Here is a 115,343-nt window from a genome sequence, read left to right as displayed (position 1 = left end):
CCGCGCGCCGGCCTCGGTGAGATCAATCTCCCGGCCATGCAGCCGGGGAGCTCGATCATGCCGGGCAAGGTGAACCCGGTGATCCCCGAGGTCGTGAACCAGGTGTGCTTCGACGTCATCGGCGGCGACGTCGCGGTCACGCTCGCGGCGGAGGCCGGGCAGCTTCAGCTCAACGTGTTCGAGCCGGTGATCGCGTACCGGCTGTTAGGCAGCCTGGCCGAGCTGCGCAACGCGTGCGTGGTGCTGCGCGAGCGGTGCATCGAGGGGATCACGGCGAACGCCGACCGGATGCGGTACTTCGTCGAGCACTCGATCGGGATCGTCACCGCGCTCGTGCCGGTGCTCGGCTACGAGACGGCGACCGACATCGCGCGCAGTGCGCTGGAGTCCGGACGAGGTGTGTACGATCTCGTGCTGGAGCGTGGGCTGCTCACGCGCGAGGCGCTCGACCGCGTGCTGAACCCGGAGGCGATGGTCGGTTCGGCGGAGGGCGTGCCGCTGTGACGCGGCGCACTTGCGCTCCAGCCTCGGCGGTGCAATCATGGGCAACCATGACGAGCTACCGCGCCGCCAGCTTTAGCGTCTTTACGTTTACCAGCCTCCGGATTCGCTCCGGGAGCTGCAGGCGCTGGCGTACGTCGCGATAGATCGATCGCACGACGCGCTCCGCCCCAGGCTCCCGGCTCACACCGGGGGCCTTTTTCGTTCCGCTTGTGCCGGGAGGTAGGCATGATCGCCGCATGGACTTCACCCCTCCAACGCATGGACACGCCCGGACCGCTCCGCGCAGTCGGCGCCGCGCTCGGCCCGCGCGTCGCGTATCAGGGCGAGCCCGGCGCGTTCGGCGAGGCCGCGATCGCCCAGCGCTGGGAGGGCCACGCGGTCGCCGTCGGCGCGACCACCTTTCCGCGCGTGATCGGGCTGCTGCTCGCGCGCCAGGTGGACCTCGCGGTGCTCCCGACGTGGAACTCGACCATCGGGCCGATCCTCGGCGCGCACGAGCTGCTGTACGACAACCGCACGCGCGTCGAGGTCATCGACGAGGTGGCGCTCCCCGTGCACCACGCGGTGCTCGCGCTCCCGGGCGCGTCGCTCGCCTCGGTGCGCGCGGTCGGCAGCCATCACGCGGCGCTCGGCCAGTGCGCGCGGTTCTTCGCCGAGCACCCGCTCGTCACCGCGTACGAGGCGTTCGACACGGCGGGCGCGGCGCGCGAGCTCGCGGCGCTCGTGGGCGGCGCGCCGCAGGGGCTCACCCCGCCGTGGTACGCGAGCGTGCCCCAGGCGGCGCCCGAGACGCTCGCCGTCATCGCGAGCGAGGCGGCGGCGCAGCGTCACGGGCTCGTGGTGCTCGCGAGCGCCGTGCAGGACCACGCCGACAACGAGACGCGCTTCGCCGTGCTGCGCCGCCACGAGGGAGGACGCGCATGATCGCCTCGCTTACGGACGCGCCGCGCGTCGTGCCGCGCATGCGCGGCGTGCGCGGCGCGACGACCGTCGCCTTCGACGCGCCGGAAGCGGTGGACGACGCGGTGGCGGAGCTGCTGCACGCGCTCACGTCGATGAACGACTTCGGGCCGGACGACGTGGTGAGCGCGATCTTCTCCACGACGTGCGACCTGCGCAGCCGGCCGCCCGCCGCGGCGGCGCGCGCGATCGGCTGGACCGACGTACCGATGCTGTGCATGGCGGAGATGGAGGTGACGGAGCCCCTGTCGCGATGCGTGCGCGTGCTGCTGCACGTCGCCGTCGCGGACGGTCGCCGACTGCGGCCCGTCTACCTGCGCGAGGCGCGCGCACTCCGCCCCGACCTGGTGGTGGACGCGTGACGGGCACGCGACCCCGGCCTAACGTGACGCGACGGCGGAGCGCGTCGGAGGCGACCGACGGTCTCGTCCCCCGCATGGTCGCCGAGGCGCGGCGCCGCGCGGCCGAGGGGCACGACGTCGTGCGACTCGACATCGGCGAGCCGGATCTTCCCACGCCCGCGCACATCGTCGAGGCGGGCGTGGCCGCGCTGCGCGCCGGTGCCACGCGCTACGTCGCGCCCGCCGGCATCCCCCCGCTGCGTGCCGCGATCGCCGACGTGCAGCGCACGCGCGGCGTCGCCGCGACGGCCGAGCAGGTCGTCGTGACGTCCGGCGCGAAGCCGATGCTGCTGTACGCGCTGCTCGCGCTCGTGCAGCGCGGCGACGAGGTGCTCGTCCCGGATCCCGGCTATCCCGGCTACGCCGCGGCCGCGCGCATCGCCGGGGCGCGGGTGCGCCACTATCCGCTCGCCCGCGACGGCGCACAGTTCCGGCTCGACGTCGACGCGCTCCGCGCGGCGGTACGCGAGCGCACCCGCGTGCTCGTGCTGAACACGCCGCAGAACCCGACGGGGTGCGTGCTCGACGACCACGAGCGACTCGCGATCGCCGAGCTGGCCGAGGAGCGCGACCTGTGGGTGGTGAGCGACGAGATCTACGACGGGCTGCGCTACGACGACCGCGCCGCGTCGAGCGTCGCCGCGCTTCCCGGCATGGCGGCGCGCACGGTCGTCGTCGACGGCTTCTCGAAGACGTACGCGATGACCGGCTGGCGACTCGGCTACGGCGTGATGCCGTCGTCGCTCGTGCCGGCGGTGACCGCGCTCGTGAACGAGAGCACGACGTGCGCGCCGGCGTTCGTGCAGCACGCGGGGCTCGCCGCGCTCACCGGGCCGCAGGACGACGCGATCGCCATGCGCGAGCTGTTCCGCGCGCGCCGCGACGCGCTCGTCGCGGGGCTGCGCGGCGTGGCCGGCGTGCGCGCGGAGGCGCCGGACGGCGCGTTCTACGTCTTCGCCGACGTCGCCGGGCTGCTGCGCGCGGGCGAGACGTGCGTGGCGCTCGCCGACCGCCTGCTGCGCGAGCACGACGTGGCGTGCATCCCGGGCGCCGCCTACGGCCGGCGCGGCGAGGGCATGCTGCGGCTCGCGTTCACGACGAGCGAGGAGCGGATTCGCGAGGCCGTGACGAGAATCAGGGCAGGAGGGCAGGAGGGCACGAAGCGAGGGCAGGAGATCCGTTAGGCCTCCTGCCCTCCTGCCCTCCTGCCCTCCTGCCCTCCGCCGTCAGGCGGCCGCCTGCGCCGCCTCGCGCTCGTCGGCGCCGCCGCGCAGCGTCCACTTCGCGAACACCACCGTCATCACGCCGTAGAAGAACAGCCCTCCGGGGATCCACATGATGAGCCCCCCGTAGTGCTGGTCGTCCATCGGCGTCATGCCCCACACGCGCGGGGCGATGGCGTACGCCGGGTAGAGAATGCGGTCGGCCATCGTGACGTAGATCGCGACGACCGACATCGGGATCGTCATCAGGAAGCAGTACAGCATCTGCCCCGGGTACGACAGCCGCGGCAGCTCGCGCAGCGGGCTGACGAGCGGCCACCACATCAGCACGGACGCGGCGAGGAAGAGCAGGTGCTGCACGATGTGCACGGGGTGGTGCGCCAGCGCGAGGTTGTACATCGGCGGCAGGTGCCACGCCGCGAGCACCACGTTGAACAGCACGAAGCAGCTCGCGGGGCGCGTCACGCGCTCGGCCACGGCGCGCACGAGCGGCGGGCGGAGCAACGGCCGCAGCATCCACCCCGGCGTGCCCACGATGAGCAGCGGCGGCACGACGAGCGTGAGCACCAGGTGCTGCACCATGTGCGCGCTGAACAGATACGTGTCGCTCAGGTCGTGCAGCGGCCCGTTCAGCGTGAAGAACAGCACGAGCAGCGCGGCATAGAACGCAGCGCGCTGCGCGACCGACGGCCCGGGACCGTCGCGCCGCGCAGCGCGCCAGGCGTACACCCCGCCGAAGGCGACGATGCCGACGACGGTGCTCGCGTGAATCGAGAAGCCCTTCCCGACCTCGACGACTGGATGGAGAAGCATGATGCAGCGGTGCTGATGGGGCGGCGCTGGACCTGCGGCGCCGGAACGGCGGCGCTGAAACCGCGCGGGATCAGCGCCGCCGTTCCAGCGCCGTGGTATCAGCGCCGAAGCTCCAGCGCCGCCCCATCAGGTAAGGAGCCCGAGCCGGATCGCGAGCTTGCCGAACAGGAACATCAGCCCGATGAGCGACAGCGCGGCCACGATGAACGGCCCCGTGAACAGCGCGCGGAACAGCCGGTGGTCGTACTTCAGGTGCATGTAGAACAGCACCACCGTCGCGAACTTCACCGCCGACATGATCAGCAGCGACGGGATGAAGAAGTGCGACGCGACGAACGCCGGGATGTAATACGCCCACACCTCGGCGACCGTGATGGCGGTTAGGAAGACGCCGACCTTCACGTACGTCCCGGCCGTCGGATGCGAGTGCGGATCCGACGGGTCGTTCGGGTCGTGCGCGCCGTGGCCTTGTGCGTCGTGCGTGTAGGGATGTGCCATCGGTCGCGTCCTACTTGATGAGGTAGACGAGCGTGAAGATCGCGATCCAGACCACGTCGACGAAGTGCCAGTACAGCGCCGCGAGGTCGACGTTCAGCGCGTCCTTCGGCTTCAGCCCGCGCTTCATGTCGATCGCCAGCAGCGTGAGCAGCCAGATCACGCCCGCCGTCACGTGCCCGCCGTGGAAGCCGGTGAGCGTGAAGAACGAGGAGCCGAACAGGTTGCGGCGGATCGTCAGCCCCTCGTGCACGAACGAGGTGAACTCGAACGCCTGGAAGCCGAGGAACGTCGTGCCGAGGATCGCCGTCGCGGCGAGCCACAGCTTCGAGTTCTGGTAGCCCTTCCGGTTCGGGTCGTCCGCGTGCACCACGGCGTCGTGCGCGAGCACCATGGCGAGCGACGACATGAGCAGCACGAACGTCGACGCCGACGTGACCGGGATGTTGAGGATCGGCTTGAAGACGTGCCCCGTGCTCGGATCGCGCCACACCTCGTGCGGGAACGGCCCGACGAGCGACCGTCCCTTGTAGATGAGGTACGTCGAGATGAGCGACATGAACAGCATGCACTCCGAGCCGATGAAGGCCCAGATCCCGACCTTGCGGTGGTCGAGCCCCGTGGTCGTGTAGTGATGCTGGATCGGCGGGTGCGCCGCGTCGGCGGTCATGTCCACGGTGGCCATCTCAGTGCGCGTCCTCGAGCGGGGTGGTGAGCCAGTTGTAGAGGCAGGCCACCCACCAGGCGGCGCCCGCGAGAATCCAGGCCACGCCGAACTTCGTGCTCTTGTCGAGCATCAGCAGCCCCATGAACATGAACACGATGCCGGCCGCGACGAGCAGCGGCATGATCGACGGGTTGGGCATCGGGATGCCGAGCTCCGCGGCCGTCTTCAGCCGCGTCGCCGACTCGACGTGCATGCGCGCGCCGGTCCCCTCGACCTGGCTGTTCGCCGGGTTCACGTGCGTCTCGCCGACCTCCTTGCCCTGCACGCCCTGCCCGACCGCGACGCCCATGCGCTCGTCGCCATGCCGCGTGTGCGGCACGTCGTGCATCATCTCCGGGTGCGTGATGTCCCACAGCGGGTAGCGCGACGTCACGCGCGGGATCTCGGCGAAGTTGTAGTCGGGCGGCGGGGACGGGATGCTCCACTCCAGCGTGCCCGCCTCCCACGGATCGTTCCCCGCGATCGCCCCGTTCTTCCGGCTCTTGATGAAGTTCCAGAGGCTGATCGCGATGCCGACGACCAGGATCGCGGTGCCGATCGTCGACGCGAGGTTGAAGTTCGTGTAGCCCTGGTCCGCGTCGTACGTGTAGATGCGGCGCGGCATGCCGAGCAGCCCCGAGAAGTGCATCGGGAAGAACGTCAGGTTGAACCCGACGAACATGATCCAGAAGCTCCAGTCGCCGAGCTTCTCGCTGCACAGCCGGCCCGTGATCTTCGGGTAGTAGTGATACAGCCCGGAGAAGATGCCGAAGATGGAGCCGCCGAACAGCACGTAGTGGAAGTGCGCGACGATGAAGTACGTGTCGGTCTGCTGCAGGTCAGCCGGCGGCGACGCGTGCATGACGCCCGAGATGCCGCCGATCGTGAACATGCCGACGAGCGCGGTCGCGAACTTCATCGCCGTCGTGAAGCGGATCGCGCCGCCCCACATCGTGGAGATCCAGTTGAAGATCTTCACGCCCGTCGGGATCGCGATCAGCATCGTCGTGAGGCTGAACAGCGAGTCGGCGACGGGACCCATGCCGACGGCGAACATGTGGTGCGCCCACACGCCGAAGCCGAGGAAGCCGATGAGCACCGTGGCGTACACCATCACCGGGTAGCCGAAGATCGGCTTGCGGCTCATCGTCGGGATGACCTCGGAGACGAGGCCGAACGCCGGCAGGATGAGGATGTAGACCTCGGGGTGGCCGAAGATCCAGAACAGGTGCTGCCAGAGCAGCGGGTCGCCGCCCGCCGCCGTCTCGTAGAACGTCGTGCCGAAGAACCGGTCGAAGATCAGGAACTGCAGCGCGATCGTGATGACCGGGAACGCGAGCAGGATGAGGAACTGCACCACGAACGCGTTCCACGTGAACATCGGCATCCGGAACAGGTTCATCCCGGGCGCGCGCATGTTGATGATCGTCGTGATGAAGTTGAAGCTCGCCGCCAGCGTCGAGATGCCGAGGATCTGCAGGCCGACGACCCAGAAATCGATGTTGATCCCGGGCGAGCTGGCGCGCGTCGTGAGCGGCGTGTAGCCGAACCACCCACCGTCCGGCGCGGCGCGGAACAGGATCGGCAGCGTGATGAACAGGCCGCCGAACAGGTAGATCCAGTACGAGAACGCGTTCAGTCGCGGGAACGCGACGTCGCGCGCGCCGACCTGGAGCGGGATGAGATAGTTGAAGAAGATGGCCGACATCGGCATGATGGCGAGGAACACCATCGTCGTGCCGTGCATCGTGAAGAGCTGGTTGAACGTCTCCGCGCTCACCACGTGCTGGTTCGGCCCGGCGAGCTGGATGCGCATCAGGAACGCTTCCAGCCCGCCGATGACGAAGAACGCGAGCGACGTGAAGAGGTAGAGGATGCCGATCCGCTTGTGATCGACCGTCGTCAGCCAGCTCCACAGGCCAGTCTCGGCGTGCGTCTTCGCGGGGGCGTAGGCAGGCGCCGCTACGGTGGTTGCCATGATTCGGTCCGTTGCTCCGTTACTTCAGGGCCTGGAGGTAGGCGACGATGTCCACGATCTCCTGATCGGACAGCCCGCCCGTAGCCTTGGTGACCGTCGACTTCATGATCGGGTCGCGCTGATTCAGCCCCAGCGTGGGCATCGATACGCCCGGCTTCATCCACCGCGCGTTCTTGATCCACAGAGCGAGGTGGCGCGCGTCGTTCGGGAACAGCCCACCGGCGATCGTGTGGCGCGAGCCGACGTGCGTGAGGTTCGGCCCGAGCTGCCCCATGGACGACGGGTTGCCGTTGATGAAGTGGCAGCCGATGCACGCGGAGCGCGAGTACACCTGCTGGCCGCGCGTCGCGTCGCCCTGCAAGCCCGCGGCGATCGACAGGCCGTCCGGCGTCGGCGTCTGCGGCCGCGTGTGCAGCGGCATGTTCTCGACGGGGAACACGTAGCCGGCGGTCGTCGCGGCCGGCGCGTTAGGCGTGCCCGCCGCGAGCTGCGCGCCAGCTGCCCCAGGCGCTGCACCCGGCGCCGCACCCGCGGGCACCGTCGGCGCCTGCTGGCTGCCGGCGGCCGACGACGGCGTCACCGCGGCCGGTGCGCCGGCCTGCGACGCTGTGGCGCGCGCCGCGGCCGAGTCGCCCGGCGACGTCGGCGCCGCGCTCTGCGCGGGGCTCGGCGCCGCGCCGAACGCGGCGACCGCCTGCTGGCCACGCACCCACGAGTCGAACTGCTCGGCCGTCACCGTGTACGCGCGGAACTTCATGTTCGCGTGCGACGTGCCGCAGTACTCCGCGCAGTGCCCGTTCCACACCTGCGCGCCGAGCGCGGAGTCCGGCGTGAACCAGATGAAGTTCGTGTGGTTAGGCATCACGTCGCGCTTGCCCGAGAGCGCGGGGATCCAGAACGAGTGGATCACGTCCGCCGTCTTCAGCTCGAAGTTGACGGTGCGCCCCGCCGGGATGTACAGCTCGTTCGCCGTCGTGATCTTGTACTCCGGGTAGCGGAACTCCCACCACCACTGGTGCCCGATCACCTCGACGGTCAGCGCGTTGGGCCGCGCCTTCGCCTGCGTGCGGAAGATCGTCCGCACCGTCGGCACCGCGATGAAGATCAGGATCACCGCGGGAATCGCCGTCCACAACACCTCGAGCGTGGTGTTGCCGTGGACGTGCTCGGGCTCCGGATGATCGGGCTTCCGCCGGAACTTCATGATCACGTAGAGGAGCAGCGCCTCCACGAGCACGAACACGATCGTCCCGAACAAGAACAAGCGGTTGAAGAGGTGTCCGATATCCGTGTTGGTATCGGAGTTCTTCGTGAAGATCGAGTTCGGGTAGTCGGCGGAGCTGCACGCGGCCAGCGCGAGCGCGGCGACGCCCGCCAGTGCGAGCAGCGCCAACCGCCGCGGGCGGTGGATCCTTGTCATGCCAAGCGTCCTGGGAGCAACGAGTCGGGAGCGCCCGCAGGCGCTGTCGAGGTTGGCGTCAAGCCACGCAAAGCTAAACGGCGCGTTCCAGCCAAATCAAGCAACGCCCAGCGGCAATTCGGACATCGTCATGCTCGCAACATGCTGCCGACGCAGCCGCGCGCGTTTCTACCGCCGGCGTCGCTCGTCTGTATGGAACAGGACGCCCCGCGCGCATGAGACGCGCCAGCCCCACTTCGACGCATGCTGCGTACGCCGGATCCGACTCGCTTCACGCTGCTCGCCGCCCTCGTCGCGGCGGGCTCGCTCGGCGCGTGCCGCGCGCTCGCCCACGGTCGCCACGACGCGGGCGACGCCGTCATCGGCATCGCCTACAACCCGCAGCGCGCCGGGATGCACGAGATCGCCCGCGGCGCCGCGCTCGCCGCCGAAGCGCTCACGCGCGACTCGGCGGCCCGGGCGCTCGGCATCCGCTTCGTGACGCACGAGCCGCCGCGCACCGTGACGAGCGCGGTCGAGATCGCCCAACGGCTGCGCGACGATCCCGACGTCGTCGGCATCGTCGGCGACGCGGAGAGCGGCCGCACGCTCGACGAGATCCCGGTGCTCGAGGATCTCGAGCACGCCGGGGCGCGGGCCGTGGTGGCCGTCTCCCCGACCGCGACGAGCACGTCGCTCACCGGTCGGAGCCCGTGGATCTTCCGCGTCACGCCGACCGACGCCGCGGTGAGCCAGGCCACCGCCGCCTACCTCTCCGATTCCCTCGGCGCCCGCCGCGCCGCGGTCGTCTACCGCAACGATTCCTACGGCCGCGACTGGACCGCCGCGTTCGTGTCGGCGTTCCGGGCCCGCGGCGGCGCCGTGGTCCAGCGCGACCCGTACGTCACCGGCATCACCGAGTGGGACGCGATCGCCGCGTACACCGCCCGGACCGGCGCCGACGCGATCCTCTTTCCGGGGAGCGCCGAGGACGCGGCCGAGTTCCTCAGCGCGCTCCGCCGGGCCGGGGTGCGCGTGCCGTTCGTCGGCGGCGATGCGGTCGCCTCACTCGCCGAGCAGACCGAGTTCGCCGGGGCCCGCTACGCCACGCCGTACAGCGCGGACCACGCCCCCCGGACCGCCGCCGCCGCGGCGTTCGTCGCGGCCTACACGGCCCGCTGGCACGAGCCGCCGACCGCACGTGCCGCGCTCGCCTACGACGCCGCCCTGGTGATCGGCCGGGCGACGCTCGCCGTCGGCCGCGACCGGCTCCGCATCCGGGACTGGGTGGCGGGGGTCGGCTCGGCCACTCCGGCGATCCCGGGCGCCACCGGCGCCATCGCGTTCGACCGATCGCACGACGCCCGCGACCGCTCGGTCGCCATCGTGACCGTCGCCGGCTCCGCGCCGGCCGTCGCGACCGCGACGGAGGGTGCCCGATGACCGGCCTGCCGCGCCGCCGGCGACCGCGGCTCCGCCCCCGGACCATCACGTCGTGGCTCCGCGCCGGCTTCGGCGCCACGCTCTGCCTTCTCGCGCTCGCCGGCACGCTCTGCGTGGCGGCGCTGCGCGACGCGAACAGCCGCAACCAGGCGGCAGCGGCGGTGCTGAGCGAGGAGTACGAGGCCGTCCAGCAGGTCGTCACGACGGTGCTCCGCGAGGTCGTCGCCGGCACCCGCTTCGTGGAGACCCGCGACGCGGCCGACGAGCGCCGCTACCTCACCCTCGTCGACGAGGCCGAGGGGCTGCGGCGGGCCGCGATCCGCCTGCCCCAGATCGGCGTCGACGAGCGGGCGCGGCTCGAGGCGGTGGGGCGCATCCAGAGCGCGTTCGAGGCGCGGCTGGCGGTCGCCCGGGCGTGGCGCGCCGTCGGCCGCGAGGGCGACGCGGGCCGGGTGCTGGCCGCGACGGCCCACGACGTCGACGCAGTGCAGGAGGAGCTCGGCCGCTTCCGGGCGGCGGCCGCGGTGCGCATGGCGCAGCGCGAGGCGGAGATGACCTCGCTGCTTCGCCGGCGCGAGCTCATGCTCGCCGCCCTGCTCGCCGTGACGCTCGCCGTGGCGGCGTTCTTCAGCGCGGCGACCTCGCGCGCCGTGACGCGCCCGCTCGCCGCGCTCGGCCGCGAGACGGAGGCGATCGGCGCCGGCGACCTGCGCGACGCGCATGCCCGCGCCGCCGCCGGCGCGAGCGCCTCGGACGAGCGGGACCTCGAACGGTGGATCGCCGACGAGGACCCGGCCCAGGAGTACGTGCAGCTCGCGCGGGCGATCGACGGCGCGCGGTCGCGGCTGCGAGCGCTCCTCGCGAACGTGCAGGCGGAGGCCGACGGCGTGACCGGCGCGGCGGTGGAGCTCGCGGAGAGCGCGAACGGCGCCGCCGCGAGCACGCAGCACGTGACGGGCGCGGTGACCGAGATCTCCTCCGGCGCGGCGGTGCAGCTCGACGCGCTGCACTCCGCGAGCGCGGCGATGACGCAGCTCGCCGATCAGGGCGCCGCGATCGCCGACGCCGCCGAGGAGCAGGAGCGCGCGGGTCGCGACATCCGCCAGACGACGACGGCGACGCAGGCCGAGATCTCGCGCGCGCTCGACGCGCTGTTAGGCGCCCGGGCCGTCGTCGAGGAATCGTCGCGCGAGATGGCGTCGCTGCGCGACGCCGCATCGGTGGTCGACGACTTCGCCGCGGTGATCGCGGAGATCGCGTCGCAGACGAACCTGCTCGCGCTGAACGCCGCGATCGAGGCGGCGCGCGCGGGCAGCGCTGGACGCGGCTTCGGCGTCGTCGCGCAGGAGGTGCGCGCCCTCGCCGAGCAGAGCGCGAAGGCGGCCGACGAGGTGGCGGACAACGTGCGCCGCATCCGCGCGCGCGTCGCGAGCGCCACGGCGGCGGCGGAGACCGGGCGCACGCGGCTGCGCGACGCCGAGACGGTGGCGAACGGCGCGACCGGCGCGCTCGCGCGCATCGAGCAGGCGGTGGCGCGCGTGGAGACGGCGTCGGCGCGGGTGACCGAGATGGTGTTCGAGAACCACGCCGCGCTCGCCGCGGCCGAGGAGGCGCTCGCCAGCGCGCGCGACGCCGCCGCCTCGCACGCCGCCGCGGCCGAGGAGGTGGCCGCCTCCACCGAGCAGACCGCGGCCACCGTCCAGCAGGTCTCGGCCACCGCCGAGATGCTGCAGGCGGGTGCCGTGCGGGTGCACGGCATGGTGTCGGAGTTCCGGACCTGAGAGGGCAGGAGGGCAGGAGCGCGGGAGGGCAGGAGGAGCTGTTAGGCTCGCCTGCCCTCCCGCGCTCCTGCCCTCCTGCCCTCGCCGTCAGGCGGTCTCGTCCCCCGCGAGCGACGCCATGAAGCGGCGCGGGAGCGTGGCGTGGCGACGGTACATGTAGAAGCCCATCGCGGCGGCGGCGATGAAGTTCGCGACCAGCACCTGGTACCACGCGAGCTGGCCGAAGCTCTCGGGGCGCGCGAGCAGCGCGGTCCAGCCGTACCAGCCGATCTCGAACGCGATGAACAGGATCACGAACCCGATGAGCAACGACGGCTCGTTCTCGGCGTTGTTGATCACGGCCGCGACGATCATCCCGATGATGATGAACACCACGTAGTGGAACAGCGTGTACCCGAGCACGTGCACGGCGGCCGGCCCCGTGCCCGGCGCACCGAACAGCGTCGCTACCGAGGAGCCCAGCATCGCCGGTGTCGCGAACGGCCGGCCGGCGACGGTGTCCAAGATGAGGAACCACACTGCGACGGCCGTCGCGCCGAGTATGCCGGCCGTGATCCCCTCGCGCAGCGTGCGGTGCTCCTGGAGCATGGGACCTCCTTCGACAGATGGTGAGTCGCGTCGCGGTTCGTCCTCGATCGCCAATCTGCGGTCGGGGTCATGCCCCGCAAGGTCGGGGACCGCATGCGAAGTGCCGCGGCCAAGGCGCGCCGGGAACGGCTTTCGCTCCACTCGACACTCCCTGGTCCTCCCGACACCTTAGACCGATGCATCCCCTCACGCATTCCCGCGCGCCCCGCTGCTCGCTCGCCGTCGCGGTCGTGCTCGCGGCATGCGGCGGCGGCTCGGACGCGCGCACGTCCGCGCGAACGGCCCAGCGCGGTGCCGGAACGCCGCCCCCCTGTCGGGCCAGCCTCGACGACGCCGTGGGACTCGCGGTGACGCACTACATCAAGGCCGCGAAGCCGAAGCCGGAGCGGTTCCTCGTCTCCGCGGGCACGGACTCGGCCCTCGGCGACGCGGGGCTCACGGCGCTGCAGGACAAGGGGCCGACGTACCTCTTTCCGGGCGATCCGGCGCTGCAGACCCAGGTGCGCGGCCAGCTCCACGAGAAGGGCGACTACACCACGCTGCTCGTCGTGCGGCGCGGCGCGGAGAAGCAGGGCGGCTCCGCGTCGGTGAGCCTCGCCGGGCACTACGTCGGCGGCGCGACCGACGGCCAGCACGCCGGCCCGCGCAGCTACCGGTTCGCCTGCGACACCGCGGGCTGGCACCTCAGGGACTCCACAGTGGAGCAGAGCGCGTGACCACCATGCTGCCGCCGCGGACCGAGCGCTCGGACTCCGCGGCCACCCCGCACGAACCCCTCACGACCGTCGCGCCGGAGCCACCGCGCCGCGAGCGACTCGTCTCGCTCGACGTCTTCCGCGGGCTCACCGTCGCCGGGATGCTGCTCGTGAACGACCCCGGGTCGTGGGACGCGATCTACCCCCCGCTCGAGCACGCGCCGTGGCACGGGTGGACGCCGACGGATCTGATCTTCCCGTTCTTCCTGTTCATCGTCGGCATCACGACGCAGCTCTCGCTGAACGCGCGGCGAGCGCAGGGCGCCGACGACTCGGCGATCACCCGGCAGGTGCTGAAGCGCGGCGCGCTCATCTTCCTGTTCGGGTTGGCGCTGAACTGGTTCCCGTTCTTCCAGTGGGGCGACGTGCCGGGGATCGCCGCGCCGTCGTTCGCCGACCGCCTCGTCTATCGCGTGGAGCACCTGCGCATCATGGGTGTCCTCCAGCGCATCGGCCTCGCGTACATCATCGCGGCGATGATCTCGATCCGCACCACGCTGCGGCAGCAGATCGTGATGCTGGCGACGATGCTCTACGGCTACTGGTTCCTCATGACGCTCGTGCCGGTGCCGCCGCACGGGATGGTGGGTCAGCTCGTGCTGAGCGAGCCGGGCGCGACGCTCGACGCATGGCTCGACCGCGTGCTGCTCACGCCGAACCACCTGTGGGTGGGCGGCGACGGGCTGCGCGACCCGGAAGGGCTGTTCTCCACGATCCCCGCCGCTGGCACCGCGCTGCTCGGCAACTTCGCCGGCCGGTGGATCGGGATGAAGGAGCGGTCGATCCACGAGCGGCTCGCCGCGCTGTTCGCCGCCGGCGCGCTCGCGATGATGGGCGGCCTGATGTGGAACTGGTCGTTTCCGATCAACAAGTCGCTCTGGACGAGCTCCTACGCGCTGTTCTGCGCCGGCATGGCGTGCGTGGCGCTCGCCACGGTGATCTGGCTCGTCGACGTGCAGAAGTGGGGCGCGTGGGCGAAGCCGTTCCTCCCGTTCGGGCTCAACCCGATGCTCGCGTTCGTCGGCTCGGGGCTGGTGGCGCGCACGATCTACTCGATCATGCGGGTGCAGTACGACGGCAAGAGCGTGTCGCCGGTGGAGGCGATCTACCAGACGTTCGTGAAGATCGGTCTCGCGCCGCGCAACGCGTCGCTGCTGTTCGCGCTCTGCTTCGTCGCCGTGTTCTACGCGGGGCTTCGCTTCGCGCAGAAGCGGAACTTCATCTTCAAGGTCTGAAGCGGCGGAAACGACCGAAGCCGCGGATGGCTTGCGGTGTGAGCCTCGAGCTGCCGCCGCGGACCATCCGCCGTTTCAAGTAGTTTCCGCCATTTCCCTGGCATGGAACGTCGATTGCCCTGCTCTCCCGCATGACGTACAGCCGGTTCCTTCGCCGCATCCTCGCCGTGGCCGCGGTGGCCGCGGCGTGCTTCGTCCCCGACACGTCGGTGGCCGCGCCATCTCCCGTCGATACGGGCGGCACGGCGGTCGAGCAGCCGAAGCCGAAGAAGCGCACGACCACCCGGAAGCGGTCGACGGCCGGACGTCGCACCACGCGCGCGCGCCGCGCGACGCCCGCCGTCGCGCCGGCCGCCGGCTGGACGCGGCCGCGCGGCGCCTCGGCGCTGTCCTCCGACCTTGGCAGCATCCTGTCGCGCAAGGAGGACGGACACTGGGGCGCGATGGTCGTCTCGCTCACGCGCGGCGACACGCTGTTCGCGCTCGCGCCCGACGACCCGCGCACGCCGGCGTCCACGCTGAAGATGTTCACGTCCGTGCTCGCGCTCGACCGGCTCGGCCCGAACTGGCAGTTCAGCACCGACGTCCTGCGCGACGGCGCCGTCGGCGGCGACGGCACGCTCGCCGGCAACCTGTACCTGCGCGGCGACGGCGACCCCGCGCTGAGCAAGCGGTGGGTGCCGGGCCCCGGCCTCGACGCGCCGATGCAGGAGCTCGCGGACAAGGTCGCGGCGGCCGGGATCAAGCACGTGAAGGGCGATCTCGTCGCCGACGCGAGCGCGTTCGAGTCGCGCACCATTCCCGACGGGTGGCTGTCGCGCTACGCGGGCTCCGGCTACGCGGCGCCGTTCTCCGCCCTGTCGCTGAACGAGAACATCGTCGTCGTCGCGGTCTATCCCGACGGCCGCGTGGTGCTCGAGCCGGCGACGACCGGGATCCCGGTCGAGAACCAGGTGAAGGTCACCGGCGGCGGCGGCTCGTCGCTGCACATCTACCGCTCGACCGACGGCACCGTCGTGGCGCGCGGATCCATCGGCAAGCGCGCGGCGGTGCGGCGGCTGCAGCTCACCGTCGCCGATCCGCCGCGATTCACCGCGGGCGCGCTCCGCGCCGCGCTCGCGTCGAAGGGGATCACCGTCGACGGCCAGCTCCGCATGGGACAGACGCCGGCGAACGCGTCGCTCGTCGCCTCGCACAAGTCGCCGCCGATCAGCGAGCTGATCGCCGCGATGAACCGCGAGAGCATCAACCACTTCGCCGAGCTGCTGTTCCGCAACGCCGTGCGCGGCCCGAAGCGCGACACGTTAGGCTCGGCGGAGAACGGCAACGCGCTGCTGCAGCGGTTCATGACGACGAAGGCCGGCGCGTCGGCGAACGCGGTGTCGGTGACCGACGGGTGCGGGCTGTCGGTGCTCGACCACGTCACGCCGCGCGCCATGATCCAGATGCTCGCCTACGCGCACAAGGCGCCGTGGAGCTCCGCGTTCCACGCGTCGCTTCCCGTGGCCGGCGAGTCGGAGCTGCTGCGCAACCGCATGAAGTTCACGCCGGCGCAGGGCAACCTGCACGCGAAGACCGGCACGACGAACGACGTGATCGGCCTCGGGGGCTACGTCACCGCGGAGAACGGCGAGGTGCTCGCGTTCTCGTTCCTGTTCAACGGCCACGACCGGTGGAACGCCCGCGCGACCATCGATCGCATGGGCGCCACCATGGCCGCGTTCAGCCGTTAGGCGATCGGCTCGATCTCGATCCCGCGCTTCGCCAGCTCCGCCACGTAGCGCTCGGCCGGGACGCACTCGTCGGGCGTGCAGACGCCGGCGGGGATCGCGCCGCTCGCCTGGAGCTGTCCGGTGATCGACAGCGAGTAGCCGGTCGTCCGCATCATCGCGCTCACGCCGCGCGTGTCGTCGTAGCGATCGACGAGCTCCCAGCCGCGACTCACCGCGGTGCCGCCCTTCGTGCCCTCCACGACGACGCGCAGCGCGACGAGGTCGCGCCCCTGCGGCTTCGTGAGCCGCGGCTGCATGAGCGCGAGCGCGACGTCGCGCGGCACGACGCGCACGCCCTTCACCTCCACCGGCTCCAGGCCGAAGAAGCCGAGCTCGCGCATCGCCTCCATCATCTGCGCGTGGCCGGGGTAGCGGAGCGTCTTGTACTCCATCGTCGGGATCTTCCCCTCGTAGCGGAAGCCCATCGTGGACAGCCCACCCGCGGTGTGGAACGCCTCGAGCGTGCCGAGCTCCGGGTGCGACTCGAACGCCACCGGCTCGATCTCGGAGAGCGCGCGCACCTGGTGGCGCTTGCCGTCGCGCACGACCCACGACAGCGTCGTGTAGTAGTCGAGCACTCCCTCGAGCGAGTACACGATCTGGTAGTTCAGCGGCGGCTCGGGATGCTGCGGCAGCCCGCCGACGAAGATGCGCACCGACTGCACGTCGGCGCCGTCGCGCTGCAGGAGATCGATGCCGTGCTGCGCGAGGATGTTCACCATCCCCGGCGCGAGCCCGCAGTCGGGGATCACGGACACCTTCGCTTCCTTCGCCGCTGCATCGAGCTGCTTCTGCTCGAAGACGATCTCGGTGTTGCCGCCGAGGTCGCAGAAGTGCGCGCCGCACTCCACCGCGTGGCGCGCCATCGGGCCGTTGAAGTAGTACGGCAGCGCGCTCATCACCGCGTCGCTCTGACGCATGAGCGCGCGCACCGCCTCGGTGTCCTTCGCGTCGAGCGGCGTGGGGAGCAGTCGTGGCTTCGCGCCGGCGAGCTTCGCGGCGTCGGTGTACGGCGCGAGGAACGCCGGGAGGTGCGACACGTTGAGGTCGGCGAGGCGGACCTCGACGACATCGGGGTTCTGCAACAGGTCGAACGCGCAGGCCGAGCCTTGCAGCCCCGCGCCGAGGACGAGCATCCGCATCGAGAGGGAGCCTCCGAAAAAGAGGGGAGCGAGCCGGCAACTTAACGGGGGGGCACCGATAGGGCGTAACCGGGGCCGCTCGTCGGGCGCGGGTTCTGCTGGGTAGGAGCCGTTCCCCTTTCCCGACCGCCGACATGACCCGACCTGGCTTCGACGCGAGCGCGACGTCCGCCGCCGACGACTGGCGCGCGCGGCTCCTGATGCGCGACGATCAACTCAGGGCGCTGCTCGAGCGCACGCGGCGCATCGCCGTCCTCGGCATCAAGACCGCGGAGACCGGACAGCCGGCGTACTACGTGCCGCGCGCCGCGCAGCAGGCGGGCTACGAGATCGTGCCGGTGCCCGTGTACTTCCCCGATGCGACGGAGATCCTCGGCGAGCGCGTCTACCGTCGTCTCGTCGACGTGCCGGGGGAGATCGACCTCGTGAACGTGTTCCGCCGGTCGCGCGACATCCCGCCGCACGTCGACGACATCATCGCGGCGAAGCCGAAGGCGGTCTGGTTCCAGTCGGGCATCCGCAACGACGAAGCGGCCGAACGGCTCGCGCGCGCAGGGATCGACGTGGTGCAGGACCGCTGTCTGATGATCGAGCTGCGGTTCATCGGGCGGTGAGCACCGCTGCGTGGCTGCGTCGCTGCGTGACCGCACCGCACGCAGCGACGCAGCCACGCAGCCTCACGCTCTGACGCGGTTTCTCCCTTCCGCCTTCGCCCGGTACAGGGCAGCGTCCGCCCGCGCGAACAGGTCCTCGACGCTCTCGATGAGCGCGGCGGGGAACGTGGCGACGCCGATGCTCGCCGTCATGTGCAGCGGCGGCGCGCCGTCGCGGCCGGCGAACGAGTGGGCCTCGACGCGCTCGCGGATCCGCTCGGCGAACGCCGCCGCGCCGTCGTCGTCGGTGTCGGGGAGCACGACGAGGAACTCCTCGCCGCCGAACCGCCCCACGAAGTCGCTGCCCCGTACGCCGGAGATGAGCAGCTCGGCCACGTCGCGCAGCACGGCGTCGCCCACGAGGTGGCCGTGCGTGTCGTTCACCCGCTTGAAGTGATCGAGGTCGATCAGCAGCAGCGCGACCGAGCTGTCGTTGCGCAGCGCGCGCTCCATCTCGCGCGTCAGCCGCTCGGTGAGCGCGCGCCGGTTCAGCAGCGCGGTGAGCGGGTCGGTCGTCGCGAGCTGCGCGAGACGCGCGTTGTCGGCGCGCGTCGTCTCGATCACCTGCGCGCGCTGCACCGCGGACACCGCCGCGCTGATCACGGCCTCGGCGAACGCCACGTCCTCGCGGCCTAACGGCGGCTGCTCGCGCGTGCGGCGCAGCAGGAACACGCCCGCCTGTCCCCCCTCGATCGCGAATGGCAGCGCGATCGAGCTGCGCACGGGCACCTCGGTGCGGTCGAGGCCGAGGGCCTGGCGGCCGTCGGCGTAGAGCGCGTGCGTGGCGACGTCCTCGACGAGCACCGGCTCGCCGGTCTCCAGCGCGCGCCGCACCTCCGGGAAGTCGTCGAGCTCCACGGAGGCGTTCTGGTGCTTCGGGCTCTCGAACGCGCTCGCCACCACGCCGCGCGTGTCGCCTGGACGGGCGAGGATCACCGAGCAGTGCGAGACGGCGAGCGCGCGCGCCACGCGGCGCGCGAGCACGTGATAGACCTCGTGCGCCGCGATGTCGCTCGTGACCTCGTGCAGGATGTCGACGAGGCGGCGCCGGCTCTCCGCGTCGTCGCGCGCGCGGCGCAGCTCTTCTTCCGCGCGCAGCAGCGACTCGCGCGTGGCGCGCAGCATGGCGCCGGCGCGGAGCTGCGCCTGCACGCGCGCGACGAGCTCGCGGCCGCGGAACGGCTTGCGGATGAAGTCCGCCGCGCCGAGGCCTAACGTGCGCACCGTGGCCTCCTCCGGTGGCACCGAGGAGAGCATGAGCACCGGCACGTCGCGCCACCGCTCGTCGCTCTTCACCCGCTCCAGCAGCTGCACGCCGTCGGCGTCGGGCATGAGGATGTCGAGCAGCAGCAGGTCGGGCGGGCGCCCGTCACCGTCGAGCTGCTCCAGCAGCCCGCCACCGCCCGGCACCGCGACGACCTCGTAGCCGTACTCCTCGAGCACCCACGCGACGCTCTGGCGCACCGCCGCGTCGTCGTCGACGACGAGGATGCGCGCGCCGGCCGCGCGAGTCTCAGAGGCCACGTCGCGAGACCACGCGTCGAGGGCCGTCGTCACGCGCCAGGCTGGTCGCCCAACAGCGCGACCAGCCCCGGCCACTCGATGTTGCCGCCGCTCAGCACCGCGACGGTGTCGCCATCGGATGCCGGGCGCACGAGCCCCTCCATGAGCGCGGCGATCGTGATCGCGCCGCTCGGCTCGCAGACGAGCTTCAGCCGGTCGAGCAGCGCACGCATGGCGCGCGGGAGCGCGGCGTCGTCGACCTGCACCACGTCGTCGACGTAGCGCTGGTGGTGCGCGAACGGCACGTCGCCGACCTGCACGGCGAGCAGCCCGTCGGCGAGGCCGCGGTTCGCGCCGATGTGCACCGGCCGCCCCGCGGCGCGCGCGCGCGAGAGCTTCGGCGCGACGCTCGGCTCGACGCCGATCACGCGCGTGTCGGGCGAGAGCAGCTTCACCGCCGTGGCCACGCCGGCGCTCAGCCCGCCGCCGCCGATCGGCACGAGCACCATGCGCACGGTCGGCAGATCGTCGACGATCTCGAGCCCCGCCGTGCCCTGACCGGCGACGATCGTCGGATGGTCGTACGGCGGCACGAGCACGCCACCCGACTCGTCGACGATCTCCTGCGCGCGGCGCATGCGGTCGTCGGTCGTCGTGCCGGCGAGCTCCACGCGCGCGCCGAGCCGCTCGGCACCGGCGCGCTTCGCCGCCGACACGGTGGTCGGCATGACGACGGTGGCCGGCACGCCGTACAGCCGAGCGGCGAGGGCCACCGCCTGCGCGTGGTTTCCCGACGACGGCGCGACCACGCCGCGTGCGCGCTGCGCCGGGTCGAGCGCGCTCATGAACGTGTACGCCCCGCGCAGCTTGAACGCGCCGCCGCGCTGGAGCATCTCCGGCTTGACCCACACGCGCCCCTCGGGCACCACGTCGGCCGCCGACAGCAGCGGCGTGCGCACCGCCACCCCGTCGAGCACGGCGGCAGCGGCGCGGATCGCGTCGAGCGAGACGAGTTGCGGCTCGAGTGTCGTCGTCATCCTAACGGCAGCGTGTAATTCGGATGGCGCAATGTAGTAAGGCACGGGGCAGGAGGGCAGGAGCGCGACCCCGAGGGCAGGAGGGCAGGAGCGCAGGAGGGCACGAGAGCCTAACCGCTCCTCGTGCCCTCCTGCGCTCCTGCCCTCCTGCCCTCTGGGTTACAGGTCGTCCTCGCCGCCCGTCGGCGCGAGGTCGTCGGCCTCCTCGCCCGCCTCACCGCCCTCGTCCTTCTCGACGACGACGCGCGCGACCGAGCAGACGATGTCGTTGGCGTCCAGGTTCACGAGCCGCACCCCCTGGGCGTTGCGCCCCGTGTTGCGCACCTCGTTCACCGCCGAGCGGATGATGATGCCCTGCTTCGTGATGAGCATGATCTCGTCCTCCGGGAGGACCTCCATCAGCGACACCACGTTGCCGGTCTTCTCCGTGCGGTTGACCGTGATGATCCCCTTGCCGCCGCGCTTCTGCACGCGGTACTCGTCGATGTCCGTGACCTTGCCCATCCCCTTCTCGGTCACGACGAGCAGCGTCGCGTCGCGCTTGATGACGACCATGCTGATGACCGCGTCCTGCGGCCGCAGCTCCACGCCCTTCACGCCCGTGGTGTCGCGGCCCATGTCGCGCACCTCGGCCTCATGGAAGCGGATCGACAGGCCGTGCTTCGTCGCGAGCACGATGTCGTTCGTGCCGCTCGTGACCTGCACGTCGATCAGCTCGTCGCCGCGCTCGATCTTGATCGCCTTCACGCCGTTCGCGCGGACGTTCCCGTACTCCGAGAGGCACGTCTTCTTCACCGTGCCCTGCTTCGTGCAGAACAGGAGATACTGGTCCTCGCGGAACTCGCGCACGGGCACCATCGAGCGGATGCCGGTGTCGGGCGTGACGTTGATCAGGTTGACGATCGGCTTGCCCCGCGTCGCGCGCCCGGCCTGCGGGATCTCGTGGACCTTGAGCCAGAAGCAGCGCCCATCGTCCGTGAAGATCATGATGTAATCGTGCGTGCTCGCGATGAAGAGCCGCTCGATGAAGTCCGTGTCCTTGAGATCCTGACCGGACAGCCCGCGCCCGCCACGCCGCTGGCGACGATACGTCGTCACCGGCGTGCGCTTGATGTAGCCCGAGTGCGAGATCGTCACGACCATGTCCTCTTCGGCGATGAGGTCCTCGATCGTGAACTCGCCCTCGTCGCTCGTGATCTCGCTGCGCCGATCGTCGCCGTACTTCGCCGCGACCTCGGTGAGCTCGTCCTTCAGGATGCCCATGCGTCGCGGCCGCGACGCGAGGATCCCGCGCAGGTCGGCGATCGTCGCGCGGACCTCCTTCAGCTCGGCCTCCAGCTTGTCGATCTCGAGGCCGGTGAGCTTCGCGAGGCGCATGTTGAGGATCGCCTCGGCCTGCCGCTCGCTGAGCTTGAAGCGCTTCTGCAGCCGCTCGCTCGCCACCGCGGTGTCGGCCGCCGCGCGGATGATCTTGATCACCTCGTCGATGTTGTCGACGGCGATCTTGAGCCCCTCGAGGATGTGCTCGCGCTCGAGCGCCTTGTCGAGGTCGAACTGCGTGCGGCGGACGATGACGTCGTGGCGATGCTCGACGTAGTGCTGCAGCACGTCGCGGAGCGGCATCACCTTCGGCACGAGCTGCTTCGTGTGCGGATCAGGCACGAGCGCCAGCATGATGACGCCGAACGTCGACTGCATCGTGCTGTGCTTGTAGAGCTGGTTCAGCACCACGCGCGGGATCGCGTCGCGCTTCAGCTCGATCACGATGCGCATGCCGTCGCGGTCCGACTCGTCGCGCAGCGCGCTGATGCCGTCGACCTTCTGCTCCTTCACCAGCTCGGCGATCTGCTCGACGAGCCGCGCCTTGTTCACCTGATACGGCAGCTCGGTGACGACGATCTGGCTCTTGTTCGAGCTCTCCTTCTCCTCGATGACCGCGCGCGCGCGCATCACGATGCGGCCGCGCCCCGTCTCGATGTAGTCCTTGATCCCCTGGCGGCCGTAGATGTAGCCGGCGGTCGGGAAGTCGGGCCCCTTGATGAGCTTCCGCAGCCCCGCCGCGTCGAGCTCGGGGTTGTCGATCAGCGCGTGCAGCGCCGAGACCACCTCGCGCAGGTTGTGCGGCGGGATGTTCGTCGCCATGCCGACCGCGATGCCCGAGCTGCCGTTCACCAGCAGGTTCGGCAGCGCCGACGGGAGCACGCGCGGCTCCGTGAGGCGGTCGTCGAAGTTCGGCGCCTCGTCGACGGTGTTCTTCTCGATGTCGGCGAGCATCTCCATCGCGACGCGCGTCAGCCGGGCCTCGGTGTACCGATAGGCCGCCGCCGGGTCGCCGTCGACCGAGCCGAAGTTTCCCTGCCCGTCGACGAGCGGATAGCGCAGCGAGAAGTCCTGCACCATGCGCACGAGCGCGTCGTACACCGACGAGTCGCCGTGCGGGTGGTACTTGCCGAGCACCTCGCCGACCACCGTCGCCGACTTCTTGTACGGCCGTCCCGGCGTGAGCCCGAGGTCGTTCATCGCGTACAGCACGCGCCGCTGCACGGGCTTGAGCCCATCGCGCACGTCGGGCAGCGCCCGCGACACGATGACGCTCATCGAGTAGTTGATGAACGACTCCTTGATCTCCTCGTCGATGAGACGGGGCAGGATCCGCTCGCGATTGTTCGGTGCGGTCATGTTCTACGTCCGGATGTGGCGCTCGGCTCCCGGGCCACGATGGCCGCGAGGCAAGCTCGAAATATCGCCTGAACAGGCCCCGAAGTCAACCCGGGCCCTGCCTGGCAACTCGTTCTGTATCAAACACTTACGAGCGACGTCCGTTCCCGCGTGCGCCCTTCTGGCCGCTTGCTCGCGCCGCGCCCGGCGCTAAGCTCCGGATCGCCGCTCCCACGCCGCCGTCGCATGCCGCCGCTCCGTCGTCCGCGCCTCCCTGCCACGCTGCCTGCCACGCTGCTCGGCGCGCTCCTGCTCGCCGCGTGCGCCGGCGCGCCCGACGCCCCCGCCGCACCGCCGCCAGCGCCGCCGAGCCAGCTCGCGCTCACGGTGACGCCGGCCGACGAGACGCTGGCGCAGCGTGGGCTCGCGCTCGTCGTCACCCGGCGCGACGGCCGGCCGATCAAGGGGCTGCACGTGTTCGCCGACTCCGGCACCGCGACGCAGATCGACTTCCGCTGGTCGCACGACGGCTGGTTCTCCGGCGGCCGCGACTCGGTGAGCCTCTCCGTCTACGCGCCGACGCCGGGACGGCACACGTTCACGATCGTGACGCAGGATCCCGGTGGCGTGGTGGCCAGCGCCGCGATCACGCGCACGTTCGTCATCCCCGACGTCGACTACGCCGTGACGGTGCTCCCCGACCTCGGCGCCGGCGGCGGCGCGAACGGGATCAGCACGCGCGGCGACGTCGCCGGTTGGGTGACCGGGCCTAACGGTCGGCGTCGGGCCGCGGTGTGGCGCGCAGGCGCGCTCACCGTGCTCCCCGTCGACACCGCAGTGAACGTCACGGCCACGCACGTCAACACGGCCGGCGACGTGCTGCTCGGCTTCGGCGGGATCTACGGCAGCTTCGACTGGCCGACCGCCGTGTGGGTGCGGAGCGCGGACGGCGCGATGACGCCGGTGGGCGCGTCGGGCACGGCGGGGTTCCGAAGCTACTGCTGCTCGCTCGCCGCCGACCTCACCGACACGCGCCAGGCGCTCGGCGCGTCGCCGGCACCCGACTACGCGTTCCGCTCCGCGACGCTCGACCTGCGCACGGGCAGGCAGGACACGTCGGACACGCGCTACGTGAAGCTGAACGACAACGGCCAGGCGGTCGGCACGACGGCGAACTCGTTCGACCTGTACATCACCGTGCGCCTCGTGGCGAAGGGATTCGTCCCCGGGCCGCTGCCGAGCGGACCGCTGCTCTCGGTGTGCGACCTGCCCGGCCGCTACACGCGCACGCTCCCGATCGACCTCGACGACGACGCGAACGTGCTCGTCGACTACTGCGGTAACCCGGCGCTGCTCGTGCCCGACGGGCAGAGCGTGTGGCTCGACCGGTACGTCGGCCGCGGGCAGGTGCGCCTGTCGCGGCAGGGCGGCATCGTCGCGGCGCTCGACAGCGCGGGCGCACTGCACACGTGGCGCTTCCCGGGTGGACCGGTGTCGCGGCTGCGGCTCTCCGACACGCGGTGGCGCGTCGACAGCCTCGGCGCGGTGAACGCGAGCGGCGCCGTGGCCGCGCGCGGCATCGACGCGTCGGGGAAGCACGCGGCGCTGCTGCTCACGCCGGTGGCGTCGCGTTAGGCAGGGGGCCTACCGGCGCGCATTGACGCTGCATGTCGGCCGCCGTATCGTGGTCATCCCGCTGCCGCCACTGTCGCGGCCGCGGCTGACGGGGTGACCGCCGCCCCCGTCCCTGGCGCGAGCTCCAGGCGAAGCCGTCGTCGCCCGCTCGAACGAAGCACGAGATGCCGTCGAGCGAACGGAAGTCCGCCTTCGCGCGCGCCTCGCGCGCAAGCGCCCAGTCCTCCACTCGGAGGGAACATGCATCCATTTCGCATTCGCTGGCGCCGCCGCGGCGTCGCGATCGGCGTCGCGGTCGGCCTCCTGCTGTGCGTGACCGTGGCGACCGTCGCTCGCGCCGACCCCATCACCCTCACGGCCGTTCTGATCGGTCTGGCGTCGGCGATCATCGGTGGGATCGCGGTCAACAACGCCACGTCCGTCTACCTCGCACTCTCGCTCGGCTACGCCACCCCGCAGCCCGACGCGAGCGTGTCCTGGCGCACCGCGCGCAATGACCCGGCGATCGCCGTCGACTTCGACACCGACCCGCAGGGTAAGGAGCATCTCGGCGAGGCGGTCACCACGATCGGCTTGCTGTTCGACAGGCTCGATCCGATCGCCAACAGCCATGGCAGCTACTACAACGCGTCGAGGATCTTCAAGAACGGCTCGGTCGCGAAGGAGTCGGACGGTGGTGCGCTGCCACCGGGGACTCCGCTCGACGCTATTCGCTTCACGGCGGGCAACCTGCCGCTGACGAAGGACTTCTCTTTCGACATCAACACGGGCAAGATCGGCTCGATCGACGCGCTCGTCGGGGGCGGAGCGCTGTACGACGGCACGCAGTGGGTGCCGTGGGATCCGCGCACGGTGACCGAGCCGGTCGTGCACGCTTTCCTCGACGGCGCGCTGACCCCCGGTCCGGCGCAGGGCGTGCCATTCAACACGCCCTCCACGGATCAGCTGTTCGACGAGAACGACGCGGACGGCGCGGTGAACTGGTTCCCGTACTTCCTCGCGGCTGTGAACGCCGCCGGCACGCACGTCGGCAGCGACGGCCGCACCTACACGAACGAGTTCAGCTTCGACGTGCCGTTCGGCACGGGCGTCACGACGGACGGCAGCTGGTACATCAGCGAGGAAGCGCTCGCTCCCGGGCAGGGGCCAGGCGTCGTCGTGCCCGAGCCGGTGAGCGTGACGCTCGTCGGCGTCGGCCTGTGCGCGATCGGCGTCGGCGCGCGTGTGCGTCGGCGCATGGCGCCCTCGCGAGTGTGATGCGATGAGGATGCGTTAATCACGCGCCGTCGGGCGGTCGGCGGGCCGCCCGGCCGCGCGCGCACTCACGGTAGACCGTGCTCGCCCGTGTCCGCCTCGTCCTCCATCTCCGCGCGCGCGGCCTCGCGGTCGATCGCCGCGCGCTCGGCCTTGTAGCGCTCGTACCACTCGCGCGTGACCTGGCCCGCGAGCTCGCGGTTGCCCAGGCCGAACGAGAGCGCGAGCGCGAGCGCCACCGCGCCGAACAGGATCGCGAACGCCGTCGTGACGATGTCGGTGGCGATGCCGAGCTCCTGCAGCGCCATGAACACGGCGATGACGATGATGCCGATGCGCCCCACGCGCGCGAGCGTCGGCCCGCCGTGCAGCCCGCCGGCCGACGCCATGATCAACCCGCCCACGAACCCGCCGAGCACGATGCCGACGATGACGATCACGATCGCGGCGATGACGCTCGGGATGTAGCTCACCAGCTCGGAGAACACGTTCGCGAGCTGGTCGAAGCCGAGCGCGTTCGCGGCGATGAGCATCACGCCGAACATCACGAACCAGAACACGAGGTTCGCGATGATGCGCACCGGGTTGAACTGCGTGCCCGACCGCTCGACCGCGTGCAGCACGCCGCCGCGCGCGAGCATGTCGTTCAGCCGCACGCGCTTCAACAGACGGATCGTCCCCTTCTCCAGCAGCTTCGCGAGCAGGTAGCCCGCGAACAGGATGACGAGCGCGCCGAGCAGCGAGGGGAAGAACGTGCCGAGCTGCGCGAAGCTCTGTTGAATGCGGTCGAAGAAGGTCATGGACGGGCGGAGGTGGGCGGCGCGCGTCCGGTGGGAACGTCATCGCGCCGACGCGGAATCTACCTCCGCCCCGCGCCGGATGGGCGAGCGCCACGCCGCCGCGCAGCCGTCATCGGAAGTTGAACACGAAGCCGACGAACGGCGCCCCGGGAAAGATCGGATCGCGCGCCACGTTGATGAACGCGAGGTCGAGCGAGATCTGCTCGCCCATGAACCGGAGCCCGTACGACAGCAGCGGCCCCTCGCGGAAGTTCGGGATGACGTAGTTCTCGGTCACGAACGCGACGCGGCGCGCGAGCCGCGCCTCCGCGCCGAGCATCGCGACCGGCTGGCTCGAGACGTTCCTGTTGGAGAACGCGTAGCCGACGCCCGCCGTGACGCTCGCGTCGGGACCGCCCCACGTTCCGACCCCGTAGGCGATGCCGTAGGGCCCCTGGTCGGAGCTGCTCGGCGAGTCGTCGAGGTCGGGGATGTAGATGACGAGCGCGCCCGCGGCGAGGTTCACCCGCTCGCGGTTGTACAGCCCCACCTTCGGCGTGACCCAGAACGCCTGCGTCGACGCGCCGGGGAGGAGCGACACGCCGCCGCCGATCGTGACCCGGTCGGTGGCGCCGTACGCGACCCCGGGCAGGATGATGTAGTAGTCGCTGAAGTAACCCGTGCCGCGCGGCAGCATGCGACCCGTCGGCGCGAACAGCAGCCGCGTGGCGTTCGGGTTCGGGAACCAGAACTCGCCGTTCGGGCGCAGCGCGGCGGCCGGCGCCTCGTCGATGCGCGCGATCGAGCGGACGGCGATGCCGGTCTCGCCGATGGAGCTGCGGAACCGGATCGTGTCGGTGCCCGCGACGACGATGCGGCCGATGAGTGCCGTGCCGTCGCGCAGGTGGACCGACTGGATGCGCGTGGAGTCGACGACGCGGACGCGGCTCCGCACGGCCTCGGGAATCGAGTCCGGGGTCTGTGCGTGCGCGGCGCCGGCGATGGAGAGCGCGGCGGCGAGACGAGCGATGCGATGGCGCATGGGGTGGGGGAGTGAGTGTGGCGAGCAGTCTGCGCCGGCGCACATCACACCCACGTCACACCGCCATCAGACGACCGCCGCGCTCAGTTGCGCGTGCCGCGTCGCAGGTCGAACAGCGCGCTCCGGCGACAGGTCGGGCAGATCAGCCACTCCCGGCGACGCGCGTACCCGAGCCCGAACGACCCGCCGCCGATCGCGCGGCGAGTGAGCGGGCTTCCGTCGCGCGGGCAGACCGGCGGCTGGCCGGCGACGAGCGCGTCGCGGATCGTGCGCTGCTCGTCGGGCGTGTACTGCGCGCGCTCGGGCGCGTCGCCGGTGCCTTCGGACGGGTCGTCGCTCATGTGCCGGCTCCGATGCGCACCACGACCTTGCCGAACTGCTCGCCGCTCGCGAGTCGCTCGTACGCGCGCCGGCCATCCGCCAGCGGCCACACGGAATCGATCGGCGGCAGCAGGCGGCCGGCACTCAGCTCGGCGGCGATCGCCGCGAACTCCGCGTCGTTGCCCATCGTCGAGCCGAGGATGTTCCACTGGTTCCAGAACAGCCGGCGCACGTCCGTCTGCACCATCGGCCCCGACGTCGCGCCACACGTCACGAGCCGTCCGCGCCGGCCGAGCGCCTGGAGCGATCGGGACCACGTCGCCTCGCCGACGTTGTCCACGACCACGTCCACGCCGCGCTTGCCCGTGCGGTCGCGGATGACGCGCGGCACGTCGTCGGTGCGGTGGTTCAGGGTGTGGTCGGCGCCGAGCGCGCGGGCGCGCGCGAGCTTGTCGTCGCTGCCGCTCGTCACCCACACGGTCGCGCCGAAGCGCTTCGCGATCTGCAGCGCGGCGAGCGCGACGCCGCCGCCGATCCCCCAGATCAGCACCTCGTCGCCCGGCCGGAGCTCGGCCCGCGTGACGAGCATGCGCCACGCGGTGAGCGTCGCGAGCGTGAACGCGGCGGCCGACTCGGGCGCGACCTCGAGCGGCACCGCGCGCACATTGCGCTCGGGCACGACGACGTACTCGGCGAGGAATCCCGGGAGGTGCTCGCCGTAGATGCGATAGCGCGGGCACAGCGGCTGCTCGCCGTCGAGGCAGTACTCGCAGACGCCGCAGTTCGTGCCGGGGTTCACGATCACCCGGTCGCCCGGCCGCACCGTCGTCACCGATGCGCCGACCGCCTCGACGATCCCGGCCCCATCGGACCCGACGATCCACGGCGGCGTGATGGCGACGTTCGGCAGCCCGCCGACGACGAACAGGTCGAGATGATTCAGCGCGGCGGCCTCGACGCGCACCTTCACGTCGGACGGCTCGCGCAGCTCGGGGATCGGGAGATCGTCGCGATACTCGAGCTGGTCGAGCGTGCCGTGGGCAGAGAGAGTCAGCGCGCGCACGTCGTGGCGGGTCGTGGCTCGTCGGGCGCGACGGGTCGTGCGTCGGAATGGTCCCGACGTCGATCGAGCGCGGCCGAACCATGGGCGAAGGGGGGGGAGCCCCGCCCTGGTACCTAGGGACCGCCCACCCCTCGCCTCGACTAGATTCCGCGAACGCTACTGGCCGGCTACCTGCGCTGCCAGTCGGAGCGATGGGTACGACCTTCATCCCACCGGGTTCTCAGGAATGATCGCGATCAAGGTGCCGCCGCTCGGCGAGTCGATCGTCGAAGCGACGATCTCGCGCTGGGTGAAGCGCGAAGGCGAGGCCGTGTCGGCGGGCGACACGCTCGTCGAGCTCGAGACCGACAAGATCACCGTCGAGGTGCCGGCGCCGTCGTCCGGCGTGCTCGCCAAGCGGCTCAAGGCCGAGGGCGACGTGGTCGCGGTCGACGAGGCGCTCGGCGAGATCGACGAATCGGGTGCGGCGGGAGCCGGTGCGGCGGGAGCGAGTACGGCGGCGGTGGGTGCGGCGGCGGGTGCCGCGGGGGCGGGTACGGCGGCGGCGGGTACCGCGCCCGCTGCCGCTCCCACCGCGCCGCCGGCTGCGGCGCACGCCGAGGTGCGCGCGTCGCCTGCCGCGCAGCGCGTGGCCGCCGAGCGCGGCGTCGACCTCGCGGGCGTCGCCGGCACGGGTCGCGGCGGCGTGGTGAGCAAGCCCGACGTGCTGCAGGCCGCGAAAGCCCCCACCGCATCCGCTGGCGCTTCAGCCGCTCCCGCAGCACCCGCTTCCGCCGCACCTGGGCGGGTGAACGGCGCGAGCCGGGAGACTCGCGAGAAGATGACGACGCGGCGCCGCCGGATCGCCGAGAACCTGCTCGCGTCGCAGCAGCAGACCGCGCATCTCACGACGTTCAACGAGATCGACATGTCCGCCGTGAGCGCGCTACGCGACCGGGTGCGCGAGCGCGTCGAGAAGGAGCACGGCGTGCGGCTGTCGTTCATGCCGTTCTTCGTGAAGGCGGCCGTGATGGCGCTCGAGACGTACCCGCTCGTGAACGCGAGCCTCGACGGCGACACGATCGTCCATCACCACTACGTGAACATGGGCATCGCCGTCGCGTCCGAGGCGGGGCTCGTCGTGCCGAACATCAAGGACGCCGATCGCAAGGGGACGCTCGAGATCAGCCGCGACATCGTCGCGCTCGCGAAGAAGGCGCGCGACGGCAAGCTGACGATGGAGGACCTCACCGGCGGCACGTTCACGATCACGAACGGCGGCGTGTTCGGGTCGCTCATCTCGACGCCGATCATCAACTTCCCGCAGGTCGCGATCCTGGGGCTGCACAAGATCCAGGACCGCCCCGTCGCGGTGAACGGCCAGGTCGTGATCCGCCCGATGATGTACGTCGCGCTGTCGTACGATCACCGCCTCATCGACGGGCAGCAGGCGGTGCTGTTCCTCGTGCGCGTGAAGGAGCTGATGGAAGATCCGTCGACGATGCTGATCGCCTAACGGATTTCGACCGCCGAGGACGCAGAGGGCGCCGAGGAGAACCAGCAGTGGTTCCCCTCGGCGCCCTCTGCGTCCTCGGCGGTTCAACTCGGATCAGCCCTGAATCTGCTTCGCGTCCGACGCGTTCACCGCGACGCTGATCTTGCGCGGCAACGCCGCCGCGAGCTTCGGCACGCGCACGGTGAGCACGCCGTTGCTGTACGTCGCCTCGATCTTCTCGCCGTCGACGTACTCCGGCAGGCGGATCGAGCGCGAGAACGCCCCGCTCAGCCGCTCCGAGGAGTAGACGCGCAGCTTGCCCTGCTCCGCCGCCGGCAGCGTCGGGCCGCGGCGGCCGGTGAGCGTCAGCGTCCCCTGCTCGAAGTGGACGTCGATGTTCTCCTGGTGCAGCCCCGGCAGGTCCGCCTCGATCACGAACGCGTGCTCGGTCTCGTACGTGTCCACCGGCGGGAGCCACAGCTGCGGGCGGGTGGCGTTCGCGGTGCCGAACGCGCGCCCCGAGAACGCGTTGTCCATCTGCCGGCTGAGACCGAGCATCCGGTCGAAGATCGCGTCGAACGGGTAGTTGGTGGTCGGGTTGGTCGACATGGAGCTAGCCTCCTCACGAGGGGTTGTCGTTCGCCCGGCGGGCGGAGGTCCAGCGCCCCACCGCGGGGCGCCGACGCCACGCGTGAGAGGCAGCGCGCGTACCCGTCGTCTCGGCCACTCTGACAGCGCCGGCGGCGGTCCGCCGGTCGCGGCGACAGACACCGTCGTCAAAATGACAACCGCGCCGGTCAGGGCAGCGGCGCCGACCCGAGCACGAACGCGTCGAGGAACTCGGTGGCCCACGGGTCGCCGTCGAGGCGCCCGTCGCCGAGGGCGTACGGGCGCGAGAGCGCGTCGGTGTTCGCCAGCACGACGAGCGTCAGCCCGCGATCCGGCACCTTCACGATGAGCGCCGAGATCGCGGTCCAGTATCCGTAGTGCCAGATCACCCGCACGCCCCGGTACCGCGTGCTGAACCATCCGAGCGCGTACGGCAGTGTGTCGCCCGCCGGCGTGACCGTGGGCGCGAACGCGAGCGCGCGCATCGCCGGCGAGAGCAGCTCACCGCGGTCGAGCGCGATCGAGAAGCGCGCGACGTCGACGGCCGATGCGACCAGCCCCGCCGCCGTGCTGAACGACGCCGGGTACTCGGTCGGGACCGCGCGCCCGTCCGACGAGTAGCCGCGCGCCAGCGTGGCCTGCACGAGCGCCGGGCTCGCGATCGACGCGGCGAACGACGGCGATAGCGGGTTGGGCGCCGTGTGCGTGACGCCGATCCTCCGCAGCACCCGCTCGGCCACCGCCTCGGCGAACGGCCGGCCGTCGGCGCGCGCGATCACCGAGTCGAGGAGGCTGAAGCGCGCCCCGTTGTAGCGGTAGGCGGTGCCGGGCGTGCCCTCCGACGTGTGGCTCATCAGGTGCCGCACGCGTACGACCCCGGGTCCGGCGAGCACGATGCCGTACTTCGACACCGGATCGTCGAGCGAGATCCTCCCCTCGGCCACGAGCTGCAGCAGCACGGTGGACGCGTACGGCTTCGTGAGCGACGCGAGGTGATAGAGCGTCGTGTCGGTCGCCGCGCGGCCCGTCGCGAGGTCGGCCACGCCGAAGCCGCGCGCCCACGCCACGCGGCCGTCGCGCGCGATCGCGCCCGATACCGCGGGGATCTGCGCCGACGCGCGCAGCGCGTCCACGCGCCCCTCGAACTCGGCGAGCGACGCGGCGGGCGTGGCGGGCTGCGTCGGCACGGTGCCGCGGCACCCCGCGAGGCCAACCGCGACGGCGAGCGCCGACTTCAGAACTCCCACGCGACCCCCAGCGTCGGGATGCGCGGCACCTGGTGGCTGGTGCCCTGCTGGAACGTCGCGTTCGTGCCGCGGAAGTCGACGTTCGTGTAGAGGCTGCGCTCGTTCTGGGTGCCTAACAGGTTGAACACCTCCGCGAACATCGACACGCGGCCCCGGCGGGTATCGAAGTAGCGGGTCCAGCGCACGTCCACCCGGTGGTAGGCGGGCAGTCGCACCGACGCGAGCGCGCCCGCGCTCCACCGCGTCCAGACGTCGAACCCGTTCGCCCGGTACACCGTGTCGAGCTGCACCGACTGGGGCGTGGCGGGCGAGCCGGAATGCCACAGCCCCGCGACCGTTAGGCGCCAGCGGTTCGTGAGCGGGTGCACGGACCAGTCGCCGCGCAGCGTGTGGCGCTGGTCCACCGGGCGCGGCACGTCGCGGCCGTCCAACACGTCGACGGCCGACGCGAGCGCGTAGCTCGCGGACCAGTCGAACCGCGCCCCGTCGTCGCGCGACACGAACAGCTCCACGCCGCGCGCGCGCGCCGCGCTCGGCGCGATCAGCACGCGGTCGTAGCCGACCTCGGGGAACGCGTCGATGTCGCCGACCACGTTCACCCAGCGCGGCCGCACGGTGCCGAGGCGGCGGTCGTAGCCCTCCACGCGCAGACGCATCTGCTTCGGCAGCGTCTGGTCGATGCCGAGCACTCGCTGCGTCGCACGCTCGATCGGCCCGAAGTCCAGGGCGCCGTCGCCGGCCTGCAGCCCGAACAGCGCCTGCGCCTGCGAGTACCGGCCCCACGCCGCGCGGACCGTCGTGCCGGTGCGCAGCGTCCACGAGAGATTCACGCGGGGGTTGATCGCGCGGTCGCGCTCCCACGTCGCGCCGTCGTCGCGCACGCCGACCTCCGCGAGCAGCCCGTCGCGCGCACGCATGCGGGCCGAGACGTACGCGCCGTAACGCGTGCCGTCGGGCGCGACGGCCGACACCGTGCTGTCGTACACGAAGCGCACGTCGGTGTGCGTCGCGTCCACGCGGTAATCGCGCCGCCAGTCCAGGTAGTCGTACGTCGCGGATTCGCGCCGCACGTCGCCGCCCCACCGCAGCATCGCCCACGGCGCCACGTCGAGCGTCCAGTCCTGTCGCGCGCCTAACGCGTGGTGCGTCCGCCGGTCGGCCACGCTCGCCAGCGCCTCGCGCCGGCTGCTGAAGTCGAGTCCCCCGCGCCGCCAGCTCAGCGACGACGTCGAGAGCACGGTACGCGCGCGCAGCCGGTCGCCGACGCCGTCGTCCCACGTGAGCCACGCATAGCCGCTGCGGTACCTGCTCCGCACCGCGCTGTCGGTGGAGTCCACGAAGTTGAGATCGTCCGCGGCCCAGAGCCCGTGCACGGCGACGCGCCCGCCCCACGGCAGATCGTACTGCGCCTTCGCGAACGCGTCACCGTAGCGCGGCTTGAACCCGTCCGTGGCGTCCGTGAACTTCATCGCGAGGTCCACGTAGCCGCGGCGCGCGGAGAGCACCCACCCTCCGCGCCCTTTCGCGAACCCGCCATCGGCGTTCACCCGCGCGTTCGTGATGCTGAGCCCCGCCGAGACGTGCGTGCGATCCGTGCGCGGCTCGATCGAGCGCATGGTGAGCACGCCGGTCAGCCGATCGCCGATCTCCGCCGAGAAGCCGCCGCTCGTCAGGTCGACGCCGCCGATCGCTTTCACGTCGACGATGGACAGCGCGTTGTCGAGCTCCTTCAGGTGAAACGGCTCGATCAGCTCCATGCCGTCGAGCGACACGTACAGCTCGTCCTGCGGGGCCCCACGCAGATGGAATTGCGCGGTGAGGTCGTTCCCCGCGATGCCGGGCAGGCGCGTGATCGCGCGGAAGATGTCCTCGCCGATCTGCGGCGCGCCCTCGAGCTGCTGGCGCGTCATGGTCTGCTGCGCGCCCACCGTCGGCTGCATCAGCCCGAAGTGGCCGGGCGTCACGACGACCGACGACAGCGGCACGGGCGCGCGCGGCATCGCGACGTCGATCGCGCTCGCCTCCGCGTCGTCGACCACGACGTGCGGCACGCGCGCCGGCCGGAAGCCGATCTGCGCGACCGAGAGCACGTAGTCGCCGGCCGGCACGCGACCGAGCGTGAACCGGCCGTCGTCGCGCGAGACCGTCGCGTAGCGCGTGCCGACGAGCTCCACGCGCGCGCCGGCGAGCGGCGCCCCGGATGCCGAGTCACGCACCGCGCCGCCCACCGCGGCGCCGCCGCTCGATCGCGGCCGCGGCGCGATCACCACCTGCCCCGTCGGCGACACGAGCGCGCGCAGCCCGCTCCCGTCGAGCACGCGCACGATCACCGCCGCGGCGCTCGCCCGCGTCTCGCGAACGCTCACCCGCCGGTCGAGCCCCGGTGCGCTGCGGTCGAACACGAGCCCGATGCCGGCCTCGCGGCCGATCGCCTCGAGCGCGGCGGCGAGCGTCACGTCGCGCAGCACGAGCGTCACCGGCACCGCGACGGCGGCCGGCGGCGCGTCCGCGCGCAGCGGCGAGAACGTCGTCTCGCGTTGCGCGCTCGTCCCCTGCGCGCCGACGGTGCTCGCGAGGCACGCCACGGTCGCGATGACGCAGCCGATCATGGAACGGATCGCGTTAGGCATCAGCGCACCTCCGCCGCGTGGAACGTCACGACGCGGCCCTGGCGCTCGTAGCGCGCGCCGAGGGCGAGCGCGAGCGCGTCGAGCATCTCGCCCGCGGGCTGGTCGCGGAAGCGCGCCACGACCGGGCGCGCGCCTAACGCGCCGTCGGCCAGCCGGATCGTGAGGTCGTACCGCCGCTCGAGCCGCGGCAGCGCGTCGCGCAGCGGCTCGCCGTCGAGCACGAGCACGCCCGTGGTCCACGCGAGGTAGCGCTCGTCGGCCGGCGCGCGCGACACGGTGAGCGTGCCGTCGTGCGACAGACGCCCGAGCTGACCTGCGCCGAGCACCGCGGAGTCGCCGCGCGCCGTCGTGTCACGCCGCAGCCCGACGCGTCCCTCCGCCACCATCACGTCGACGCGCGCGAGCTCGGGGTACGCGCGCACGACGAACCGCGTGCCGAGGTCTTCGGCCACGCCGCCCAGCGCGTGCACGCGGAACGGGCGCGCCGCGTCGTGCTTCACCTCGAAGTAGCCCTCGCCGTCGAGCCACGCCTCGCGCTTCGCGCCCGGCGCGCCGTAGTCGTCCGCGTAGCGCAGCCGGCTGCCGGCGTTCAGCACGACGTGCGTACCGTCGGCCAACCGCACGTCCGCTCGGCTCCCGCGCGGCGCGACGAGCTCGCGCGTCGGCGCGCTCGCCACGGTCGGCGCGACGGCGTCCCGCGAGCCCGCGACGCGCCACACCGCCGCGCTCCCGACGACGAGCACCGCGGCGGCGGCCGCCCGCCCCACCCACGCGAGGCGGCGCGGCGCCGGACGCGCGCCGCCGCGCTCCACGCGCAGCGTGCGCGGCGCGTCGGTCGCCAGCGTCGTGCGGTTCGCCACGCGCGCCCACGCGGCGTCGACGTGCCACGCGCGCTCCCGCGACGTCGCGCGGGCGCGCAGCGCCTCCAGCCACGCCGCGCGCGCGGGATCGGCCGCGGTCCACTCGCCCAGCGCGCTTTCGTCGTCGGGCGTGGCCTCGCCGGCGAGCCAGCGGTCGACGATCGACGGATCGGGTTCTCGGGTCATGGCCTCATGACAGCCGGCGTCGCCGAAACCCCACACCGTCGGCGCGAACGATCATCGGAGCAGCCCTCGCAGCGCCTTCAGGCCGCGCGCGAGCTGGTTCTCCACGCCCTTCGGCGAGATGCCCATGATCTCCGCGATCTCCGCGTAGCCGAGCTGCTCGCGCCAGCGCAGGCGCATGACGAGCCGGCACCGCTCGGGGAGCGACTCCATCGCGGCGTCCAGCCGCGCGTGCAGCTCGGCCGCCTCGAGCGCGGCGTCGGCGCGCGGCGGGTCTTGGTGGAGCGCGTGGACCTCGGCCGTCGCCTCCTGCTCGCTCCAGTCCCGCTCCAGCGCGTCGCGCTTGCGCAGATTCAGCGCGCGGTTGCGCACCGCGGTGAACAGGTACGCGCGCACGCTCGACAGCGGCGTCCACGTGTCGCGCCGCGCCCACAGGTCGGCGAACAGGTCCTGCACGAGCTCCTCGGCGACGGCGGCCGAGCCGACGTATCGCTCGGCGAAGCCGCACAGCGGGCCGTAATGGGCGCGGAACAGCGCCTCGAACGCCGCGGCGTCGCCCGCGCGGACGCGGGCCACGGGATCGAGCGCGTGCTGGTGCGCGGGAGTCTCCACGCGGCGGGGGGGGGCGCGGTGGACGGACGGTGGGAATCCCACTTTGAGCCGTCGCGGCGAACGGCGCCAGCGGAATACCCCCGAGCCGCGACTCCGGATCACCCCCTCCCCCCCTCGACTACCTTTCGGTCGCACCTCCATTCCCGAATCGAGAAACGCAATGGCCAACGGTCAGCAGCAGGCCGACGTCGTCGTGATCGGCGGGGGCCCGGGTGGATACGTCGCGGCGATCCGCTGCGCGCAGCTCGGGCTCTCCACCGTGTGCGTCGAGATGGACAAGACGCTCGGCGGCACGTGCGTCAACGTCGGCTGCATTCCTTCGAAGGCGCTCCTGCAGTCGTCGGAGCACTACGAGTTCATCACGCAGCACGCGAAGGAGCACGGACTGAACGTCGGCGGGGTCACGGTGGACCTCGCCCAGATGATGAAGCGCAAGGACGACGTCGTCGGGCAGAACACGAAGGGCGTCGAGTTCCTGTTCAAGAAGAACAAGGTCACGTGGGCGAAGGGGCGCGGCACGCTGCGCCAGGCCGGCGCCGCCGGGAACCTCGTCGACGTCGCCGGCGCCGACGGCACGACCACGACGTACGCGGCGAAGAACGTCATCCTCGCGACGGGCTCCGTTCCGGTGGAGCTGCCGTTCCTCAAGTTCGACGAGGAGCGCGTGCTGTCGAACGTCGGCGCGCTGAAGATCCCGCAGGTGCCGAGGCATCTCGTCGTCATCGGCGGCGGCGTGATCGGCCTCGAGCTCGGATCCGTGTGGCGCCGGCTCGGCGCGAAGGTCACCGTCGTCGAGCTGATGCCGACGATCCTCCCCGGCAACGACGAGGAGGTCATCAAGGAGGCCGCGCGCGTCCTGTCGAAGCAGGGGCTCGAGCTGCGCGCCGGCACGCGCGTCACCGGGGCCGACCGGAAGGGCGACACGGTCGTCGTGCACGTCGACAAGGAAGGCAAGGCGGAGAGCCTCGAGGCCGACTACGTGCTCGTCTCGGTCGGCCGCAAGCCGGCGCTGTTAGGCGTCGACGCGGGCAAGCTCGGGATCACGCTCGGCACGCGCGGCGAGATCGTCGTCGACGACCAGATGCGTACGTCGGTGCCGACCGTGTACGCGATCGGCGACGCGGTGGGCGGCAAGCTGCTCGCGCACAAGGCGGAGGACGAGGGCGTCATCGCCGCCGAGGTGATCGCGGGCAAGCCGGTGCACATGCACTACCACTCGATGCCGTCGGTCGTCTACACGTGGCCCGAGATCGCGACCGTGGGTCTCGCCGAGCACGAGGTGAAGGCGAGCGGTCGCGCCTACAAGACGGGCAAGTTCCCGTTCTCGGCGAACGGCCGCGCGCGCACGATGGGCGAGACGAGCGGCTTCGTGAAGTTCATCGCCGACGCGGAGACCGACGAGCTGTTAGGCTGCCACATGATCGGCCCGAACGTCTCGGAGCTGATCCAGGAAGTCGTGCTCGCGTTCGAGTACCGCGGCGCGTCCGAGGACATCGGCGTCACCGTGCACTCGCACCCGACGCTGTCGGAAACGGTGAAGGAGGCGGCGCTGGCCGTCCTCGGACGGGCGATTCACTTCTAGGGCAAGAGGGCAGGAGGGCACGAAACGAGGGCAGGAGAGATTCGGACTCTCCTGCCCTCCTGCGCTCCTGCCCTCCTGCCCTCGTCTTACGGCTTGCCGCAGCGCTCGCGGCTCTTCCCGCACTTCGCGTCCATCAACTGCTCGCGGCGCCACAGATCGTCGCCGTGCGTGTCGTCGGCCCGCGCGTAGTCGCGCGCGACCGCGTGCACGGAGTAGCCGGGGCCACCGCGATCGATCGAGCCGGCCGACGTGTACGTCGTGCGGTGCATCCTGGAGCTCTTCTTCATCGTGCTCTTGGCCACAGGCTTCGCATCGCTCTGGGCCGGAGTCCTCTCCTGAGCGCCGGCGAAGCTCGCGAAGGCCGCGACGGCGAGAACGCTGAGCAGGTGTCGCTTCATGGGTGTCGCTCCTGGGTCGGTGTGGCGCCGCCACGGCGCCGCCCAGCCATAGAGCAACCCCCCTGCCACGACGAAAGGCCGGCCTCAACCGAGGCCGGCCCGGGCGTGCCGAGCGTCACGGCGGGGCGTCGCCGCCCCACCGTCACGTCACTTCAGGAGCGTCCCGACGACGATGCCGAGCGCCAGGAGCGCCGCCGCGGCGACCATCGCCCCGGTGGCGTTCAGCGCCACGGAGCGCTTCCAGAACGACACCGGCTCGACCGGCGCCGCCTGCGGGATCGCGGCCATGATGCGGTCCAGCACCGGCGACGGGGTGACCATGCGGCGCCGCCGCTCGGCCTCCTCGTTGATCCGCTGCCAGAGCTCCACGTCGTGCACGTCCGCACGGCGCGCGGCGGTCTCGGTGATCTCGCCGTCGAGCCACTGCTGAACGGCCAGCGCCGGGTGCCCGCCCTCGAGCGGCACCTCCCGGTCGGCCATCGGCGCGTTCCGCGACGTGTTCCCGATCTCGGGGAGGCGCACGTCGTCCGACCCGCCGTCGGAGTGGTACAGGTTGTCGGCCATCAGGCGTATTTCTCCTCCAGGAGAGCTTGGAGCGCCTCGCGCGCCCTATGCACGCGCATCTTCAAGGCGCCGACTGTCGTGCCCAGCAGGTCAGCCATCTCCTCGTACGACCGCCCCTCGACGTGCTTCATCACGAAGGCCTCGCGAAGACTCGGCGCCAGCGAGCCGAGTGCCCGGTCCAGATCACTCCGCAACTCCGTGCGATCGAGGTCTTCGTCCGGTGTCGCGTACGCTGACGGCTGGTCGTCCTCGTCGTAGCTGACGTGGGTGCGGCGGATGTTCTTCAGCCAATCCTTGCACCCATTCGCGACGATCCGGAACAGCCAGGCGTCGAAGCGCCCACGTACCTCGGCGAGGTGGTTGTACGCCTTGATGAACGACTGTTGGAGGATGTCTTCCGCCACGTCCGGACTGCCGGTCATCCCCAACGCATGCCGGTACAGCGGGTCGCTGTATCGGTGAATCAGAGCCGAGAATGCTTCACGGTTTCCCGCGAGCACGCTCGTTATGACCTGCTGGTCCGCTTCCGACGGGTCGACGGCCGCCCCCGGTACCGTGGTATTCACGGCAGAGAGCTTAATCCATTGCCGTCGCTGTCGATAGCCCTGCTCGGGCACCCCGTGGCGAGGCCCTCCGAAGCATGGACGACGGGGCCTTGACAACGTAACAACGCGCCGAGCGCGGCTGCTACAGTTGCACCGCCGGGGCGTTCGGTCAACCCGAGCGGAACGCCTCCCAGCCCATCGCCCGGACCAGCGCGTCGTGCTCGCCCAGCCGCGGCGGCGGCCGGCGGACGGTGCCCGGAACGCTCGGCGCCACCCCGGTCAGCGGCGACGCGGCCGCGCCGTCGAGCGCCTCCCGTACCGACTTCACGACGCCCGCCGGCACCCCGGCCGCGTCGAGCCGCGCGAGCCACTCGGCCGCCGACCGCGACGCGACGCGCGCCTGCAGCATCGCGACCAGCTCCGCGCGGTGCGCCAGCCGCCCCGGGTTCGTGGCGAACCGCTCGTCGGCCGCGAGGTCCGGCAGGCCGAGCGCGGCGGCGCAGGCGCGCCACTGGCCGTCGTTTCCGACGGCGATCACGATCGGCCGGTCGGCGGCGTGGAACAGCTGGTACGGGACGAGGTTCGCGTGCGCGTTCCCCCATCGCGCGGCATCCCGGCCGCCGACGAGCACGTTCTGGGCGACGTTCACGAGCGCCGCGGTGGCGCTGGCGGCGAGCGACGCCCGCACGTGCCGGCGCTCCGGCGGCAGCTCCCCGCGCCCGCGGCCGACGAGCGCCGCGAGGATGCCGAGCGCGGCGTCCTTGCCGCACATGACGTCGACCACGGCGACGCCGGCCTTAATCGGCTCGCCGTCCGGCTCGCCGGTGATGGCCATCCAGCCGCTCTCCGCCTGCACCACGAAGTCGTAGCCCGGACGGCGGCTCCCTTCCCCGAAGCCCGAGATCGTGCACCAGACCAGCGCCGGGTGCGCGCGGAGCATCTCCGCGGCACCGAGCCCCCATCGCTCCAGCGTGCCGGCGCGGAAGTTCTCGACCACGACGTCCGCGCCGCCCATCCACTCATGGATCCGCGCCCGGTCGGCGTCGCTCGAGAGGTCGGCGGTGACGCCGAGCTTGTTGCGGTTGATGCTGAGGTAGTAGGCGCTCTCGCCCCGCGCGTCGAACGGCGGGCCCCACTCGCGGGTCTCGTCTCCCGAGCCGGGACGCTCGACCTTCAGCACGTCGGCGCCCAGATCCCCGAGAATCATCGTGCAGTAGGGACCCGCCAGGACGCGGCTCAGGTCCAGCACGCGGACGCCGTCTAGCAGCATGCTTCTTTCATGATGGCGTCATGGTGTCACGGCCGACGGCGCATGCGGCGCTGCGCACCGGACTCGTCCGAACTTGCGTAGAGCGTGACAAATCATATACTTACCGGCGCGAACTCAGATCGCGACGCCGCGCGCGGCGCGTGACCACAAGGTTGTCCTCACACTTCGATGGGGACCGACCCCAGCGGAGCAGCATATCATGGCGGAAAAGGCGCAGAGCATGGAAGAGACGCCGAAGGCCGAGGGCACGCCGACCCCGCCGAAGCGCGGACTCGGCCACCGGGGAGCCGATCCGCGGGACACCGCGGCCGAGCTGGCGGCACGTGCGCACGCGATCAGCCTAGAGGCAGGCAGCAAGATGGCCGGCGCGATGCGCGACGTGATTCATGCGGCGTCGGGCATCAGCGGCTTCGTGGTCGACAGCGCCCGCGACCTGCTCCAGTTCATGGTTCGCCGCGGTCAGATGGGGGCCGAGGAGGCCGACAAGCTGCTGCGCGAGGCCGAAGAGGCACACGCGCGCCGCGTGGCGGGCGGCTGGGAGCCCGCGGGCATGCCGCCGATGCCCGAGCCGCCGCCCCCGCCGCCGCCCGCGCCGGTCGCCGTCGCCCCGGTCGCGCCCGCACCGACGCCCACGCTCGTGCCGCCGACCCCCGCCCCCGAGCCGGCCGCCGCGGCAGCGCCCGCACCGGCGCCCGCCCCGAAGGCGCCGAAGCCCGCCGCGAAGGCCCCGGCGAAGCCCGTCCCGCACAAGGAGCCGGCGAAGCCCGCGAAGCCTGCCGCGAAGGCGCCCGCCAAGGCACCGGCGAAGGCCCCCGCGAAGGCGGCGCCCGCGAAGCCCGCCGCGAAAAGCGCGAAGGCCCCGGCGAAGTCCGGCTCCGCCGTGAAGGCGCCGGCGAAGGCCGCCTCGAAGGCGACCGCCAAGGCGCCGGCCAAGCCCGCGAAGAAGGCCGCGAAGAAGCGCTGACGGTCAGCCGAGCGACGCGAGTCGCTCGAGCAGCACGCGAACGGCGGCCGGGTCGTCCACGACGAACCTGGCCGCCGTTTCCGCGTCCGGTGGCCCCACCCGCACGGTGAACGCCTCCGGCGCTTCCGCGGCGAGCCGCCGGAACGCGTCCTCGTCGGTGACGTCGTCACCGGCGAACAGCACGCCGCGGCCGGACGCGGGTGCGCCGAACCGGCGGAGCAGCGCGAGCGCCGCCGTGCCCTTGTTCACGTCCGCAGGCGGGCGAAGCTCGAACACCTCCTTCCCCTCCCCACGCCGCAGCCCCTCGCGTGACGCGACCTCGGAGACGACGGACGTGATGTGGGGGAGCCGCGCGTGATCGGCGAGCCGGTAGTGCACGGCGAGGCTCCACCGCTTGAACTCGACGAGCACGCCCGGGATCGGCGCCAGCCGCTCGGTGAGCTCGGCCGCGGCGCGCGCGAGCGCCGCCTCGAAGGGCGCGACCGCCTCGTCCACGCGCACGCTCCCGTCGGGCTCGATGCGTTCGGCGCCGTGGTTGCCGACGACGAGCATGCCGTCGGCGTCCACCATGCCGCGCGCGTCGGACGCGACGCGGCCGGTGAGGATCGCCACCACGGTGTCGCGGCGTGTCGCGAGGCGACGCAGCGCGGCCCGCGTCTCGGCCGGCACGCGCGCGTCCTCGGGGCGCGGCGCGATCGGCGCCAGCGTGCCGTCGATGTCGAGCAGCACGACGAGCGGCGACGCGTCGGCGAGCGCAGCGAGGTCGTCGGCGCTCGGCGGACGGGCCACGGGCGCGCTCAGGCCGCCGAGGGCTCGGCCGACATCTGCGTCGAGCGCTCCGCGGCGGCCGGGCGCAGCTCCGTCGCCGACGACGCCAGCTCGTCGACGCGCGCGAGGATCGCCTCGAGCCAGTCGAAGATCGTCGCGCGGTGAAGCTGACGCCGCATACGCTGCATGCGGGCGCGGCGCTCCTCCGGCGGCATCGTCACCGCACGACGCAGCCCGGCCACGACGCCGTCGACATTGAACGGGTTGATGAGGATCGCGTCGTCGATCTCCGCCGCCGCGCCGGTGAAGCGGCTCAGCACGAGCACGCCCTGCTCGTCGACGTTGCAGGCGATGTACTCCTTCGCGACGAGGTTCATCCCGTCCTGGAGCGACGACACGAGGCACACGTCGCCCGCGCGATAGATGCTGGCGAGGCCGGCGGCGTCGACGTTCTCGTTGATCAGCACGATCGGCGTCCACCCGTCCTCGCCGAACTTGTCGTTGATCGCCTTCACGCCGGCGACGACCTCCTCCTCGAGCGTCTTGTACGAGCGCAGCTCCGAGCGCGACGGTGTGGCGACGACGACGAACGTGAGCTTGCGCCGCAGCTCCGGCGCCTCGGTCCACAGCTGGTCGAGCGCGCGCAGACGTTCCGGGATCCCCTTCGTGTAGTCGACGCGGTCCACCGACACGCCGAGAGAGCCACCGTCGGCCACGTACTTCTCGCGCAGCTCGGCGGCCTTCTGCGCGCCATCCGGGCCGCGCGCGAGCGACTCGTACTGCTCGACGTCGATGCTGATCGGGAAGACGCCGAGGCTGACGTCGCGGTCGCCGAGTCGGACGCGCTTCCCGTCGCGGTGCACGCGCGACTCGGGGACGAACTCGTCGACGCAATCGAGGAAGTTCTGCGCGTACCGGTCGGTGTGGAACTCGATCAGGTCGTTGCCGAGTAGCCCGCGCATGACGCCGGTGTACGCCGCGGTCGGCAGCAGCCGCAGGATGTCCGGCGGTGGAAACGGGATGTGCCAGAACTGGTGGATGAACGTCGGCCGCCGCTCGCCGGCGAGCCGCTGGCGCAGCAGCGACGGCACGAGCGCGAAGTGATAGTCCTGCACCCACACGACGGGCGCCTTCGGCGCGCGCCGCGCTTCCTCGGCGGCAGCATCGGCGAAGCGCTCGTTCACGGCGACGTATCGGTCCCAGTACTCCTGACGCATGTCGTAGTGCTGCAGGAGCATGTGGCACAGCGGCCAGAGCGCGCTGTTCGCGAAGCCGAGGTAGTAGCCGTCGACGTCGGCGTCGTCGAGCCAGACGCGGCGCAGCGTGTAGGCCGGGCTCTCGGGCGGCACCTGCAGGCGTCCGGTCTCGTCCGCCGTCTCACGGTCGGCGCTGCCGGAACCCCACGCGACCCACGTTCCGTGCGTGCAGCGCATGGTGGGATCGAGCGCCGAGACGAGACCGCCCGGAGGACGCCGCACCTTCACGTCGTCTCCGGCGGCGCCTTCCTCGTGGAAGTGCTCGTACGGCTCTCGATTCGAGACGAGGATGAGCGTGCGGCCGGCGAGATACTGGGACGTGTCGGGCATCATCCGCGTGGCGGGCAACGAACGTGCCCGAGATCACACTCTGCATGCCGCGGCGCGCCCACGCAGCAGTCCGCTCGTGCGCTAAGATTACGCAGCCTCCCGACCTCCATCATGCACGCCGCATCCAGCATTCCGCCGCGCGCGGGCACGCGCACCGTGGTGGCCCGCGCGCCCGCGCGACTCGACTTCGCCGGCGGCTGGACCGACGTGCCGCCGTACCACGACGAGATCGGCGGGTGCGTGTGCAACCTCGCGATCGCCCGGTACGCGACCGTGCGCATCGGCGACGACGACGCGACCGCGTTCCGCGCGACGGGGCGGCACGAGCGCCGGCCCGGGCTCGCGACGGCCGCACTGCACCGCGCGGGCGTACGCGACGTCGCGGTCGACGTGTGGAGCGACTTCCCGGTCAGCGCGGGGCTCGGCGGCTCGTCGGCGGCCGGGGTCGCGCTGGCGGCGGCGCTCGCCTCGTGGCGCGGCGAGCTGCCGGCCGATGCGCTCGACGACGCGCGGCGCGCGGCGCTGGCCGAATGGAGCCGCGCGGTGGAGGTGGAGGACGCGGGGATCCCCGGCGGCCGGCAGGACCACTACGCCGCCGCGTTCGGCGGCGCGCTGCGTCTCGACTTCGACGCGGGCGGCACGACGCGCGTGACGCGACTGCCGGTGTCCGACGCGACGCTGGACGCGATGGCGCGACGGAGCGTGGTCGTCTACACGGGCGAGTCGCGCATCTCCGGCGAGACGATCACGGGCGTGCTGGGCGCGTACCAGTCGGGCGAGCCGCGCGTGGTGTCTGCGCTCGCGCGCATGAAGGCGATCGCGGCCGAGATTGCGGACGCGCTCGTCGCGGCGCGCGTGGACGACGTCGGCCGACTGCTGGCCGAGCACTGGACGCACCAGCGCGTGCTGCATCCCCGGATCCCGACGGCGCGCATCGACGAGGTGATCGCGCGCGCACACGCGGCGGGCGCGCTCGGCGCGAAGGCGCTCGGCGCATCGGGCGGCGGCTGCGTGCTGGCGCTCGCGGCGGACGGGCGCGAGGAGGCGGTGCGCGCCGCCGTCGCGGCGCTCGGCGACCTCGTGGAGATCGCCGTGGACCGCGCCGGCGTCACCGTCGAGTCGCGGTGAGCGCATGACGATCGCACCCGGCGATTCGCTCGGCCTAACGGCGGCCCTCGTGCGCGTGGACTCGCGCAACCCGACGCTCGTCCCCGGCGCGCCGGGCGAGCGCGAGTGCGCGCGCGTGCTCGCGGACGTGCTGCGCGCATGGGGCTTCGCGGTCGAGGTGGTCGACGCGGCGCCCAGGCGGCCTAACGTGATCGCGCGGCTCGCGCCGCCGATCGGCGTCGCGCGCGGACGGTCGCTGCTGCTGAACGGTCATCTCGACGTCGTGGGAACCGACGGGATGACGCACGCACCGTTCGACGGCGAGGCGCGCGACGGGCGGCTGTGGGGACGCGGGTCGGCGGACATGAAGGGAGGGATCGCCGCGATGTGCGCCGCGGCGGTGCGCGCGCGCGACGCCGGCGCGCTGCGCGGCGAGGTGATCGTGACCGCGGTCGCCGACGAGGAATACGGAAGCCTCGGCACGCGCGCGCTCGTGGAGAGCGGCGTGCGCGCGGACGCGGCGATCGTCACGGAGCCGACGCGGCTGCGCGTCATGCCCGCGCACAAGGGATTCGCGTGGCTCACCGTCACCGTGCGCGGCCACGCGGCGCACGGCAGCCGCTGGGAGCTCGGCGTCGACGCGATCCGCCACGCGGGGCTGCTGCTCGCGGAGCTCGATGCGCTCGACGCCGAGGAGCTGCCGCGCCGCACGGCGCATCCGCTGCTCGGCCGGCCGTCGCTGCACGCGTCGCTGATCGGCGGCGGGAGCGGGCTGTCGACGTATCCCGACCGCTGCGTCCTGCGACTGGAGCGGCGCACGATTCCGGGTGAGTCGGCCGACGCGCCGCTGCACGAGGTGCGCGCCGCGTGCGAGCGCGTACGCGCGCGGCGCCCGTCGTTCGACGCCGACGTGACGCTCGATCTCGAGCAGCCGCCGAGCGACGTCGCGGCCGGCGCCCCGATCGTGCGGGCGCTCGTCGACGCGTTAGGCGCGGTGGGCGAGCCGCCGACGCCGCTCGAGGGGATGAGCGCGTGGACCGACGCGGCGCTGCTGAACGGCGCGGGGATCCCGGCGGTGTGCTTCGGCCCGGGCGACATCGCGCTCGCGCACGCCGACACCGAGTACGTTCCCGTCGACGAGATCGAGCGCGCGACCGCCGCGCTGGCGGAACTCGTCGCACGGTGGTGTTAGCTTTCGCGCATGAGCATCTTCACCACGAAGCAGTACGACGCGCTGGAGCGCGCGGTCGTCGACGGCAAGCGCATCTCGGTGCTTCGCTCGGGCAAGCGCGAGGTCGTCGTCGTGCCGCGACGACTGCGGCTCACCGGGGGCCGCGAGATCATCGAGGCGACCCATCCAACCACCGGCGACCGCCTCGACATCTACATCGACGAGATCGAGCGGTTCGAGGTGGTGGAGTGAGCGGTGCGGCACATCCGCTCGTCGCGGTGTACGCCGACGAGTCGTGCCTCGGCAACGGTCGGGCCGGCGCGACGCCGGGCGGTGCGGGAGGGCTCGTCGAGTGGAAGCACCCGCGCACCGGCGAGATCCTGCGCTGGGACTACTGGATCAGCGAGCCGGACACGACGAACAACCGCATGGCCCTGCGCTCGGTGATCGAGGCGTTCCGCGGACTGTCGCGCAAGGGCAACACGTTCAGCGTCGTGTTCACGAGCGACTCGAAGTACATCGTCGACGGCATGACGCAGTGGGTGCCGTCGTGGATGAAGCGCAACTGGACGCGGAAGACGGGTCCGATCGAGAACCTCGAGCTGTGGCAGGAGGCCGTCGCGGAAGTCGAGGCGCATCAATGCGCGTGGCGGTGGGTGCGCGGGCACAACGGGCATCCGCAGAACGAGTACGCGAACTTCCTCGCGACGCGCGCGGCGGCGGAGCGCACGGCGTCGCGCGGCCTCGTGCCGTCGGGGTTCGAGGCATGGGTGTCGACGCAACAGGCGAAGGGGGCGTTGCGCGGAGTCGTCGATCCGTTCCCGCCAGCGGCGGTGGCGTTCGGCGGCCGGTGATGCGGGTCACGCCGGCGTTGCCGGGCCTGCCGGCAGAGCGTCGTTCAGGGACGTGGAGGTGGCCCAACGGCGGGCCGCCGCGGCTTTCCCCCATTCCTGGACACCAATGGTCAAGACTCTGCTCATTCTCGCGGTCGGCGTCGCCATCGGTTACGGCTACGGGTACAAGGACGCGAGAAGGCACGACAAGACGATCGTCGAGCGCGTGCTGGACCGCGCCGGGGCGGCGGCGCGCGGGAAGTATCGATCGACCATCGACGACAGGACCGACAGCGTAGGCCCATAACGCCGCGCCCGACCCGCGCGGCTCCGTCACCACCGGATCGCGCATGGACGACCTCGATCGCCTCCACGAACGCCTCGTCGCGAACGTCCGCGACGGCTTCCCTCACCTCCTGGAGCGCACGTTCCGGCTCGGCGACATCCAGGAGCACCTCGTGCCGTATCGCACGAACCGTCCGTCGCTGCGGTTCGAGTCGGCCCGACAGTACGAGCTCGCGCTCATGCGCCTCGCCTCGGGGGAGCGAGGCTACCTGCGCGTCGAGCCGACGGTGGCGGACGCGTTCCGCCGCGCGCTCGCGTCGCCGGAGCCCGACGCCGCCGTGCTGCGCGATCACGCGCTCGCGACGGTCGCGCTGACCAACGGCACGACGGGCAGCGCGACGACGACCGGCGCGACCGCGGAGGCACCGCGCGCCGATGCGCCGCGCGCCGATGCGCCGCGCGACGAGACGGCGACGCTCGAGGCGCCGATGCTCGAGGCGCCGACGCTCGACTCGCTGAAGCTCGACTCGCCGAAGCTCGACGCATCGTGGCCGCCCGCCGGCGCGATGCCGGAGACGCCGCCGCCGGCGACCGCGCCACTGCGTGACATCCCCGCGCCGTCGTCGCACGAGACGCGCCCCGGCCCGACGGCGATCGGAGGCCCGTGCCGCTACTGCGGCCAGGCGCTCCCCGAAGGACGGCCGGTGACGTACTGCCCGCACTGCGGCCAGAACGTGACCGTTAGGCACTGCCCGGCGTGCAGCACGGAGCTCGAGGTCGGGTGGCACTACTGCATCACCTGCGGACGGGCGATGGACGACGCGGCGCTCGGCACCGGCGCGCGATGAGCCCTCCGCGGCGCGCGGCGTCCGGTGGGTCACGCGGCAGCGGTGGGCGCCCCAGGCGCGGACGAAAGCGGAGCCGCGCCGTCCCGATCGCGCTCGCGTTCCTCGGCATCGTCGCGGCGGCGAGCGCCGGGCTCGCGCTGTACCTCGGCTTCCTGCCCGGGCCCGACGCGCTGTTCGGGCGACGCGGCGCGGATCGGCTGCCGGACGACAGCACGCTCGCGTCGAGCGTGGCGCCGCACGTCGGCGCGTCGGACGCCCCGGCGCTCGATACCGCGCCGATGCCGGCGCCCGCCGCGATCGACAGCACGCCGACCGACGTCGTCACGGTCGCGGACAGCGTGGCCGGAGACGCGGTGTACCACGGCACGGGGCGCTGCGTCGGCTGCCACGGTCCGATCGGCGAGGGCGCGCCGGGGCTCGGCCCCAGCCTGCGGCTCATCCCCGGACGGCTCACCGATGGATCGGTGGCCGCGATCGCGCAGGTGATCACCCGCGGGGCGCCACCGTCGCCGAGCTATCGGGTCGCGATGCCGTCGTACGCGGGGCAGCTGTCGGCGGAGGACGTGCGACGTCTCGCGGCGTACGTGCGGACGCTGTCGCAGCCGGGAACGACGCCGGACACGGCGCACGCCGGCGTGCCGGCACCGAAGGCACCCGCGCCGACCACCGTGCCGCGACCGACGGTGCCTCCTCCGCCCGACGCGGCTGCCGGCGCGGTGAATGCGGATGCTCCCGTCGCCGGCGCGGCTGCCCGGGCGCCCGTGCGACGGCCGACCGTGCCGCCGCCGCCCCCCGCGCCGCGCCGCCCGTGACCGAACCGCTCTCGAACTCGCCATGTCGATCGTCGCCACCGAGATGCCGCGTACCGGACGCCGCGCGGCCCGCACCCTCGCCGCGTTAGGCGCCCTCGTACTGTTCGGATGCTCGTCGAGCGCCGGCGCACCGCCCGCGAGCACGACGACTCCCCTGCCGGTGCCGGCGTCGAGCGCGGCGCCGCAGGGACTGACGTGGACCGTGCGTCCACGCGAGCACGTGGACCTGTGGCTGCACGGCCTCGCGATGCTCATGGACGACACGGCGCGCGTGCCGCTGTTCCGACGCGGCTATCGCGACGAGATGCGCGCGACGCGCACGCGCGCGGGCGTCACGACGCGTCTCGACGCGGAGCGCGACCGGTTGCGCGAGCGCTTCGGCGTGAACCCGTCGCTTCCGCTCGACGCCCAGTTCGTCCCGTTCGCGTTCGAGTCGTGGGACACGCTGCGCCGCGCCGTCGACTACGTGGTGCAGAGCGGCGGCAACCCGCAGCGCGCCGGCGATCAGGAGACGGCGCGCGCGATCGCCATCCTCGCGAACGTGTTCCGCACGCCGGCGGACCGCGAGTGGCTGCGCGTCTTCGCCGGCGCGCTCGACGACGAGTACGCGCGCTTCTATCGCGACTACTGGGCGGCGCAGCAGCGCGACCGCGCGGCGACGCTCGCCGCGATCCGGTCGGAGTGGGATCGACTCGGCCCGCGCGTGCAGCGATTCCTGCTGAACACCCAGCAGCGCGGCGGCGAGATCGTGCCGTCGCTTCCGTTAGGCGGCGAGGGGCGGACGCAGAGCGGTGGGCCGAACAGCAATCTGGTCGCGGTGAGCTTCCCGTCGTCGCCGGCAGCCGCCGCGGAGGCGCTGTACACGGCGGTGCACGAGTTCGTCGGGTCGACCGCCGGCCCGATCGTGACGGACAACGTGTCGCCGGCCGATCAGCGCGCCGGACTCGCCGACCGCTACGTGAGCGCGGCGCAGGTGCGCGGCGGCCTGATGCTGCTCCAGAAGACGGCACCGGACCTCGCCGCGGGCTACGCGCGGTACTACCTCGCGACGGCGGGGGCGTCGGCAGGCGGGGACCCGGTGGCGGCGCTGACGGCGGCGTTTCCGCTGCCGCAGCCGATCGCGGATGCGCTCGCGAAGCAGATCGACGTGGTGTTGGGTGGGATCTGATGGGGCGGCGCTGGTGAGGCGGGTCTGAAACGGCGGCGCTGAAACGGCGGCGCTGAAGCCGCGCGTCATCAGTGCCGCCGTACGAGCGCCGGGGTATCAGCGCCGAGGTTTCAGCGCCGCCTCGTCTTACATTTCAGCCATGCCCAACGACCCCCGCCCGCCCCTCCCCGCCCGCCCCGCACTCGATCGCGCCGCCGTCGAGCGGGTGCTCGCGCGCGCCGCCGAGCTGCAGGGCGCCGGGGCGGAGGCGCCGGAGACCGGCGCGCTGACCGAGGCGCAGGTCCTCGAGGTCGCGCGCGAGGCCGGGATCGCCCCCGACCTCGTGCGTCGCGCCATCGCCGAGGAGCGGACACGCGTCGTGCTGCCGGAGGAGCACGGGCTCGCGGCGCGCATCGCCGGACCGGGGACGGTTTCCGCCGCGCGCATCGTCCGCGGGGCGCCGGCGCAGGTGGCCGGCACGCTCGAGCCGTGGCTGGAGCGCGAGGCGTGTCTCCGCGTGCTGCGGCGCGTCGGCGAGCGCACGCTGTGGGAGCCGCGGAGCGACTTCGTGGGAAACCTCAAGCGCGGGCTGAGCGGCAACGAGGCCCGCATCCTCCGCGGCCTCTCCGCGCTCGCGCTCACGATGACCGACGCCGGCGAGGGGCAGACGCTGGTGCGGCTCGACGCGGACCTGAGCGGGGGCCGCCGGCAGCGGCTGACGGCGGGCAGCGTCGCGGCGACGGGCGGCGCGCTCGCCGGGGCCGGCATGATCGGCGTCGGCGTCGTCGCCCACGCGCTGCTCGCCGTGGTCGTGCCGATCGCCGCCCTGCCGCTGCTCGCCGGCGCCGGCGTGGGCTGGGCGCTCGCCCGCGGCCACCGCACCCGGGCCGAACGGGTGCAGATGGCGCTCGAGCACGTGCTCGACCAGCTCGAGCGCGGCGAGCTCGGGCCGGGGCGCGGCGCCCCGCTGCTCGACGTGCTGCACGAGATGCGGCGCGCCCTGCGCTGACCCCGCGGCGGACGAGGGGCCGAAATAAAGGTCCGCCGTCGCGCCGACTCCGCCGGACGAAGGGCGTCGGATCTCTCTCCGGCTTCAGGGATGCGCGCACCCAGCGTGTTTCCAGGGAGAGACGTACGTGCATGGTTGCCGGACGGAGCGTTCCATGCCGGCCGCCGAACTCACTTCTCCCACGGAGCCGCTGGTGACATTGCTAGGCCTCCTCACGGCCGCCGCCGTCGCGGCGAGCGCGCAGGCGCCGACGAGCGCGTCCGACCTCCCGCGCGTGTCGCCCGACACGGCGCCCGCGTCGGCGCCCACGGCCGCCGGACCGGTCGCTCAGCCGGCCGCCGCGACGCCGCTTCGCGCCGCCGACGACTCGGCCCAGCCGCGCCCGCGCCGCCGCGCCGTGGAGGTGAGCGACGCATACGCGACGCGCCTCGCGATCCACCGCGTCGCGAGCTACACGATGCCGCCGCTGTTCGTGGCCGAATATCTCCTCGGCCAGAAGATGCTCAACGCGCGCGAGGACCTCGCGCGCGGGATCGACAACCCGGTCGGCTCGAGCACTCGCACCGCGCACCAGGTGGTGGCGGGCGGCGTCGCGGCGCTGTTCGCCATCAACACCGTGACCGGCGTCTGGAACCTCTACGAGACGCGCCACCAGGAGGCGGGGCGCAAGCTGCGCGTCGCGCACGCGGTCCTCATGCTCGCCTCCGACGCCGGCTTCGCCGCGACGGGGCTCGTCGCGAGCAACGCGCGCAGCGGCAGCGTGGACGACGCGCGACTGCACCGCAACGTGGCGCTCGCATCGATGGCGCCGGCGACGGTGGGTGCTGTGATGATGTGGATCAACCAGATCCGGAACCGCTGACCCATGCTCGCGTTGCCCGCGCTGGCTTCCGTCGTCGAGACGTTGACCCGCGTCGCGGAGCCGTGGAAGAGCGTGTACGCCGACTCCAAGGTGCTCGAGACCGCGGTGGTGTTCGTGCACGTCGCGGCGTTGGTCATCGGCGGCGGCATCGCGCTCGCCGCCGATCGGGCGACGCTACGTGCGCTGCGCGGCGACGCGGCGACGCGCGCGCGACAGCTCGCGGAGCTCGGCCTCACGCACCGCGTCGTGATCGTCTCGCTCGTCATCCTGTTCATGAGCGGCGTCGCGCTGTTCCTCACCGACGTCGAGACGTTCGCCGTCTCGATCGTGTTCTGGGTGAAGATGGCGCTCGTCGCGCTGCTGCTCGCGAACGGTCTCGTCATGACGCGCACCGAGGCCGCGCTGCGCCGCGCGTCGGATGGCGATGGCGGCGACCTCGCGCGCTGGGGCCGTCTGCGCACGACGGCGCTCGCGAGCGGCGCGCTCTGGCTCGTGACGATGCTCGCCGGCGTCGCCCTCACCAACGTCTGACGAACCCCTCGCCGTCCGCCGGGTACGACGAGCGTCACGCCGATCCCCTGTCGCCTCAGATGTCCGATCACGCTCCCGATCACGCTCCTGGTCACGCGACCGACGCCGCGACCGAGCACGCCGACTGCGGCGGCTGCGCGCTCGACCCCGACCGCCGCGCCTTTCTCCGCACGTCGGCCGCCGCGGTGGCCGCTGCGCTGCTCGGACTCGGCGCGCGCCGCGCCGACGCGCTCGCGCCGCTCGCGTTCACGCGCGCGCGCGCGCGGCGCGGGCCGGCGCGGATGTACGGCATTCCCGCGAAGGACGGCGCGTCGATCGACCGCGACAACGAGGTGATTCTCGTCCGGTGGCAGAACGCGGTGTACGCGTTCGCGCTCTCGTGCCCGCACCAGAACACCGCGCTGCGGTGGCTCGAGGCGGACCAGCGCTTCCAGTGCCCGAAGCACAAGTCGAAGTACCGGCCCGACGGATCGTTCATCGAGGGGCGCGCCACGCGCGGCATGGACCGCTACTCGATCAAGCGCGACGCGATGGGGATCGCGGTGGACCTCGACACGCTACACGAGGAGGACAAGGACCCCGCGGGCTGGGCCGCCGCCGTGGTGAAGATCTGACCGTACACGGGGCGCCGATCACCGGCGCCCCGTCGCGTCTCACGCGCTGCGCGGTCCCGCGGCGCGCAGCGGGAACGGGGCGTGCCTAACGCGCTCGAACAGCCAGCGGACGGCCGCGTTGCTGCGCACGAGCAGCACCGACGCGACGAGCAGCGCGCGCACCTCGCGTCGCGAGATCTTCACCCCGCCACCGGGACGCAGCATCGCCGACGAGCGCGCGAGCTCGCGCAGCGTGGCCTGCGCGAACAGCACCGGCAGCAGGCAGAACAGCCGGATCGCCGACGCGCGGCGCGGCAGCAGGAGCAGATAGTCGCGCGCCTCGTCGAGGTCCGACGCGGCGAGCGCGACGAGGCGATCGAGCGCCGCGCGGTTCGCCGGCTCGCGCGCCGGATCGAGTAGCGTGGCGTGCGCGCTGCCGTGCGCGTGGAGCAGCTCCTCCGGGACGTAGATCGCGTTCTCCACGCGCGCGTCGTGCGCCACGTCCTTGAGGATGTTCACCGTCTGCAGCGCCTCGGCGAACGCCCGGCATCGCTCGCGCAGCCGCGCGTAGCGCTCGGCCCCCACCGACGGCGCGTGCTCGTGCCACAGATCGGTGAGCAGATACCCGACCGTGCCGGCGACGTAATAGCAGTACTCGCGGAACTCCTCGATCGTGCGGATGCGGATGCCGTCGGGATAACGCGCGACGAACTTCCGCATGCCGAGCACCATCTCCGTCACCCAGCGCCTCACGACGTCGCGCGTGCGCGGCGGGAGCGCGTGGAAGTGCGCGAACACGAGGTCGGCGTGGCGGACGAGCTCCACGTGCGCGGGCTCGCCGGTGACGCGGGCGGCGAGCGCCGGGAACGATTCCGCCGCATCGGGCCCGTCGAAGCAGCGCAGCAGCGCGTCGAACAGCGGCGTCTTCTCCTCGGGCGTCATCGCCGGTGCGTCCTCCACGGTGTCGGCGACGCGACAGACGAGGTAGGCCGAGAGCACGGCGTGACCGAGCGCGCCGGGCAGCACGCGGATGCCGAGCGCGAACGTGCGCGACACCCGGGGGAGGATCGCCTCGCTGAAGCGTCGGGCGTCGCGCCGGACGATCGCGTCGGCGATCGCGGAGGAGCCCGAGGAGCGCAGCGGCATGTCGGTGGGAGCGGCGGGAGCGGCGGGAACGCAGCGGCCCGGCGTCCCCGAGTGGGCGCCGGGCCGACGCGAAAGATACTCGCCCCACGGGCGCGCGAGGACCTCGCACGAGGACCTCCGCTAGATTTCGCGCGTGTCGACCGTGACGCCTCCCGCCGACTTCCGCGGCACGTTCCGCGACGACCTCCCGGCGCGCGCGGTGTACGCCGAGGGCGCGGGCATCGCGCGCTGCGTGCCGGCCGCGGTCGCGGTGCCGGGCGATGCGGCCGACGTCGAGCGGCTCGTGCAGTGGGCGTCGACGACCGGCACCCCGCTCGTGCCGCGCGGCTCCGGGAGCGGCATGGCGGGGGGCGCCGTGGGCGCGGGCGTCGTCGTCGACCTGTCGCGGCTCGCGGCGATCGGGGCGGTGGACGTCGCGGCGCGGCGCGTGTCGGTGGGGCCCGGCGCGGTGCGCGGTGCCGTCGAGGCGGCGGCGCGTGCGGTGGGCCTCACGTTCCCGCCCGATCCGTCCAGCAGCCCGTTCTGCACGTTAGGCGGGATGGCAGGGACCAACGCGGCCGGCGCGCGCACGATGCGCTTCGGCGCGACGCGGCGGTGGGTTGCCGCGCTGGACTGCGTGTTCGCCGACGGCTCGCGCGCCGTGGTGCGGCGCGGCGCGCCGCCGCCCGACGTGGCCCCGGTGCGACGATTTCTCGCCGAGGTCGCGCCGTCGCTCGTGCCTAACGACGTGCCGCGCCACGCCGTGCGCAAGGAGTCGAGCGGGTACGCGCTCGCCGACTACGCCGCGAGCGGCGACCTCGTGGACCTGCTCGTCGGGAGCGAGGGAACGCTGGCGCTGTTCGTGGGCCTGGAGCTCGCGCTCGCGCCGGCGCCGGCGGCGACGAGCGGCGTGCTCGCCGCGTACGCGACGCTCGAGGGCGCGGTGGCCGGCGCGGCGCTCGCGCGCGGCGCAGGGGCGAGCGCGTGCGAGCTGCTCGACCGCACGTTCCTCGACGTCGCCGCGTCGGGCGCGACCGACGCCGACGCGCACGCGCTCCCCACGGTGCCCGACGCCGCCGAGTCGGTGATTCTCGTGGAGCTGGAGGGAGCGAGCGTGGACGGCGCGCGCGACGCCGCGCGGGCGCTCGCCGACGCGTTAGGCGCGGCGGGCGCCCTCGACGTGCAGGTGGCGCTCGACGCGGCCGGCGAGCGCGCGCTGTGGGCGCTGCGCCACGCGGCAAGCCCCATCCTCTCGCGGCTCGACCCGTCGCTCAAGTCCATGCAGTTCATCGAGGACGGCACCGTCCCACCGGATCGGCTCCCCGACTACGTGCGCGGCGTGCGTGCGGCGCTCGCGCGGCAGGGCATCCGCGGCGTGATCTTCGGCCACGCGGGCGACGCGAACGTGCACGTGAACCCGCTCGTCGACCTGCGCGACCCCGACTGGCGCGCGCGCGTCGCGGCGCTGCTCGACGAGGTCACCGCGCTCGTCGCGCGACTCGGCGGCACGCTGTCCGGGGAGCATGGCGACGGCCGGCTGCGCACGCCGCTGCTCGACCGCGTGTGGGACGCCGATGCGCTCGCACTGTTCGCCGCGGTGAAGCGCGCGTTCGATCCGCAGGGGATCCTGAACCCGGGCGTGAAGGTCGCGCTTCCTGGGCAGGCGCCGATCGACGACGTGAAGTACGACCGCTCGCTGCCCCCGCTCCCCGCGGACGCGCGCGCGGCGCTCGACCGGGTGGCCGACCGCCGCGAGTACGCGCGCTTCCGGCTCGAGCTGCTCCGCGGCGGGATGGCGGGCTGATATCTTTCGCGCGCCACGCCATCGCGTCCCTCTCATCGCATCGATGTTCTACACCGAGCCGAAGGTCACTCTCATCGCGCGACCGCAGTTCGTCGAGCCGTCGCACCTTCCCGTGCAGTGGCTCGGCGACAGCACCCACGGCGAGCGGCTCGCCGAGTTCGCCGGTCGGTTGTGCTACATGTCGCAGCGCAACCCGGCGAGCCGCACCACCGCCGACTACCTGGAGAACATCAAGAAGCAGGGGCACGGCTCGGTGCTCGAGCACGCGACCTACTCGCTGCTGCTGGAGGGGGTGAGCCGGTCGCTCACCCACGAGCTCGTGCGACACCGCGCCGGCACGGCGATGAGCCAGCTCTCGCAGCGCTACGTGGACGAGAGCGTGGCCGACTTCGTGGTGCCGCCGGCGATCGTCGGCGACGCGGAGCTCGAGGGGGCGTGGCGCGCGCAGATGGAAGCCGCGCAGGCCTCGTACGTCGCGCTCGTCGAGCGGCTCATGGACCGCTACAAGTGGGTGGACGACAAGGTCCACCGCCGCAAGATGGCGCGCGAGGCCGCGCGCGGCGTGCTGCCCAACAGCACGGAGACGAAGATCGTCTTCACGGCGAACGTGCGCGCGTGGCGCGCGATCCTCGAGATGCGCTCGAGCGAGGGCGCGGAGCTCGAGATCCGTCGGCTCGCCGTCGCGATCGTCCGTCTGCTGCAGACGGAGTCGCCGGCGTTCTTCTCCGACTTCGAGATCTACACGGCCGCCGATCGGCGTGAGGCGGCGCGGGTGACGTACCGGAAGGTCTAGACCGAGAGGGCACGAGCGCACGAGGGCAGGAGGGCAGGAGAGGTTCGGACGCTCCTGCCCTCTTGCCCTCCTGCCCGCGTGCCCGCATAATGCCTCGACTACTGAGGCCTCAATCCTCGAGGTACGCCCATGGCGGACGCGTCGGAGCTCCTGCACGGCACGCTCGACACGCTCGTGCTCAAGACGCTCTCGTGGGGCCCGCGGCACGGCTACGCGATCGCGCGGTGGATCCAGGCCACCACCGACGACGCGCTCCGCATCGGCGAGGGGGCGCTCTACCCCGCCCTCTACCGCATGGAGAAGAAGGGGTGGATCGCCGCCGAGTGGGGGCTCTCGGAGAACAACCGGGAGGTGAAGCTCTACAAGCTCACCGTGGCGGGGCGTGCACGGCTGCGCGTGGAGCTCGCGCAGTGGAACGAGTTCACGGCGGCCGTCGGCAAGATCCTCCACGCCGACTGAGGGACGCGCCGTGCCGCCGCTCGGCCGCTTCACGCGACAGCTCCGCGCCCGCATCTGGCGCGTCCCCGTCGAGCGCGAGGTGGACGCCGAGGTCGCGTTCCACCTCGAGATGCGCGTCGCGGAGCTGATCGCCGAGGGGATGGACCCGGCCACCGCGCGCGAGGCGGCGCTCCGCCGCTTCGGCGACGTGGCGGAGATCACCGCCGCCTGCCGCGCGTTAGGCAGGGAGAGAGACCGCGCCATGCGCCTCACCGACTGGCTGGCCGAGCTGCGGCAGGACACCCGCTACGCGCTGCGGCACCTGCGCGCGAACCCCGCGTTCACCGCCGTCGCCGCGCTCACCATCGCGTTAGGCATCGGCACGTCGACGACGGTGTTCGGGATCGTCGACGCGGTGCTCCTGCGCCCCCTGCCGTTCCGCCAGCCCGAGGGACTGGTGCGCGTGTGGGAGGCCACGCCCGTCGACCCGCGCTTCGGCGTGTCGCAGCCGAACTACCTGGACTGGCGCGCCCGCACGCGGAGCTTCGCCGAGCTCGCGGCGTACACCGTGACGACCCCCAGCGTCTCCGGCGACGGCGAGCCGGAGCGCCTCGTCGGCGCGGCCGCCACGTCGTCGCTCTTTCGCGTGCTCGGCGTGCCGCCGCTGCTCGGACGGAGCTTCGCCGACGAGGAGAGCGCGCCGGGGAGCGAGCGCCGCGTCGCGATTCTCTCGTACGGACTGTGGCAGCGGCGCTTCGCCGGCGACCGCGGCGCCGTCGGGCGCCCGCTGATGCTCGACGGCACGCCGTACACGATCGTCGGCGTCATGCCCGCAGCGTTCGATTTCCCGGCGCGCACCGACCTGTGGCTGCCGCTCGCGCCGTCGCCGACGACGTCGCGCGGCGACCATCGGTTGCGCGTCGTCGGGCGGCTCGCACCCGGCGTCACGCTCGGCGGCGCGACGGCCGACATGCGCCGCATCGCGCTCGAGCTGGGGCGCGAGTACCCGAAGTCGAACGCCGACTGGAGCGTGACGCTGGCGAGCTTCGCCGACTGGTTCGTGGCGCCCGACCTGCGCGCGCGCGTGCTCGTGCTGCTCGGCGCGGTGGGCGTGCTGCTGCTGATGGCGTGCGTGAACGTCGCCAACCTCATGCTCGCCCGCGCCACGGTGCGGCAGCGCGACACGACGCTGCGTGCCGCGCTCGGCGCGGGCCGTGGGCGCGTCGTGCGTCAGCTCCTCACGGAGAGCATCGTCCTCGCGCTCGGCGGCGCGGCGTTAGGCATCGGCCTCGCGTTCGCGGTGGTGCCCGCCCTGCGCGCGACGGCTGCCGACGCGGTGCCGCGCCTCGACGGGCTGCGCGTCGACTGGCGTGTCCTCACGTTCGGCGTGGTCGCCTCGATGCTCACCGGGCTGCTGTTCGGGCTCGTGCCCGCGGTGCAGGCGTCGCGTGCGAACCTCCACGACCTGCTGCGCAGCGGCGCACGCGTGGCGGCGGCCGGACGCGTCCGCGCCACGCTCATCATCGCGTCGGTCGCGATGACCACGCTGCTGCTCGTCGGCGCGGGGCTGATCGGCACGAGCTTCGTGCGGCTCGCGCGCGTCGACACCGGCTTCCAGGGTGGCCACGTCCTCGCGGCATCGATCCGACTCCCCGACGATCGCTACCCGACGCCGGCCCGCATCACCGAGTTCCGCCGAGAGCTCGTGCGGCGCGTGAGCGCCGTGCCCGGCGTGACCGTGGCCGGGACGACCAACGTCGCTCCGTTCAGCGGCGGGGGCACGAGCATCGAGTACACCGTCGTCGGGCGGCCGCAGACGCCGGGCACGTTCCTCCAGGCCGACTGGCGCAGCGTCACGCCGGCATACTTCGCCGCGCTCGGGGTGCCGCTCCTGCGCGGGCGACTCGTCGACGAGACCGACGTCGACGGCGGGCCGACGGTCCTCGTGATCTCGCGCCGCATGGCCGACCACGTGTGGCCGGGCGAGGACCCGCTCGGCAAGCAGATTCTGGTCGGCGGCAAACCGTGGACGGTCGTGGGCGTCGTCGGCGACATCCGCGATCAGACCCTCGAGGGCGATCCGCGCGAGACGAGGTATCTGTCGTACCAGCAGGTCGCGTGGCCCTCGACGTGGCTGCTCGTGCGCACGCCCGGCGAGCCGCTCGCCGTCGCGAACGCGGTGCGGCGCGCCGTATGGTCGCTCGACCGCACGCTCCCCGTGTCCGACGTGCAGCCGCTGTCCGACCTCGTGTCCGACGCCGGCGCACAGCCGCGCTTCACCGCGCTGGTGTTCGCGCTGTTCGGCGCCGCGGCGCTGCTGCTCGCCGTCGTCGGCGTGTACGGCATCGTCGCCTACGGCGTCGCCCAGCAGACACGCGAGATCGGCGTGCGGCTCGCGCTCGGCGCGCGGCGCGGCAGGATCCTCGGCCGGGTGGTGGGACGTGGCGTGCGGCTCGCCGGCGCGGGCGTGGCGTTAGGCACCGCGGCGTCGCTCGCGCTGTCGCGCTACCTCGCCGGGATCCTGTTCGGCGTCGCACCGACGGACGCCGCGACGTACGTCGCCGTCGCGCTGGTGCTCGTCCTCTCCGCGGCGCTCGCCAGCACGCTCCCCGCCGCGGCTGCCGCGCGGCTCGACCCCGTGCGCTCGCTGCGCGACTCCTGACCGTCTACGGGTGCGCGTGCGCGCCCACCGGCGCGCCGAGCGCGGCCTCGCGGAACGGCACCGGCGGACGATCGAGCGCCACCGGTGCCGTGCCCTGCACGATGTGGTACGCGCGGTCGACGGCGAGGTTCTCGTAGGTGGTGGTGGTGCGCGCGGCGTCGGGCCACACGACGCGCACCGTGCGCACCGCCGTCGCGGGGCCGAGACCGACGTGCAGTTGCAGGCTCCCGGAGCCGAACGATCCGCCGGTGCCGACGGTGCGCCGCACGGTACGCGTGGCGCCCTTCGCGTCGACGGCGACGACCTCGACGCGCGCGCCGATCGCCGAGCGATTCGCCGCGCGTCCCTCGAGCGAGAGCGTGATCCACGCGTTCTTCGGCCAGCCGGGGTTCTCGAACAGCACGCTCGTCGCCGTGTCGCCCTGGTACGCGCCGCCGATCACCATGAACACGTCCTCGTCGCCGTCGCGATCGAGGTCGGCGAACGCGGTCGGGTGCCCCTTCTGGATGTGCGCGAAGCCGCCGGGGAGCGACACCTCCTCGAACCGTCGCCCGGCCACGTTGTGGAACATTCTGTTAGGCACGACGGACCGCAGGTCGGGGTTTCCCGTGCCGACGTAGAAGTCGAGCCATCCATCGTTGTCGAGGTCCCCGAAGTTGCTGCCCATCGCGAACATCACCTTGTCCTCGAGCCCCGCCGCGCGCGTCACGTCCTCGAACGTGCCGTCGCCGCGGTTGTGGTACAGGCGCGACGGCTCGAACGGCACCGTGCGGCCGTCCGCCTGCACGGCGACGAGCGGCTTCCCGAGCATCTCGCGCGCGACCATGTCGTGCAGCGGCGTGCGGAGATCGTAGCTCAGCACGAGCAGGTCGTCCCAGCCGTCGTTGTCGTAGTCGAAGAACCAGGTGGGGAACGACTGGATCGGCCGCTGCACGCCGGCGACGGCGGCCTGCTCCTCGAACCGCCAGGTGTCGATCGACCGGCCGCCGCGGTTCACGTAGAGTCGGTTCGGCCCGAGGAACACCGAGACGAACAGGTCGGGGAGGCCGTCGTTGTTCACGTCGCCCCACACGGCGCCCTTCACGAAGTCGTCGAGGTCGATGCCGACCTTGTGCGACACCTCGGTGAACGTGCCGTCGTGGTTGTTCCGGTACAGCTCCGAGCGGTGCGACGGCCCGCCGGTCCGCACGCCCGACTCCGCGCCGACGAACAGGTCGAGCCACCCGTCGCGATCGAAGTCGGCCCACGCGGCCGTCTGCGACGGGTGGAACGACGCGAGCCCCGCGGCGAACGTGACGTCCTCGAACGTCCCGTCACCGCGGTTGCGCAGCAGCGACGGCGGATACCTCCCGTCCTCGCCGAGCCACGCGCCGCGCAGCACGAGGATGTCGACGTCGCCGTCGTTGTCGTAGTCGGCGTGCACGGTGTTCAGCCCACCGACGATCCCTTTCAGCCCCGCCGCCGCGGCGCGGTCGACGTAGCCGCCGCGCCCGTCGGCGATGAACAGGTGCACCGGATCGTTAGGCCCCCACGACGTCGTGAACACGTCGAGCAGGCCGTCGCCGTCGAAGTCGTCGATGCTGAGCCCACCGGCGAGCCCGGTGACCGCGAGGCCGACGGCGGGCGCGACGTTCGGAAAGCGTGGGAACGGGTCGTTAGGCCTCGGCGCGAGGCCCGGGACGCGGAAGCGCGGCGGCACGCTGTCGGGATAGCCGCCGACGGCGAGCCACGCGAGGTTCAGCAGGTAGCGCGATCCGTAGTCGTCGGGAAAGTAATGCAGGATCTGCGTGTAGCGCCGGATCGCCTCGCGCGTGCCGTCCTGCTTCGTGTGGCGCGCCGTGCCGTCGAGCGGCAGGATGCACACGTTCGCCGAGGGGTTGGCGAGGCAGTTCTCCTGCTCGCCGAGTCGCAGGTTCGCGATCGCGAGGAGGTCGAACACCGGCTTGCGCCACGCGGTGACGCTGTCCTCGGTCTCGCCGGCGTCGCGCAGCAGCGCCTTGATCTCGTCGATCGCCTCGCGCGTCTGCCCCGCCTTCAGCAGCTCGTCGGCGATCCAGTTGCGGTAGCTGAACGTCTCGCGCCCGGTGCGGAACGCGATGAGGCCGCGCAGCGACGCGACGCGCTCGCGGTTGAGGAACGGGTTCGGCTCCGAGCTCGTGCGCGCGCGCGCGGCGATGGCGGCGAGCGTGTCCGCCATGCGTCGCGTTCCGTCGACGGCGGGCGCGTTAGGCGCGGAGGCCGCCGTCCGATCGCGCGGGGCGCAGGCGAGGGCGAGGAGGGCGAGGAGCGCGGCGCGCGCGACCGCGCTCAACGTCGCGTCCAGATGAGCAGCGTGCCGCACGACCCGCTCGTGCCGCCGAACTCCGGCGGGGTCGTCGCGCCGCCGGCGTAGTACTCCACCGCGGCGACGTCGCGGCCGTAGTACGCCGCGACGCTGGGCACCGTCTGCTGGCTGCCGGTCGCGTAGATCTTCACGCCGTTCAGGTAGACGTTCGCCCAGCAGGCGACGGGGCTCTTCGGGTCGAACGGCTCGGCGCGCGTGGCGCCCACGCCGAGCACGGAGCCCTCGCCGCGCCCGCCGGCGACGAGCAGCGCACCGGTGAGCGCGTACTGCTTGATGTTGATCCCCGCGACGCGCCCGACGAGAAACGAGGCGAGCGTCCGCTCCGGGTCGGCGTCGAACACATCGGTCGTGAGGAAGTGCCCGATGCCGGCGGCGCGCCGCCGCTCGAACTCGGCGAGCCGCGCCGGCGTGACCGGCGTCTTCACGTCGACCGCGGCGAGCACCTGCGCCGCCCGCACGAGCGCCACGTCGCGCTGCAGCGTGTCGCTCCCCGTCGCCGTGACGTCGAACATCGCGGAGCCGTAGCCGACCTTGCGCAGCACCACGCGGTGGCGGCCGGCGGGGAGGCCGGCGAGCACGAAGTCGCCCGCGCTGTCGCTGCGCGCGCTGCGCTCGAGCGCCGGCACGAGCACCTCCACGCCGGCGAGCGGCGAGTCCCCGGGATCGGCGGCGACGTTGCCGCGCAGCACCGACTGCGCCTTCGCGGCTGCGTCGCTGCGTGGCTGCGTGAGCGCGAGCGCGGGGACGCAGCTCGACGCAGCCACGCAGCGACGCAGCCACGCAGCCCGGATCATGCCTCGGCGAGCGCCTCCTCGCGCTCCTTCGCGTGGTCCGTGATCACCTTCTGCGCGGCGTCGGGCGGCATCTGCTCGTAGCCGTGGAAGCGCCGTGCGAAGGTGGCGTGACCGTGCGTGAGCGAGTGCAGGTTCGTCGCGTAGAGGTGCAGCTCGGCCTGCGGCACGATCGCGCGCACCGTCGTGCCGCGTCCGTCCGACGCGGAGTCGGTGCCGAGGATCTGGCCGCGACGGCCGGAGAGGTCGCCCATGACGTCGCCGAGGAACGCGTCGGGCGTCGTGACCTCGATCTGGTCGAGCGGCTCGAGCAGCACCGGGCGGCACTTCTGCGCCACCGTCCGGAAGGCGAGGATGCCCGCCATCTTGAACGCCTGCTCGCTGGAGTCCACCGAGTGGTACGAGCCGTCGTAGAGCTCCACGCGGAAGTCGACGAGCGGGAAGCCGGCGAGCACGCCGCGCGCGGACGCTTCCTGCACACCTTTGTCGACCGCGGGGATGAACTTGGACGGGATGGATCCGCCGACGATCTCGTCGGCGAACAGGTAGCCCTCGCCGCGCGGCAGCGGCGCCATCTTGATCCAGCAGTCGCCGAACTGTCCCTTGCCGCCCGTCTGCTTCTTGTGGCGCCCCTGGCCCTTGTCGCTCGACGTGATCGTCTCGCGGTAGGCGATCTTCGGCTTCGTCAGCTCGCCGGTGGCGGTGTACTTCCGCTTGAGCCGCGCGAGCTGCACGTCGAGGTGCCGCTCGCCCATGCCGCCGACGACCGTCTCGCGCGTGTCCGGCACGTACTGCACGCTGAACGTGGGATCCTCGTCGTGCAGCCGGTGCAGCCCCTGCTGCAGCTTCTCCTCGGCCTCGCGCGACGTGGCGTGCACGGCGAAGTGCACGATCGGCTCCGGGAAGTCGATCTGGGGGAGCCTAACGGGGTGCTCCTTCGTCGACAGCGTGTCGTTCGTGTGCGTGTTGCGCAGCTTCGCGACGCACCCGATGTCGCCGGCGTGCAGCCGGTCGACCTCCACGCGCTCCTTGCCGCACGGGATCGCGAGGTGATTCAGCTTCTCGACGACGTCGCGCGTCGCGTTGAACACCTCCTGTCCGGTCACCACGCTGCCGGAGAGGATGCGGAAGTACGACACGTCGCCGACGTGCGGCTCGGCGTGGGTCTTGAACACCAGCGCGGCGAACGGCGCGTCGTCCTGCGCGTGGATCTCGACGGTCTTGTTCCCCTCGGCGCCCTTGAACGCGTGGATCTCCTCCATCTCGAACGCCGAGGGCATGAGCTGCACGATCTCGGTGAGGAGCGCGCGCACGCCGATCATGCTGTCGCTGGAGACGGCGAACAGCGGAAAGAGGTCCTCGCGCTTCATCGCCTCCTTCATGCCGGCGATCGCCTCGTCGCGCCCGATCTCGACCCCCTCGAGGTAGCGCTCGAGCAGCGTGTCGTCGGTGGCGCTGATGGCCTCGATGAGCTCCTGCCGGTACTGGTCGAAGCGCGGCTGCGCGTCGGCGGGGATGTCGATCTCGTCGTACTCGCCGCTCTTCGTGCCCTGCTTGTAGACGTAGGCTTTCTGCGTGAAGAGGTTCATCACGCCGCGGAAGCCGACGCCCTCGCCGAGCGGCACCTCGACGGGGATGACCTTCGACGTGAGCCGCTCCTTGATCTGACGATAGATGGTGTCGAAGTTCGCGTGCTCCTTGTCCATCATGGAGACGACGAACAGCACCGGGTCGCTGCGGCGGAGCGCCTCGTGGAACATCTTCTCGGTGCCCACCTCGACGCCGGACGTCGCCGAAACGACGACCAGGGCGCCGTCGGCCGCGGCGAGTCCCGCGATCGCGTCGCCCTGGAAGTCGAGGTATCCCGGGGTGTCGAGCAGATTGATCTTGCAGCCCTCCCACTCGGCGTACGCGCAGCCGAGGGTGATCGAGAACCCGCGCTCCGTCTCCTCTGGCGTGAAGTCGGTGAGGCTCGTACCGTCCTTGACCGAGCCGTGTCGCTTGCTCGATCCCGCTGCCCAGGCCATGGCGTCGACGAGAGAGGTCTTCCCGCTCGCGCCATGGCCGACTACAGCGACGTTTCTGATGTCCGCACTCGCGTAGGCTTTCATCGTGTGCTCCTTGCTCCTCACCGCGGGGTGACGTGCCGAGGGTGTTCCCTTTGAGCGTCGCTCCCGGGTTCGGGAGCGTCAAGGGGAAAGCGCAGAGCGTGGAGCGCAGAGCGCGGAGAGGGGCCCCGAGAATTCAGCTCTCGGAGCCCCTCTCCGCGCTCTGCGCTCCACGCTCTGCGCTGAGCTCGTTCAGTTCGGACTAGTCAGAGTTCGCTAGTCGCCCTCCACGTCGTACCCGTCGGCTTCGCGCAGCGAATCGAGCAGCGCGTCCGCGCCCACGCCGCCGGGAGTGGCGGGCGCGAGATCGGGGTAGCCGAGTGAGAAGTTGATGGCGCGCCGGACGCCCTCGGGCCAGTCCGGCATGGACAGTCCCGCGACCATCTGGCCGATGAGCGAGCCGCACTCCGCGAGGAGCTGACGCGCCGTCTCGGACAGCGTGAGATACGGGATCTCGACATCCTGCGTCATGAGCTGACCGGTCGTCCGGTCACGCCACGCCGCGTCGCCGACCGCACCGCGCTCGGCCCACACGCCGAGGTGGCGGATCGTGCCGACCGACTCGCCGCCGACGCGGCGCCCCTCGAACGCGGCCGCCAGCGCGAGCGCGAGCGCCTGCGCGTCGACCGCCCCGTACAGCGTGACGACCTCGCGCGGCGCGGCGTCGAACGGCGACGCCGACGGCACCGAGTTCACGTGCGCGAGCGGCGCGCCCTCGGGCGCGTGCACCGCGTCCAACGGCGGCGACGGCGGAGCGCGATCGGCGACTTCCTCCAGCAATACCAGGAAATCCATGAGTCCTCCGGTTAGGAGCATGTCGTCTCTTCACCCATACGCGACCGCCGCCGGTCTCCGATCGTCTTCGTCGGCCCGAACGGTGACGCACCTCACGCTCGCCACCGCGCGGCCCGACCGACAAGCGACGTCACCGACTCGTGCCGACCGCGTGACGGGTCCCTTACATGTATGACCCGTACCCCCTACGAACCGTCACGTTCGTCTGTGTCGATCACTCGCCGGATGCGGAAATTCCCGGCCCCTCACTCGCTCTGTTGGGCAAGTGGCATTCCCGCGAGGAGCGAAGCCGCGAGCGCGAGCGCGAGCAGCGCACGCTGTGGCGCCGACGCCACGCCGGCGCTGAGACACAGCCATGACGGCAGGAGCGCGTCGGCGGTCACCGCCACCGTGGCGACGAGCGCCGCGAGCACCGCGCGGGCGGCACCGCGACGCGGTCCGCGCATCGGCACCGCGACGAGCGCGAACAGCAGCGCCCAGCCGATGACGAGCGCGAGATGATGCGCGAGGCCCAACAGGGCGCTCGGCCCCAGGCTGCGGTCGGGCGCGACGAACGCCGGCAGCCCACGAAGGCGGTCGCCGGCCGCGGAGAGCACGGCGACCGGTGCGCCGCGCCGCACCCCGAACCCGATCAGCGCGCCCGTCGTCGCCGCCGCCCCCAGCCCCGCCACGCGCAGTCCGGTGTGCAGTGTGTCGTCTCGGCTCACGGGTGCGAAGCTTAACGCCGCGGGGCGCGCGTCGTCCCAAGAGTGTCATCACGGAGCCACGCCGATGTCCTCCCGAAGAATTTCGATCGCCCTCACCGCGCTCGTCGTCGGCGCGTGCGCGCCGTCCCACCCCGCCACCGCGCCCGCCCCGTCGCCCGCGAGCGTCGCGGCGCGCGAGCTCACCGCCGACCAGCAGGTGATGCAGGCGCTCAACCGCCTCACGTTCGGCCCGCGACCGGGCGACGCGGAGCGGGTGCGCGCCATGGGCGTCGACCGCTGGATCGACGAGCAGCTCCATCCGGAGCGGCTCCCCGACAGCGCGGCGACGCTCGTCGCGGCGCGCTTCCCGGTGCTCGCGAAGTCGGGCGCGGAGCTGCTGCGCGACTACCCGCCGCCGGGGCAGCTCCTCGCGCGGCTCCGGTCGTCCACGATGACCGCGGCGGACTCGATGCGGATCCGCGCCGCCGGACGCGAGTCGTACCGCGTCGTCGGCGAGCTGCAGACCGCGAAGGTCGCGCGCGCGGTGGCGAGCGAGCGGCAGCTCCAGGAGGTCATGACTGACTTCTGGGAGAACCACTTCAACGTCTTCGCGGGCAAGGACCGCATCCGATACCACCTGCCGGCGTACGACGCGACGATCCGCGCCAACGCGCTCGGCAAGTTCCGCGACCTGCTCGGTGCGGTAGCGCACAGTGACGCGATGCTGCAGTACCTCGACAACTTCCAGAGCATCGCGGACAGCACGCACACGACCCTGCGCGCCGCGCCCCGCGGCGGGGGGCTGGCGCCGCAGCAGCGGCTCGCGCTCCAGCGGCGGCTGGCCCGGATGACGCCCGAGGAGCGGCAGCGCGCGCTGCAGTTAGGCGCCCAGCTCCAGCAGCGGCGGCCGCGCGGGCTGAACGAGAACTACGCGCGCGAGCTCATGGAGCTGCACACGCTCGGCGTCGACGGCGGCTACACGCAGAAGGACGTCATCGAGGTCGCGCGCGCGCTCACGGGGTGGTCGATCAAGGGGCCGGCGCAGGGCGGCGGCTTCGTGTTCCGGCCGGAGGCGCACGACGCCGACGCGAAGGTCGTGCTCGGCCACAAGCTCGCCGCCGGGCGCGGCGTCGAGGACGGCGAGGAGGTGCTCGACATCGTCGCGCATCACCCGTCGACGGCGCGGTTCATCGCGTACAAGCTCGCGCGGCGGTTCGTGAGCGACACGCCGTCGGCGGCGCTCGTGGCGCGCGCGGCGGCGACGTTCACGCGCACCGACGGCGACATCCGCGAGACGCTGCGCACGATCGTCACGTCGCCGGAGTTCTTCTCGCAGAGCGCCTACCGCGCGAAGGTGAAGTCGCCGTTCGAGCTCGTGGTGAGCGCGGCGCGCGCGCTCGGCGCCCAGGTCGACACGACGCCCCGAACGGCGCAGCTCATCGGGCGACTGGGGGAGCCGATCTTCGGCCACTCCGACCCGAACGGCTACCCGGAGACGGGCGACGCCTGGATGAACACCGGCGCGATCCTCAACCGGATCAACTTCGGGCTCGTCGTCGCCGCGAACCGGCTGCCCGGCGCGCGCCTCGGCGAGTGGCCGGTGGCGGCGAGGCTGCGCGGCGCGCCGCGCGAGCAGCAGGTGGACGGCGTCGTCGCCGCGCTGTTCGGCGGCGCGGTGTCGCCCGACACGCGCGCGGTGCTCGTCTCCGGCGAGAACCCACTGCTCGCCCGCGCCGGCTCGCAGGCCGCGATCGACTCGGCCGACACCGATACGACGGCGATGACGATGACGCCCGCGCCGGTGAACGACCGTCGTGCCGAGCGACGCGCCGAGCGCCTCGCGTCCGACCCCGCGGTCGCGGCGCGTGAGGCGATCAAGCCGGGTGCCGGGCGCGCGCAGCCCGCCGTGATCGGCCAGCTGCCGCCGCTGAACGGCCTCGCCCAGATCGTCGGACTCGCGCTCGGCGCGCCGGAGTTCCAGCGGCGCTGACGCCTAACGGAGAACCCAGATGCAACGCCGAGTCTTCCTGAAGTCGGGCGCGCTGGCGCTCGTGACGATGGGGCTGAGCCCCAGCTTCCTGCGCCGCTCCGTGTTCGCGCAGGACCTGACGCGCACGCGCCGCGGCAAGGTGCTGATCTGCCTGTTCCAGCGCGGCGCGGCCGACGCGCTGAACGTGGTGGTGCCGTTCGGCGACCGGTCGTACTACGAGCTGCGCCCGAACATCGGCATCGCGCAGCCGGGACGCCCGCAGGGCGCGATCGACCTCGACGGCTTCTTCGGCCTGCACCCGTCGCTCGCGCCGATGAAGCCGCTGTGGGACCGTGGCCTGCTGGCGCCGATCCACGCCGTCGGGAGCCCGAGCGCGACGCGCTCGCACTTCGACGCGCAGGACTACATGGAGACGGCGACGCCCGACCGGAAGGACACGCACGACGGGTGGCTCAACCGCTACCTCGCCGTACGCGGCACCTGCGAGGCCGGCTGCGCGACGCACGCGACGGACGCCACGCCTAACGGATTGGTGGACGCCCACGGCAACCCGTTCCGCGCCGTCGCGATGACCGCGCAGACGCCGCGCGTGCTGCAGGGCCCGGCCCCGTCGGTCGCGATGAGCAGCATCGACGACTTCACGATCCGCGCGAGCGGCAGCGACGCCGAGGCGCGCCTCGAGGCGCTGTACCGCACCGGGAGCGCGGACCTCGTGCACGGCGCGGGCAACGAGATGTTCGAGGCGATGAAGATCCTGCGCTCGGCCAACCCCAAGCAGTATGCGCCGCAGAACGGGGCCGACTACCCGCGCACGCAGTTCGGCCAGCGGCTGATGCAGATCGCGCAGCTCATCAAGGCCGACGTGGGACTCGAGATCGCGTTCGCCGACATCGGCGGCTGGGACACGCACGTGAACCAGGGCGCCGCGAACGGCCAGCTCGCGAACCGGCTCGACGAGCTCGCGCGCTCCATCTCCGCGCTCGTCGCGGACCTCGGCGACCGGATGGACGACGTCGTGATCCTCACGATGTCGGAGTTCGGACGCACGGCCCGGCAGAACGGCACCGGGGGCACGGACCACGGGCACGCCGGCACGATGTTCGTCATCGGCGGCTCGGTGCACGGGCACAAGGTGCATGGCCGCTGGCCGGGGCTCGCGCCCGAGCAGCTGAACGAGGGGCGCGACCTCGCGCTCACCACCGACTTCCGCGCGGTGTTCGCCGAAGTCACGCGCAAGCACCTCGGCGCCACGCAGCTCGATCGGATCTTCCCGGGGTTCGACGCGACGAGCGCGGTCGGCGTCCTCTGACGCCGACCGCGCTCGTGCGACGGACTGGCTGACCGACTGCCCGACTGCCCGACGCGCTACTGGCGCGCGGCCTTCGACGCCTTCAGCCCGCGCAGGTCGGGCGGCGCGGGCACCGGCGCGCGGACGAGGAGATCGCGCTGCTTCGGCTCGCGCGCGACGGTCGGCGCCACGACGAGCCGCGCATCGCCCGCGGCGGCCTTCAGCGTCCGGGCGCTCTTCGGCGCCGCCACGACGGCGGGAGCGCTCGGCGCGGCGATCTTGAGCGTCGCGTGCTTCGCCGGCAGCCGACGGAGCGCGACGGGCTGCTGCTGCGCGGCGAGCGGCGCGGCGGCGAGCGTGAGCGCGGCGAGGCAGCAGAGCCGCAGCGTCATGGAGGTCACCTGGAGATGGGTCGTGTGAGCGCGGCGCATCATCGGACGACGAGGCTGAGGGTGTACGAGCCGCGTCCCGTGACGCCGAAGCTGTTCGCGTAGATGTAGTAGCGCCCCGCCGCCAGCTTCGTGCGGATGCGCGCGTTCGAGCCCTCGCTGCCGCCGTCGTCGTCCATCGCGAGCTGGCGGCCGCCGGCGTCGGTGAGGATGAGGAACGGATCGAACGCGGTGCTCTTGAGATCGATCTGCACCGAGACCGGCTGCGCGATGTCCACCGCGTACACGTCGGCGAACGAGCCGTCCGACATGCGGCAGTCGGTGGAGGCGAGCACGCCCGAGACGTTCTGCCCGAGCGCGAGCGGCAGCGACTGCGTGCACGGCTCCGTGGCGCCGCTGCCGCTGGCCGTCAGCATGAGCTGGTAGGCGCCGGTGGCCTGCGGCGAGTAGCTCGTCGCGTAGATCACGTACTGCCCCGGGGCGAGCGCGACGCGGACGCGCGCGTTGCCCGAGCCGCCGTCGTTGTCGTCCTCGGCGACGATGCTGCCGTCGGCCTTCGTGAGGATGACGTAGCTGTCGAACGCCGTGCTGCTCATGTCGAGCTGCACGTTGCGGCTCGCACCCGCCGGGATCGTGAACGAGTACGCGTCGGCGTAGGCGCCGCCGGACATCTGGCAGTCGCTCGTCGCGAGCGTCCCGTTGGCGGTCTCGCCGAGCGTGATCGTCGCCGCCGAGGAGCAGGTCGTCGTGGAGTTCGACGTGGCGAGCGTGAGCTGGAAGGCACCGCTCGCCCCGGCCGCGTACGTCGTCACCCACGCCACGTACTGCCCCGCGGGAAGCGAGCGCACGATGCGCGCGTCGGTGCCGCCGGCGCCGTCGTCGTCGCGCGCGAGCACGTTGCCCGCGGCGTCGGCGAGGATGAGGTTCGCGTCGAACGCCGACGAGCGCAGGTCGAGGCGCACCGTCGTCGTGGCCGAGAGCGAGAACGAGTACGGGCTCGCGTAGCTGCCGTCGTTCAGGCGACAGCCGGTCGGCGACAGCGTGCCGTTGACGGTCTGGCCGAGCGCGAGGCTCCCCGACGAGCAGGTGCCGCCGCCCGTGGAGCTGCCGCCGCCGGCCGTGGCGGTGATGACCAGCGTGTACTCGCCGGTCGCGTTGGCCTGCTTGCTGTTCGCCCAGACGACGTAATCGCCCGCGGCCAGCGTGCGCACGAGGCGCGCGTTCGTCCCGCCGCCGCTGTTGTCGTCGTTCGCGATCGGCGCGCCGCCGGCGTCGGTGAGGAGCACGAACGCGTCGAACGCCGAGCTGCGGAGGTCGATCTGCACCGTGGCGGACGACGTGACCTTCAGCGAGTGCGGGTGCGCGTAGCTGCCGTCGTCGAGCCGGCAGTCGGTCTGCGACAGCGTGCCCGACGCCGTCTGTCCGAGCCCGATCGGCGACGACTGGCACGAGATGCCGCCGTTGAACGTGAGGCCGGTGACGTTGAGCGTGTACGCGCCGGTCGCGCCGGTGCTCGCGCTGTTCGCCCAGATGGTGTAGTTCCCCGGCGCGAGCGTGCGCACGATGCGCGCGTTCGTGCCGCCGGCGCCGTCGTCGTCCTGCGTGATCAGGTTGCCGGTGGCGTCGGTGAGGATCAGGTACGCGTCGAACGCGGAGGAGCGCATCTCGATCTGCACCGTCGTCGACGACGTGAGCGAGAGCGTGTGCGCGTTCGCGAGCGAGCCGTCGGTGAGGCGGCAGCTCGACGTCGAGAGCGTGCCGTTGGCCTGCTGGTTCAGCGAGATCGGCGTCGTGCTGCACGTCGTGCCGCCAGGGCCGCCGCCGTTGCCGCTCCCGCTCGTGCCGCCGACCGCGGTCACGCTGATGGTGTACGCGCCGAACGCGCCGGGCGCATACGAGTTCGCGAGGATGTAGTACTGCCCGGGGCCGAGCGAGAGCTGCATGCGCGCGTTCGTGCCGCCGCCGCCGTCGTTGTCCTGCCCGAGGTCGTCGCCGTTCGAGTTCGCGAGCAGCAGGTAGGTGTCGAACACGCCGCTCGTCATGTCGATCCGGATCGTCGCCGTGGTGGTGACGTTCAGGACGTAGATGTCGGCGTAGCTGCCGTCGTCGAGCTTGCAGTCGGTGCTCTGCAGCGAGCCGTTGATCGTCTGGTTCACGGCGATCGACGTGCCGACGGTGCACGGATCGTCTTCCGTGGCCGCCGCGACGATGGACGGCGTGGCGGGCGCGCGCACGCGCGGCGCGACCGAATCGCCTCCCTGACACGCGGCGGCCAGCAGCGCGCTCCCCAGCGCAAGCCGCCAGCGGCGTGTGGCATCCCTTCTCATGGCCCCTCCCGGCAACGGTATCGGGACGGGCGCGACGATGCCCGTCTTGCAGGCGGGACTGCACCGCCTCGGACGCCATAGTTACGGCAGCCGGGGGAATTGGCAATGGTGCGATCGACCCATGGTGCGGCGTCGACGCAACGGTGCGAGCGGGACGGCACCGTCGCCGGCGCCGGCGCCGGTGACGGCGCGGGCGGTACGGCGCGGGCGGTACGGCGCCATGCTGCGCAAACCGCGTCTCACACCGTCGAACGGCGCCGTGCTGCGCTGTCGAGCGGTATGCGACGGTATTTGCGCGTCACGGCGCAGCATCGCCGGCGATGCTGCGCCGGCGCCGTGAAAGGAACGCCGTTCCGCTCCCGTCGTCAGGCCCGCCGCCCCGTCACGTACGCGTGCATCGCGTCCGCGGCGTCGCGCCCCTCGCGGATCGCCCACACGATGAGCGAGGCGCCGCGGCGCACGTCGCCGGCGGCGAAGACGCCCTCCACGCTCGTGCGGTGCCGCGCATCGGTCGCCACCGCGCCGCGCGCGTCGAGGCGCACGCCGAACGCGTCGAGCAGCCCGTCGCGGGGCGGGCCGGTGAAGCCCATCGCGAGCAGCACGAGGTCCGCGTCGAGCTGGAACGCGGCGCCGTCGTCGAGCCGCACGCCGTGCAGCCGGCGCACCGCGCCGTCGTCCCCCGAGAGCCGCGTCGTCGACACGCTCCACGTGCGCCGCCCGCCCTCCTCGTGCGCGTGCGACGTGCGGAGCTGCATCGGCCACAGCGGCCACGGCGTCGACGGGTCGCGCGCCTCGGGCGGCTGCGGCAGCAGCTCGAGCTGCGTGACGGACGCGGCGCCCTGCCGGTGGCACGTGCCGACGCAGTCGGAGCCCGTGTCGCCGCCGCCGATCACGACCACGTGGCGGCCGCGCGCGGAGATCCCGCCGCCTAACGGCTCGCCGTCGCCGGCGACGCGGCGGTTCTGCTGCGTGAGGAACTCCATCGCGAGGTGCACGCCGACGAGCTCGCGCCCGGGCACCGGAAGCTCGCGCGCCGCCTCCGCGCCGGCGGCGAGCAGCACGGCGTCGAAGTGGTCGCGCAGCGCGTCGACGGCGATGTCCGCGCCGATCTCGGTGTCCGTGACGAACACCACGCCCTCCGCCTCGAGCTGCGCGACGCGTCGGTCAAGCACCTGCTTCTCGAGCTTGAAGTCGGGGATGCCGTAGCGCAGCAGCCCACCCACGCGGTCGGAGCGCTCGTACACGACGACGGCGTGGCCGAGCCGGCGCAGCTCCTGCGCGGCGGCGAGCCCCGCGGGCCCCGAGCCGACGACGGCGACGCGCCGCCCGGTGTCGCGCGCCGGCGGCCGCGGCGTGACCCACCCCTCGGCGAAGCCGCGGTCGGCGATCGCCTGCTCGATGTTGCGGATGGCGACGGGTCTGTCGACGAGCCCCAGCACGCACGCCGACTCGCACGGCGCGGGACACAGCCGCCCCGTCAGCTCGGGGAAGTTGTTCGTCGCGTGCAGCGCGTCGAACGCGTCGCGCCACCGGCCGCGCGACACGAGATCGTTCCAGTCCGGCGGCACGTTGCGTACGGGGCAGCCGGTGTCGCCCTGGCAGAACGGGATGCCGCAGTCCATGCACCGCGCGCCCTGCGCGCGGTGCACGTCATCCGACGCCGGCTCGTAGAACTCCCGCCACATGGTGATCCGCTCGGCCACCGGCAGCCGCCGCGGCTCCGCCCGTCGGATGGTCAGGAAGCCTCTCGGGTCGCCCATCGCCGCTCCTCCGCGTCTGTCGTTGCTCCGCCGCCGCCGCGCCCAACGCCTCGTGCTCCGCCGTGCGCGCGCGCCGCTCGCGCTCGCGTCCCTCGCGCGCCTCGCGCTCGCGCTGCTCCAGCACCCGCCGGTACTCCGTCGGCATCACGCGAACGAACCGCGCGGACACCGCATCCCAGTCCTGCAGGATGCGCCGCGCGCGCTGACTGCCGGTGTGTCGCAGATGCTGCCTGACGAGCCGCCGCACGAGCGCGAGGTCGGACTTGCGCGCCGCCGGCTCGAGCTCCACGAGCGCGAGATTGCACCGGCCGGCGAGCGTGCCGTCGTCGTCGAGCACGAACGCCACGCCGCCGCTCATGCCGGCGGCGAAGTTGCGCCCCGTGCCGCCCAGCACGACCACGACGCCGCCGGTCATGTACTCGCACCCGTGGTCGCCGACGCCTTCCACCACCGCGACGGCGCCGCTGTTGCGCACGGCGAACCGCTCCCCCGCGCCGCCGGCGACGTACAGCTCGCCCCCGGTCGCGCCGTAGAGGGCGACGTTGCCGACGAGCGTCGCCGTCGCGGGGTCGAAGCCCGCGTCGCTCGGCGCGCGCACGACGAGTCGACCGCCGGAGAGTCCCTTGCCGACGTGGTCGTTCGCCTCGCCGTCGAGCACCAGCGTCACGCCGCTCGCGCAGAACGCGCCGAAGCTCTGCCCGGCCGAGCCGGTGAAGTGGAAGCGGATCGTGTCCGCCGGGAGCCCCGCGCCGCCGAGGCGCCGCGCGATCTCGCCGGAGAGCATCGCGCCGACGCTGCGGTCGCGGTTGCGGATGTCGAACGACGCGCGCACCGGCGCGCGCGACTCGAGCGCGGGACCCGCGGCGGCGATCAGCTCGTGGTCGAGCGCGCCGACGAGGAGGTCCACCGACTCGCACGCGTAGCGCCGCGCGGCGTCGGGCGCGACCGCCGGCTGGAACAGCAGCGGCGAGAGGTCGAGCGTGCGCGCCTTCCAGTGGTCGTCGAGATCCGCCGGCCGCAGCGCGTCGGTGCGCCCGATCATGTCGTCCATGCGGCGGAAGCCGAGTCGCGCCATGATGCGCCGCGCCTCCTCCGCCACGAAGAAGAAGTACTCCACGACGTGGTCGGGCTGCCCCTTGAACTTCGCGCGCAGCACGGGATCCTGCGTGGCGATGCCGACGGGGCACGTGTTGAGATGGCACTTGCGCATCATCACGCACCCGCCGACGACGAGCGGCGCCGTCGCGAACCCGAACTCCTCGGCGCCCAGCAACGCGGCGACCACCACGTCGCGGCCGGTCTTCAGCTGGCCGTCGGTCTGCAGACGCACGCGGCCGCGCAGGTCGTTCAGCACGAGCGTCTGATGCGCCTCGGCCAGCCCGAGCTCCCACGGGATGCCGGCGTGCTTGATGGACGACAGCGGCGACGCGCCCGTGCCGCCGGAGTCGCCCGAGATGACGATGAGATCCGCGCGCGCCTTCGCCACGCCGGCGGCCACCGTGCCCACGCCCACCTCGGCCACGAGCTTCACCGACACGGCGGCGCGCGGGTTCACGTTCTTCAGGTCGAAGACGAGCTGCGCGAGATCCTCGATGGAGTAGATGTCGTGGTGCGGCGGCGGCGAGATGAGCGTCACACCCGGCGTCGCGTAGCGCGTGCGCGCGATCGTCGCGTCCACCTTGTGGCCGGGCAGCTGGCCGCCCTCGCCGGGCTTCGCGCCCTGCGCGATCTTGATCTGCAGCTCGCGCGCGTTGACGAGATACTCGGCCGTCACGCCGAAGCGCGCCGACGCCACCTGCTTGATGGCGCTGTTGCGCTCCGTGCCGTAGCGCTCCGGCTCCTCGCCCCCCTCGCCGCTGTTGCTCCGCCCGCCGATGCGGTTCATCGCGTGCGCGAGCATCTCGTGCGCTTCCTTGCTCAGCGACCCGAACGACATCGCGCCGGTGACGAAGCGGCGCACGATGTTCGCCGCGGGCTCCACGTCGTCGAGCGGGACGGGCTCGCGCTCCGCGAAGTCGAGCAGCCCGCGCACCGTGGTGCGCGCCGCCTCGGCGTTCGCGAGCTCGGCGAACCGCTCGTATTTCTCGGCGCTGCGCTCGGTCGCGGCGTGCTGCAGCGCGGCGACCGTGCGCGGGTTCCAGTGATGGTGCTCGCCCTGCACGCGCCAGTGGTACTCGCCGCCCGGCTCCAGCATCGGCGTATCGAGCTGGCCGAACGCCGCGGCGTGGCGGCGCAGCGTCTCCTCCGCGACCTCGGGCATCTCGATGCCGCCGATGCGCGACGGCGTCCCCGTGAAGTGCCGCTCCACGAGCCGCGGGCCGAGGCCTAACGCCTCGAAGATCTGCGCGCCGCAGTACGACTGCACGGTCGAGATCCCCATCTTCGACAGGATCTTCAGCAGTCCCTTCTCCACCGCCTTGATGTACTTCGCGTGCGCGGCCGCCTCGTCGAGCCCCTCGGGCAGCTGGCCACCGCGCGCCAGGTCGGTGAGCGTCTCGAATGCGAGGTACGGGTTCACCGTGCCCGCGCCGTAGCCGATGAGCAGCGCGAAGTGCGCGACCTCACGCGCCTCGCCGGTCTGCACGATGAGCCCCGCCTCGGTGCGCAGCTTCTCGCGGATGAGATGATGGTGCACCGCGCTCGTCGCGAGCAGCGACGGGATCGGCGCCCAGTCGGCGCTCACCCCGCGGTCGCTGAGGATGAGCAGCGTGTGCCCCTCGCGGATCGCCTGCGCGGCCTGCCGGCAGAGCGCCTCGACCGCCTGCGCCAGTGCACGCGCGCCGCCCGACGCCGGGAACAGCATGCGCAGCGTCTTCGCGCGGAACCGGTGGTCGACGATGTTCGCGATCTTGTCGAGCTGCGCGTTCGTGAGCACCGGCCCCTTCACGCGCACGCGCCGCGCCTGGGCGGGATGCTCGCCGTGCAGGTTCGCGCGCGGGCCGATGTTCGTCGCGAGCGACATCACGAGCTGCTCGCGAATCGGATCGATCGGCGGGTTGGTGACCTGCGCGAAGAGCTGACGGAAGTACCGGAACAGGAGCTGCGGCCGCTCGGAGAGCACGGCGAGCGGCGTGTCGCTCCCCATCGATCCGGTCGGCTCCTCGCCGCTCGTCGCCATCGGCGCGAGCACCATGCGCAGCTCCTCGGCCGTGTAGCCGAACGCGGCCTGCCGCTCGCGCAGCGCGGCGGCGTCGGGCTGCGGCAGCGCGAGCGGCTCCGGCAGCTCGTCGATGCCGACGCGGTTCGTCGCCACCCACGCGCGGTACGGGCGGCGCGACGCGACGCGACGCTTGATCTCGTCGTCGGTGATGACGCGGCCGGCGCCGGTGTCGACGAGGAACATGCGGCCGGGCTGGAGCCGGCCCTGCTGCTTCACGCGCTGCGGCGGCACGTCGAGCGCGCCCGCCTCCGACGCGAGCACCACGACGTCGTCGTCGGTGACGAGCCAGCGCCCGGGGCGGAGGCCGTTGCGGTCGAGCGTCGCGCCGATGCGGCGACCGTCGGTGAACGCGATCGCCGCCGGTCCGTCCCACGCCTCCATCATCGCGGAGTGGAACTCGTAGAAGCCGCGGCGGTCGAGGTCCATCTGCCGGTTCCCCTCCCACGCCTCCGGCACGAGCATCATCATCGCGTGCGGCAGCGAGCGCCCGCCCTGCACGAGGAACTCGAGCACGTTGTCGACGCACGCCGAGTCGCTCTGGTCCTCACCGACGAGCGGGTAGAGCTTCTGCAGGTCGTCGCCGAAGCGGCCCGGCCGCATGTTGCCCTCGCGCACGCGCATCCAGTTCTGGTTGCCGCGCAGCGTGTTGATCTCGCCGTTGTGGCAGAGGAAGCGGTACGGGTGCGCGCGCGCCCAGGTGGGGAACGTGTTCGTCGAGAAGCGCGAGTGCACGAGCGCGAGCGCGCTCGCCAGGCGGGGGTCGGCGAGATCCGTGTAGAACAGCGGGAGCTGCGCCGGCGTGACGAGCCCCTTGTACACGACCGTGCGCGACGAGAGGCTCGCGACGTAGAAGCCGCCGCGCGCGCCGAGCGCGTTCTCCACCTGTCGGCGGATGATGTACAGCCGCCGCTCGAACGCCCGGCGTCCGAGGTGGCGGCGCGCGTCGACGAACACCTGCCGGATCACCGGCGCGGAGCGGCGCGCGACGTCGCCGATGTGCTCGGCGGCGCACGGCACGTCGCGCCAGCCGAGCACTGCGCATCCCTCCTCGGCCACGACCTGCTCGAGCACGAGCTCGCACGCGTGGCGCTCGGCCTCGTCCTGCGGGAGGAACAGCATGCCCACGCCGTAGCGCCCCGGCGCGGGCAGCGTGACGCCGTGCGGCTCCATGGACGCGGCGAGCAGCGCGTGCGGGAGCTGCAGCAGCACGCCGGCGCCGTCCCCGGTGCACGGATCGCAGCCGGCACCGCCGCGGTGCGCCATGTTGCCTAACAGTCGCAGCGCCTGCGCGACGACGTCGTGCGAGGCGACGCCGCCGACGTGCGCGACGAAGCCGATGCCGCACGCGTCGTGCTCGAACCGCGGGTCGTAGAGCCCCTGCCGTTCGGGGAGTCCGGTCATCGTCGCTCCTCGACAAGCGAAGAGCCCCGCCGAGTGCGCGCTCGGAGGGGCTCTGGGTCATGCACCTGCCGCCCGTCGAACGCGCTACACACGCACTCGCACTGCCACGACGATCGCCGCGATAAATCGCGGGAGTCGCGGGGCGCGAAGCGGGCGGGCGCGAAGCTGGGCGTTGGTCATGCGGCAGGCGTCGTTGGTCTCCTCAGGAGCGAGCATAACAGCGATCGGGCGCTTCCTGCAATGGGATCGAGATTGTTGCCGAATCGTACGAATCGCGGCGGATTCGTACGACGGTGGTACAAGGTCCGAGGCGAGTACTTCTGGGGATCCGACGGCGATCTCCAGGATCTCTGGATGGGCTCGAGCCTGAACCCGTGAGCCTATCCCGAGATCCTTTTCATCGCCCTTGGATCCCCAGAAGCACTCGCCTCATCCCTCACGGCGCGATCGCCAGAACAGGAAGACCGGAACCCCCGCGAGCAGCAGCAGCGCGCCGCGCAGCGCGTTGCCCGGATTGGAGACCACCGAGCCGAGCACCACGTACGCCGCGGCGAGCACGAACAGCGCGACGCTCGCCGGGTAGAGCGGCGCGCGGAACCCCGCGTCCGCGACGCCCGTGCGGCGATCGCGACGCCGGAACACGACGAGCGTGAGCGCCGTGGTGCCGAAGAAGATCCAGTCCGCGAACACGACCCAATCGAGGAGCTGGCCGTAGCTCCGCGTGAGAATCAGCGCGACCGCGACGACGCCCTGAAACGCGAGCGCGAGCACCGGCGTGCGCCACCGCGGATGCAGCCGCGCGAAGCCGGCGAAGAACAGCCCGTCCTGCGCCATCGCCTGGTACACGCGCGGCGTCACGAGGATGACGAGATCGAGGAAGCCGAACGTCGACGCGGCGATCCCCGCCGCGATGAGCCGCCGCCCCGCAACGCCCGCGACGATGCTCATCGTGTCCGCCGCCGGCGCCGAGCTCGCGGCCAGCCCAGCCACGCCGAGCGTGCGCAGGTAGGCCGCGTTCGCGCCGAGGTAGACGACGACGACGATCAGCACGCCGAGGATCAGCGCGCGCGGCAGTGTGCGCTCGGGGTCGCGCAGCTCACCGGCGACGAAGTTCGTCTGCTGCCAGCCGCCGTACGCGAACAGCACGGGCACCAGCGCCGCGCTCACGGCGAGCAGCGCGGCGCCTAACGACGTCGGCGGCGCGAGCGGCGCGGCGGCGATCGGCGTCGGGAGGCTCGGCAGCCCGCCCGGCGGCGCGAGCACCGCGGCGAGGAGCAGCGCGCCTAACGCGACGAGCTTGAGCACCGTGAACACGCTCTGCGTCGCCGCGCCCGGCTCGACGCCGAGCACGTTCACGATGGAGAGCAGGACCACCGGCGCCACGGCGAGCCACGTCGCCGACGCGGGGCCGAGGCCGACCAGCGGCGCCGCGTAGCTCGCGAACGTCACCGCGACCGCCGCGATCGCGCCGGTGGCGATGGCGAGCAGCAGCGCCCACGCGTACAGGAACGCCGGCAGCGGCCCGAACGCGTCGCGCAGGTACGCGTACCCGCCGCCGACGTGCGGCCGCCGGCGCCCGAGCTCCGCGAAGATGAACGCGCCGAGCAGCGCGATCACCGCGCCGAGCGCCCAGGTGCCGAGGGTGAGCGCCGCGGAGCCCGTGCGCCGCGCGACGATCGCGGGATTGAGGAAGATCCCCGAGCCGATGATGCCGCCGACGACGAGCATCGTCGCGGAGAACAGCCCGAGGCGGCGCGCGTAGCCGGCGCCTTCCGGAGAGGAGGTCGTGGTCACGCGGGGCAAGATAGCGTGACTATCTTCCCCGCCATGCCTACCGATCCGTCTCCCCGCCGGCTGTCTGCGGTCTGCGTGTTCTGCGGCTCGAGCTCCGGCGTCGACGGCGCGTACGTCGACGCGGCGCGCGACCTCGGCCGCCTGCTCGCGCGGCGGGGGGTCGCGCTCGTCTACGGCGGCGCGCGCGTCGGCGTCATGGGTGCCATCGCCGACGCGGCGCTCGACGACGGCGGGCGCGTCGTCGGCGTGATGCCGCGCCCACTCTGGTCGCGCGAGGTGGGACACACCGGGCTCACCGAGCTGCTCGTCGTCGACACGATGCACGAGCGCAAGGCGCTGATGGCCGAGCGCTCCGACGCGTTCGTCGCGCTCCCCGGCGGCGCCGGCACGCTCGAGGAGCTGTTCGAGATGTGGACGTGGGCGCAGCTCGGCATCCACACGAAGCCCGTGGCCCTGCTCAACGTCGGCGGCTTCTTCGACCCGCTGCTCGCGATGGTCGAGCACCTCGTGACGCAGGGGTTCGTGCGGCCCGCGCACCGGGCGATGCTGGTCGTCGAGGAGCAGCCCGACCGCCTGCTCGCGCGCCTCGCGGCGTACGAGGCGCCCGCGACCACGCGGTGGCTGACGACGGAAGAAGCCTGATACGGCGCCGCGCTCTGCGCCGGCGGTACGGCGCTGGCGATAGTGCGCGATGAGGCGCGAACGACGCCCGCATCGCTGAACCGCGCGGTACGACGCCGTCGAGCGGTGTGAGACACTGCTAGCGCTTCATCGCGCCGTATCGATCGCGCAGCATCGCCACCGCCGTGAACACAGCGCCGTGACCTCTCCCGCCCGCATCCCCGCGTTCGTCAATCCACGCTCCGGCAGCGCCGAGCAGGTGCGCGCCGCGCTCGAGGCCGACCCGCGCTTCGACCTGCGCGTGGTGGACCCACAGCGACTCGCGGAGCTCGTGCGCGCCGAGGCGGCGCGTGGGACGCCGCGCGTCGCGGTCGCCGGTGGTGACGGCACCATCGCGCAGGGCGCGGGCGCGGCGGCGGGGACGCCGCTCGAGGTGGCCGTGCTTCCGGGCGGGACGCTGAACCACTTCGCGCGCGACATCGGCATCCCGCTCGGCGACTTTCCCGCGGCGCTGGACGTCGCGGCCACCGGCGACGTGCGGCCGGTCGACCTCGCGTACGTGAACGACCGCGCAGTGCTGAACACCAGCTCCGTCGGCCTCTACGTGCTGTTCGTGCGCACGCGCGAGCAGCTGGAGCGGCGGCTCGGCTACCACCTCGCGAGCGTCGTCGCGGCGATCCGCGTGTGGGCCGGGCTGCGCGGGTTCGTCGTCGCGTTCCGCACGAGCGACGGGATCGCGCGCACCTATCGCACGCCGCTGCTGTTCGTGGGCGTCGGCGAACGCGCGCTCGAGCGCGCGGCGAACGGGCTCGGCGCGCGGATGCCGACGGGAGCGCACGCGCTGCACGTGCTCGTCGTGCGCGCGAACACGCCGTCGAGCGTCGCCGCGCTCGCGTTCGGGGCGCTGTTCCGCGGCGTGCGCGCGCTCACCCACGGCGACGCGCTCGACGCGTTTCTCGTCGACGAGTGCACGGTCACGATGCGCCGCAAGTGGGGCAACGTGTCGATCGACGGGGAGCTCGTGCGGCTCCCCGCCCCGCTGCACTACCGGCTGGAGCGCGGCGCGGTGCGCGTGGTGCACCCGCGCGACGGCGTCACCACTTGAAGATCTTCTTCAGCGCGCGCGACAGCTTGCTGCCGACGCTCTTCCCCGCCTTCTCGATCGCCTGCGGGAGCGTGCCGTTCGGCAGCGTCTCGTCGATCTGCGGCTCGGCCTCCACGGGCGGCGAGGTGTGGATCGGGCAGTAGCCGGTCGGCTCGGTGCCGGCCTTGAACCACTCGTCGCGCACCCGCGGGCACCACTCGGTGGCGAGGTAGCCGTTGTCGGCGTCGATCGTGCGACGCACGAGGCCCGGCGGCGGCGCCCAGTCGAGCCCCTTCTCCTTCCAGCCGGTCTGGTAGAACTCCGCCCACGCCGGCGCGGCGAGCCGGCCGCCCGACGCGCCGCCGCCTAACGTGCGCGGCTCGTCGTAGCCGAACCAGAAGCCGGCGATCAGCGTCGGCGTGTAGCCCACGAACCAGACGTCGGTGCCGTTGTTCGTCGTGCCCGTCTTGCCCGCCACCGGCCCCGTGACGCCGTAATCGCGCACCGCGCGCCCCGTCCCCTCGTCCACCACCGAGCGCAGCATCGACGTCAGCAGGAACGCGTCGCGCGCCTCCATCACCGGCGTGCGCTGCGGCGGGTCCGCGGTCCACAGCACCGTGCCGTCGTTCGTCGCGATCGCGAGCACGATGCGCGGGCGGACGCGATAGCCGCCGTTCGCGAACGGCGCGTACGCCGTCACCAGCTCGAGCGGCGTCACCTCCACCGCGCCGAGGGCGAGCGACGGCACCGGATCGAGCTTGCTCGTGATGCCGTTGCGGTGCGCGACCTCGACGATGCGCGGCTCGCCGATCGATCGGCTCACGCGCACGGTCGCCGCGTTGGCCGAGTGCGCGAGCGCGGTGCGCAGCGTCGTCTGGCCGAGGTACTCGTCGTTGTAGTTCGACGGGCGCCAGACCTTGTTGCGGTCGATCTGCACCTCGATCGGATCGTCGTCGATCTCGGTCGCGGGCGTCATGCCGCTCATGAGCGCCGTGGCGTACACGAACGGCTTGAACGCGGAGCCGGGCTGCCGCCGCGCGTCGGTGGCGCGGTTGAAGTTCCCGCGCTCGTACACGCGTCCACCGACGAGCGCGCGCAGATCGCCGGTGCGCGGGTCGAGCGCGACCATCGCCCCCTCGGCGCCGGCCCGTCCCGTCACCGAGCCGATCGCGTTCGCGCGTTTCAGCACCGCGCGCTCGGCCGCCTGCTGGGCCTTCAGGTCGAGCGTCGTGAGCACCGTGAGGTCGTACGACTCGATGTGCTGCGCATCGCGCACCGAGTCGACGAGCTCGCGCACGACGTCGAGCGCGTACGAGTCGGTCTTCGAGTCGGGGCGCCACCCTTCCTTGTTCACGACGAGCCGCTCGCCGGCCGCGCCGCGGGCCTGGTCGGCGTTGATGTATCCCTCACGCGTCATGAGCGCGAGCACGAGGTTGCGGCGCCGCAGCGCCCGGTCGGGCGCCTTCCGCGGCGTGTACGCGCTCGGACCCTTCGGCAGCGCGGCGAGCATCGCGGCCTGGGCGAGCGTGACGTCCTTCACGCTGCGGCCGAACAGGTCGCGGCTCGCCGCCTCCACGCCGTACACGCCGTTGCCGAGGTAGATGACGTTGAGGTAGAGCTGGAGGATCTCGTCCTTCGTGAGCGCGCGCTCGATGAGGCGGCTCAGGCGCAGCTCGATCAGCTTGCGCTGCACGGAGCGCTCGCCCTGCCGCTCGACGGCGAACGTGTTGCGCACCACCTGCATCGTGATGGTGCTGAACCCCTCGCGCACGCCGCCCGCGCGCAGGTTCGCGCCGACGGCGCGGAACGCGCCGCGCCAGTCGACGCCGCGGTGCTGGTAGAAGCGGCGATCCTCGGTGGCGATGAACGCCTGCCGTACGTGGACCGGCACCTGGGCGAGCGGCACGTTCACCCGGCGCACGAGGCGCAGCCGCCCCATCGCCGTGCGGTTGCGGTCGAGGATGCGGCCGCCTTCCGTTGGATGGAACGCGCGAATCTCGGCGCCGCTCGGGCAGCCCTCGAGTCCGCACGTCGCGACCCACACGTCCCCGAACGTGATCGTGCCGAGGACCAGGGCGAGGGCGAGCAGCCCCGGCCACTGCTTGCGCATCCAGAGCCGCGGCGGGTTCGCCGGATCGGGACGCAGGCGCGCGCGAAGACGCGCGAGGCGCTCGTTCAGCATGGCGACTTCTTAACGCACAGGGTACGCCAGCACCCCGGGGCACCGGCTATCGTTCCGGGCGGATGGAATGGCTCGTGCCCAGAGCCAGTCCCGCGGCCCCGCACGGGCGCCACGCTCCGACCCCCCCGCTCCCAGAGATGTCTCGTCGATCCGCTCCGCTCGCCGCCGCGCTGCTCGCCGCGGCCACGTTCGCCGCCTGCGCCAAGGGCGACACCCACCGCGCGCCGGCCACCACCGGGGACAGCGCCGCGTCCCCCGGACAGGCCACCGCCGACTCGACCACCGCAGGCGGTGAGGTGGCGGCGTCGTCCGCCGGGGCCCCCGGCGGCGGTCGCGCGCCGAACCTGAACGGGCGCATTCCCGTCCTCGAGTACCACGTCATCGGCGGCGAGAAGAACGCGATGTACACGCGGACCGTCGCCAGCTTCAAGGCGGATCTCGAGGAGGTGTACAAGCGCGGCTATCGGCCGATCAACATGTCGCAGCTGCTCGACAAGGACTTCCGCGACGTGCCGCCCGGGATGTCACCCGTCGTGTTCGTGTTCGACGATGCGTCGCCCGAGCAGTTCAGCTACCTCGGCGAGGCGGGCAAGATCGATCCGAACAGCGGGGTCGGCATCTGGCTCGACTTCGCGAAGTCGCACCCCGGATGGAAGAACCGGGGCACGTTCTGCATGCTGAACGGCGGCGCCGCCGGCCACAACTTCTTCGGCGACGGCCCGAAGTTCAAAGGGCAACAGAAGGCGTGGCGCTTCCAGAAGGTGCAGTGGCTGAACCAGCAGGGCTTCGAGCTCTGCTCGCACACGCTCTGGCACGCTCGGCTCGACAAGTACTCCGACGCCGTGGTGCAGGAGCAGATCGCGCGGAACGTGATGGGGATCGACTCCGCGGTGCCCGGCTACCGCGTGCGCTCGTTCGCGCTGCCGTACGGCATCTGGCCGAAGAACCGCGCGCTCGCCTGGTCCGGGTCGTGGACGGACCCGAAGAGCAAGAAGACGGTGACCTACAAGTTCGACGACGTGATGGAGGTCTCCGGCGGCCCGACGCGCAGCCCGTACGACCCCGCGTTCAACCCGCACAGCATCACCCGCATCGAGGCGGTCGGCGACGACATCCGGAAGACCCTGGAACGGTTGGACGCCACGAACAACCGGTTCGTCGCGAAGTGAGTGGCTCGGGACTCGGGACTCGGGACTCGGGACTCGGAACTCGTGCCCCCCGAGTCCCGAGTCCCGAGTCCCGAGTCCCGAGTCCCGTTAGGCCCTCTGCTCCAGCTCCGACCACCGATCCACCGCTCGCCGCATGTGCGGGATCACGATCGAGCCGCCGACGATGAGGCCGACCGACAGCGCCTCGAAGATCTCCGGGCGCGTCACCCCCTCCTCGGCGCAGCGCACGAGGTGGTACGTCACGCAGTCGTCGCACCGCAGCACGAGCGACGCGACGAGGCCGAGGAGCTCCTTCGTCCGCACGTCGAGCGCGCCCGCCTCGTAGGCGCGGCCGTCGAGCGCGAAGAAACGGTTCACGACGAGGTTGTTCTCGCCGAGGATCTCCGCGTTCATGCGCTCGCGGAACTGCCGGAACTCCTCGAGCGAGCTCCCCTTCGTCTCCTCGCTCACAGCTTCCACCCCTTCAGCGTGTTCAGGGCATGGTCCAGCGCGGCGCGCTGCTCGGGGTGCTCGGCAGACGCGTGCAGCTCCTCGTAGGTTGCGATCGCGAGGGCGAGCGCCTCGTCGTCGTGCTCGGCGCCGGCGAGGCTCGCCGCGTTGTCGGCGAGGAGCGCCTTCGCGAGCTGGTCCTGCGGGAAGCGGCGGGTGACCTGCAGCCAGCGCTGCGTGCGCTGCCGCGGGTCGGATTCGGTCAGCGCCCACATGTGCCACGCGCCACGGTTCGTCGGATCGATGCCGATCGCGCGCGTGGCCAGCTCCCCTACCACCTCCGGGCCGCGGCCGGTGAGCCAGTACGCGTTCCCGAGGACGACGAGCGCCTGTGCGTCGTCGGGACGGAGCGCGACGACGCGCTCGTAGAGGGGGCCGGCCACCTCGGGGATCTGGCGGTACGGCGCGGCCGCGGCGAGGAGCGCCTCGGCGCCGGCGTCACCCTCGGCCTCCGCGGCGAGCGTGAGCAGGCGGGAGACGAGTGCGCCGGCGTCACGCGTCGCGTCGTAGCGCGCGACGGCGTCGTGGACCTGCGCGCTGAGATCGGAAATCTGGGTCGACATGGATCGGAACTTAACTCGCCGGGGTACCACCGTTCGCGCCAGTAGACACGACCGGGTTGCGCGACACGCGGCCCGTTGCGATACTCGTAGTGCCTTCGGCAGACCGATAGTCGCTGGCCACCAGCGCACGCGGCGGCCCCCCGAGACACGGGGACGAGCAGATCGCCGACGTACGGTGTGGCCGGGTCGCCCGAGCCAGTGCGGCGTCAGCGGTCGCGATCGGACCGCGCGTGAAACGCCCGCGCCCCGTGTGACTCCCGAGGCAGTCGCGTCGTTCGAGACGGTTCGCCCGCGCATTCGCCGCGCTCGGGGCGCACTCCCTACGACGACGCGCACAGCGCTCCCCGCACGTCGCAGCACCCGCGGCCAGCCGCGCGATCCGCTGTGCTTCCATTCTGGCGGACGCCGTTCAGACGCACCTGCGCCACGTCCTAACGCGCTCCTGGGCGAATGCCCGCGGGAAGCGCCCGGTCCCTTCGTGGACGTCCATCACCTCGACCCTCTCGCTGCATGAACGAACCTCGCCGCCCCGTCCGGCGTGGCCGCGGCCGGCAATCCGCCACGCCGCAGCCCGACGCCGTGGGTGAAGTCAATCCGTACCGCGATGATACGGACGCCGGTCCGTCGACCGGCACGGCGACGGTGCCGTCTCCCGCTCCCGCTCCCGCCCCGGCCCCCGCGCCGACGGAGCCACCCGCGCCCCCCGCGGACTCCCGCCCGGTGTTCAGCGAGACGGTGAGCTTCGGCGGCGACCCGGACGTCGACCTCGGCTCGCCGACCGACCTCGCGGGTGCGGCGCAGAACGGCGCCACGCGCCGCCCGGGCCGCGGCCGCCGCGGACGCGGCCAGCGCCGCGACGAGGCCCCGCGCGCCGAGAGCGCGGCGAGCGACGCGAGCGACGCCCCCACCGGAGAGGCGACGTTCCCGGTTGCCCCCGCGGAGCCGCGCGGCGAGCCGCCCGCCGTGCGCGAGGGCCGCGCCGAGCAGGTGCCCGAGACTCGGGAGCCGCGCGAGTCGCGCGAGCCGCGCGAGCCCCGTGAGCCCCGTGAGGGCCGCCAGCCAGGGCGCGATGGGCGCGACGGGCGCGATGGCCGCAACGGCCGCGACTTCCGCAACGAGCCGCGCAACGGCCCGCGCTTCGACCGTCAGGGCGATCGCCAGAGCGATCGACAGGGTGGCCAGCAGGGTGGCTTCGACCGCGGCGGTCGTCCCGACCGCCACTCGCGCCGCCGCAACCGGCAGCGCAACCGGCAGCGCGATCAGCAGCCGTTCGATCGCCAGCCGGTCGTCACCGCCGCCGACACCGCGTTCGCGGGCTGGCTCGGCGTCGGCCGCGACGGTGGGTTCGTTCGCCAGGCGGTGAACAGCTATCTGCCCGGTCCGAGCGATCCGTTCGTGCCGCAGGCGGTCATGAAGCAGTGGGGGCTGCGGCCCGGCGACAAGGTCGAGGTCATGGCCGGTCGCGACCAGCGTGGCCGCATGTGCGTCGTCGAGGTCACGAAGGTGAACGACGAGGAGCCGCAGGCCGCGGTGAAGCGCCCGGACTTCCAGGCGCTCATGGCGACGTACCCCGACCGCAAGCTCACGCTCGAGACGCGCAAGATGAAGGGCGGCCCGGAGATCACGCGCCGCGTCATCGACCTCATCGCGCCGATCGGCTATGGGCAGCGCGCGCTCATCGTGGCGCCGGCGCGCAGCGGCAAGACGATGCTGCTCCAGGCGATCATGGAGGGCGTCGCGCTGAACCACCCGCAGGCCGCGCTGCTCGTGCTGCTCGTCGACGAGCGCCCCGAGGAGGTCAGCGACATGGTGGCGTGCGGCTACGGCGAGGTCGTCGCGTCGAGCTTCGACATGCCGGCCGAGCGGCACCGCGAGGTCGTGGAGATGGTGATGGAGCGCTCGCGCCGGCTCGTCGAGCTGGGCAAGGACGTCGTCATCGTGCTCGACTCCATCACCCGCATGGCGCGCGCGTTCAACACGATCGAGCGCGGCATCGGGCGCACGCTGTCGGGCGGTCTCGACGCGACGGCGATGGCGAAGCCGAAGGCGTTCTTCGGCTCGGCCCGCGCGGTCGCGCCGTCGCACGGCGGCGGGTCGCTCACCATCATCGGCACCGCGCTCGTCGAGACGGGGTCGCGGATGGACGACGTGATCTTCGAGGAGTTCAAGGGGACGGGCAACTGCGAGATCAAGCTCGATCGCTCGCTCTCCGAGCGCCGCATCTACCCGGCGATCGACATCCCCGCCTCGGGCACGCGCCGCGAGGACAAGCTGTTCCGCCCCGACCAGCTCGACGCGGTGTACGTGCTGCGCCGCGGGCTGCAGCAGATGCCGCCGGCGGCCGCGATGGAGTGGCTCATCAAGCGGATCGGCGTCACGACGTCGAACGACGGGCTGCTGAGCGGATTGCGCGACGCCTGAGGTTATTGGACCGCGGAGGACGCAGAGGACGCAGAGGATACCAATTCACTCTTGGTTTCCTCTGCGTCCTCCGCGGTTCAAGCTCAGAACCGCCAGTTCCTGACGAGGAACAGCCCGAACGCGTTCTTCGGGTCGATCGTCTGCGGCGAGAGCGACGGCGGCGGCAGGAAGTAGCGCGGCTGCCAGTTCGACTCCAGCTGCAGGCCTAACAGGTGCGCGAAGCGGTACTGCACCACGAAGCCCGGGATCGGCGGCGTCCCCTCGAAGAACACCGGCGTCGCCTGGAACGCGACGTAGAGCTGCCGGTTGAAGTACTTGCCGAACTCGATCTGCGTGCCGCGCACGAACTGCTCGAGCCCACCGCCGAGGTTCCCGCCCGCGAACTCGTCGGGCAGCCCAGGCACCGGCGTGATGTTGAAGACGTCCGCGCCGAGCGATCGCCCCGCCTTGCTCTCGAGCTGGTCGACGATGACGCCCGTCGCCACGCTCGCGATCTGCTTGCGCGCGAGCGCCGCCGTCGTGCCCACGAGGCCGTTGTTCGGCGACGACGAGCTCACGCTCGACCCGGAGCCTAACGACAGCAGCTGTCCCGTGTTGCTCCCGAACGCGAGGTAGCTCAGGAGGTCCGACTGCGGGATCGGCGGCTGCGCGTCGCTCTCCAGCGAGATGCGCGGTGCGGTGAGCGTGCCGCCGATGAGGATCCGCACGGTGAGCGGCGGGCGGCCGTTGGGCACCTCGTACTCGGCCACCACCTGCAGGTTCGGGTCGAGCTCCTGCGTGCCGATGAACGTGGCCGAGCCGCTCTTCACCTGGAAGCGCTTGCTCAGGAACGTGTACTGCCCGCGGTCGGTGTTCACGATGCCGTCGAGCACGACCGCCTGCTGCGCGCGGTTCATGCGCACGCGCAGGTCGCCGTCGCTGTACACCTCCACGTTCGCCTCGCGCGAGCGCACCCACGTGTCGCGATCGACGCCCACGTACACGTCGGTGCGCAGGTTCGCGAGGAGCGGCGACTGCTGCTCGACGAGGTCCTTGTTCGCGAGCCGAGTCGTGTCGAGCACCGCGAACACGGTGGGATCGCCGGACGAGATGACCTCCTTCTTGTCCGACTCGGGGACGTAGATCACGCCACCGAGCACGCGCGCGCCGCCGCTCACGAACACGCCGTCGAACGGACCGTACGCCGCGATCTGCGCGTCGGCCTTGATGCGGCCGATCTCGTTGTCGAGCACCGTCGCGCGGTCCGCCGTGACGCGCAGGTCGAACGACGGCGCGGACAGCGTCTTGATGCCGATGCCGCCGTGCAGCGCGATGCGCCCATCGGTGCGGCCGGCGATGGAGTCGATGACGACCGTGTCGCCTCTGAGCCGCAGCGCGCCGTTCACGTCCTTCATCAGGATCCCCGCGGCCGTCACGCGGAACCCGGCGTCGACGAGGTTCACCTGCCCGGCGATCTCCGGCTTCTTGATCGTGCCGCGCACCGTGCCCGCGCCGCGCGCCGACCCGCGCACCTCGGCCACCGCGTCGGTGAAGCGCGACGCGAGGTCGAGCGGCAGCGAGTCGGCGCGGAAGTCGGCGACGAGCGGCGCGTCGTCGGCGAGCCGCGGTCCCGTCACGCCCTCGAGCGCGAGGTTGATCGGCAGGCTGCCCGTCACCTCGAGCAGCGTGCGTCCGGTGTCCGGCTGCGTCGCCGCGACGCGGCTCCCCTGCGCCGTCGCGAGCGCGGCGAGCAGACTGCCGCGCGCCTGCGCGCGGCCGGTGAGGCGCCGGTTCGCGTAGTCGATGTTCGCGGCGAGGCTCGGCAGCGCGGTGCCGCGGAAGCTCGCGCTGTCGAGCGCCGCGGTGGCGCGGATGATCGGCGCCGTGAGCGGGCCGGTGATGCTCGCGTCGACGTCGGCGAGGCCGCGCACCGGCACGTCGCTCTGCAGCAGCCCCACGACGTCGGCGACCTGGAAGTTCTCCACCTGCAGCCGCATGTTCGCCGCGCCGCCGGTGGGCAGTCGACCGTCGACGAAGATGCGGCCACCGTAGCCGTTCGTCAGCTCGAGGTTCTCGACCTCGACGCCCGGCTGCCCCCATCGCACGGCGCTCGGGTGCGTCCCGGCCCAGAACGTGGTGTCGAAGCGCATGACGAGCCGGCCGAACAGCAGCTCCCGGCGGTCGGGATAGATGCCGTAGTCAGCGCGTACCGACACGTCGCTCCCCTTGTTCTGCCACACCGCGAGCTGGAGGTTGCCGCCCGGCTCGCGGTACGACGCGCGCACGTCGATCGAGTCGAGCGCGAAGCCGCCCACGAGGAGCGAGTCGGCGACGCCGGCGACGGCGAACGTCTGCTGCTTCGTGCGGATGGCGTTGCCCGCGTACGCGAACCGCGCGCGCTGCACCGCGTTGCCGAGCGCCACGAGGTTCACCGCGCCGGCGCGGCCGCGCGCGTCGAAGCCCTCGATGTTGCCGCGCAGCACGCCCGCGGCGTAGACCGCGCCGGCGAGCGAGTCCTTCGCGATCGTCTGCGGCGTGTCCACCGCGATGCGCGGGATGGTCGCCTCGCCGACGGCGAGCCGCACCTGGTTGCGCTGCGCGTTGCGCGTGGAGTCCGCGCGGGCGGCCGCCACGCGCTCCGCGAGGATCGCCGGGCGCGGCTGGACCTTGCCGGTGAGATGCGGGATGTAGCGCGCGAGCCCGGCGAGCGAGTCGACGTGCGCGAGGTACGACAGCTCGCCGCTGCGCCCCGCCACGAGCCCGAACGTGCCGAGCATGTCGAGGCGCGTCTGCGGCGCGCGCACGGCGAGCGTGTCGACCGTGAGCAGCCCGCCGGCGATGCGCAGCCGGGCGCGCGAGCTGTCGATCGCCACCGTGTCGATGCGCGTCGTGCTGACGTCGGCGTCGAGCCGCGCGACCATCGTCTTCGGGTCGCTGCCGCGGCCGCTCACGTCGGCCCGCGCGGTGATCGACGTGCTCGGCGCCTTCGCGACGACGGCGTTCGCGTTGAACAGCTCCAGACGCGTGCGCAGATCGTACGTCGGCACGTCGCCCATGCCCAGCCGGCCGACGACCGAGACGCGGCCGCCGTCGTTCAGCGCGAGCGCCGACGTCACGGCGAAGTCGCGCATCGTGCCCCGCAGCCGGATCGGCCCGCGCGCGCTGCCGCGCAGCCCGATCGCCGGCGCGAACCGCCCGACCGTGACGAGCGACAGCGGCCGCGCGTCGACGTCGACGTCGAACCACGGATTGCCGGTGCGCCCGCGCACGCGCGTGCGTTCCCGCTCGCTCGCGAGCACCGGCGCCGCGCCGTCGCCCGCGGTGCGACGCGGCGGGATGGGAGGCGGCGCGTTAGGCGAGCCGCTCATCGCGACGGCGGCGCGGCCGACGAGGCGCGAGATCTGCCCGCGGTCGGCGTGCGTGAGGTCCATCCCGGTGACGTCGAGCCGCGACGTGGTGCTGCCGTTCACCGTCGCCCGGCCCGTCACCGTGCCGCCGACGGGGAGCGTCGGTGCGTAGATCTTCGCGAGCGCCACCTGGAACGGCGCGAGCCGCACCTGGAGGTGCCGGGCGCGCACGACGCCGTCGGACGCGCCCACCACGCCGTCGGCGACGATGCGCGACCGTCCCGAGCGCGGCTCGTCGAACGTCACGTCGCCGTCGAGCGCGAGGTCGGCGAGCGTGCCGTCGGCCTTCAGCCGTCCGGTCAGCGTGCCCGGGCGCGGCGACTTCGCCGCCGGCACGAGCTCCTCCAGCATCGTCGTCGTGAGGCCGGCGAACCGCACGTCCGTCGTGTCGATCCGCACCTCGGGGGTGAAGCTGAAGCCGAGGTCCCCCTGCACCGTCGTGCGCGCCGAGCGCAGGTCCATGCCCGCGAAGCGGAACACCGACGTGTCGCTGCCGCCCATGAAGACGTGGAAGCGGCTCGTCGCGATGCCGCTGTCGGGGAGCGCCGGCATGAGGAAGCGCACGTCGTGCAGCGCCGCCGGCCGAGCGTCGCCGGAGATGTCGAGCCCTCCGGTCTTCAGCCCGTAGCTGCCGCTCAGCGCCGCGAACGAACCGGGCATCCACACCTGCATGTTGCGGAACCAGAGCGAGTCGGCGTCGAGGCGGATGTTGCCGTGCGCCTGCGTCACCGTCGCCTCGGGCGGTCGGAACGGCGACGCGATCACGCGCAGGCTGTCGGCCGCGATGAGCCGCGCCTTCTGCCCGGGCTGCGCGAGGCTCACCGTCGGGAACGCGCCGTAGAGCGACCGGTAGTACTGGACCTGCTGGTAGCCGTTAGGCACCTGCCGCACGCGCAGCCGGAACTTCGACGTCGTGTCGAGCGCCACCTTGATCGCGCTGTCGCGCGACGCGGCGGCGAGCGACGAGTCTGGGTTCCACGGGATGCGCACCGTCACGTCGCCGTCGTACACGTGCACGTCGTGCAGGACGATCCAGCTGCCGAAGCCCGTCGACGTCGTGGTGTCCTTCTTCGTCGTGTCGGATGGGAAGATGCGCTCCCAGTTCCACACGCCGTGCGGCGGCCGGTCGAGCACGAGCACCGGGCGCCACAGCTGCACGTGCGAGAGATCGATCTTCTTCGAGAAGAACGGCCGCACCTGGTAGCCCGTGTGTACCGAGTCGGCCTTGAGGAACGGCGCGCCGCTGGAGTCGGTGATCGCGACGTCGTGCAGCGTGAGCCCCTTCAGCAGGTTGCCGCTGATCCGCCCCACGTGGACGCGCCGGTCGCCCGTGTTGAGTGTCGCGATGAGCTTCCGGCGGATCTGCTCGTGTCCCCACTCGGTGTTCGTGAGCACGAACACGGCGACGACCGCGAGCACGACGAGGGCGAACAGGCTGCCGAGCACGATCGCCGCCACGCGTCGTCCGGTGTGGCGCGCGTGCGGCCGTGGCGGCGACGGATGCGCGTGGTCGGGCGTGGGCGTCTGTTCGGTGGCCATCAGAACGCCTCCCCGATGGAGAGGTGAAGCGTGAGTCGGTCGAGCGTGCGGCGCAGCGCGCTGGCGCTCTCGCGCAGCGGGAAGGCGCGGCATCCGGCCGTGTTGCCGGACGAGCACCCCCGGTTCGCGGTGAGGTCGATCAGCCGCCGGGTGCCGAGGCTGTCGAGCTGCGTGAACACCGGCAGCCGCTCGGTGAGCTTCGGCTTGTACCCGATGTCGACGCGCACCGGCCCCACCGGCGACAGGTAGCGCACGCCGACCCCCGGCGTGATCGCGCCCGTGCCCTTGCCGAGCTCCGAGAGCGCCTTCTCACCGAGGATCGCGCCGTCGACGAACACGGCGGCGAGCAGCGGACCCCAGACCGGGACGCGCAGCTCCACGCTGCCCAACGCGAGCGTGGTGCCGCCTAACGGCCGCTCGATGAAGTCGCGGTCGCTGATGGAGTCGCCGCGCTGCTGGAAGCAGCTCCGCAGCACCGCCGGCGTGACGCCGCCGCCGCCGCACGCGTACGTGGTGTCGCCCTTCTCGATCTTGCGGCCGAGGATGAGGTTCGGGTCGACGGTGAGGACGCGCGGCCCGAGCTCGTTCTCGCCGAAGCCGCGCACGCTCTGCGAGCCGCCGGCGTACATCCGCTTGCTGGGATGCAGCACCGGGTCGCCGCCGGACACGCCCACCGCCTGGTTCGTGCTCGCGAGCGCCTTCACCCATCCCGCCTGCGCGCGGAACGCGAGCACCGAGCGCCGCCAGCCGAGCCGCAGGTACGTCGAGCCCGAGCCGAACACGCGGTTGTAGCGGTAGTCGCTGAGCGTCACCCGCGACGCGTGCTCCAGCTCCAGCCGCCCGAGCCACCCGCTCGTCGGCTCGAGCGGGTTGTCGGCGGTGCTGATGGAGCCGGTGAGCGCGGCCGGCGACAGCCGCTGCTGCCCCTGCAGCGCGTCGATCGTCGGGAAGTCGCACGCGCCGAAGTTCACGCAGAAGTACACCTCGCCCGCCTCGACGCGGTTGATCTCGAAGCGATAGGTGGCGCTCAGCGGCACCTGCGTCGTGAGCTCGCGCGTGAACGCGAGGTTGGCGCCGTAGCCGCGGTCGACGAAGATGCCGGGCGACGAGCGCCGCTGCCCGAACACGCCGCCGCCTAACGTGTTCCGCGGCGACCGGAACCACCGCTGCTGCACGTTCGCGCCGAGCTGGAACGTCGGCGCGAGGTAGCGGCTCTCGCGCGCCGCGCCCGCCGGCAGCGTGGAGAAGACGTCGAAGAACGGCTTCGTGCCGTTGAGCTGCTGCGCGCCGAGGTTGCCGACCGACGCGTTGATCGACAGCCGGCGCGGCCCGCCGAGCCAGTAGTTGTCGGTGTAGTTCGCCTGCAGCGCGAAGAAGTCGGCCGTCGTGAAGCCGGCGCTCACGCGCGCGTCGTGGAGCTGTCCCTCGAGCACGCACACGACGACGTTCTTCGTGCTGTCGTGCGGCGCGCTCGCGCCCTGGCCCGCTGCCGCCGCGGCGGGCGCGGCGCGCGTCGGCGCGCCGGCGGCCTGCTGCGCGCACACGGTGCGGCCCGTCGCGGGCCCCGTCGCGACCGCGGTGTCGATGAGCGCGGAGCGGAACAGCCCGGACTCGTACAGCGCGCGCTGGCTCTCGGCCAGCCGGCGGCGGCGCAGCAGCTGCCCGGGCTCGAACGTGAGCGAGTTGCGGATCGTCTCGTCGCTCACGGCCTTCTTGGAGCTGAGGCGCACGACGTCGATGCGCGCGATCGGCGTGAGCGGGCCGGGGCGCGTCGCGATCGTCACGCGCGCGCGGTGGGCGGTCGTGTCCTCGTCGATCTTCGGCGCCTCGACGACGGCGTTGCCGTAGCCGCGATCGAGCAGCCCGGTGCGGATGCGCGCCACCGCGGTGTCCAGCTTCAGCATGTTCAGCGGCTCGCCCGGCCGCAGCCCGGAGCGCCGCTGCTGCGCGCGCCGGCCCCGCCGCTGGCGCATCACGCCCTGAAGCCCACTGACGACGACCGTGTCGACGATCGTCGGCGGGCCCTCGACGACGTCGAACCGCACGCGCACCTCGTTGCCGTCGCGCGCGACCGTCGTGTCCACCTGCGCGTCGCGCCAGCCGCGCCGGTAGTAGAACACGAGCACGCGCAGCACGTCGCGGCGGAACTCCAGCGGATCGAAGTAGCGCCGCTCGTAGAAGTACGGCGACTTCGAGAACAGGCAGACGGGCCGGAAGAGGAGGCTGAGACAGTGCGACGGCTGCGTCGAGAGCGCCTCGCGCAGCTCGCCGAGCTTCACGGACTTCACGCCGTGGAACTCGACCGTCCGCACCTCGGGGTGCTCCATCTCCTTGGAGTCGTCGTGCGGCGCCTGCGCGCGAGCACGCGCGGACGGAACGGCCGACACGATGCACGCGGCGGCCGCCGCCAGCGCGTGGAACGCGGCGTTGCGGCTTTTGAAGAGCATGGTACGCGCCTACCGAGCAAGCCGCGTACCCCTTTCCGGGGCTACGCCCGCCCGTACTCGTCGTACAGCCGCGCCATCGCCCGCATGCCGGTCTCGAAGTTCTCCGCCGACAGCCACTCGTTCGGGGCGTGCGCGTTCTCCCCGGGCAGCCCGAAGCCGACGAGCAGGACCGGTGCGCCGAGGACGTTCTGGAAGTCGCCGACCACCGGGATCGAGCCCCCCTCGCCGACGATCACCGGCTCCCGCCCGAACGCCTCGGCCAGCGCGCGCCGCGCGGCGTCGAACAGTGGGCCCTCGAGGTCGGCGCGCCACGGGCGGCCGCCGTGCAGGTGGTTCACGGTCACCGTGACGCCGCTCGGCGCGACGCGCGCCACGTGCGCCTTCATGAGCCGCTCGATCTCCTGCGGGTCCTGGTCGGGGACCAGCCGGCAGCTCACCTTCGCCATCGCCTTCGCCGGCAGGACCGTCTTCGCGCCCTCGCCCGTGTAGCCGGACAGCAGGCCGTTCACCTCGCACGTCGGCCGCGTCCACAGACGCTCCAGCACGGTATGCCCCGCCTCGCCGCCTAACGCCGGCGCGCCCACCTCGTCGCGGAAGTGCGACTCGTCGAACGGCAGCGCACGCATCCCCGCGCGCACCGCGTCCGGGAACGGGCGCACCTGGTCGTAGAAGCCCGGGATCGCGATCCGCCCCTCGTCGTCGTGGAACGTCGCGAGGATGCGGGCGAGCGCCATCGCCGGGTTCACCACCGCACCGCCGTAGCTCCCCGAGTGCAGGTCCGTCGCCGGCCCCTGCACGTCGATCTGGAAGTACGCCATCCCGCGCAGCGACGAGAGGATCGACGGCTGCCCGGGCGCGAACATCGCCGAGTCGGAGATGACCACCGCGTCGCACTTCAGCCGGTCGGCGTGGTCGCGGATGAACTGCTCGAGGTGCTCGCTGCCGACCTCCTCCTCCCCTTCCGCGAGCACGATCACGTTCACCGGCAGCGTGCCGCGCACCTTCAGGTGCGCCTCGAGCGCCTTCACGTGCAGGAACAGCTGCCCCTTGTCGTCCACCGAGCCGCGCGCGTAGATGCGCCCGTCGCGGATCGTCGGCTCGAACGCGGGCGAGTCCCACAGCTCCAGCGGCTCCGCCGGCTGCACGTCGTAGTGGCCGTAGATGAGGATCGTCGGCCGCGCGGGCGCGCCATGCCACTCGCCGAGCACGATCGGGTGGCCGGCGGTGTCGATGATCTCGGCCGTGAGCCCCGCCGTCGTCAGCGAGTCGCGCACCCACTCCGCGGCGCGGCGGGTGTCGGCGTCGTGCTCGGAGCGCGCGCTCACGCTCGGGATGCGCAGGAAGTCGAACAGCTCGTCGCGCGCGCGCGCGTGGTGCCCGCGTCGAAGTGGGCGGCGAGGTCCTGGAAGCTCGTGTCGGTCATGAAAGGGTATGTCGGGATGAGGATCGGGATCCGCTACGCGGGGCGCTCGGGGCGATACACGATCACGCGCACCTTCTCCAGCGTGATGAGACCTCCGCCGATCATCGCATCGAGCTCGGCGAGCACGCCCTCGATCTTCTCCTCCGTGTCGACGCACTCGACGACGAGCGGCAAGTCGGTGGAGAGCTGCAGGATCTTGTCGGTGTGCACGCGCGCCGTGGCGCCGAACCCCATGATGCCGCGCAGGACCGTGGCGCCGGCCAGGTGCCGCTCGCGCAGCAGCGCGACGATCGCCTCGTGCAATGGCGCGCCCTTGTGGCGGTCGCGCTCGCCGATGTGGATGCGCATGAGGACACGCTCGCCGACGAGTCCGTGCATGGAGCCTCCTAGCTGCCGCGGGCGATGGTGCGCACCGCGGCGGCGAATCCGGCGAACGTGGCGAGGAGCGACGCCCCCACGCTCGCGACGATGTACGTGCTCGCCCGCGCCCAGCTCCCGGACTCCATCAGCCGCGCGGCCTCGTAGCTGAACGTGGAGAACGTCGTGTACCCGCCGCAGAAGCCGATCGTCAGCGCGGCGCGCAGGTCGGGCGACGCCGTGGTGCTCAGCATCCAGCGCATCAGAAAGCCGAGCAGGAACGAGCCCGTGACGTTGATGACGAGCGTGCTGAGCGGGAACGTGGCGGTGGCTCGCTGAATCCAGGTTCCCAGGCCGTAGCGCGCCACCGTGCCGACGGCGCCGCCGAGGGCGATGGCGAAGGTCGTTCGCATGGGGCGGGAATCTAATCCGCAGATTGCGCAGATTACGCAGATGACGAATCGCCTGATCGACGAGACCAGCCCCTATCTCCGCCAGCACGCGCACAACCCCGTCGACTGGCATCCGTGGGGCGACGAGGCGTTCGCGAAGGCACGCGCGGAAGACCGGCCCATCCTGCTCAGCGTCGGCTACGCGGCGTGCCACTGGTGCCACGTCATGGAGCGCGAGTCGTTCGAGGACGCGGCGACCGCGCAGCTCATGAACGAGTGGTTCGTCCCCGTGAAGGTCGACCGCGAGGAGCGCCCCGACGTCGACGCGATCTACATGCAGGCGACGCAGGCGATGACGGGGCACGGCGGATGGCCGATGACGGTGTTCCTCACGCCCGACGGGGAGCCGTTCGTCGCCGGCACGTACTTCCCGCCGGAGGATCGGCACGGCATGCCGAGCTTCCGCCGCGTGCTGCGCGCCGTGGCCGAGGCGTGGCGCACGCAGCGGGAGAAGGTGGAGCGCACGACGAGCGCGCTGCGCGACATGTACGCCGAGGCGGCGCGCGCCGCGGTGCCGAGCGGCACGCTCGACGACGACACGCTCGTGCGCGCGGTGCGGAGCATCGCCGCCACGTACGACCGCGACCGCGGCGGCACGAAGGGCGCCCCGAAGTTCCCGCCGGCGATGGCGTACGACTTCCTGCTGCGGCGGTGGGCGCGCACGGGCGACCCGTCGCTGCTCGACATGGCCGCGCACACGTTCCGCGCGATGGCCCGGGGCGGCATCTACGACCAGGTCGGCGGCGGCTTCCATCGCTATGCCGTCGATGCCATCTGGCTCGTGCCGCACTTCGAGAAGATGCTCTACGACAACGCCCTGCTGTCGCGGCTCGGCGTGCACCTGTGGCAGGCGACCGGCGACGCCGAGGCGCGCCGCGTGACCGAGGAGACGCTGCGCTGGGTGGCGCGCGAGATGACGGCCCCGAGCGGCGGCTTCTACGCGACGCTCGACGCCGACAGCGAGGGGCACGAGGGGAAGTTCTACGTCTGGGACCACGACGACCTGCGCGAGGCGCTCGACGCGAGCGGCTTCTCGCCGGGCGACATCGAGGCGGTCGTCCACTACTGGGGCGTCACGCCGATGGGCAACTTCGAGGGGCACAACATCCCGTTCGTGTCGCGCCCGTCGACCGCGGACGACGTCGAGCCGGCCGCCGAGGAGGGGAGCGACGCGTCGCTCGCCGACGCCGTGCGTCGCGCGAAGCACGCCCTGCTCGCCGTCCGCGCCCACCGCGTGCGCCCCGCGCGCGACGAGAAGATCCTCGCCATGTGGAACGGGATCATGCTCCGGGCGGTCGCCGAGGCCGCGCGGGCGTTCGATCCCGGGAGCGAGGGATCCGCCTGGCTGCGCGACCTCGCGCTCCGGAACGGGGAGTTCCTCGCGTCCACGCTCGTCGACCCGGCCACCGGGCGGGTGATGCGCGTCCACATGGAGGGGGTCACCCGCATCCCCGGCTTCCTCGAGGACCACGCCGGCGTGGCGCTCGGCTTCCTCGCGCTGTGGGCGCTCACGTTCGACGAGCGGTGGCTCGACCTCGCCCGGCGGATCGGCGAGGCGACGGTGCAGTGGTTCTGGGACGAGGAGGTCGGCGCGTTCTTCGACACCGCCTCCGACGCCGAGCGCCTCGTGACCCGGCCCCGCGATCCGACCGACAACGCGACGCCGTCCGGAACGTCGCTCGCCGTGGAGCTGTTGCTCGTCCTCGCCGACGTCACGGGCGACGAGGGGTACCGTCGACGCGCGGACCGGGTGCTCGCCTCGCTCGCCGAGCCGCTGGCCCGCCACGCCCCCGCGTTCGGCCACCTGCTCGGCGCCGCGGACATGGCGGTGGACGGGGCCGTGGAGCTGGTGCTCGTCGGTGATCCCGCCACAGCCGGGTTCCGCGCGCTCGCCGCGGCGGCGGGGCGGCGTTACGTGCCGTCGCTCGTCGTCGAGGGGGGCCCCGAGCGGTCGGGCCACGGCCGGCCGCTGCGGGCAGGGCGCACCGCGATCGGCGGGCGGGCCACGGCGTACGTGTGCCGCCACGCCACCTGCGACCTCCCGACGTCGGACCCCGCGGTGCTCGACCGGCAGCTCGCCGCGGCAGGGCGGAGCGCTCCGGGCCCCCGCTGACGGCGGCCGCGGAACCCGACCGGTGTGTGCGGGTACCCGCGCGACGCCGCACAGCACTCGATGTTGTTACGTCCGGGTCCGCTTACTACTCTCTCTAGGATGACGGCGCCCCCCGGCTGCCTCGCGGCCGGGCGGAGCGCGTCGACGCGCTCCCCGTGCGTCCTGGATCACCGTCCGGCTGCCGTCCGGGCGCGGACTCACAATCACCGGAAATCCTTCATGCGGTCTCTTCTCTCCCTCTCCGCGACCCGGTCGCGTCGAGGGCTGGCGGTCCTCGCCGCGGTGCTGGCGACGCTCACGACGGGGTGCGAGTTCATCACCGGCGTGCCGAAGGTGGTGTCGGTCGACGTCAGCCTGAGCCCCAACGACAGCCTGCCGGCCCGCGCGCAGGGCCAGGCGATCGCCGCGGTGCACGGCAAGGGGGACCGGAACCTCACGAACAGCTCGAAGATCAGCATCGGCTTCGAGTCCAGTAACCCGGCCGTCGCCACCGTGAACGCCAGCTCGGGCGCGCTCACGACCGTCTCCGAGGGGACGACGATCATCACCGCGACGGCGCGCGGCGTGAAGGGGAGCGCGACGCTCGTCGTGACGCAGGAGATTCCGGTGCGCGTGGACGCGCCGCCGCCGACGGTGCACCTGAACGAGCGGGTGCAGCTCGTGATCACGCCGATCGGCGCGACCGGTCAGGCGCTCGGCAAGCGCGCGGTCACCATCACGAGCACGAACACGAACGTCGTGACGGTGGAGACGGACAACACGACGACCGGGACGTTCGTGAAGGGCGTGACGGTCGGTCAGGCGACGGTGACGGGCAGCGTGCAGGGCGTGCCGTTCAACACCGTCATCACCGTCCAGCCGCCGAGCGTCGCGAAGGTCACCGGCGCCCTGCAGAAGGGGAAGAACGAGCTGCTCGAGACCGAGTCGAACCAGATCGCCGTGTCGCTGTTCGCCGCCGACAACGCGCCGATCTCGACGGCCGGCCAGACGATCACGTACTCGAGCAACGACCAGACGGTCGCCACGGTGAACCCGCAGTCGGGCGTCGTCACCGGCGTGCGGCAGGGCACCACCACGATCGACATCGCGGTCGCCGGCACGTCGGCGCGCGGCAGCGTCGCCATCACCGTGCTGCCGATCCCGGCGAAGGAGATCCGCTTCGGCAACCGCGCGCCGTTCATCCGACTCGGCTCCAACGGCACCGGCGTCCCCAGCTCGCGCGTCGCGGTGCCGGCGGACAGTCTCGGACGCGCAATCCTGAACCGACAGGTGCAGTACAAGAGCACCGACCCGTCGGTGTTCTCGGTGACCTCGCTCGGCACGGTCGTCGGGCAGAAGCTCGGCCAGGCGCTGCTGATCGCGAGCGTCGACAACGGCGCCGTTGCCGACACGATCAAGCTCACCGTCACGCCGGTGCCGATCGCCGTCGTGCAGGTGCTGCCGATCCAGGCCAACATCACCGCCGGTCAGACGCAGCGCTTCACCGCGACGCTCACCGACTCGCTCGGCGTCACCGTGAGCGGCCGGCCGATCACGTGGACGTCGAGCAACTCCGTCGCCGTGCCGGTCGACCAGACCGGGCTCGTGACGGGCGTCTCGGCGGCGACGGCGGTCATCTCGGCCATCACGGACGCGGTGCCGGGGCTCCCCGGGTCGCAGATCGGCCAGGCCCAGGTGCTCGTGCTCCCCATCCCGATCGCCACGATCGACGTCCAGCCGACGACGGTGACGCTGAGCCTCCGCTCGTCGCCGGCGACGGTGGTCTCGGTGACGCCGCGCGACGCGAACGGGGCCGCGCTGTTCGGGCGCACGGCCAACATCTCCGTCCAGTCGGACGACCCGTCGGTGGCGTCGGGCGACGCGCAGGGCAACATCCGCGGGTTCAAGCAGGGCACCGCGAAGCTCACCTACCAGGCGCTCGACCAGAACCTGCAGCCGCAGGGGCAGCCGACGGTGGTCATCGTGACCGTGACGCAGTAATCGCGGCTCCTCGAGTGCGCGGCGGCCGGTGCACGGGAAGCGACTCCCTGCACCGGCCGCTCGCGTTTCGATGTATCCTCATCGCCATGGACGAACCCCGGGACACCTGCGACCACTGCGGCTCGGCGCGGCTCGTGTGGCGGAAGTGCAAGCAGATCTGCCTCGACTGCGGCCGCATCAACCGGTCGTGCGCCGATCTGCGCGACGACGACGCGCCGCCGTCTTGCGCGGTCGCGTGACCCGAGCGGAGTTTGGCCCATGCGTCCTTCCCCCTCCGTCCTGATCGACGCGGCGCCGCCGGGGCGCTCCTCGACGTTCGCTCCCGCGTCGGACGCCGCGACGCCACCCGTGGAGGGGACGCGCTGCGCGAACTGCGGCGGCGAGGGGTGCGAGCACTACTGCCCGCGCTGCGGCCAGGAGACGCACGACCTCCACCGCTCGCTGTACGGCATCCTCGGCGAGCTGCTGGACACGTTCGCGGGATGGGACGGCAAGATCCCGGCGACGCTGTGGCTGCTCGTGCGGCGGCCGGGCGGGCTGACGCGCGAGTTTCTCGCGGGCCGACGCGTGCGCTACCTCCGGCCGCTGCGACTGTACCTCACGATGAGCGTGCTGTTCTTCGTGTCGCTGTCGCTCCTGCGCGACCCGCCGAGCGCGGCGCCTAACGACGTGCAGAAGTCGCTCGTCACGTTCAGCCGCACGGGCGCGCCGCCCAGCGCAGCGACGGCCGGCACCGCGCTCACCGACCAGTCGGGCGTCGTGCGCGACGACGCCGAGTTCAAGGCGTTCCTCGAGCGGCACCGCAACGAGAAGGGGAACGACCCGCGCGCGTGGTTCAAGCGCCACTTCGTGGGCGGCCTGCTGAAGCTGCAGCACATGTCGCCGACCGAGCAGCGCCTCGTGCTGAGGAACGCGATGATGCAGAAGGCGCCGAACATGGTGTTCCTGCTGCTCCCCGTGTTCGCGCTGCTGCTGCGCCTTCTGTACCTGCGGACGCCGGTCTACTACGCCGAGCACTTCGTGTTCGCGCTGCACAACCACGCGTTCGCGTATCTCGCGATGACGACGGCGCGCGTGTCGGCGGTGGGTCTGCGCCCGGTGGGGTTCGGCGCGGTGGCGGCGATCCCGCTGCTGTGGATGCCGATCTACTTCTTCGCGTCGATGCGCCGCGTCTACGGCGGCTCGCGCAGCCGGACGGCGGTGAAGTTCGTCGCGCTCTCGCTCGTCTACGGCACCGTCCTGTTCTGCGCCGTGCTGGCCACCGCGCTCGTCTCGCTCGTCACGCTCTGAGCGCGGTGGCCGCGACGCACGTCAGCGCTCGGGCTTCCGCTGCAGATCCGTCGCGCCGTGCCCCTCCTTCTTGGGCGGCGGCTCGCTGTGCGTGAGCTCCACGGGGCTCTGCGCGTGTCCCTGTTGCGCGTGCGCGCGCCAGCCGTGGCGCGTGTCGCCGGTGTGCGGCTCGGACGGTGGGACGTCGGCGAAGCCCGCCGCGCCGGAGCGCGTGTCCATCGCCAGGTCGCTCATCCCCTCCCCCTCGCGGCCGCGGCGGTTGTCGCGCGCGAGGTCCTCGTCGTACTGATCGGGCAGGTCGGAGCGGCTCCGCTGCCGGTCGTTGCCGCTCCGCCCCGCGGCGTCCGTGTCGGTGCCGCGCGCGTGGTTGCCGATGCTCTCGCGCGCGTCGCCACGCGCCTCGTTGCGCGAGTCGCTCTTCACGTCGTTGCGCGTCGCCGGGTCGTCGATCTGGCGCACGTCGTCGTTGTCGCGGTACCGGTCGCGCTCGTTGTCTGCCATGCTGCCTCCAGGCTCAGAGGCGGCCTCACCGGGGCAGCGAGCGTGCCACCGCCGACGCTATCCGACGACCAGGCCGCGGCACTCGCCCAACCCGATCCGTACGGCCCCTTCCGCCTCGCAGTAGCCGCGGAGGATCACCTCGTCCCCGTCGTCGAGGAACGCGCGCGTCTCGCCGCCCGGTAGGGAGAGCGGCTCGGCGCCGCGCGTCGTGAGCTCCAGCAGGCAGCCGCGCGACGACGGCTCGGGGCCCGAGACGGTGCCACTCGCGAGCAGGTCGCCGGGACGCAGGTTGCAGCCGTTGCTCGTGTGGTGCGTCACGAGCTGCGCAGGGGTCCAGTACATGTCGGCGAACGAGCCGTGGCTCACGCGGCACGGGTCGAGCCCCGCGTCGCGCATGCGCGCCGTGGAGAGCCACACCTCGAGCGTGACGTCGAACGCGCCGCGCGCCTGGTCCACCACGGACACCAGGTGCGGCAGCGGGGCCGGGTCGCCCTCGGGGCGCGCGAACGCGGCGCGGCGGAACGGCTCCAGCGCGTCGAGCGTCACGACCCACGGCGATACCGTGGTCGCGAAGCTCTTGGCGAGGAATGGGCCTAACGGCTGGTACTCCCAGCTCTGGACGTCGCGTGCCGACCAGTCGTTCACGAGGGACACGCCGAACAGGTGCGACTCCGCGTCGTCGATCGCGAGCCGCTGGCCGAGCGACGTGCCGGCGCCGATGTAGAAGCCCAGCTCCAGCTCGTAGTCGAGCTGCCGCGTGGGACCGAACGTCGGCCGCTCGTCGTCGGGGCGCTTGGTCTGGCCGTGCGGGCGCCTAACGGGCGTGCCGCTCCGCACGATGCTCGACGCGCGGCCGTGGTAGCCGATCGGCACCCACTTGTAGTTCGGAAGCAGCGGCTGGTCGGGACGGAACAGGCGCCCGACGTTCGTCGCGTGGAACACCGACGCGTAGAAGTCGGTGTAGTCGCCCACGTCGGCGGGGAGGAACAGCTCCGCGTCCGCCATCGGCACGAGGATCCGCTCGGCGCGCTCGCGGTCGTAGCGCGTCGGCGCCCCGCCCGCGCGCAGCACGCGGCTCACGCCCGCGCGCAGCGCCGTCGCGTGCGCGCGGCCGAGCGACATGAGCACGTTGAGCGACGGCGCCGCGCACGCGATCGCCGCCGGCCCCTCGCGCACGTCCTCCAGCAGCCCCTCTGCCAGACACGCGCAGAGATCCAGGATCTGGTCGCCGATCGCGACGCCCACGCGCGGCGCCTCGTCGCTTCCCGCGCGGCGGAAGACGCCGAACGGCAGGTTCTGGATCGGGAACTCGGTGGCGGGGTCGTGCGCCGACTCCACCCACGAGCGGAGCTTCGGATCGAGCGTGTCGTTCACGTGACGTTCGGTGTGCGGGCGTCGATGAGCGTCGGTCAGTCGTCGGTTGCGGCCAGCGCGGCACCGGCGGCCGCAGGAAGCAGGCCGAGCGCGCGCAGCTCCGCCACCGGCTCCGCGAACGAGCACGACCCGAACGACGCGAACGCCCGTCGCGCCGCGCGCACCGCCGTTAGGCCCGCGCCGAGCCCGCGCCAGCGCAGCCCGCCGTCGTCGAACGCCAGCGCGCCGACGTCGCGCTCCTCGAGCAGCGGCTGGACCGCGCCGGCGTCGTGCCCGTCCGCGAGCAGCGCGGTCGCCGCGAGCGCGTTCAGGAATCCGTGCATCGTGCCGCGCGCGCACCCCGGCTCGTACGTGAGCGCGTGCTCGCCGCGCAGCGCGTGGTGCAGCCCCGCGGTGAGCTTGAACGACACGCCGCGCGCGACGCACGCCGCGACGAACCGGACGACGACGTCGGCGTCCGGGAACGCGTCGGCGGTGACGCCGCCGGTGCGCAGCTTCAGCGACACGCCGTGCGCGTGCGCGGCACGGGCGAGCGCGTCGTGATCGGCGCCCCACGGCACCTCGACGAACGTCGCCGCCGGTGCCACGCCTGCATCGGCCGCCGCGCGCCGCGCGAGCGCCAGCGCGTCCGCGTCGCCGCCGCGGAGCTCGAGCGCGTTCACCGGCGCGTCGCACGCGACGCGGAACGCCGTGATGCGCGCGAGGTCGATCCCCCACGCGATGCCGAGCCCTCCGGCCGGGTCGAGCGGCGCGGTCGCGAGCACGGCGAGCCGCCACGCCGCCGATCCGTTAGGCACCTCGGTCGTCATCGCTTCCGCGAGGTCGCCGAGCCGCGCCGCCGGCACCACCAACCGCCCGAGCATCCACCGCTCGGCGCTCGCGCGGTGCTCGCCGAACTGCCGCACCGCCGCGGCGAGATCGAGCGCCGCGGGCGGGAACAGCCCCGCGTAGTCGACGACGCGCGCGAGCAGGATCTCCAGGGCGGTCATGCGGATAACATAGTGGCGCGTGACGGGGGCTCGCGTCACCCCGTCACGCGTCACGGCTCAGCGAAGCGCCTGCTGCCGCGCGGTCGCCTTCAGCTTGTCGCTGGCGTAGATCGCGACCTCGACGCGGCGGTTCTGCTGCCGGCCGGCCTCGGTGTCGTTCGGGGCCACCGGCTCCGTCTCGCCCCGACCCGCGGGCTTCACGTGCGCGCTTGGCACGCCCTGCTGCACGAGGTACGCGGCAGCCGCGGCGGCGCGACGCTCGGAGAGTCGGAGATTGTAGGCATCGTCGCCGACCGCGTCGGTGTGGCCGACGATCGTGAGGTCGGTGTCCGGATACTTGTCGTAGCTCGCGGCGAGCTCGCGCAGGTTCGCGCGCGCCGGCTCGCGCAGCACGTCGGAGTCGAAGTCGAACAGCAGGCCGCTCTCGAACGTCACGAGGATCCCCTCGCCCACTCGCTCGACGCGCGCGCCCTTGATGTTCTGCTGGATCTCCTTCGCGCGCTGGTCCATCTGGTGGCCGATGATCGCGCCCGCCGCCCCGCCGACCGCTGCACCGATGATCGCGCCGCGCGCCGTGCCGCCGTTCTTGCTGCCGACCGCGCCGCCCGCCGCGGCGCCCGTCGCCGCGCCGATGATGGCGCCCCGCTCCTTGTTGTTCAGCGACGCGCACGCGTCGAGCGTCATTCCCGCGACGGCGAGCGCCGCGAGGATCGTCGCCCGAGAACGCCACTGCCGCACCATGAATCGCTGCATCGCAAATCTCCGAGTCGTCGTGATGACGTGTCGTACCCACGTCGATCGCGGCGGTTTCCTCAGATCGGATGCCGCAGGGGTCGCACGCGGAGACGCGGAGTCCGCGGAGCACTGCACCGTTACGTGGCAGTGCTCCGCGGACTCCGCGTCGCTGCGTGTGCTATCGGGCTCGCCTAACGGATGCGATAGAACGTCGGCCGGCCGACGCGCCCGACGCCGCTGCGCGGCACGCCGTAGCCGCCGTTCCCCGGGAAGCCGACGGGCATGCCGCCGATCCCGGTCGGGATGCCGCCGCGGCGCGGATGGTCGCGCTCGCAATGGTCGTCGTCGCCGATCGCGCCGCCGCGGATCACGACGCCGATGACGCCGCCGATGCCGCCGAGCACTCCACCGAGGCCGCCGCCGCGCCCGCGGCGCGACACCGTGATGCCGCCCGCGTCGCCGCCGTCGGTGGGCGACACGCTGATCACGCCGTCACCGCTCGACCCCGACATGGACGGGTTCTCGCTCCGCGCGGGCATCGGCTCCTCGGTCACGGCAGGCGCCGCGGCGGGCGCCGGCGCTTCCACCGGCGCGTCGGCGGCCTGCGCGACCGACTGGGTCTGCGCCGCGACGGGCGCCGGAGCGGGGGGCGCGTGGTCCACGTGCGACCGGGGCGCCTTGCTCGGCGACTTCCGCGACGGCGCGCCCGCCTTTCCGGCGCCCTTCGTCGCGCGCTCCCCCGACTCGATCGCCGAGACGAAGCGCGTCGCGGGGAGGTCGCGCCCGCTCTGGGCGAGGGCGACGGTGCTCGCCTGCGCGAGCTCGAGATCGCGTTGCAGCGCGTCGTTCGCCGTGACGTCGCGCGACGCATTCCGGCACGCTCCGCCGACGGACAGCGAGAGCAGCGCGACACGCCCGGCCAGCCTCGTGGAGTTGAGACGCACCGTGTCCTCCTACTTCATTTCAGGGTCCGGCCCCATGCCGGGCCCATACCGCAAAGCATGTCGCGGACCGAACCGTTCGGCGCGCGATTTCCCAGGGAAAGCGTCGCGGTCCCGCTCGAGAGCGTCCGTCGCGGAGGACGAACCGCCGTCCCCGCGAGAGGGCAGCACCGTCCGTGTCGGGATGACGACTCGTCGGACCGCGCCGTGCAGGAAGTTACGCACCGTTCGCACGCTCCGCGGCTCCTCCACCACGCCGCACCCATCGTCCCCCACCCGTGATCGCACCGTCGTCGCCCAGTCGTCCGCGCGCGTTGCTGCTTCCCGCGCTGCTCGCCGCCGCGCTCCTCGGCGCGCTGTGCGCGTGCACCGCGCCGCCGGCGAGCGACCCGCGCCGCGACGCCGCGCTCTCCGACACGCTCACCGCGCTCATCGTGCGCGCGTACGACTTCTCGCGCCCGGGCTTCGTGGAGCGCGCGACGAGCCTCTACGCGCCGACGGGCCCCGTGATCTCCGCCGCCGCCGGCCGGGTGACGACGACGCGCGCCGCGGTGGTGCAATCGATCGCGAGCTTCTGGGACCGCGTCGGCCGCAACATGCAGGGCCCGCGCTTCCTGATCCGCGAGCGCCACGCGACGGCGTTAGGCCCGGCCGCCGCCGTGCTCACGATCGCGTACGTCATCCCGCACCACACGCCGGAGGGACGTCCGCACACGCTCGGCGGCGCGTGGACCGCGCTGTTCGTGCGCCGCGACGACCGGTGGGTGATCGTGCAGGAGCACCTGTCCGATCTGCCGCCGCAGCCCGAGCGGATGGATTCGACGATGGCGATGCCGTGACGGCGCGCTAGGTAATGCGAAGTGCGTAGCGGTGTCCTGTTCTCCGCCGAGCAGAACACCGCTACGCATCACGCCCTACGCGCTGCGCTGGCCGTCGTCAGGCGCGGCGCCGCCGCATGCGGAGCGCCGCCAGCCCCACGAGCCCCGTCCCCACCAGCGCGTACGCGCTCGGCTCGGGAACGGCGGTGAGATAGCCGCGAATCTCGCCGCCCGCGAACTGCACCGTGTGGAAGTTGATGTACGCGTTGCCGGCGAGGATGTTCGGCAACTGCGCCTGCAGCGTCGTGTTGTTCCCCTCGAGCAGGTTCCAGACGCCGGAGCACGTGCCGCCGACCCCCGTGGCGAACGCCGTGCAGTCGTCCGTCAACCCGCTCGGAACGGTGTTGGCGTTGTCGAGGAACAGATCGTTGAACGGCGACCCGTGGAAGCCCCACGCGACCGGATTGTTCAATCCACTCCCCGGTCCGTTCGGTCCCGAGTGGATGTGCGCGTTGAGCAGATCGTCGTTCGGGTCGGCGGACTGCGAGTGCGTGAAGTCGAGTCCGAACACGGTCGCGTTGAACGACAACTGCGTGTGCGCGGCGTTGAGCACGAACGTCGCCGTCCCGAACGAGATCCGCGGAGCGCCCGCCACCGTCGTGGGGTGGGTCGGCGGGACCTCCTGCGAGTTCGTGATGTTGGCGAAGAACGTCATCTGCTGCGCGGACAGCGGACCTGCGGCGAGCGGTACGAGCAGTACGGCTCCCATCTGCACCAGCCGTCGGACGGCAAGCATGATCCTACCCCCCCTGTGAGAGTGGACTGCGTGTGCAAGCGTCGCGTGTGATGCATTACGCGCGCCGCGCCGGTCGAGGTCGCCGCGGAACTGCCGCCGCGTCAGTCGAAATCGAGCGCGATGTCCAGCGCCGGTGCCGAGTGCGTGAGCGCACCGACCGAGATCCAGTCGACGCCCGTCTCGGCGATCGCGCGGACCGAGTCGAGGCGTACGCCGCCCGACGCCTCGGTGGTCGCGCGTCCCTTGCACAGCGCGGCGCACTCCTTCATCAGCTCGAGCGACATGTTGTCGAGCATGATGACGTCCGCGCCCGCCGCGAGCGCGGCTCCCACCTGCGCCTTCGTGTCGCACTCCACCTCGACGCGCGCGCCGTCCGGCGCGAGCTCGCGCGCCCGCCGCACGGCGAACGCGATGTCGCCGTCCACCGCGGCGAGGTGGTTGTCCTTGATGAGCACCGCGGTCGCGAGATCCATCCGGTGGTTGTAGCCGCCGCCGGCGCGCACCGCGTACTTCTCCAGCCGCCGCCACCCCGGCGTCGTCTTGCGCGTGTCGAGGATGCGCGCGCCGGTGCCGGCGACCGCCGAGACGTAGCGCGACGTCAGCGACGCGACGCCGGAGAGCCGCTGCAGGAAGTTCAGCGCCACGCGCTCGGCGGAGAGGATGCCGCGTGCGTGGCCGGTCATGAACAGCACCGGCATGCCCGGCGTCACCATCGCCCCGTCGGGCACGTCGACGCGGACCGTGATGCGCGGGTCGATCTGCCGGAACGCCTCCACGGCGAGCGGCAGCCCGGCGACGACGCCCTGCGCGCGCGCGACGATGTGCGCCCGCGCACGGCGCTCGCTGAGCACCGTGGCGATCGTCGTCACGTCGTTGAACGCCTCGTCCTCGAGCAGCGCCTCGCGCACCAGCACCGAGGTCTGGGACGGCGTCAGCGGATAGAGGGCCGGCTCCACCGGCATGACGATGGCGTGTTCCGACGTCGTCGCCAGCCCCTCGAGCATGCGCGACAGCGGCGTGTGCGTGCGGCGGTCGCCCGTGCGGCGGTCCCCGCTCCGGCGGTTCGGCTGCGGCGCGTCGCCGCGCGGTGCATGCCCGGAAGGGATGGACGGGTCGCGGCTCGGCTCGGGGGTCGGTGTCGTCATTCGCCTGGGTCCTCGTCCGACGTGCGGAACGGCGAGAGCGCCGGCCCGCCCCGTCCGCCGATCGCGATCATGCGCTCGATCGCCCGCCGCGCGCGCGCGCGGCGACGTCCTCGGGCACGGTGATCTGGTGAGTGAGCGTCTCGAGAGCGTGGCGCACCTTCGGCAGCGTCGTGACCTTCATGTAGGCGCACTGCGCGCGGTCGTTCGCCGCGTAGAACGTCTTGCTCGGATGCGCGCGACGCAAGCGGTGCAGGATCCCGAGCTCGGTCGCCACGATGAACTCCGCCGCCGGGCTGTCGCCGGGACGCTTGATCATCCCCTCCGTGGACAGGATGTGGACGTCGCGCGCGTCGATCGCGCCCGCCGAGATGGCCTCCACCACCGGGGTCGCGCAGCCGCACTCGGGGTGGATGAGGAACTCCGCGCCCGGATGCGCCGCGCGCTGGAGGTTGATGTGCTCCGGGTCGATGCCGGCGTGCACGTGGCACTCGCCCATCCACACGTGGATGTTCTTGCGCCCCGTCACCCGCCTAACGTGCGCGCCGAGGAACATGTCGGGGAGGAACAGGATCTCCTGGTCCTCGGGGATCGACTGCACGATCTCCACCGCGTTCCCCGACGTGCAGCAGTAGTCGCTCTCCGCCTTCACCTCGGCGGTGGTGTTGACGTACGCGACCACCACGGCGCCGGGATGCTCCGCCTTCCACGCGCGGAGCTGCGCGCCGTCGATCGTCGCGGCGAGCGAGCATCCCGCGGCGAGATCGGGCAGCAGCACGATCTTCTCCGGCGACAGGATCGCCGCCGTCTCCGCCATGAAGTGCACGCCGCAGAACACGATGACGTCGGCGTCGGTGCTCGCCGCCTCGCGCGAGAGGCCGAGCGAGTCGCCGACGAAGTGCGCGACGTCCTGGATCTCCGGGCGCTCGTAGTTGTGCGCAAGGATGACCGCGTTGCGCTCCTCGGCGAGCGCGCGGATCTCCTCGTGTAACGCCTGGTCGTAGTTGGCCTGTAGTACGGTCATGGGGTGAATCCTAATGCGGCGGCGCGGGTACGGCGGCGCTAGTGGTGCGGCACTGAGCCCGCGGCGCTGGTGACGCGTGGTATCGGGGCCGCCCCTTTCGGCGCCGCCGTACCAGCGCCGACGTATCAGCGCCGCGTCACCATTCGATGTGCTTCCCCTGCCACTTCCGCCGGTCCTTCGGGAAGTCGCTGCGGAAGTGCCCTCCACGCGACTCGCGGCGCAGCAGCGCGGCCTCGGCGATCAGCCGCGCGGTGTCGAGCATGTTGCGCTCCTCCGTCATGCCCGGCGTGAGGCGCGCCTCGATGTCCTCGAGGCGGGCGAGCCCCGCGCGCAGCCCGCGCGCGGTGCGGTCGATGCCCGCGTGCTCCCACATCACCGAGCGGATCGCGTCGGACGCCACCTGGGCCGCGCCGCGGTCCTCGAGCGGCGGCACCTCCCACGTGGCGCGGCGGCGGGGGTAGCTCTTCAATCGCGGCGTGGCCTCCAGATCGCGCGCCACACGCTCGGCGAACACGAGTCCCTCGAGCAGGGAGTTCGACGCGAGACGGTTCGCGCCGTGCACGCCGGTGCGCGCCACCTCGCCGGCCGCGTAGAGCCGCGGGAGGCTCGAGCGGCCGCAGAGGTCCGTCACGATGCCGCCCATCATGTAGTGCGCGGCCGGCGTCACCGGGATGAGATCCGTCTGCGGGTCGATGCCGCGCGCGCGGCAGAGCGCCGTGATGCCGGGAAACCGCTCGGCGAAGCGCACGCCGTCCTTCGCGCCGATCGCGCGCGCATCGAGCCACACCTTGCCGTGGCGCTGCTGCTCGCGGAAGATCTCGCGCGCCACCACGTCGCGCGGCGCCAGCTCGGCGAGCCGGTGGCGCTTCGGCATGAAGCGCTCGCCGAGCGCGTTCACGAGCGTCGCGCCCTCGCCGCGCACCGCCTCGCTGACGAGCGACAGCGGGTTCTCCGGCGTGTCGAGCGCGGTCGGGTGGAACTGCACGAACTCCATGTCGGAGAGCCGCGCGCCGGCACGATGCGCGATCGCGAACCCGTCGCCGGTGGCGACGAGCGGGTTGGTGGTGTAGCGGAACACCTGCCCGCAGCCGCCGGTGGCGAGCACCGTCGCGTCGGCGACGATCTCCGTCGCCTTGCCGGCCAGGCTCGCGCGCGCACCGACGACCGTGGGCTCGCCGTCCACGTCCTCGACGATGAGGTCGAGCACGCGCGCGCGCTCCAGCACCGTCACCCGCGCGCTCTCGCGCACGCGCGCGATGAGCGTGCGCGCGACCTCGGCGCCGGTCTGGTCGCCCTGCGCGTGGACGATGCGGCGGCGCGAGTGCGCGGCCTCGCGACCGAGCTTGAAGTCACCCGACGGGGTGAGGTCGAAGCGCGCGCCGGCGAGCTGCAGCTCCTTCACCCGCGCCGGTCCCTCCTCGACGAGCACCTGCACGGCCTCGGCGTCGCACAGCGCGGCGCCCGCGGCGAGCGTGTCCTCGCGGTGCAGCGCCGGCGAGTCCCCGGCGCCGAGGGCCGCGGCGATGCCGCCCTGCGCGTAGGCGGTCGAGGAGTCGAACAGCGAGCGCTTCGTGAGCAGGAGGACGTCGCCCGCCTCGGCGGAGCGCCAGGCGGTGTGCAGGCCGGCGATGCCGGTGCCGACGACGAGGATGCGGGTGCGAAGGCGTTCGACCATGTGGGCGCCCGGTGATGCGGGATGTGGGCCAGGCCCAGCGGTGACCTCGGTCACGTGCCCCACGCCGCCGTGCGCGCGAGGCGTCCGCCCCTAGGAACCCGGCCACAAAACTCTAGTATATTCCTGTCTTGTCCCGATTACCGCGCTGCGGGCCTCGAGCTCGTCGGCGCACGACGCGTCCCGTGCCTTGGAGATCCGCATGAAGTTCCGTCGCGCCGTGCCCATGCTGGGCCTGCTGTCGACGCTCGCCGCCCCGGCCTACGCCCAGGTGGCGGCTGGCGCCTGCAACATCGATCAGAACAAGCCGGGGTCCGTGAAGAACGCGACGCTGAGCCTCGTCCGCCTGCAGGGCGCGACCACGCCTGAGGCGCGTGGCCGCATCCTGACGGACGTGATCAAGCAGCTCAGCGCCGAGAAGTCGCAGGACAATCCGGCGGGGCGCAACTACATGCTCGCGCAGGCGCTCATCGCGTGGGCCGCGGAGCCGGGGATGGGCGGCACCGTGCCGCGTTCGTCGCTCGGCTACGCCACCGATCCGTCGGCGACG

At 72.4% G+C, this 115,343-nt stretch carries 96 protein-coding genes (2 of these 96 cut by a window edge); 43 read left to right on the top strand and 53 right to left on the bottom strand.

All coding sequences use genetic code 11. The annotated features are described in order from the left end of the window. The 4 genes from J421_RS12065 to J421_RS12050 all read left to right on the top strand — a co-directional run. Window positions 1-504 carry the final stretch of an aspartate ammonia-lyase gene (locus tag J421_RS12065; RefSeq protein WP_104022548.1) on the top strand. The gene continues 1,485 nt to the left of window position 1, outside the view, so the window shows 504 of its 1,989 coding nt (coding positions 1,486-1,989); the start codon falls outside the window, past its left edge; the stop codon is at window positions 502-504. 258 nt (window positions 505-762) lie between these two features. After that, window positions 763-1,428 (top strand): prephenate dehydratase domain-containing protein, encoded by a 666-nt coding sequence (locus J421_RS12060; protein ID WP_025411428.1) that lies wholly within the window; start codon window positions 763-765, stop codon window positions 1,426-1,428. Next, on the top strand, window positions 1,425-1,826 hold the full coding sequence (gene aroH, locus J421_RS12055; RefSeq protein WP_201773007.1) for a chorismate mutase: 402 nt from the start codon (window positions 1,425-1,427) through the stop codon (window positions 1,824-1,826). The genes J421_RS12060 and aroH overlap by 4 nt, the downstream gene beginning before the upstream one ends. Further along, window positions 1,823-3,049, top strand: a complete 1,227-nt coding sequence (locus tag J421_RS12050; RefSeq protein ID WP_158508766.1) for a pyridoxal phosphate-dependent aminotransferase — start codon at window positions 1,823-1,825, stop codon at window positions 3,047-3,049. Before aroH ends, J421_RS12050 begins: the two co-directional genes overlap by 4 nt. Before the next feature lie 42 nt (window positions 3,050-3,091). On the opposite strand, the gene J421_RS12045 is transcribed toward J421_RS12050, so the two are convergent. The 5 genes from J421_RS12045 to coxB form a co-directional block, all read right to left on the bottom strand. Further along, entirely contained in the window at window positions 3,092-3,901 is an 810-nt protein-coding gene (locus J421_RS12045) for a cytochrome c oxidase assembly protein (RefSeq protein WP_025411425.1), read from the bottom strand. Between the two features lie 126 nt (window positions 3,902-4,027). Then, a complete protein-coding gene (locus J421_RS12040; protein ID WP_025411424.1) occupies window positions 4,028-4,399 on the bottom strand; it encodes a cytochrome C oxidase subunit IV family protein in 372 nt (123 codons plus the stop codon). A 10-nt stretch (window positions 4,400-4,409) separates the two neighbouring features. Further along, on the bottom strand, window positions 4,410-5,081 hold the full coding sequence (locus J421_RS12035; protein WP_025411423.1) for a cytochrome c oxidase subunit 3: 672 nt from the start codon (window positions 5,079-5,081) through the stop codon (window positions 4,410-4,412). A gap of 1 nt (window position 5,082) precedes the next feature. Next, the gene (ctaD, locus tag J421_RS12030; RefSeq protein WP_025411422.1) at window positions 5,083-7,080 is read right to left on the bottom strand and encodes a cytochrome c oxidase subunit I; all 1,998 of its coding nucleotides are present in this window, start codon (window positions 7,078-7,080) and stop codon (window positions 5,083-5,085) included. A 19-nt stretch (window positions 7,081-7,099) separates the two neighbouring features. Next, complete coding sequence (gene coxB, locus J421_RS12025; RefSeq protein WP_104022545.1) at window positions 7,100-8,500, bottom strand: cytochrome c oxidase subunit II; 1,401 nt, start codon at window positions 8,498-8,500, stop codon at window positions 7,100-7,102. Between the two features lie 243 nt (window positions 8,501-8,743). On the opposite strand from coxB, the gene J421_RS12020 reads away from it, so the two are divergent. Beyond that, complete coding sequence (locus J421_RS12020; protein ID WP_025411420.1) at window positions 8,744-9,922, top strand: ABC transporter substrate-binding protein; 1,179 nt, start codon at window positions 8,744-8,746, stop codon at window positions 9,920-9,922. Continuing rightward, window positions 9,919-11,703, top strand: a complete 1,785-nt coding sequence (locus tag J421_RS12015) for a methyl-accepting chemotaxis protein (protein WP_025411419.1) — start codon at window positions 9,919-9,921, stop codon at window positions 11,701-11,703. The genes J421_RS12020 and J421_RS12015 overlap by 4 nt, the downstream gene beginning before the upstream one ends. 87 nt (window positions 11,704-11,790) lie before the next feature. Here J421_RS12015 and J421_RS12010 read toward each other — a convergent pair whose 3' ends face one another. Continuing rightward, on the bottom strand, window positions 11,791-12,291 hold the full coding sequence (locus tag J421_RS12010) for a hypothetical protein (protein WP_025411418.1): 501 nt from the start codon (window positions 12,289-12,291) through the stop codon (window positions 11,791-11,793). A 176-nt stretch (window positions 12,292-12,467) separates the two neighbouring features. Between J421_RS12010 and J421_RS32755 the strand changes: the two genes are divergently transcribed. The 3 genes from J421_RS32755 (at window position 12,468) to dacB (ending at window position 16,014) form a co-directional block, all read left to right on the top strand. Continuing rightward, window positions 12,468-13,007, top strand: coding sequence for a hypothetical protein (locus tag J421_RS32755; RefSeq protein WP_025411417.1), 540 nt, complete (start codon window positions 12,468-12,470; stop codon window positions 13,005-13,007). A gap of 5 nt (window positions 13,008-13,012) precedes the next feature. Further along, on the top strand, window positions 13,013-14,281 hold the full coding sequence (locus J421_RS12000; RefSeq protein ID WP_025411416.1) for an acyltransferase family protein: 1,269 nt from the start codon (window positions 13,013-13,015) through the stop codon (window positions 14,279-14,281). A 131-nt stretch (window positions 14,282-14,412) separates the two neighbouring features. Beyond that, entirely contained in the window at window positions 14,413-16,014 is a 1,602-nt protein-coding gene (dacB, locus tag J421_RS11995) for a D-alanyl-D-alanine carboxypeptidase/D-alanyl-D-alanine endopeptidase (RefSeq protein ID WP_025411415.1), read from the top strand. Here dacB and J421_RS11990 read toward each other — a convergent pair. Next, complete coding sequence (locus J421_RS11990) at window positions 16,011-17,195, bottom strand: saccharopine dehydrogenase family protein (RefSeq protein ID WP_025411414.1); 1,185 nt, start codon at window positions 17,193-17,195, stop codon at window positions 16,011-16,013. The two genes, dacB and J421_RS11990, sit on opposite strands and share 4 nt — an antisense overlap. Before the next feature lie 134 nt (window positions 17,196-17,329). Between J421_RS11990 and J421_RS11985 the strand changes: the two genes are divergently transcribed. Then, window positions 17,330-17,809 carry a CoA-binding protein gene (locus J421_RS11985; protein WP_025411413.1) on the top strand — a complete coding sequence of 160 codons (480 nt, stop codon included), beginning with the start codon at window positions 17,330-17,332 and terminating at the stop codon, window positions 17,807-17,809. A 63-nt stretch (window positions 17,810-17,872) separates the two neighbouring features. Here the strand turns inward: J421_RS11985 and J421_RS32750 are convergent, their stop codons facing one another. The 3 genes from J421_RS32750 to gyrA form a co-directional block, all read right to left on the bottom strand. Next, the gene (locus tag J421_RS32750) at window positions 17,873-19,372 is read right to left on the bottom strand and encodes a GGDEF domain-containing response regulator (protein ID WP_158508762.1); all 1,500 of its coding nucleotides are present in this window, start codon (window positions 19,370-19,372) and stop codon (window positions 17,873-17,875) included. A gap of 29 nt (window positions 19,373-19,401) precedes the next feature. Next, window positions 19,402-20,388, bottom strand: a complete 987-nt coding sequence (locus J421_RS11960; RefSeq protein ID WP_025411411.1) for a threonine ammonia-lyase — start codon at window positions 20,386-20,388, stop codon at window positions 19,402-19,404. A 159-nt stretch (window positions 20,389-20,547) separates the two neighbouring features. Continuing rightward, window positions 20,548-23,067: a DNA gyrase subunit A gene (gene gyrA, locus J421_RS11955; RefSeq protein ID WP_025411410.1), complete on the bottom strand. Its 2,520-nt coding sequence runs from the start codon at window positions 23,065-23,067 to the stop codon at window positions 20,548-20,550. Between the two features lie 225 nt (window positions 23,068-23,292). On the opposite strand from gyrA, the gene J421_RS11950 reads away from it, so the two are divergent. Further along, window positions 23,293-24,681 (top strand): hypothetical protein, encoded by a 1,389-nt coding sequence (locus tag J421_RS11950; protein WP_025411409.1) that lies wholly within the window; start codon window positions 23,293-23,295, stop codon window positions 24,679-24,681. Between the two features lie 240 nt (window positions 24,682-24,921). Then, window positions 24,922-25,938 (top strand): hypothetical protein, encoded by a 1,017-nt coding sequence (locus J421_RS11945; RefSeq protein WP_025411408.1) that lies wholly within the window; start codon window positions 24,922-24,924, stop codon window positions 25,936-25,938. A 65-nt stretch (window positions 25,939-26,003) separates the two neighbouring features. Here J421_RS11945 and J421_RS11940 read toward each other — a convergent pair whose 3' ends face one another. The 4 genes from J421_RS11940 to J421_RS11925 all read right to left on the bottom strand — a co-directional run bounded on the left by J421_RS11940 (window position 26,004) and on the right by J421_RS11925 (window position 29,140). Continuing rightward, window positions 26,004-26,735: a mechanosensitive ion channel family protein gene (locus J421_RS11940; protein ID WP_025411407.1), complete on the bottom strand. Its 732-nt coding sequence runs from the start codon at window positions 26,733-26,735 to the stop codon at window positions 26,004-26,006. A gap of 109 nt (window positions 26,736-26,844) precedes the next feature. Next, window positions 26,845-27,756 (bottom strand): hypothetical protein, encoded by a 912-nt coding sequence (locus J421_RS11935; RefSeq protein WP_025411406.1) that lies wholly within the window; start codon window positions 27,754-27,756, stop codon window positions 26,845-26,847. An 83-nt stretch (window positions 27,757-27,839) separates the two neighbouring features. Then, complete coding sequence (locus tag J421_RS11930) at window positions 27,840-28,097, bottom strand: hypothetical protein (protein WP_025411405.1); 258 nt, start codon at window positions 28,095-28,097, stop codon at window positions 27,840-27,842. Next, window positions 28,094-29,140: a zinc-binding dehydrogenase gene (locus tag J421_RS11925; protein WP_025411404.1), complete on the bottom strand. Its 1,047-nt coding sequence runs from the start codon at window positions 29,138-29,140 to the stop codon at window positions 28,094-28,096. The genes J421_RS11930 and J421_RS11925 overlap by 4 nt, the downstream gene beginning before the upstream one ends. A gap of 226 nt (window positions 29,141-29,366) precedes the next feature. Here J421_RS11925 and odhB point away from each other — a divergent pair, with 226 nt between their 5' ends. Continuing rightward, window positions 29,367-30,635: a 2-oxoglutarate dehydrogenase complex dihydrolipoyllysine-residue succinyltransferase gene (gene odhB, locus J421_RS11920; RefSeq protein WP_025411403.1), complete on the top strand. Its 1,269-nt coding sequence runs from the start codon at window positions 29,367-29,369 to the stop codon at window positions 30,633-30,635. A gap of 93 nt (window positions 30,636-30,728) precedes the next feature. Here odhB and J421_RS11915 read toward each other — a convergent pair whose 3' ends face one another. The 5 genes from J421_RS11915 to J421_RS11895 form a co-directional block, all read right to left on the bottom strand. Then, the gene (locus tag J421_RS11915; protein WP_025411402.1) at window positions 30,729-31,223 is read right to left on the bottom strand and encodes an Hsp20/alpha crystallin family protein; all 495 of its coding nucleotides are present in this window, start codon (window positions 31,221-31,223) and stop codon (window positions 30,729-30,731) included. Window positions 31,224-31,411: 188 nt separating this feature from the next. Then, entirely contained in the window at window positions 31,412-32,470 is a 1,059-nt protein-coding gene (locus tag J421_RS32745) for a serine hydrolase domain-containing protein (protein ID WP_025411401.1), read from the bottom strand. Continuing rightward, entirely contained in the window at window positions 32,458-35,100 is a 2,643-nt protein-coding gene (locus J421_RS11905) for a TonB-dependent receptor (RefSeq protein ID WP_025411400.1), read from the bottom strand. The genes J421_RS32745 and J421_RS11905 overlap by 13 nt, the downstream gene beginning before the upstream one ends. Next, window positions 35,100-36,146: a FecR family protein gene (locus J421_RS11900; protein WP_104022542.1), complete on the bottom strand. Its 1,047-nt coding sequence runs from the start codon at window positions 36,144-36,146 to the stop codon at window positions 35,100-35,102. The genes J421_RS11905 and J421_RS11900 overlap by 1 nt, the downstream gene beginning before the upstream one ends. A 51-nt stretch (window positions 36,147-36,197) precedes the next feature. Then, entirely contained in the window at window positions 36,198-36,755 is a 558-nt protein-coding gene (locus tag J421_RS11895; RefSeq protein ID WP_158508760.1) for an RNA polymerase sigma-70 factor, read from the bottom strand. Between the two features lie 160 nt (window positions 36,756-36,915). Here J421_RS11895 and lpdA point away from each other — a divergent pair, with 160 nt between their 5' ends. After that, window positions 36,916-38,337, top strand: a complete 1,422-nt coding sequence (lpdA, locus tag J421_RS11890; RefSeq protein WP_025411399.1) for a dihydrolipoyl dehydrogenase — start codon at window positions 36,916-36,918, stop codon at window positions 38,335-38,337. Between the two features lie 86 nt (window positions 38,338-38,423). On the opposite strand, the gene J421_RS32080 is transcribed toward lpdA, so the two are convergent. From J421_RS32080 to J421_RS11870, 4 genes are all read right to left on the bottom strand, one after another. After that, a complete protein-coding gene (locus J421_RS32080) occupies window positions 38,424-38,735 on the bottom strand; it encodes a hypothetical protein (protein WP_148306276.1) in 312 nt (103 codons plus the stop codon). Between the two features lie 147 nt (window positions 38,736-38,882). Beyond that, on the bottom strand, window positions 38,883-39,299 hold the full coding sequence (locus J421_RS11880; protein WP_025411397.1) for a hypothetical protein: 417 nt from the start codon (window positions 39,297-39,299) through the stop codon (window positions 38,883-38,885). Then, complete coding sequence (locus J421_RS11875; protein WP_025411396.1) at window positions 39,299-39,865, bottom strand: RNA polymerase sigma factor; 567 nt, start codon at window positions 39,863-39,865, stop codon at window positions 39,299-39,301. The genes J421_RS11880 and J421_RS11875 overlap by 1 nt, the downstream gene beginning before the upstream one ends. A gap of 148 nt (window positions 39,866-40,013) precedes the next feature. Next, a complete protein-coding gene (locus J421_RS11870; protein ID WP_236646245.1) occupies window positions 40,014-41,051 on the bottom strand; it encodes a CaiB/BaiF CoA transferase family protein in 1,038 nt (345 codons plus the stop codon). 262 nt (window positions 41,052-41,313) lie between these two features. Here J421_RS11870 and J421_RS33620 point away from each other — a divergent pair, with 262 nt between their 5' ends. After that, window positions 41,314-42,078 (top strand): hypothetical protein, encoded by a 765-nt coding sequence (locus J421_RS33620; protein ID WP_025411394.1) that lies wholly within the window; start codon window positions 41,314-41,316, stop codon window positions 42,076-42,078. A gap of 3 nt (window positions 42,079-42,081) precedes the next feature. On the opposite strand, the gene otsB is transcribed toward J421_RS33620, so the two are convergent. After that, window positions 42,082-42,867 (bottom strand): trehalose-phosphatase, encoded by a 786-nt coding sequence (gene otsB, locus J421_RS11860; protein ID WP_025411393.1) that lies wholly within the window; start codon window positions 42,865-42,867, stop codon window positions 42,082-42,084. A gap of 8 nt (window positions 42,868-42,875) precedes the next feature. Next, complete coding sequence (locus J421_RS11855; protein WP_158508758.1) at window positions 42,876-44,432, bottom strand: alpha,alpha-trehalose-phosphate synthase (UDP-forming); 1,557 nt, start codon at window positions 44,430-44,432, stop codon at window positions 42,876-42,878. Between the two features lie 111 nt (window positions 44,433-44,543). Here J421_RS11855 and J421_RS11850 point away from each other — a divergent pair, with 111 nt between their 5' ends. From J421_RS11850 to J421_RS11800, 12 genes are all read left to right on the top strand, one after another. Continuing rightward, on the top strand, window positions 44,544-45,560 hold the full coding sequence (locus J421_RS11850) for a GHMP family kinase ATP-binding protein (RefSeq protein ID WP_025411391.1): 1,017 nt from the start codon (window positions 44,544-44,546) through the stop codon (window positions 45,558-45,560). Between the two features lie 4 nt (window positions 45,561-45,564). Then, window positions 45,565-46,731: an ArgE/DapE family deacylase gene (locus tag J421_RS11845; RefSeq protein WP_025411390.1), complete on the top strand. Its 1,167-nt coding sequence runs from the start codon at window positions 45,565-45,567 to the stop codon at window positions 46,729-46,731. A 9-nt stretch (window positions 46,732-46,740) separates the two neighbouring features. Beyond that, the gene (locus J421_RS32740; protein ID WP_025411389.1) at window positions 46,741-46,962 is read left to right on the top strand and encodes a hypothetical protein; all 222 of its coding nucleotides are present in this window, start codon (window positions 46,741-46,743) and stop codon (window positions 46,960-46,962) included. Continuing rightward, window positions 46,959-47,564, top strand: a complete 606-nt coding sequence (locus tag J421_RS32735) for a ribonuclease H family protein (RefSeq protein ID WP_025411388.1) — start codon at window positions 46,959-46,961, stop codon at window positions 47,562-47,564. The genes J421_RS32740 and J421_RS32735 overlap by 4 nt, the downstream gene beginning before the upstream one ends. 106 nt (window positions 47,565-47,670) lie before the next feature. Then, window positions 47,671-47,850: a hypothetical protein gene (locus J421_RS11835; protein WP_025411387.1), complete on the top strand. Its 180-nt coding sequence runs from the start codon at window positions 47,671-47,673 to the stop codon at window positions 47,848-47,850. A 43-nt stretch (window positions 47,851-47,893) separates the two neighbouring features. Then, window positions 47,894-48,676 carry a zinc ribbon domain-containing protein gene (locus J421_RS11830; RefSeq protein ID WP_025411386.1) on the top strand — a complete coding sequence of 261 codons (783 nt, stop codon included), beginning with the start codon at window positions 47,894-47,896 and terminating at the stop codon, window positions 48,674-48,676. Continuing rightward, window positions 48,673-49,488, top strand: a complete 816-nt coding sequence (locus J421_RS11825; RefSeq protein WP_025411385.1) for a c-type cytochrome — start codon at window positions 48,673-48,675, stop codon at window positions 49,486-49,488. Before J421_RS11830 ends, J421_RS11825 begins: the two co-directional genes overlap by 4 nt. Before the next feature lie 22 nt (window positions 49,489-49,510). Continuing rightward, window positions 49,511-50,656 (top strand): hypothetical protein, encoded by a 1,146-nt coding sequence (locus J421_RS11820; RefSeq protein WP_148306275.1) that lies wholly within the window; start codon window positions 49,511-49,513, stop codon window positions 50,654-50,656. A gap of 139 nt (window positions 50,657-50,795) precedes the next feature. Next, window positions 50,796-51,644: a hypothetical protein gene (locus tag J421_RS11815; protein WP_025411383.1), complete on the top strand. Its 849-nt coding sequence runs from the start codon at window positions 50,796-50,798 to the stop codon at window positions 51,642-51,644. Window positions 51,645-51,837: 193 nt separating this feature from the next. Beyond that, window positions 51,838-52,506 (top strand): hypothetical protein, encoded by a 669-nt coding sequence (locus J421_RS32730; protein WP_158508756.1) that lies wholly within the window; start codon window positions 51,838-51,840, stop codon window positions 52,504-52,506. Window positions 52,507-52,509: 3 nt separating this feature from the next. Beyond that, complete coding sequence (locus J421_RS11805) at window positions 52,510-53,037, top strand: hypothetical protein (RefSeq protein ID WP_025411381.1); 528 nt, start codon at window positions 52,510-52,512, stop codon at window positions 53,035-53,037. A gap of 59 nt (window positions 53,038-53,096) precedes the next feature. Further along, a complete protein-coding gene (locus J421_RS11800; protein WP_025411380.1) occupies window positions 53,097-53,651 on the top strand; it encodes a QcrA and Rieske domain-containing protein in 555 nt (184 codons plus the stop codon). A 39-nt stretch (window positions 53,652-53,690) separates the two neighbouring features. Here the strand turns inward: J421_RS11800 and J421_RS11795 are convergent, their stop codons facing one another. Beyond that, complete coding sequence (locus J421_RS11795; protein WP_025411379.1) at window positions 53,691-54,776, bottom strand: phytoene/squalene synthase family protein; 1,086 nt, start codon at window positions 54,774-54,776, stop codon at window positions 53,691-53,693. A 133-nt stretch (window positions 54,777-54,909) separates the two neighbouring features. Between J421_RS11795 and J421_RS11790 the strand changes: the two genes are divergently transcribed. The 4 genes from J421_RS11790 (at window position 54,910) to J421_RS11775 (ending at window position 60,452) form a co-directional block, all read left to right on the top strand. Further along, window positions 54,910-56,559 (top strand): FAD-binding oxidoreductase, encoded by a 1,650-nt coding sequence (locus J421_RS11790; protein ID WP_025411378.1) that lies wholly within the window; start codon window positions 54,910-54,912, stop codon window positions 56,557-56,559. A gap of 43 nt (window positions 56,560-56,602) precedes the next feature. Then, on the top strand, window positions 56,603-57,352 hold the full coding sequence (gene thyX, locus J421_RS11785) for an FAD-dependent thymidylate synthase (RefSeq protein WP_025411377.1): 750 nt from the start codon (window positions 56,603-56,605) through the stop codon (window positions 57,350-57,352). A gap of 129 nt (window positions 57,353-57,481) precedes the next feature. Then, the gene (locus J421_RS11780) at window positions 57,482-57,811 is read left to right on the top strand and encodes a PadR family transcriptional regulator (protein ID WP_025411376.1); all 330 of its coding nucleotides are present in this window, start codon (window positions 57,482-57,484) and stop codon (window positions 57,809-57,811) included. Between the two features lie 10 nt (window positions 57,812-57,821). Next, window positions 57,822-60,452 carry an ABC transporter permease gene (locus J421_RS11775; protein WP_025411375.1) on the top strand — a complete coding sequence of 877 codons (2,631 nt, stop codon included), beginning with the start codon at window positions 57,822-57,824 and terminating at the stop codon, window positions 60,450-60,452. Window positions 60,453-60,456: 4 nt separating this feature from the next. On the opposite strand, the gene J421_RS11770 is transcribed toward J421_RS11775, so the two are convergent. The 5 genes from J421_RS11770 to J421_RS11750 form a co-directional block, all read right to left on the bottom strand. After that, complete coding sequence (locus J421_RS11770) at window positions 60,457-62,763, bottom strand: CRTAC1 family protein (RefSeq protein WP_025411374.1); 2,307 nt, start codon at window positions 62,761-62,763, stop codon at window positions 60,457-60,459. Continuing rightward, complete coding sequence (locus J421_RS11765) at window positions 62,760-63,590, bottom strand: carboxypeptidase regulatory-like domain-containing protein (protein ID WP_025411373.1); 831 nt, start codon at window positions 63,588-63,590, stop codon at window positions 62,760-62,762. Before J421_RS11765 ends, J421_RS11770 begins: the two co-directional genes overlap by 4 nt. Further along, complete coding sequence (gene fusA / locus J421_RS11760; RefSeq protein WP_025411372.1) at window positions 63,587-65,698, bottom strand: elongation factor G; 2,112 nt, start codon at window positions 65,696-65,698, stop codon at window positions 63,587-63,589. Before fusA ends, J421_RS11765 begins: the two co-directional genes overlap by 4 nt. A gap of 213 nt (window positions 65,699-65,911) precedes the next feature. After that, on the bottom strand, window positions 65,912-66,490 hold the full coding sequence (locus J421_RS11755) for a hypothetical protein (protein ID WP_148306274.1): 579 nt from the start codon (window positions 66,488-66,490) through the stop codon (window positions 65,912-65,914). A 245-nt stretch (window positions 66,491-66,735) separates the two neighbouring features. Beyond that, a complete protein-coding gene (locus tag J421_RS11750; RefSeq protein WP_148306273.1) occupies window positions 66,736-67,197 on the bottom strand; it encodes a hypothetical protein in 462 nt (153 codons plus the stop codon). A 64-nt stretch (window positions 67,198-67,261) separates the two neighbouring features. Here J421_RS11750 and J421_RS11745 point away from each other — a divergent pair, with 64 nt between their 5' ends. Together J421_RS11745 and J421_RS11740 are read left to right on the top strand one after the other, a co-directional pair. After that, window positions 67,262-69,166, top strand: a complete 1,905-nt coding sequence (locus J421_RS11745) for a DUF1800 domain-containing protein (RefSeq protein WP_025411369.1) — start codon at window positions 67,262-67,264, stop codon at window positions 69,164-69,166. Between the two features lie 19 nt (window positions 69,167-69,185). Beyond that, on the top strand, window positions 69,186-70,475 hold the full coding sequence (locus J421_RS11740; protein ID WP_025411368.1) for a DUF1501 domain-containing protein: 1,290 nt from the start codon (window positions 69,186-69,188) through the stop codon (window positions 70,473-70,475). A gap of 56 nt (window positions 70,476-70,531) precedes the next feature. On the opposite strand, the gene J421_RS11735 is transcribed toward J421_RS11740, so the two are convergent. The 5 genes from J421_RS11735 to J421_RS11715 form a co-directional block, all read right to left on the bottom strand. Beyond that, the gene (locus J421_RS11735) at window positions 70,532-70,846 is read right to left on the bottom strand and encodes a hypothetical protein (RefSeq protein ID WP_025411367.1); all 315 of its coding nucleotides are present in this window, start codon (window positions 70,844-70,846) and stop codon (window positions 70,532-70,534) included. A 38-nt stretch (window positions 70,847-70,884) separates the two neighbouring features. Then, window positions 70,885-73,077, bottom strand: a complete 2,193-nt coding sequence (locus J421_RS11730; protein ID WP_025411366.1) for a pre-peptidase C-terminal domain-containing protein — start codon at window positions 73,075-73,077, stop codon at window positions 70,885-70,887. A gap of 458 nt (window positions 73,078-73,535) precedes the next feature. Then, the gene (locus tag J421_RS11725; RefSeq protein ID WP_104023103.1) at window positions 73,536-74,930 is read right to left on the bottom strand and encodes a glutamate synthase subunit beta; all 1,395 of its coding nucleotides are present in this window, start codon (window positions 74,928-74,930) and stop codon (window positions 73,536-73,538) included. Continuing rightward, entirely contained in the window at window positions 74,821-79,491 is a 4,671-nt protein-coding gene (gene gltB, locus J421_RS11720; protein WP_025411365.1) for a glutamate synthase large subunit, read from the bottom strand. Before gltB ends, J421_RS11725 begins: the two co-directional genes overlap by 110 nt. A gap of 429 nt (window positions 79,492-79,920) precedes the next feature. Further along, window positions 79,921-81,285 carry an APC family permease gene (locus tag J421_RS11715; RefSeq protein WP_236646244.1) on the bottom strand — a complete coding sequence of 455 codons (1,365 nt, stop codon included), beginning with the start codon at window positions 81,283-81,285 and terminating at the stop codon, window positions 79,921-79,923. Window positions 81,286-81,318: 33 nt separating this feature from the next. Between J421_RS11715 and J421_RS11710 the strand changes: the two genes are divergently transcribed. After that, entirely contained in the window at window positions 81,319-81,927 is a 609-nt protein-coding gene (locus J421_RS11710) for an LOG family protein (RefSeq protein ID WP_104022537.1), read from the top strand. A gap of 178 nt (window positions 81,928-82,105) precedes the next feature. Further along, window positions 82,106-83,011 carry a diacylglycerol/lipid kinase family protein gene (locus tag J421_RS11705; RefSeq protein ID WP_025411363.1) on the top strand — a complete coding sequence of 302 codons (906 nt, stop codon included), beginning with the start codon at window positions 82,106-82,108 and terminating at the stop codon, window positions 83,009-83,011. Here the strand turns inward: J421_RS11705 and J421_RS11700 are convergent. Next, window positions 83,001-85,172, bottom strand: coding sequence for a penicillin-binding protein 1A (locus tag J421_RS11700; RefSeq protein ID WP_025411362.1), 2,172 nt, complete (start codon window positions 85,170-85,172; stop codon window positions 83,001-83,003). The two genes, J421_RS11705 and J421_RS11700, sit on opposite strands and share 11 nt — an antisense overlap. A 137-nt stretch (window positions 85,173-85,309) precedes the next feature. On the opposite strand from J421_RS11700, the gene J421_RS11695 reads away from it, so the two are divergent. Beyond that, window positions 85,310-86,341 carry a polysaccharide deacetylase family protein gene (locus J421_RS11695; RefSeq protein ID WP_025411361.1) on the top strand — a complete coding sequence of 344 codons (1,032 nt, stop codon included), beginning with the start codon at window positions 85,310-85,312 and terminating at the stop codon, window positions 86,339-86,341. An 87-nt stretch (window positions 86,342-86,428) separates the two neighbouring features. Here the strand turns inward: J421_RS11695 and J421_RS11690 are convergent, their stop codons facing one another. Together J421_RS11690 and J421_RS11685 are read right to left on the bottom strand one after the other, a co-directional pair. Then, entirely contained in the window at window positions 86,429-86,734 is a 306-nt protein-coding gene (locus J421_RS11690) for a carboxymuconolactone decarboxylase family protein (RefSeq protein ID WP_104023101.1), read from the bottom strand. A gap of 53 nt (window positions 86,735-86,787) precedes the next feature. After that, the gene (locus J421_RS11685; RefSeq protein WP_025411359.1) at window positions 86,788-87,393 is read right to left on the bottom strand and encodes a hypothetical protein; all 606 of its coding nucleotides are present in this window, start codon (window positions 87,391-87,393) and stop codon (window positions 86,788-86,790) included. Between the two features lie 720 nt (window positions 87,394-88,113). On the opposite strand from J421_RS11685, the gene rho reads away from it, so the two are divergent. Next, on the top strand, window positions 88,114-89,814 hold the full coding sequence (gene rho / locus J421_RS11680; protein WP_025411358.1) for a transcription termination factor Rho: 1,701 nt from the start codon (window positions 88,114-88,116) through the stop codon (window positions 89,812-89,814). A gap of 83 nt (window positions 89,815-89,897) precedes the next feature. Here the strand turns inward: rho and J421_RS11675 are convergent, their stop codons facing one another. The 5 genes from J421_RS11675 to crcB form a co-directional block, all read right to left on the bottom strand. Continuing rightward, window positions 89,898-94,739: a translocation/assembly module TamB domain-containing protein gene (locus tag J421_RS11675; RefSeq protein ID WP_025411357.1), complete on the bottom strand. Its 4,842-nt coding sequence runs from the start codon at window positions 94,737-94,739 to the stop codon at window positions 89,898-89,900. Next, window positions 94,739-97,186 (bottom strand): BamA/OMP85 family outer membrane protein, encoded by a 2,448-nt coding sequence (locus J421_RS11670; protein ID WP_025411356.1) that lies wholly within the window; start codon window positions 97,184-97,186, stop codon window positions 94,739-94,741. The genes J421_RS11675 and J421_RS11670 overlap by 1 nt, the downstream gene beginning before the upstream one ends. A 41-nt stretch (window positions 97,187-97,227) precedes the next feature. Next, a complete protein-coding gene (locus tag J421_RS11665) occupies window positions 97,228-98,511 on the bottom strand; it encodes a dipeptidase (protein WP_236646243.1) in 1,284 nt (427 codons plus the stop codon). Window positions 98,512-98,642: 131 nt separating this feature from the next. Then, window positions 98,643-98,987 carry a DUF190 domain-containing protein gene (locus tag J421_RS11660; RefSeq protein WP_104023099.1) on the bottom strand — a complete coding sequence of 115 codons (345 nt, stop codon included), beginning with the start codon at window positions 98,985-98,987 and terminating at the stop codon, window positions 98,643-98,645. A gap of 8 nt (window positions 98,988-98,995) precedes the next feature. Further along, window positions 98,996-99,379, bottom strand: a complete 384-nt coding sequence (gene crcB, locus J421_RS11655) for a fluoride efflux transporter CrcB (RefSeq protein WP_025411354.1) — start codon at window positions 99,377-99,379, stop codon at window positions 98,996-98,998. 40 nt (window positions 99,380-99,419) lie between these two features. Between crcB and J421_RS11650 the strand changes: the two genes are divergently transcribed. The 4 genes from J421_RS11650 (at window position 99,420) to J421_RS11640 (ending at window position 104,801) form a co-directional block, all read left to right on the top strand. Next, on the top strand, window positions 99,420-101,531 hold the full coding sequence (locus J421_RS11650) for a thioredoxin domain-containing protein (RefSeq protein WP_025411353.1): 2,112 nt from the start codon (window positions 99,420-99,422) through the stop codon (window positions 101,529-101,531). Between the two features lie 219 nt (window positions 101,532-101,750). Then, window positions 101,751-103,511 carry an Ig-like domain-containing protein gene (locus J421_RS11645; RefSeq protein WP_158508754.1) on the top strand — a complete coding sequence of 587 codons (1,761 nt, stop codon included), beginning with the start codon at window positions 101,751-101,753 and terminating at the stop codon, window positions 103,509-103,511. Between the two features lie 86 nt (window positions 103,512-103,597). Beyond that, window positions 103,598-103,750 (top strand): hypothetical protein, encoded by a 153-nt coding sequence (locus tag J421_RS32725; RefSeq protein ID WP_158508752.1) that lies wholly within the window; start codon window positions 103,598-103,600, stop codon window positions 103,748-103,750. A gap of 19 nt (window positions 103,751-103,769) precedes the next feature. Further along, a complete protein-coding gene (locus tag J421_RS11640; protein WP_104022533.1) occupies window positions 103,770-104,801 on the top strand; it encodes a DUF3667 domain-containing protein in 1,032 nt (343 codons plus the stop codon). Between the two features lie 21 nt (window positions 104,802-104,822). Here the strand turns inward: J421_RS11640 and J421_RS11635 are convergent, their stop codons facing one another. The 5 genes from J421_RS11635 to J421_RS11615 all read right to left on the bottom strand — a co-directional run bounded on the left by J421_RS11635 (window position 104,823) and on the right by J421_RS11615 (window position 109,344). Beyond that, the gene (locus tag J421_RS11635) at window positions 104,823-105,302 is read right to left on the bottom strand and encodes a hypothetical protein (protein WP_025411350.1); all 480 of its coding nucleotides are present in this window, start codon (window positions 105,300-105,302) and stop codon (window positions 104,823-104,825) included. Between the two features lie 57 nt (window positions 105,303-105,359). Then, complete coding sequence (gene fahA / locus J421_RS11630; protein ID WP_025411349.1) at window positions 105,360-106,676, bottom strand: fumarylacetoacetase; 1,317 nt, start codon at window positions 106,674-106,676, stop codon at window positions 105,360-105,362. A 35-nt stretch (window positions 106,677-106,711) separates the two neighbouring features. Further along, a complete protein-coding gene (locus J421_RS11625) occupies window positions 106,712-107,665 on the bottom strand; it encodes a hypothetical protein (RefSeq protein WP_025411348.1) in 954 nt (317 codons plus the stop codon). A gap of 57 nt (window positions 107,666-107,722) precedes the next feature. Further along, on the bottom strand, window positions 107,723-108,418 hold the full coding sequence (locus J421_RS11620) for a YiaD family glycine zipper/OmpA-like lipoprotein (RefSeq protein ID WP_201773006.1): 696 nt from the start codon (window positions 108,416-108,418) through the stop codon (window positions 107,723-107,725). Between the two features lie 173 nt (window positions 108,419-108,591). Next, on the bottom strand, window positions 108,592-109,344 hold the full coding sequence (locus J421_RS11615; protein WP_025411346.1) for a hypothetical protein: 753 nt from the start codon (window positions 109,342-109,344) through the stop codon (window positions 108,592-108,594). Between the two features lie 275 nt (window positions 109,345-109,619). Here J421_RS11615 and J421_RS11610 point away from each other — a divergent pair, with 275 nt between their 5' ends. Continuing rightward, entirely contained in the window at window positions 109,620-110,180 is a 561-nt protein-coding gene (locus J421_RS11610) for a nuclear transport factor 2 family protein (protein WP_025411345.1), read from the top strand. Window positions 110,181-110,277: 97 nt separating this feature from the next. Here the strand turns inward: J421_RS11610 and J421_RS11605 are convergent, their stop codons facing one another. From J421_RS11605 to J421_RS11590, 4 genes are all read right to left on the bottom strand, one after another. Beyond that, complete coding sequence (locus J421_RS11605) at window positions 110,278-110,955, bottom strand: CHRD domain-containing protein (RefSeq protein ID WP_148306271.1); 678 nt, start codon at window positions 110,953-110,955, stop codon at window positions 110,278-110,280. 101 nt (window positions 110,956-111,056) lie between these two features. Continuing rightward, window positions 111,057-112,100: a carboxylating nicotinate-nucleotide diphosphorylase gene (gene nadC, locus J421_RS11600; protein ID WP_025411343.1), complete on the bottom strand. Its 1,044-nt coding sequence runs from the start codon at window positions 112,098-112,100 to the stop codon at window positions 111,057-111,059. Window positions 112,101-112,167: 67 nt separating this feature from the next. Then, window positions 112,168-113,121, bottom strand: coding sequence for a quinolinate synthase NadA (nadA, locus tag J421_RS11595; RefSeq protein WP_201773005.1), 954 nt, complete (start codon window positions 113,119-113,121; stop codon window positions 112,168-112,170). Window positions 113,122-113,257: 136 nt separating this feature from the next. Next, the gene (locus J421_RS11590) at window positions 113,258-114,796 is read right to left on the bottom strand and encodes an L-aspartate oxidase (RefSeq protein ID WP_104022532.1); all 1,539 of its coding nucleotides are present in this window, start codon (window positions 114,794-114,796) and stop codon (window positions 113,258-113,260) included. A gap of 199 nt (window positions 114,797-114,995) precedes the next feature. Here J421_RS11590 and J421_RS11585 point away from each other — a divergent pair, with 199 nt between their 5' ends. Continuing rightward, window positions 114,996-115,343, top strand: partial view of a tetratricopeptide repeat protein gene (locus J421_RS11585; RefSeq protein WP_148306270.1) — the 5' portion only. The gene runs 1,242 nt beyond the window's last position; only the first 348 of its 1,590 coding nucleotides appear in the window; its start codon is at window positions 114,996-114,998; its stop codon lies beyond the right edge, outside the window.

Source organism: Gemmatirosa kalamazoonensis, from assembly GCF_000522985.1.
GTDB classification, from domain to species: Bacteria; Gemmatimonadota; Gemmatimonadetes; order Gemmatimonadales; family Gemmatimonadaceae; genus Gemmatirosa; species Gemmatirosa kalamazoonensis.
This window is presented reverse-complemented; position numbering and strand designations above follow the sequence as displayed.

Bases quoted from the DNA above. Each gene is read 5' to 3' on its own strand.
- J421_RS12060 (WP_025411428.1), top strand. From the start codon at position 763: ATGGACACGCCCGGACCGCTCCGCGCAGTCGGCGCCGCGCTCGGCCCG.
- aroH (WP_201773007.1), top strand. From the start codon at position 1,425: ATGATCGCCTCGCTTACGGACGCGCCGCGCGTCGTGCCGCGCATGCGC.
- J421_RS12045 (WP_025411425.1), bottom strand. From the start codon at position 3,901: ATGCTTCTCCATCCAGTCGTCGAGGTCGGGAAGGGCTTCTCGATTCAC.
- J421_RS12040 (WP_025411424.1), bottom strand. From the start codon at position 4,399: ATGGCACATCCCTACACGCACGACGCACAAGGCCACGGCGCGCACGAC.
- J421_RS12035 (WP_025411423.1), bottom strand. From the start codon at position 5,081: ATGGCCACCGTGGACATGACCGCCGACGCGGCGCACCCGCCGATCCAG.
- ctaD (WP_025411422.1), bottom strand. From the start codon at position 7,080: ATGGCAACCACCGTAGCGGCGCCTGCCTACGCCCCCGCGAAGACGCAC.
- coxB (WP_104022545.1), bottom strand. From the start codon at position 8,500: ATGACAAGGATCCACCGCCCGCGGCGGTTGGCGCTGCTCGCACTGGCG.
- J421_RS12020 (WP_025411420.1), top strand. From the start codon at position 8,744: ATGCTGCGTACGCCGGATCCGACTCGCTTCACGCTGCTCGCCGCCCTC.
- J421_RS12015 (WP_025411419.1), top strand. From the start codon at position 9,919: ATGACCGGCCTGCCGCGCCGCCGGCGACCGCGGCTCCGCCCCCGGACC.
- J421_RS12010 (WP_025411418.1), bottom strand. From the start codon at position 12,291: ATGCTCCAGGAGCACCGCACGCTGCGCGAGGGGATCACGGCCGGCATA.
- J421_RS32755 (WP_025411417.1), top strand. From the start codon at position 12,468: ATGCATCCCCTCACGCATTCCCGCGCGCCCCGCTGCTCGCTCGCCGTC.
- J421_RS12000 (WP_025411416.1), top strand. From the start codon at position 13,013: ATGCTGCCGCCGCGGACCGAGCGCTCGGACTCCGCGGCCACCCCGCAC.
- dacB (WP_025411415.1), top strand. From the start codon at position 14,413: ATGACGTACAGCCGGTTCCTTCGCCGCATCCTCGCCGTGGCCGCGGTG.
- J421_RS11990 (WP_025411414.1), bottom strand. From the start codon at position 17,195: ATGCGGATGCTCGTCCTCGGCGCGGGGCTGCAAGGCTCGGCCTGCGCG.
- J421_RS11985 (WP_025411413.1), top strand. From the start codon at position 17,330: ATGACCCGACCTGGCTTCGACGCGAGCGCGACGTCCGCCGCCGACGAC.
- J421_RS11960 (WP_025411411.1), bottom strand. From the start codon at position 20,388: ATGACGACGACACTCGAGCCGCAACTCGTCTCGCTCGACGCGATCCGC.
- gyrA (WP_025411410.1), bottom strand. From the start codon at position 23,067: ATGACCGCACCGAACAATCGCGAGCGGATCCTGCCCCGTCTCATCGAC.
- J421_RS11950 (WP_025411409.1), top strand. From the start codon at position 23,293: ATGCCGCCGCTCCGTCGTCCGCGCCTCCCTGCCACGCTGCCTGCCACG.
- J421_RS11945 (WP_025411408.1), top strand. From the start codon at position 24,922: ATGCATCCATTTCGCATTCGCTGGCGCCGCCGCGGCGTCGCGATCGGC.
- J421_RS11940 (WP_025411407.1), bottom strand. From the start codon at position 26,735: ATGACCTTCTTCGACCGCATTCAACAGAGCTTCGCGCAGCTCGGCACG.
- J421_RS11935 (WP_025411406.1), bottom strand. From the start codon at position 27,756: ATGCGCCATCGCATCGCTCGTCTCGCCGCCGCGCTCTCCATCGCCGGC.
- J421_RS11930 (WP_025411405.1), bottom strand. From the start codon at position 28,097: ATGAGCGACGACCCGTCCGAAGGCACCGGCGACGCGCCCGAGCGCGCG.
- odhB (WP_025411403.1), top strand. From the start codon at position 29,367: ATGATCGCGATCAAGGTGCCGCCGCTCGGCGAGTCGATCGTCGAAGCG.
- J421_RS11915 (WP_025411402.1), bottom strand. From the start codon at position 31,223: ATGTCGACCAACCCGACCACCAACTACCCGTTCGACGCGATCTTCGAC.
- J421_RS11905 (WP_025411400.1), bottom strand. From the start codon at position 35,100: ATGCCTAACGCGATCCGTTCCATGATCGGCTGCGTCATCGCGACCGTG.
- J421_RS11900 (WP_104022542.1), bottom strand. From the start codon at position 36,146: ATGACCCGAGAACCCGATCCGTCGATCGTCGACCGCTGGCTCGCCGGC.
- lpdA (WP_025411399.1), top strand. From the start codon at position 36,916: ATGGCCAACGGTCAGCAGCAGGCCGACGTCGTCGTGATCGGCGGGGGC.
- J421_RS32080 (WP_148306276.1), bottom strand. From the start codon at position 38,735: ATGAAGCGACACCTGCTCAGCGTTCTCGCCGTCGCGGCCTTCGCGAGC.
- J421_RS11880 (WP_025411397.1), bottom strand. From the start codon at position 39,299: ATGGCCGACAACCTGTACCACTCCGACGGCGGGTCGGACGACGTGCGC.
- J421_RS11870 (WP_236646245.1), bottom strand. From the start codon at position 41,051: ATGATTCTCGGGGATCTGGGCGCCGACGTGCTGAAGGTCGAGCGTCCC.
- J421_RS33620 (WP_025411394.1), top strand. From the start codon at position 41,314: ATGGCGGAAAAGGCGCAGAGCATGGAAGAGACGCCGAAGGCCGAGGGC.
- J421_RS11855 (WP_158508758.1), bottom strand. From the start codon at position 44,432: ATGCCCGACACGTCCCAGTATCTCGCCGGCCGCACGCTCATCCTCGTC.
- J421_RS11850 (WP_025411391.1), top strand. From the start codon at position 44,544: ATGCACGCCGCATCCAGCATTCCGCCGCGCGCGGGCACGCGCACCGTG.
- J421_RS11845 (WP_025411390.1), top strand. From the start codon at position 45,565: ATGACGATCGCACCCGGCGATTCGCTCGGCCTAACGGCGGCCCTCGTG.
- J421_RS32740 (WP_025411389.1), top strand. From the start codon at position 46,741: ATGAGCATCTTCACCACGAAGCAGTACGACGCGCTGGAGCGCGCGGTC.
- J421_RS11835 (WP_025411387.1), top strand. From the start codon at position 47,671: ATGGTCAAGACTCTGCTCATTCTCGCGGTCGGCGTCGCCATCGGTTAC.
- J421_RS11830 (WP_025411386.1), top strand. From the start codon at position 47,894: ATGGACGACCTCGATCGCCTCCACGAACGCCTCGTCGCGAACGTCCGC.
- J421_RS11825 (WP_025411385.1), top strand. From the start codon at position 48,673: ATGAGCCCTCCGCGGCGCGCGGCGTCCGGTGGGTCACGCGGCAGCGGT.
- J421_RS11820 (WP_148306275.1), top strand. From the start codon at position 49,511: ATGTCGATCGTCGCCACCGAGATGCCGCGTACCGGACGCCGCGCGGCC.
- J421_RS11815 (WP_025411383.1), top strand. From the start codon at position 50,796: ATGCCCAACGACCCCCGCCCGCCCCTCCCCGCCCGCCCCGCACTCGAT.
- J421_RS11805 (WP_025411381.1), top strand. From the start codon at position 52,510: ATGCTCGCGTTGCCCGCGCTGGCTTCCGTCGTCGAGACGTTGACCCGC.
- J421_RS11800 (WP_025411380.1), top strand. From the start codon at position 53,097: ATGTCCGATCACGCTCCCGATCACGCTCCTGGTCACGCGACCGACGCC.
- J421_RS11795 (WP_025411379.1), bottom strand. From the start codon at position 54,776: ATGCCGCTGCGCTCCTCGGGCTCCTCCGCGATCGCCGACGCGATCGTC.
- thyX (WP_025411377.1), top strand. From the start codon at position 56,603: ATGTTCTACACCGAGCCGAAGGTCACTCTCATCGCGCGACCGCAGTTC.
- J421_RS11780 (WP_025411376.1), top strand. From the start codon at position 57,482: ATGGCGGACGCGTCGGAGCTCCTGCACGGCACGCTCGACACGCTCGTG.
- J421_RS11765 (WP_025411373.1), bottom strand. From the start codon at position 63,590: ATGATCCGGGCTGCGTGGCTGCGTCGCTGCGTGGCTGCGTCGAGCTGC.
- fusA (WP_025411372.1), bottom strand. From the start codon at position 65,698: ATGAAAGCCTACGCGAGTGCGGACATCAGAAACGTCGCTGTAGTCGGC.
- J421_RS11755 (WP_148306274.1), bottom strand. From the start codon at position 66,490: ATGGATTTCCTGGTATTGCTGGAGGAAGTCGCCGATCGCGCTCCGCCG.
- J421_RS11745 (WP_025411369.1), top strand. From the start codon at position 67,262: ATGTCCTCCCGAAGAATTTCGATCGCCCTCACCGCGCTCGTCGTCGGC.
- J421_RS11740 (WP_025411368.1), top strand. From the start codon at position 69,186: ATGCAACGCCGAGTCTTCCTGAAGTCGGGCGCGCTGGCGCTCGTGACG.
- J421_RS11735 (WP_025411367.1), bottom strand. From the start codon at position 70,846: ATGACGCTGCGGCTCTGCTGCCTCGCCGCGCTCACGCTCGCCGCCGCG.
- J421_RS11725 (WP_104023103.1), bottom strand. From the start codon at position 74,930: ATGGGCGACCCGAGAGGCTTCCTGACCATCCGACGGGCGGAGCCGCGG.
- gltB (WP_025411365.1), bottom strand. From the start codon at position 79,491: ATGACCGGACTCCCCGAACGGCAGGGGCTCTACGACCCGCGGTTCGAG.
- J421_RS11710 (WP_104022537.1), top strand. From the start codon at position 81,319: ATGCCTACCGATCCGTCTCCCCGCCGGCTGTCTGCGGTCTGCGTGTTC.
- J421_RS11700 (WP_025411362.1), bottom strand. From the start codon at position 85,172: ATGCTGAACGAGCGCCTCGCGCGTCTTCGCGCGCGCCTGCGTCCCGAT.
- J421_RS11695 (WP_025411361.1), top strand. From the start codon at position 85,310: ATGTCTCGTCGATCCGCTCCGCTCGCCGCCGCGCTGCTCGCCGCGGCC.
- J421_RS11690 (WP_104023101.1), bottom strand. From the start codon at position 86,734: ATGAACGCGGAGATCCTCGGCGAGAACAACCTCGTCGTGAACCGTTTC.
- J421_RS11685 (WP_025411359.1), bottom strand. From the start codon at position 87,393: ATGTCGACCCAGATTTCCGATCTCAGCGCGCAGGTCCACGACGCCGTC.
- J421_RS11675 (WP_025411357.1), bottom strand. From the start codon at position 94,739: ATGGCCACCGAACAGACGCCCACGCCCGACCACGCGCATCCGTCGCCG.
- J421_RS11670 (WP_025411356.1), bottom strand. From the start codon at position 97,186: ATGCTCTTCAAAAGCCGCAACGCCGCGTTCCACGCGCTGGCGGCGGCC.
- J421_RS11660 (WP_104023099.1), bottom strand. From the start codon at position 98,987: ATGCACGGACTCGTCGGCGAGCGTGTCCTCATGCGCATCCACATCGGC.
- crcB (WP_025411354.1), bottom strand. From the start codon at position 99,379: ATGCGAACGACCTTCGCCATCGCCCTCGGCGGCGCCGTCGGCACGGTG.
- J421_RS11650 (WP_025411353.1), top strand. From the start codon at position 99,420: ATGACGAATCGCCTGATCGACGAGACCAGCCCCTATCTCCGCCAGCAC.
- J421_RS11645 (WP_158508754.1), top strand. From the start codon at position 101,751: ATGCGGTCTCTTCTCTCCCTCTCCGCGACCCGGTCGCGTCGAGGGCTG.
- J421_RS32725 (WP_158508752.1), top strand. From the start codon at position 103,598: ATGGACGAACCCCGGGACACCTGCGACCACTGCGGCTCGGCGCGGCTC.
- J421_RS11640 (WP_104022533.1), top strand. From the start codon at position 103,770: ATGCGTCCTTCCCCCTCCGTCCTGATCGACGCGGCGCCGCCGGGGCGC.
- J421_RS11635 (WP_025411350.1), bottom strand. From the start codon at position 105,302: ATGGCAGACAACGAGCGCGACCGGTACCGCGACAACGACGACGTGCGC.
- J421_RS11625 (WP_025411348.1), bottom strand. From the start codon at position 107,665: ATGACCGCCCTGGAGATCCTGCTCGCGCGCGTCGTCGACTACGCGGGG.
- J421_RS11620 (WP_201773006.1), bottom strand. From the start codon at position 108,418: ATGCAGCGATTCATGGTGCGGCAGTGGCGTTCTCGGGCGACGATCCTC.
- J421_RS11605 (WP_148306271.1), bottom strand. From the start codon at position 110,955: ATGCTTGCCGTCCGACGGCTGGTGCAGATGGGAGCCGTACTGCTCGTA.
- nadC (WP_025411343.1), bottom strand. From the start codon at position 112,100: ATGACGACACCGACCCCCGAGCCGAGCCGCGACCCGTCCATCCCTTCC.
- nadA (WP_201773005.1), bottom strand. From the start codon at position 113,121: ATGACCGTACTACAGGCCAACTACGACCAGGCGTTACACGAGGAGATC.
- J421_RS11590 (WP_104022532.1), bottom strand. From the start codon at position 114,796: ATGGTCGAACGCCTTCGCACCCGCATCCTCGTCGTCGGCACCGGCATC.